The following is a 112,568-nucleotide window of genomic DNA, read 5'->3' as shown; positions in this document are numbered from 1 at the left end:
TGCGCTGATGGCCGCGCTGGGCCGGGCCCGCAGCCACACCATGCGGGACATCGTCGCCTCCATCCAGGCCGAGCAGGACATGGTGATCCGGGCCCCCGCGGCCTCCGTCACCGAGGTCGAGGGCGGCCCCGGCACGGGCAAGACCGCGGTCGCGCTGCACCGCGCCGCCTACCTCCTCTACCAGGACCGGCGCCGCTATGCGGGCGGCATCCTGATCGTCTCCCCGACGCCGCTGCTGGTCGCGTACACCGAAGGCGTCCTGCCGTCGCTCGGCGAGGAGGGCCAGGTCGCCATCCGGTCGCTCGGCTCGCTCGTGGACGGCGCCGAGGCGACCGCATACGACCCGCCCGCGGTGGCTCGTGTCAAGGGCTCGTCGCGGATGCAGAAGCTGCTGCGCAAGGCGGCCCGCGGGGCGCTGGAGCTGGCAGGACCGGCGGCCGCGGCGCCGGAGGACACCGGCGAGGAGCCGGGAGGCACCGGCAAGCAGGACGTCGGCAAGGAGGGCACCGGCAAGGAGGACGCCGGCAAGGAGGGCGCCGGCGAGGGGCCGGGCGGGGGCGGACAGCTCTCCCTGGAGGATCTTTTCGCCGCGCCCGCGGGCGACGGGGCCGGGAACGGCTTCGGCGGCGGGGAGCGTCCGGGCCGCCGGACCCGCTCCAGACCCTCCCGCCCCGCCCCGGCCGCCCCCGCCCGGCTGCGGGTCGTCGCCTTCGGCGGCCGGATCGAGCTGGACGCCGACGAGCTGCACACCATCCGGCAGTCCGCGCTCGGCGGCACCGCACCGGTCAACCTGCTGCGCCCGCGCGCCCGCCGGCTGATCCTGGACGCCCTGTGGGCCAAGTCCGGCGCCGCCCGCCGCTACACCGACCCCGAACTGGCCGCCGAGGCCCGTGAGGGCTTCGACGAGGACATCACCACCGAGTCCGGCTTCCAGGAGTTCCTGGACTCCTGGTGGCCCGAGCTGACCCCGCGCGGGGTGCTCGCCGCGATGGCCGACGAGCGCCTGCTGGGCCGCTGGGCGCGTCGGATCCTCAACCAGCGCGAGGTACGCCAACTGGCCCGCTCCCTGCGGCGGTTGGACGGCGCGGGTGCTGCCCCGGCGTCGGCGGGGGACACCCCCGGCCGGGCCGCGGGGAAGGGCCCGCTGTCGGTGCACGACGTCGCCCTGCTGGACGAGCTGCAGATGATCCTCGGCGCCCCGATGCGCCCGCCCCGCCCGCGCGAGGCCGACCCGCTGGACCAGCTGACCGGCCTGGAGGAGCTGACGACCTACACGGAGCGCAACGGCGGCGGCCGCAGCCGGCGCGAACGGCTGGAGGAGGAGCGCACCGACTACGCCCACGTCATCGTCGACGAGGCGCAGGACCTGACGCCGATGCAGTGGCGGATGGTCGGCCGCCGCGGCCGGCACGCGACCTGGACGGTCGTCGGCGACCCCGCGCAGTCCTCGTGGTCCGACCCGGACGAGGCGGCCGTCGCCCGCGACGAGGCGCTCGGCACCCGCCCGCGCCGCCGCTTCACGCTCACCGTGAACTACCGCAACCCCGCGGAGATCGCCGAACTGGCCGCCAGGGTGCTGGCGCTGGCGATGCCCGGGATGCAGTCGCCGAAGGCGGTGCGCTCCACAGGCCTGGAGCCGCGCTTCGCGCTCGTCGCGGACGGGGACCGGGCGGACCGGGCCGCCGCCGACGGCGACGCGGCGCTGGCCGAGGCCACGGTCGCCGAGGCCGGGCGGCTGCTGGGCGAGGTGGACGGCACGGTCGGCGTCGTGGTGGCCATGAACCGCCGTGCGCAGGCCCGCCGTTGGCTCGCCCCGCTCGGCGACCGGGTGGTGGCACTGGGCTCGCTGGAGGCCAAGGGATTGGAGTACGACGCCACCCTGGTGGTCTCGCCCGCCGAGATCGCCGACGAGTCCCCGGCCGGGCTGCGGGTGCTGTACGTGGCGCTGACCCGGGCCACCCAGCAGCTGACCGTGCTGTCGGCCGCACGGGACGAACCGGACGCGGCCGGGGTGCCGGACCTGCTGCGGGACTGACCCGGGCGGGCCGGGCCCGGTACCCGCCGGGCCGGGCCCGGTACCCGCCGTCCCCGGCTCCGCACCCCGTCGTCCCCGGCTCCGCACCCCGCCGCGCCCGTCCGGCACCCGTACGGCGGGCGCGGCCGGGCGCTGCGCGCCGCCGTACGAGGGGTATTGAAATCAGGCCCGCGGGACGGGATTCGCTTCCGGGGATGGTTTGTTAGCCTTGGTGACGGCACCGGCCCGATCCAAGCCCCCGGGCCCAACCATCGTCGCTACGAGCGACCACTTGCCGCGAGGCGAGCATGGCGGGTCGGTGTCATAGACCAGCGGAAGAGGCTCACGTCACCCGGTGACGTGGGCCTCTTCGTCGTGGACGCGTATTCTCGTATGATGGAAGTTGTTTTCCGGAGTCGCCGTGCCCGCGAACACAATGTTCGCAATGCGAGGCGGCTACCGCGTACTCCGCGGTAGGTGCGACGATCGGACGGCAATCCAGCACCACGGTGAAAGCAGAGGAAGTCGGCCATGGCAACGGCGCCCAGCGTCTCCTACTCGATGACGGTCCGGCTGGAGGTGCCCGCGAGCGGAACCGCGGTCTCCCAGCTCACCACGGCCGTAGAGTCCAACGGAGGCTCGGTGACCGGCCTCGACGTCACGGCATCCGGGCACGAAAAGCTCCGGATCGACGTCACCATCGCGGCCACCTCCACCGCCCACGCCGACGAGATCGTCGAGCAGCTGCGCCACATCGAGGGCGTCTCGCTCGGCAAGGTCTCCGACCGTACGTTCCTGATGCACCTCGGCGGCAAGATCGAGATGTCGTCGAAGCACCCCATCCGCAACCGCGACGACCTGTCGATGGTCTACACCCCCGGCGTCGCCCGCGTCTGCCAGGCCATCGCCGACAACCCCGAGGACGCCCGCCGCCTGACCATCAAGCGCAACAGCGTCGCGGTCGTCACGGACGGCTCCGCGGTGCTGGGCCTGGGCAACATCGGCCCCAAGGCCGCGCTGCCCGTCATGGAGGGCAAGGCGGCCCTCTTCAAGCGCTTCGCCGGCATCGACGCCTGGCCGCTGTGCCTGGACACCCAGGACACCGACGCGATCGTGGAGATCGTCAAGGCCATCGCCCCCGGCTTCGCGGGCATCAACCTGGAGGACATCTCCGCGCCCCGCTGCTTCGAGATCGAGGCGCGGCTGCGGGAGGCCCTGGACATCCCGGTCTTCCACGACGACCAGCACGGCACCGCCATCGTGGTGCTCGCCGCGCTCACCAACGCGCTGCGCGTCGTCGGCAAGAAGATCGAGAACGTCCGGGTCGTGATGTCCGGCGCCGGCGCGGCCGGCACCGCCATCCTCAAACTGCTGCTCGCGGCCGGCGTCCGGCACGCCGTCGTCGCCGACATCCACGGCGTGGTGCACGCGGGCCGCCCTGACCTGGTCGACGCCGACCCGGACTCGCCGCTGCGCTGGATCGCCGACAACACCAACCCCGAGCGGGTCACCGGCACCCTCAAGGAGGCCGTGGTCGGCGCGGACGTCTTCATCGGCGTCTCCGCGCCCAACGTCCTGGACGGCGACGACGTCTCGCAGATGGCCGACGGCGCGATCGTGTTCGCACTCGCCAACCCCGACCCGGAGGTCGACCCGGCCGTCGCCCGGCAGACCGCCGCCGTCGTGGCCACCGGCCGCTCGGACTTCCCGAACCAGATCAACAACGTCCTGGTGTTCCCCGGCGTCTTCCGCGGCCTGCTGGACGCCCACTCCCGTACGGTGAACACCGAGATGATGCTGGCCGCGGCCGGTGCCCTCGCGGATGTCGTCCTGGAGGACGAGGTCAACCCGAACTACATCATCCCCAGCGTCTTCAACGAGAAGGTCGCGGGCGCGGTGGCCGGAGCGGTCCGGGAAGCGGCGAAGAGCGGCGACCCGTCTGTGACGGCCACCACGACGGTCTGAGTACGGCGCGTCGCTGGACACGCCGTCGTTGGGGCCCCCATAGGGTGGCGGGCAGCAAGCGACCGCCGCCCTGTGGGGCCGGCCCGGAGCGGGAATGATACGGAGCGTCACCACTAACGAGGCAGTGGCGCTTTTCGTGTGACCCTCCTGGGTGCCGGATTGGCTTTACCGCCGCAGGTGGGGGCAGGATGCGTAATCGGGCGCGAGGGTCTGGCACCAGACCCGGGTCCGGGGACTGTCCGAGGACCCTGGCAGCATCGGCTTCGATCTCACGCCTCATTGGCAAGAAGAACACGGGAGTACAAACATGAACCGCAGTGAGCTGGTGGCCGCTCTGGCCGATCGCGCCGAGGTGACCCGCAAGGACGCCGACGCCGTTCTGGCCGCCCTCGCCGAGGTGACCGGCGAGGTCGTCGCCAAGGGCGACGAGAAGGTCACCATCCCCGGCTTCCTGACCTTCGAGCGCACCCACCGTGCCGCTCGCACCGCGCGCAACCCGCAGACCGGCGACCCGATCCAGATCCCGGCCGGCTACAGCGTGAAGGTCTCCGCGGGCTCCAAGCTCAAGGAAGCCGCCAAGGGTAAGTAACACCCCCTAGTACGGCACAAAGGCGGTCATCCCTCCCAGGGATGACCGCCTTTTCGTGTGCCCCGCGGGCGACGGGAAGGTGACGACAGGCCCTCGCGGCCCGGAAAGCGGCGCTGCGCCCGTCCGGGGCGGCCGGTGCCCGCCGCGATCAGGCGGGACGGGCGAACCGGAAGTCCGCCAGGTCCACGTCCGCCAGAGAGGCCACCACGGCCGTGCGGGGGCCCGGGACGATGCCCGGCACGCTCGGTACGGCCAGCAGCCGGCAGCCCGCCGCCAGTGCCGCCGCGGCGCCCGTGGGGGTGTCCTCGACGGCCAGGCAGTCGGCGGGGTCGACACCGAGACCGGCCGCGGCGGCCAGATAGGGGTCGGGGTGCGGCTTGCCGCGCGGCGCCTCGCCCGAGGTGACCGACAGGGCGAAGCGGTGCGCGCCGAGGGTGCGCAGCACCAGATCGGCGACGTGCCGTTCGGAGGCGGTGACCAGGGCGGCCGGGATGCCCAGTGCCCGCGCCCGGTCCAGCAGCCGCAGCGCCCCCGGCTGGACGGTGACACCGGCCGCGACCTTGGCGGTGAAGTCCCGGTCCAGCCGGGCGGCCGTCCGGGTGACGTCGCAGCGCACCCCGTACGCGCGCACCAGGCGCCGGGCGGCGTCGTCCACCGGGGCACCGGCGAAGTCCGCCAGCACCTCGTCGGTGGCCGCGAGGCCCTGCTCCCGCAGGAATCCGGCCACCGCGTCCAGCCACTGGTGCTCGGTGTCGACGAGGGTGCCGTCCATGTCGCACAGCAGGGCCGCGGGGAGCGTGGGGGCGGGCGGGGGGATCACGGGCATGGGCGGGCTCGCAGTTCGCTGGAGAGGGCGTGAGGAGTCAGGCGTGGGGCGGGAGGCCGGCCGGCGCGGCGGGCGCCCGGTGTCGGGCGGCGGCGCCCGGCGTCAGTCGGCCGGGGTGCGGGCCAGCGGGTTGGCCTGGGTGGAGTTGCGGACGGTGAAGACCACCGCGCCGGGGCGGTAGCGGTCGTCGGAGGTCTCGACGGGGCGGCCCTCCGCGGTGGTCGTGGTGCGGCGTACGCGCAGCAGCGGGCTGCCCCGTCGCACCCGCAACTCCCGGGCGTCCACGGTGCCGGCCGCCAGGGCGTCCAAGTGGTGCTCACCGTGGGCGAACACCAGCCCGCGGGAGTCCAGGAGTGCCTGGGTGACCGACTCGCAGTCGGCGGGCAGCTCCTCGACCGCACCGGCGATCCAGCCCGCGTAGACCGTTCGCTCCAGCAACACCGCCTCGCCGTCCAGGGTCCGCAGCCGCAGCACCCGCAGCACCTCGTCGCCGGGGGCCAGTTGCAGCAGCGCGGCCTCCTCGGGGCCGGCCGCGGCGCGCACGCTCTCCCGGACCCGGCCGCCGGGGGTGTGGCCGCCCGCGTGCGCCCACTGGGCGAAGCTGCGCAGCTCGGTGAAGCTCTGGCTGGGCGCGGTGCTCAGGACGAGGTGCCGGGCGCCCTGGCGGGAGCCGATCATGCCTTCGGAGAGCAGCGCGGCGAGCGCCTGGCGGACCGTGCCGCGCGAGACGCCGTGGGCGGCGGCGAGTTCGGTCTCCGGGGGCAGCGCGCTGCCGACGGGGAGCCGCCCGTCGGTGATCTCCCGGCGCAGCGCCTCGGCGATCTGCTGGTGGCGTCGGGTCAAGGGGACTCCTCGCGGCCTGGTGGTGAGGTGGCTGGCAGGACGGCTCCTGGCCCTGCGGACAGGGCCGGAACGATCGGGTCAGCTGTGCACAGATGTAGATGTCCACGTAGCCACGGGGTATGCGTCTAACCGCTGCGCCAAGCTCTAAACCTTTTCCATTATAACGCTTATGACCTGCGGTTTTTCTGTTCCAGGGGTTGGTCTGGGGTTCATCTTCCGGTTATTTTGACGGGGCTTACTAGACGGCGGCTTGTCCATACAGGTGGAGGGCCAAAGATCCAGGAGTAACCAGTGAAGCCACCCCGACCGGCGGGTATGCGCCGGGCCTTCGCCGGCGGCGTCGCGGTCCTTGTGGCCGCCACGGCCACCGGCGGCTGCGGCTACGCCCCGGCCGCCGTCACCAGCAAGGCCGCCACCGCCCGTTCGGCCGCGGACCTCGGCGGCATGGACGCCCTCGTCAAGGCCGCCAGGAAGGAAGGCCGGCTCAACGTCTATGCGCTGGCCCCCGATTGGGCGAACTACGGCGAGATGATCAAGACCTTCGAGCGGAAGTACGGCATCGAGGTCAACAACGAGAACCCCGGCGGCACCAGCCAGCTCGCCCTCGGCGCCGCCGACAAGCGCCGGGGCCAGGACCGCGCCGTCGACGCCCTCGACCTGGGCACCGCGTTCATGCGCAACGCCCAGGGCAAGCGGCTGCTCGCGCCCTACAAGGTGACCGGCTGGCGGGACATCCCCCGCGCGCAGAAACAGGCCGACGGCTCGTATCTGAACAACTACGGCGGCTATATCTCCATCGGCTGCGACGCCAAGGCCGTCAAGCGGTGCCCCAAGACCTTCGCCGAGCTGCTGGAGCCGCAGTACCGGAACAAGATCGCGCTCAACGGCAACCCGGCGGAGTCGTCCTCGGCGTTCTCCGCGGTCTTCGCCGCCGCGCTCGCAAACGGCGGCTCCTTCGGCGACGTCCGGCCCGGCCTCGCCTTCTTCAAGAAGCTCAGGCAGCGCGGCAACTTCGTGCCCGTGGAGTCCTCACCGGCCACCATCCGCAAGGGCGAGACCCCGATCTCCCTCGACTGGGACTACCTCAACCTCGGCTACCGCAAGGAGCTCCTGGCCAAGGGCGTCGACTGGCAGGTCACCGTGCCGTCCGACGGCTCGTACTCCCAGTACTACAACCAGGGCGTCAACGCCTACGCCCCGCACCCCGCCGCCGCCCGGCTGTGGCTCGAATTCCTCTACAGCCCCCAGGGCCAGAACATCTGGCTGCGGGGCTACTCCCGTCCCGCCCTCCTCGACCGGATGGAGACGGACGGCACCGCCGACAAAAAGGCCGCAGCACGCCTCCCCGAGGTCCACGGCACCCCCGAGTTCCCCACACCGGAACAGGAGGACGCCGCCAAGGCGGCCATCAACGAGGGCTGGGGCAAGGCCGTCGGCTGACCCCCCACTCACCTCCCTCCCCGCCCCCTTGGAGACCTCCCGCGTATGAGTGACCGACCCGCGACGGACGCCGGCCCGCCCGGCCGCCGCCGCACCGCCCACCGCCTCCACTGGCCGGCCGTCCTGCCCTTCTTCGTCTTCCTCGCGCTGTGCTTCGGCCTGCCGGCCGGCGCCCTGGTGTACGGCGCCTTCACCGCCACCGATCCGGCCACCGGACACAGCCACGCCACCCTCGACAACGTCCGCCAGTCGCTCAAGGGCATCTACGCCACCGGCCTCGGCGGCAGCGTCCAGCTCTCCTTGATCTGTGCCCTGCTGGCGACGCTCTGCGGCACCCTCATCGCACAGGCCGTCGTCGCCTCCCGGCGCCCCGCCCTGCGCCGCGCCGTGGTCGCCGCCTGCGGGGTGCTCGCCAACTTCTCCGGCGCCCCGCTCGCGTTCGCCTTCGTCGCGACCCTCGGCACCACCGGCACCCTCACCCGGCTGCTCTCCCTCGGCGACACCGGGTTCAGCCTCTACACCACCGCCGGACTGGTCCTGGCCTACCTGTACTTCATGATCCCGCTGATGGTGGTGACCGTGCTGCCCGCGCTCGACGGACTGCGCACCCAGTGGCGGGAGGCCGCCGCCTCCTGCGGCGCCACCCGCGGCCAGTTCTGGCGGCACATCGGGCTGCCCGTCCTGCTGCCCTCGCTGCTCGGCGGCGCGGTGCTGCTCTTCGGCACCGCCTTCGCCTCGCACGCCACCGCCGCCGTCATGGTCGGCAGCTCGGTGCCGCTGATCACCGTGCAGATCTCCAACGCACTGGCCGGAAACGTCCTGGTCGGCCAGGAGAACCTGGCCCTCGCCATGAGCCTCAACATGGTCGTCATCGCGCTGCTGGTGATGGCCGTACAGATACCGCTGCAGCGCAGGAGCGCCCGATGGCTGGGATGACCACCGCCGCGCAGCCGCCCGTGGCGCCGCCCTCGGACCGCGCCCCCGAGCCGCGCCCCGCGCCCCCCGCCCGCGGCCGCCGCCCCTACGGGCGCCTCGCCGTCCTCCTCCTGGCGTTCCTCTACTTCGCGGTCCCGGTCGCGGCCTCCCTCTGGTTCACCGTCGACGACCCCGTCAAGGGCTTCTCCCTCGACGTCTACACCGGCCATCTGGTCTCCGCCGACATGCTGGGCAGCCTGCTGCTCTCCGTCGAACTGGGGCTGGCCACCGTCGCGCTGGGCCTGCTGCTGGTCATCCCCGCCATGGTCGTCGTCCACCTCCGGCTGCCCCGGCTGCGCCCGCTCGTCGAGATCCTGTGCATGACGCCGCTGGTCGTCCCGCCGATCGCGCTGGTCGCCGGGGTCAACACGGTGCTGTCGTGGGCGCCGGACCTGGCGCGGACGCCCTTCTACCAGACCCTGATGGTCATCCAGAACGAGAACTTCCCGCTCGTCCTCGTCCTGCTCTACACCGTCATGTCGCTGCCGTTCCTCTACCGCTCGCTGGACGCCGGACTGCGCGCCGTCGACCTCAAGACGCTGGTCGAGGCCTCCCGCAGCCTGGGCGCCGGACGGCTGACCACGCTGGGGCGGGTGGTCGTGCCGAATCTGCGGCCCGCCGTCGTCAGCGGCGCGGTGCTCAGCCTGGCCATGGTGCTCGGCGAGTACACCGTCGCCTCCGTGCTCGGCTACCGGCCGTTCGCCGTGTGGATGGTGGAGGTCGGCAACGAGGAGGCCGAACTCGCCGGTGCCGCCGCCATGCTGAGCCTCTTCCTCACCTGGGGCCTGCTGCTTCTGCTCACCCTCTTGGCGGGCGGCCGGACCCGCCGTACCCGCCGGCAAAGGACGACGTCATGACCGTACCCGTACACCTCAAGGGGCTGCGCCGGAGCTTCGGCGCGACCACCGCGCTGGACGGCCTCGACCTGGAGATCGCGCCGGGCGAGATGGTCGCCCTGCTCGGTCCGTCCGGCTGCGGCAAGACCACCGCGCTGCGCATCGTCGCGGGCTTCGAGACCGCCGACGGCGGCGAGCTCACCATGGACGGCCAGGACGTCACCCACGTCCCCGCGCACCGCCGCGGCATCGGCATGGTCTTCCAGTCCTACAGCCTCTTCCCCAACATGACGGCCGCCCAGAACATCGGCTACGGCCTGCGGGTGCGGGGGTCCGCCGCCGCCGAACGCACCGCCCGCGCGGCGGAGTTGCTGGACCTGGTCGGCCTGCCCGGCCGGGAGGAGCACTATCCGCACCAGCTCTCCGGCGGCCAGCAGCAGCGCGTCGCGCTGGCCCGCGCGCTCGCCGTCCGCCCGCGCGTGCTGCTCCTGGACGAGCCGCTGTCCGCGCTCGACGCCAAGGTGCGGCTCAGCCTGCGCGAGGAGATCCGCCGTATCCAGCTCGAACTCGGCATCACCACCGTCTTCGTCACCCACGACCAGGAAGAGGCGCTGTCGATGGCCGACCGCGTCGCCGTGATGCAGGGCGGGCGGCTCGAACAGTGCGCCGCGCCCGCCGAGTTGTACGAGCGTCCGGCGACCCCGTTCGTCGCGGAGTTCGTCGGCACCATGAACCGCCTGCCCGGCACCGTCAGGGACGGCGGGGTGGTGGAGCTGTTCGGCCGCCGCCTGCCGGTCCACGGGGCGGCGCCGCGCGGCAGTGAGGGCCGTGCGGTCGAGGTACTGCTGCGGCCGGAAGGCCTCGCCATCCGTACGGACGCGGGCGCGGAGGGGATGTCCGCGACCGTACGGGTGGCGACCTTCCTCGGCGCCACCACCCGTCTGCACCTGACCACCGAGACCGGCGTCCGGCTCAAGGCCGATGTGCCCAGCTGGGAGGCCGGCGAGCTGACACCGGGCGCTCGGTGCACGGTCACACCGCACGAGAAGCCGGTGCTGGTGACGGACTGCTGAGCGGGGCTTCACCGGGGGGAGTCCCGCTCAGCTCCTGCGGGGGGCCGGGGGGAGCGGCAAAAAGCCGCTCCCCCCGGCGCCCGGTCGGCAGGGCGCCGTTCGCCGGCCGGGCGGTGCATCCGTTCGCCGGCCGGGTGGCCGCCGGCCTCAGTTGGTGGGCAGGGCGCCGTTCGGCAGCTCGACGTCGGCGCCCAGCTCCACGAGTTTCTCCATGAAGTTCTCGTAGCCGCGGTTGATCAGGTCGATGCCGTGCACCCGGGAGGTGCCCTGCGCCGCCAGCGCCGCGATCAGGTACGAGAAGCCGCCGCGCAGGTCGGGGATGACCAGGTCGGATCCCTGCAGCTTGGTCGGTCCGGAGACGACCGCGGAGTGCAGGAAGTTGCGCTGCCCGAAGCGGCAGGCGCTGCCGCCCAGGCACTCCCGGTAGAGCTGGATGTGCGCGCCCATCTGGTTGAGCGCGGAGGTGAAGCCGAGCCGGGACTCGTAGACCGTCTCGTGCACGATCGACAGGCCCGACGCCTGGGTCAGCGCGACGACCAGCGGCTGCTGCCAGTCGGTCTGGAAACCGGGGTGGACGTCGGTCTCCAGGGCGATGGCGTTGAGCAGGCCGCCCGGGTGCCAGAAGCGGATGCCCTCGTCCTCGATCTCGAAGGCGCCGCCGACCTTGCGGAAGGTGTTGAGGAAGGTCATCATCGACCGCTGCTGCGCGCCGCGGACGTAGATGTTGCCCTCGGTGGCCAGCGCCGCGGACGCCCAGGAGGCCGCCTCCAGGCGGTCAGGGAGGGCGCGGTGGGTGTAACCGCCGAGGCTGTCGACACCGGTGATCCGGATCGTCCGGTCGGTGTCCATGGAGATGATCGCGCCCATCTTCTGCAGGACGCAGATGAGGTCTTCGATCTCCGGCTCCACGGCGGCGTTCGACAGCTCGGTGACGCCCTCGGCCAGGACGGCCGTCAGCAGCACCTGCTCGGTCGAGCCGACCGACGGGTACGGCAGCCGGATCTTCGTGCCGCGCAGCCGCTGCGGGGCCTCCAGGTACTGCCCGTCGGCGCGCTTCTCGATCGTCGCGCCGAACTGGCGCAGCACGTCGAAGTGGAAGTCGACCGGCCGGCCGCCGATGTCACAGCCGCCCAGGCCGGGGATGAAGGCGTGACCCAGACGGTGCAGCAGCGGGCCGCAGAACAGGATCGGGATCCGCGAGGAGCCCGCGTGCGCATCGATGTCCGCGACGTTGGCGCTCTCCACGTGGGACGGATCGAGGATCAGCTCGCCCGGCTCGTCACCGGGGCGCACCGTGACGCCGTGCAGCTGCAGCAGCCCGCGCACCACACGTACGTCGCGAATATCGGGCACGTTGCGCAGCCGGCTGGGGCCGCTGCCGAGGAGGGCGGCGACCATGGCCTTCGGCACAAGATTCTTCGCGCCGCGAACCCGGATCTCGCCCTCGAGCGGGGTGCCGCCGTGGACAAGCAGTACGTCGTCAGTAGAGACGGTCATGGATCTCGCGTTCCTGGAGACGGGCAGGGGCCAAGCTGAAATGGTAAGGGCGGGCGGGGGTGAGTCCGTAGGCCCGTGCAGCCTCTGAGCATGTAATGGCTTTGTCACAACACGCTCCGCTACGGTCCGCCTTTGATCTGTAATCGACCTTTGAGGGAAATTGCCGGGGATGTCGTGAATGGCCGGTCCGGTGTCGGGGTCGTGCGCCGGTGCTGCCGCCGTACGCCCTGCCCTGCTCTCGCGCGGGTCCGGGCGTTGACTCCCCGCTCCGGGCAGAAGTGCGGGATCATGTGGCCATGACCGAGGTGTCCTCGCTCACAGGGCGGCTTCTTGTCGCGACGCCCGCGCTCGCCGATCCGAACTTCGACCGCGCGGTCGTGCTCCTCCTCGACCACGACGAGGAGGGCTCCCTCGGCGTGGTCCTCAACCGCCCCACGCCGGTCGGTGTCGCGGACATCCTCGCGCCCTGGGCGGCGCTCGCCGGTGAGCCGGGGGTGGTCTTCCAGGGCGGTCCGGTGTCGCTGGACTCGGCGCTCGGGGTGGCCGTGGTGCCCGGCGGGCTGTCCGGTGAGGGCGGCATCCCGTCCGTGGACAGCGGCGCCCGGTCGGGCGGCGACGGCGCGGAGACGGCCGGTGTGCCGGCCGCGGACCGGACGGGCGTGCAGTCGGGTGACGAGCCGCTGGGCTGGCGCAGGGTGCACGGCGCGATCGGACTGGTCGATCTGGAGGCCCCTCCGGAACTCCTCGCGGCGGTCCTCGGCAGTCTGCGGATCTTCGCCGGGTACGCGGGCTGGGGCCCGGGCCAGCTGGAGGACGAACTGGTCGAGGGCGCCTGGTACGTCGTCGAGTCCGAGCCCGGCGACGTCTCCTCGCCCGACCCGGAGCAGCTGTGGCGCGCGGTGCTGCGCCGGCAGCGCAACGAGCTGGCGATGGTGGCCACGTATCCGGACGATCCGTCGCTGAACTGACCGGCGCTGAACCGTCCGTCGCCGAACCGTCCGTCGCCGAACCGATGGAACCGACCGGCGCCGCACCGGCCCCGGCCGGGTTGCGGTGCGCGGTGGGAACCGGGTGTGGCGGCGGGGCCGAGGGGGTGGTGGGGCGGGCCGGCGGGCGGCGGGCGCGTCGCGGGCCGGATTTTGTTGACGACTTGATTATTGTGACGGCTTCGTCATGGGGAATTGTCGGACCCCGTCGCTATGGTTCGAGACGACAGGGGACGGTGCGCGGCCGCGTCGGCGGGGCCGCGCTGGACAAGCGGGGGAGAGCGCCATGCACAGGCCGAGCCTGCCCGAGGACCTGGACCATCCAGAGCACCTGTGGGCGCGTGCCGCGACGCTGGCGGTAGTGGCGGCAGCCGTGGACGACTGGGACGAATTCTCCTGGGGTGACCGGGGATTGCAGTGCTGGAACGACGGCGGAAGCTACTGGTGGCGGCTGAAGCTCTTCGAGGACGGCCGGGCCCTGCTCTGCGGCCAGGACTCCGACGGCAGCCATACCCACAGCGGCGGCCGCCAGATCGACTTCCTGGCCGGCGGCCCGGCCTGGCTGCCCTGGGAGCAGTTGCGCGAGGACGCCGAGGGCAATCTCTTCGGGTTCGTCTACTGGTGGCAGGACGGCGCCTGGGCGCGCGCCCCGTACCCCGAGAAGCTGCCGGACGACGGTCTGGAGATGGCCATGAGCTGGGTCGCGCCCGGCGACGACGCGGCAGGGGACATCGCCGAGATCCTCGTGGCGCGCACGGAGACGGAGGTCGACGCCCTGGCGGCGATACGCGCCTTCCTCGCCGCCGCCGAGGCCCGCAGGGTCGGCGCCCAGGACATCACCGCACTGCTGGACGCGGTCTGCGGCCAGGACTGCTGGTACGAGGTCCGCCCCGACGCCGCACTGGCCTTCGCCGCGCAACTGGGCCTGACGGCCGGGGCCCGGGGCGGGGTGGCGGTGATTTCGTAGGGGCCTTCCCGGGCGCGTCCCAGGAGGGGTGGACTCGTCACCGTCACCGTCACCGGCCGTCGGCCGCCGGCCGGATCCGGGCTCCCAGAGCGAAGAAGCGCTCGGCCAGCGGATGGGCATCGCGGGTGGGCAGCGCCAGGTGGACGGGTACGGCCGGCGCGTTCTTCAGGCGGAGGTAGCGGATCCCCGGGTGGGTGTGCCGCCGGGTCACCGGCTCCGGGGCCACCCCGACGCCGTGCCCGGCGGCCACCGCCTCCAGCCACTCATCGGCATTGCCCGCGGTGCAGGTGAGTTGGGGCTGCCGGCCGGTGGGCCACAGCTCCGGCCCGGTGCTGCCGGTGACGGTGTTCACCACCAGCGGCAGCCCGGCCAGCTCGGCCCAGTCCAGCACCCGGCGGCGGGCCACGGCGCGAAGGGCCACCGCCCGGGCGTCCGTGAGGTGTTCCTGCCCGGCCCGGCCCGGTGTGCGGCCGCCCGTACGGCTTCCCGCGGCGAGCGCACGGGACACCGCGGCCACCCGTGGCTCATGGAGCAGGGTCGTGGTGCGCAGTCCGGCGTCCCGGGGGACCTCGCCGTGCAGCACCACGATGTCCGACTCCCCGGTCTCCAGCCCGGCGAGCGGGGAGTCGCGGCGCACCAGCCGCACCCCGGCCCCCGTCGCCGCCTCGAAGTCCGCGATGAGCGCGGTGCAGGCGGCGGGCAGCAGCGAGGTGAACCCCAGCCGCAGGATGGCGGGTCCGGTGGACGAGCGCAGCGCGGCGGCCAGCCGGGACAGGAGCGGCGCGAGGTCGGCGTGGAGCCGGCGGCCGGCGTCGGTGAGCTCGACCCGGCGGGTCGTACGGTCCAGCAGCCGGGCGCCGACCAGGTTCTCCAGCGCGCGCACGGTCCGGGTCAGCGCGGGCTGGCCGATCCGCAGCCGGTCGGCGGCATGGGTGAAGCTGCGCTCCTCGGCCACGGCGGCAAAGCCGCGCAGGTGCCGCAGTTCGATGCCGTCGAGGGCCTGGAGCGCGGAATCGGTGTCGTCATTCATGCCGCACCAGCATAAGTGCACCCCGCCGGGCATTTCCGCGCGCATACGGAGACTGCCTACGTTTCATCCGTCGGTTCACCCCGGGGCGGGGAACTCCTCAGCGCCCCGGAAGATCACGGGAGTTGAGCACGGTGCGCAAGGTCGGGCTGCTGATGCTGGGGGCCTTCACCCTCGGGCTGGACGCGTATGTGATGGCAGGAGTGCTGCCGCTCCTGGCGGACGACATCGGTGCCCGGGTGGCGCTGACGGGCCAACTGGTCACGGTCTTCACACTCGCGTACGCGCTCTCCGCGCCCCTGGTCGCCGGGCTGGTCTCCGGCGTCCGGCCGCGGGCGCTGATCCTGGCCGCGCTGGCGGTCTTCACGCTCGGCAACGCCGCGACGGCCCTGGCCCCCTCGCTGGGGACGCTGCTCCTCGCCCGGACCGTCGCCGGTGCCGGTGCCGGGGTCTACTCCGCGCTGGCCACGGCGGCGGCCGCCGCGCTGGTGCCGCCCGAGCGCCGCGGCCGGGCACTGGCCCTGGTGATGGGGGGCATGAGCGCGGGCACCGTACTGGGCGTACCGATCGGGGTGCTGCTGGCCGAGCACACCGGCTGGCGGGCCACGATGTGGCTGCTGACGGCCCTCGGCGCCGGCGCGCTCGCCGGGCTGGCGGCGCTGCTGCCGCCGGTCCCGGCCGAGCCCGTGGTGCCGGTACGTGCCCGGCTGACGGCCCTCACGGACCGCGCCGTGGCCCCCGTCGTGGCGGTGTCCTTCCTGGCCGCGGTGGCCAGTCTCGGGCTGTACACCTACCTCGCGCCGGTACTGGCCGCGGCGGGCGGGGTCGGCGAGGTGGCTCCGTACCTGTGGGCCTGGGGCGCCGGCGGGGTGCTGGGCAGCGTGCTGGCCGGGCCGCTGGTGGACCGCACGGGGCGGGCCCGGACGCTGACCGGCGGGGTGCTGGCGGTGATCGTGCCGGCGCTGGCGCTGCTGCCGGTGCTGGCCCACGCGGCGCTGCCCGGCGCGGTGGTCGCGCTGGTGGCGTGGGGCGCGGCGGGCTGGGCACTGCAGGTTCCCCAGCAGCACCGGTTGCTGGCGCTGCGCGCCGAGCGCGGCACCATCGCCCTCGCCCTGAACAGCTCGGCCCTCTATCTGGGCAGCGCGGTCGGCTCGGCGCTCGGCGGGCTGGCGCTCGCGGCGGGGCTGGCGCCGTACGCGCTGCCGTGGGTGGCGGCCGGGGTGGCGGCGGCGGGTCTTGCGCTCCACCTGGCGGCGGGCCGACGCTCCCGGGTTGCATCGGGCGTGAGTACCCTTGGCTCCTATGAGCACTCTTGAGCCCGAGCGCGGGGCAGGTACGGGGACCCTCGTTGAGCCGACACCGCAGGTGTCCCACGGCGACGGTGACCACGAGCGCTTCGCCCACTATGTCCAGAAGGACAAGATCATGGCGAGCGCGCTCGACGGCACCCCCGTCGTGGCGCTGTGCGGCAAGGTCTGGGTCCCGGGTCGCGACCCGAAGAAGTACCCGGTCTGCCCCATGTGCAAGGAGATCTTCGAGTCCATGGGCGCCGGCGGCGACAAGGACAAGGGCGGCAAGGACGGCAACGGCGGCGGCAAGAAGTAGCAGCCGCCGGCCGTGGCGCGCCCCGCCGTCCGTGGCGCGCCCCGCCGTCCGTGGCGCGCCTGATCATCCGTGGCGCGCCCCGCCGTCCGAGGCGCGCGCCTTCGCCGTGAGGCGCCCCGCCGCCCGTCCCCATCCCGCCCTGACGCGGCCGGTCTTCGGCACGTTCACGCCGAAGAGCCCCGGCCGGGGCGGGATGATGGCAGCATCGGCCGTGAGGGCCGCCCCCGTGCCGGTCTTCCCCTCCTCTTGGCCCTCGTACAGGTGGGGACTCGTGCAGGCCGCCCGGTCCCGGGCCGGGCGGCGCGGTGAAGGACGGACGGCATGCCCGACACGGACACCACCCCCACGGCACCGGGCGGCGGGCTGATCCCGGCGCCGCTGAGCATGGACGGGCCCTACCGCTGCGCCGTGCGGCTGGGGGAGGGCACGGCGTTGGCCGCCGGGCCCGGCACCGAGGACACCGCGCGCTGGCTGCGTGCCACTCTCGGGGCGGCCTTCGGCCTGCCGCTGCCGCCCGGTCCCGCCGACGCCGCCGACACCCTCGTGCTCGCCCTCGACCCGGCCCTGCCCGCAGAGGGCTATCGCCTGGAGGCCGCCACGCGCTGGGGCGTACGGATCACCGGCGGCGGCCCGGCAGGCGTCTTCCGGGGCGCGCAGACGCTGCGTCAGCTCCTCGGCCCGCACGCCTTCCGCCGGGCGCCGCTCGCCCCCGGGCGCGCGGCCGTCCTGCCGCAGCAGACCATCGAGGACGCTCCCCGCTTCGCCTGGCGCGGCATGCTGCTCGATGTCGCCCGGCACTTCCTGCCCAAGGACGGTGTGCTGCGCTACCTCGATCTGCTCGCCGCCCACAAGCTCAACGTCCTGCACCTGCACCTCACCGATGACCAGGGCTGGCGGATCGAGATCGCCCGCTATCCGGAACTGACCGGGACCGGCGGCTGGCGGGAGCGCACCAAAATCGGTCACCGGGCCTCCCCCCTCTGGGACGAGCGCCCGCACGGCGGCTACTACACCCAGGACGACATCCGCGAGATCGTCGCCTACGCCGCCCAGCGGCACATCACCGTCGTGCCCGAGATCGACATCCCGGGACACTCGCAGGCCGCCATCGCCGCGTACCCGGAACTCGGCAACACCGACGTCATCGACACCGCCTCCCTGAAGGTCTGGGACACCTGGGGCGTCAGCCCCAACGTGCTGGCACCCACCGACCACACCCTGCGGTTCTACGAGCACGTGCTGGAAGAGGTCCTGGCGCTCTTCCCCTCGCGGTTCGTGCACCTCGGGGGCGACGAATGCCCCAAGGACCAGTGGAAGGCGTCCGCCACCGCCCAGGCGCGGATCGCCGAGCTGTCACTGGCCGGTGAGGACGGGCTGCAGAGCTGGTTCATCCGGCACTTCGACCGCTGGCTCACCGCCCGCGGCCGGCGGCTGATCGGCTGGGACGAAATCCTCGAAGGCGGGCCGGCCGGGGGCGCCGCGGTCTCCTCCTGGCGCGGCTACGCGGGAGGTGTCGCCGCCGCGAAATCGGGCCATGACGTCGTGATGTGCCCCGAGCAGCAGGTGTACTTGGACCACCGTCAGCATCACTCCCCAAAGGAGCCGGTGCCGATCGGCTTCGTACGGACCCTGGAGGACGTCTACCGCTTCGAGCCGGTGCCGCCGGAGCTGACCGCGGACGAGGCCGCGCACGTCCTGGGCACCCAGGCCAACGCCTGGACCGAGGTCATGGACAGTCAGCAGCGCCTCGACTACCAGGTGTTTCCCCGGCTGGCCGCCTTCGCCGAGGTCGCCTGGTCGCGGCTGCCCGCGCCGGCCGACCGCGACTACCAGGACTTCACCCGGCGGATGGCTGTCCACTACGCCCGCCTCGACGCCCTCGGCGTCGGCTACCGCCCGCCCGGCGGCCCCCTCCCCTGGCAGAAACGGCCCGGCGTGCTCGGACGCCCGATCGACGGGGCGCCCCCAAACGTGTGAGCCCCCGTGCAAGGAGGGCGCTCGCAGGGCCGGACCCTGGGACGGTGGTCCGGTACGGCGTCACCCCGCACCACGGCACTTCCGTGGCCGGGTATCGCCGTACCGGGCACTGCTGTACCGGGCATCGCCGTAGCGGCGGTGTGCGCCCCGGCCGGACACCTCCGCCGAAGCGCCACACCGCAGTTCCCGCACGGCCGGCGGCGGACGAAACCGGACCAGCACCCTGTTCGGGGACGGATCGCCGGTTCGCGGACCCTCGCGCCGGAGGCCCGGGAAGATGTGCCAGAGTTGCCACGTCCGGGCCGTGAGCACGTACCGTACGGCGGAGCGGAACTGCCGGGACACCGGGGAAGGGGCAGCTGGCTTGACCACGCACGCACCGCACGCGTCGCACACGGTGACGTTGCCGGCCTCGCTCGACGAGGCGGTGGCGGCGCTCACCGCCATGCCTGCCGCCGTGCCCGTCGCGGGCGGCACCGATCTCATGGCGGCGGTCAACGCCGGACTCCTCAGACCCGCAGCCCTGGTGGGCCTCGGCCGGATCAGTGAGATGCGCGGCTGGCAGTACCTGGACGGCCATGCGCTGCTCGGCGCCGGCCTCACCCTCGCCCGTATGGGACGCCCCGACTTCGCCGCCCTGATCCCGGGCCTCGCCGCCGCAGCCCGCGCGGCCGGCCCGCCGCAGGTCCGCAACGCCGGCACCCTCGGCGGCAACATCGTGACCTCCGCGCCCACGGGCGACACCCTCCCGGTGCTCGCCGCCCTCGAAGCCACGGTGATCATCGCCGGCCCCGGGGGCAGCCGCCGCGAGATCCCGGTCAGCCACCTGCTGGCCGGCCGGGAGATGCTGGGCCCCGGCGAACTCGTCGGCTTTGTGCGGGTGCCGCTGCTGCACGCCCCGCAGACCTTCCTCAAGGCCACCGGCCGCACCGGCCCCGGCCGGGCCACCGCCTCCGTCTCGCTCGTCCTGGACCCGGCCCGGCGCGGGGTGCGCTGCGCGGTGGGCGCGGTCGCCGCCATGCCGCTGCGTCCCCTGGAGGCCGAGCAGTGGGTGGCCTCGCTCATCGACTGGGACGGCGAACGCGGCCTGGTGCCCGAGGCGCTGACGGCCTTCGGTGACTACGTCGCCGCCGCCTGTATCCCGGACCCGGCACCGCCCGAGGACGGTTCGGAATCGGCCACCTTGCCGCCGGCCGCGCTCCATCTGCGCCGTACGGTGGCAGCCCTGGCCCGCCGCGCACTGGGGAGGGCGCTCTCATGAGCGAGCGCAGCGTGGTTCTCCCCCCGGCCGGAGGCCGGGGGATCATCATCGAAAGGTGCGCGCCTCGCGAAGGCGGGGCCGAGCGAAGTGAGGGCTCGGCATGAGCGACGCCGACAACCGCCATCCGTACCAGCCGCACCCCGAACACGGCTGGCAGCCGCTGCCGCAGGGCGGCGAGTACGAGTCGGAGGCGACGGCCTTCGTGCAGCTCCCGGAGGGCTTCACCACCGGGGTCTACGGCGGCGGATCGCCCCGGTACGGCACCCCGGGCACCGAACCGCTCGCCGCGCCAGGTCACGGCTACACCCCGCCGGCCTCCTTCACCCCGCACGAGCCCGCGCCGCCGGTCGCGGGCACCGACCCGTCGGCCACCGGCCAGTGGACGATGCCCTTCGCGGACCCCTCGGCCGGATACGCCGACCCGTCCGCGGGGTACCCGGCCCAGGCGGAGTACACGGCCCACCACGGCGCCCCCGAGGGCTACCACGGCGACGCCCCCGAGGCCGCCCGGCCGTGGCACGGCGACCCGGTGGACTGGCCCGTCGCGGGCAGCCCGGAGGCGGGTAACCGCGGCACCTGGTCGGTCCCCGCGGCGGCGGACGACGGCCTGGAGGAATCCGGCGAATACCTGCTCGGCGACGACGGACTGACGGGGCATACGGCCCCTGCCGAAGGCCATCCGGGCCACCCCGGCCATCAGGGCCACCCCGCCCATGCGGGTCATCACGGACATCCCGGTCCTGCGGGGGCCGGTGGCGCCACCGGTTACCAGGGGGGCGGCTACCCGGGCGCCGGTGCGTACGACGGCACCGGGAACCCGGCGGACGCCGGCGAGGCCGCCGGTACCGGGCACTGGAACTTCACCGCCGGGCCGGCCGCCACCGGCGGAGCCGGAACGTACCCCGCGGTGCCGCACGACGGCTCACACGGCGGCGCGGTGCCCGCGCACTTCGGCGGCGCCGCGGACGACCCGTACGCGCACGAACACGGCCTCCCGGACCGCGACGCCGGACCGGAGGCCGGTCGGAGCCGCGGCACGGACCCGTCGGGCGCCGACGTGTACGGAACGGGCGCGGGTGCCCCGCACGGCGCGGCAGGCGGCGCGGCAGGCGCGGCGACCGGGCACTGGTCTCTGCCGCCCGACGCGCTGGCCCAGTGGCCGCCCGCCGGGGACGCCGCGCAGCCGCCGCACGACGGGGCCCGGGGGCAGGAGCCGGAGGACCGGCCCGAGAGGCCGGCGGACGCGCCCGGCGGAGCGGCCGACTGGACGATCCCGGGGGCGGCAGGCGAACAGCGGGAGGATTCCGGCGAGTTCGCGCTCACCGACGGGGCCGGGCACGTGGCGCCCGCCGCCCCGGGTGCCGACGGCCTTGCGGACGCTGTGCCGCAGCACGCCGAGCACGCCGAGCACGCCGAGCACGCCGAGCACGCCGAGCACACCGGCCGCACGGACCTCGGTGGCCGCACGGACCTCGGCGGTCTCACGGACCTCGATGGCCTCGCGGACCCGAGGGGCGCCGGGAACGCCGGCGAGGGCTCAGGGACGGACGGCAACGCCGGGGCGGACGGGATTGCCGGGGCCGACGAGAACCCCGGAACGGGCGAGAACCGCGGGGCGGCCGGAAACCCCGGCGAGGAGGGCAGCGGCACCGCCGAAGCCACCGGCAGCGGCAGCGGGATTCCGGCCGGTGACACCGAGGGCCCCGTCGGCACCGAGGTGGCGGGCGAGGCCGAAGCGGCGGACGAGGACGGCGCCGAAGCCTTCGACGAACACCCCGCCACCTCCTACGTCCTGCGGGTGAACGGCATCGACCGGCCGGTCACCGACGCCTGGATCGGCGAGTCGCTGCTCTACGTGCTGCGCGAGCGGCTGGGCCTGGCCGGCGCCAAGGACGGCTGCTCGCAGGGCGAGTGCGGAGCCTGCTCCGTCCAGGTGGACGGGCGGCTGGTGGCGTCCTGCCTGGTGCCCGCGGCCACCACGGCGGGCAGCGAGGTCCGTACGGTCGAAGGGCTCGCGGAGAACGGTGAGCCCTCCGACGTGCAGCGCGCGCTGACCGCCTCCGGTGCGGTGCAGTGCGGCTTCTGCGTACCGGGGATGGCGATGACCGTCCATGACCTCCTGGAGGGCAATCACGCCCCCAGCGAGCTGGAGACCCGTAAGGCGCTGTGCGGCAACCTCTGCCGCTGCTCGGGCTACCGGGGGGTGCTGGACGCCGTCGACGAGGTCGTCAAGGCCCGTGCGGAGTCGGCGGAGGCCGCCTACGGACCGGCGGACGACGCGGACGGGACGGCGCCGGCGGACACCGCCCGTATCCCCCATCAGGCAGGCCCCGCAGACCCCATGGGCCACGCCCCGCACGACCAGGATCCGCACTCGGGAGGCTCCGCATGAACGAGCGCAGCAGGGGAGCCTCCCGGGCCGGACGCCGGGGGAGAGACATCGAGAGCATCGAGAGGCGCGCGCCGAGCGGGTGCGAGGCCGGGCGAAGCGAGGTTGCGGCATGAGTGGCACGTCCGACGGCGCAGGCGCCGTCACCGCGACCCCCGCGGCGGGCGTCCCGATCCCCGCCGAGGAGCCGCTGCACGGCCTGGGCGTGTCCCTGCCGCCCGCCGACGCACCGGCCAAGGCCGAGGGCACCTTCCCGTACGCCGCCGACCTGTGGGCCGAGGGGCTGCTGTGGGCCGCGGTGCTGCGCTCACCCCACCCCCGGGCGCGCATCCTGTCGATCGACACCAAGCACGCCGAGGAGATGCCGGGCGTGCGCGTCGTCGTCACGCACGAGGACGTCCCCGGTGACGCGGGGCACGGCCGGGGCACCGCCGACCGCCCGGTCTTCGCCAAGGACGAGGTCCGCCACCACGGCGAGCCGATCGCCGCGGTGGCCGCCGAGCACCCCGACACGGCGCGGCTGGCCGCCGCCGCCATCGCCGTCGAGTACGAGATCCAGGACGCGGTCACCGACCCCCAACTGGCCTTCGAGGCCGAGCCGTTGCACCCCGACGGCAACCTCATCCGGCACATCCCGCTCCGCTTCGGCGACCCCGATGTGGTGGGCGAGGTGATGGTCGAGGGGCTTTACCGGATCGGCCGCCAGGACCCGGCGCCCATCGGGGCCGAGGCCGGACTCGCGGTGCCGCGCCCCGACGGCGGCGTGGAGATCTACACCGCCTCCACGGACCCGCACACCGACCGCGATCTGGCCGCCGCCTCCTTCGGGCTGGAACCGGACCAGGTCAAGGTCGTGGTGACCGGCGTGCCCGGCGCCACCGCCGACCGCGAGGACCCCGGCGTCCAACTCCCGCTCGGCCTGCTGGCGCTGCGGACGGGCTGCCCCGTCAAGCTCGCCGCCACCCGCGAGGAGTCCTTCCTCTCGCACTCCCACCGCCACCCCACGCTGCTGCGCTACCGCCACCATGCGGACGCCGACGGCACGCTGGTCAAGGTGGAGGCCCAGATCCTGATGGACGCCGGTGCCTACGCGGACACCTCCGCCGACGCGCTGGCCGCGGCCGTCTCCTTCTCCTGCGGCCCGTACGTCGTCCCGCACGCCGTGGTCGACGGCTGGGCGGTGCGCACCAACAACCCCCCGTCCGGCCATGTGCGCGGCGAGGGCGCGTTGCAGGTCTGTGCCGCCTACGAGGGCCAGATGGACAAGCTGGCCGCCCGGCTGGGCCTGGAGCCGGACGAGATCCGGCTGCGCAACGTCATGGCCACCGGAGACCTGCTGCCCACGGGGCAGACCGTGACCTGCCCGGCCCCGGTCGCCGAACTCCTGCACGCCGTCAAGGAAGCGCCGCTTCCCGAGCTGCCCAAGGACGCGCCCGAAGCGGAGTGGCTGCTGCCGGGCGGCCCCGAGGGGGCGGGCGAACCGGGCGCGGTGCGCCGCGGCGTCGGCTACGCGCTGGGCATGGTGCACATGCTCGGCGCGGAGGGCACCGACGAGGTCTCCACCGCCACCGTCAAGGTCAGCGGCTCGGTGGCCCATGTCATCTGCGCCGCGGTCGAGACCGGATCGGGGTTCTCCACCCTGGCGCGGCAGATCGTGCAGGAAACCCTCGGCATCGACGAGGTGCATGTCGCCGGCGTCGACACCGACCAGCCGCCGGCCGGCCCGGCCTGCCACGGTCGGCACACCTGGGTCTCCGGCGGCGCCGTCGAGCGCGCCGCCAAGATGGTGCGCAGGCAGCTGCTGCAGCCGCTGGCCCACAAGTTCGGGATGTCCACCGAGCTGCTGCAGATCAACGACGGCAAGATCACCTCCTACGACGGGGTGCTCAGCACCACCGTCGCCGAGGCGCTGGACGGCAAGGAGCTGTGGGCCACCGCCCAGTGCCGCCCGCATCCGACCGAGCCGCTGGACGAGGGCGGCCAGGGCGACGCCTTCGTGGGTCTCGCCTTCTGCGCGATCCGCTGCGTCGCCGATGTCGACATCGAGCTCGGCACCGTCCGCGTCGTGGAGATGACCGTCGCCCAGGACGTGGGCCGGGTGCTCAACCCCCGCCAGCTGCGGGCCCGTATCGAGGCCGGGGTCACCCAGGGACTCGGTGCCGCCCTGATGGAGAACCTGCGCACCACCCGCGGCCAGGTCCGCCACCCCGACCTGACCGGCTACGCGCTGCCCACCGCCCTGGACGCCCCGGACATCCGCATCGTCAAGCTCGTCGAGGAACGGGACGTGGTCGCCCCCTTCGGCGCCAAGCCCGCCAGCGCGGTCCCGGTCGTCACCTCACCGGCCGCCGTGGCCTCCGCGGTACGCGCCGCCACCGGCCGCCCCATCGGCCGCCTCCCGATCCGCCCCCAGGCGGCGGTGGCGCAGGTGGCGCAGCAGCAGGGGGCCTGAGGCGGCGGGCACGTGGCCCGGCGGGGCCCGTGTGGCGTCGCGGGGGGCCGGCGGTATCCAGCCGGCTGAGACACGCCGTACCGGCCACCTGAGACGGCAACCGATACGGCAGCCGGGACGAACAGATCGGGGCCGGGCTCCCTTTGGGGAGACCGGCCCCGCTCCCGCTCCTGGCCGGAGCCTGCGCAGGCCTGGCGGGATGCGAACCCACGTCACTCGCTGTGCAATGTGCCCGGGCCGGCCGGATGGCTGTCCATCGACGTCCGCACTCGTTCACGACGGGACCGAAGGGCCGACCGCCGTGGGGCGGGACACCGCCAAACGCGGGGACGGACCGTTCACCACAGAGTGGTCCTCCACCGCCCCCGATCCCTCGGACGGCGACAGCAGCACGGAGTGGTACTACGCGCTCAACCACTTCCAGTACCGTCTCGTCGGGGAGAAGGAGGGCGGCGAGGTCACTTACCACGTCGAGGTCAAGAAGCGTTACGACTGGGGGATCCCCAGCGAGCACCGCGCCACGGTCTCCGGCGGGGGGCCGGGGCCGCTGGGAATGAACCTGGAACAGGCCGACATCGCCCACCTCCACAGCTCCGGAATGGCCCGGGACTTCGACGTGTCCGGCACGTCCGGCGAGATGACGGTGCACTCGTGAAGGGCAGGCACTCCGCGGCCGGACAGCCGCTGCCGAAGTCGCCGGAAACCACCCGCCCTGCGCATTCGGGCGACGGGCGGAACGGGGACGGCCGGTGCGGGCCTGACGCCCCTGGGAACGAAGCGGATCCCCGCACCCTTGTGAAGAGACTGGCCCTGTGGGCCGGACTCGCCCTTTGCGTCGCCTTCATCGCCTGGGCGGCCTGGGGGTTTCTCCAATTCGACCACGACATCGACCATCCCCGCGAAGGCGGCTTTTCCGGCTGGCAGTGCGACGCCGGCCGCGACTGCGGTTCCTGACGACGCGCCGCTCCCGGCCAGCCGAGACGGAAACGGAGACGAACAGCGGTGGGCCGGTCTCCCCGGGAGGAGACCGGCCCATCCGTCGCCCCTGGCCGGAGCGTATGGAGGCCGTGGCGGGATTCGAACCCACGTCACTCGCTTTGCAGGTTTGTCCGGGCTGGTCAGAGGGCGATCCGCAGCCGTTCAGCCTCGTTCATCCCCGTACTCCCGTTCGTGGCGTGAACCCTCGTGAACGGCATCGAACGGCGGTGAATGAGACGGAAACTGAGACGGTGCCGAGACCACTGACCAGGCAAGTCAGTCTGCTCTAGGCGCGCGGCTTCGGGCTCGATGCCAGAGCGTCGGCCACGGTGGTCATGTCGGTGACCACTGCATCGGCCCCCGCCTCAGTCAAGGCGATGCCCTTGTGCGACTTGTTGGCGAAGCCGATGGACATCGCCCCAGCGGCACGAGCGGCTTCGACGTCTGTCACCGAGTCCCCGATGAGTGTGCAGTTGTGGGGGTGTACGCGAAGTTGCGCGGCGACGAGCAGCAGCGAGTGAGGGTCGGGCTTCATCAGATCCGGCCGGTACGCGGCACGTCCAATGACCTCGTGCACCAGGTAGCGAAGGCCGTGCTGCATCAGGAACGCCCGTACGCAGGCCGTGGAATTGTTACTGACGATGGCGACCTTTCGCCCAGAAGAGTGCGCCGCTTCGAGGGCGGCGACCGCGCCGGGGACGGGTGGCCCCGCGACCTTGACGGCCGACACTTCGGCTTTGGTCAGTGATTCTTCGATTGCCCGGATGACCGGCTCGCCGCCCTGGTCGGCAAGACGCAGGATTTCCATCGGGTCGTCGACACCGTGCGCCTTACCGCCAAGCATCGCGTCGTGCCGGGTGCCAACCTCCGTGAGTTCCCGCGCGACGCCGGGGGCGGGCCTTCCCGCGAACACGTCGCAGATCGGCCCGTCGAAGTCGAACAGGACTCCGTTGGTGGCTCCGGCGATCTCGGCGAGCTTGTTACTTCCCATCAGGGTCGAGGTCCCTTCCGATGGTGTTCCAGACGCTGTCGAACCACATGCGGGCCTGCTCGACCTGCTGAGCCCCACTCGACGACTCGCCCTCGTTCACGGAGTGGTGGAACAACGTGGCGTCGGCTCCCACCAGGTCGTAGATCTCTATGGCCTCTCCCTCGGCCACCACCTTGTTGGGTCGGATGGGGTAGTACCCGAAGAATGCGTCTTCCTTGTTGATCACGTACAGCTTGAAGAACTGCGTGCCGCCGTGGACCCGCACGCTCACGTTGGTTTCCGCCACCAGCAGAGAACGCTTAGCTCGTGGATCGAGTTGGCGATGCTGCGGGTGAAGCCGACCATCATGTCGTGCATGCGACGGCGAAGGCGCGGGTCGTCCGCCCCGTCTTCGCGACGCACAGGCGCGGCGTGCGGCACCGACATGTCCGGCACCAGGATGCGGGCCCCTAACGGGCGGGAGCCGTAGGCGGCCCGTAGGGCGCCTGGATCCCTTCGCGCGGGGCTGGAAGACCCCGGGGGCCGCGAACGGTCACTCACGCCCCCATGGAGACGCTGCGCGACCGTGTTTCCCTCCGCCCTACGCGCGCGTGCGCGTAGGGCCCCTCTCTCCGGAACGGCGCAACTGCGCAACTTCGCAGGTCAGAGCGTGTTGCGGGGGTTCAACCGGTGCTGTCGGCGCAACCGGCGGCACCAACTATCGCAATTCGGACGGGCCGGTGACGCCACGCAACGGCGCACCGGCCCTCATCCACGGTCTTGGAGGACCCTTTCGTGGACTGGAAGCAAGCATGGTCGACCACCACCGACACGACCAACACAGCACTGGACGCGCTCGCGCCGATGTGCGCGCCGTTCGCCGCATGGTGGGACAGGGAGGCGGAGCGTCGGGCGCAGCTGCGGACTCCTGAGAACCTGAAGGCGCTCATGGCGGCGCAGCGGGAGCACAACTCCGCCCGGTCCACCGCGGCGATGGCCCGTAACCAGCGCAGTGCCGCCCGCAAGGCGTCCAACAACCCGCTGTCGGGGCCCCGTCGGGCCGCGCGCACCGCGCACAAGGCCACCCGGCAGCATCACAGCCAGGCACGAGCCGGGCTGAGGGCGGCGCGCAAGAACTACCCCGCCACCCTCGTGGCCCGCGCCATCCAGACGCACGCCGCGCACGCGCTGCCGGGTGGCCTGGCCTCGTGGCTGATGTCGGAAGCCACACACGCGCTCACGTTGTGGCCGGCGTCCGTGTCGGCCGGGCTGATCGGTCTGAACGTCGCAAGTCTGTGGCTGGGGCGGCGTCAGCCGTCGGTGCGGCTCGATGACGGGATGAGCGCAGAGGAGCAGCGGCTTGCCTCCCGGCTGGACCCGTCGTTCTGGGTGCCCAACGCCGATACCCGCGGCCTGTCCGGCACCGTGCCCACCCCGGCGAAGCTGCCCCCGGCCGGGCTGGTCTCGCATGTGCGCCTCGACGGCCGCTGGACGCCCAAGACGTTCCGTGCCAAGGCGGATGAGATCCGGGCCCTGCTCGGGGCTCGCACCGACCTGCGCCTGGAGATCACATCCGGCAGCCACGGCGACCGGGCCACGATCACGCTGCGGACCCGCAGCGCGGCAGACGGCATCGACCTGAGCGGCTGGAAGCCGGGCGACCCGTGGGGCGTCGACACGGTCACGGGCGAGTCGGTCATGGTCCCGCTGGGGCCCCGGATGCTGATTGCGGGCACGTCTGGCTCGGGCAAGAGCTGGTCGACCCGCGCTCTCCTCGCTGAGGCGTCCGAGGCGCCTGATCACCGCCTGGTGGTCATCGACCCGAAACGGGTTGAGGCGATCAACTGGGAACACCGCGCCCGCACCGCAATCACGATTGATGAGGTGCTGGAGGTCACCGACGAGCTGGTCGTCGAGATGCACGAGCGGCTCGCCCTGGTCCCGCGCGGTCGGGACACGATTGAGATCTCCGAAGAACGGCCCCGGATCACGGTGTTCGTTGACGAGGGAGCCGAAGTCATCACCTTGGCCCGCAGGAAGCGGGCCAAGGGCAGCGACGGCGAGTCGGGCCATCCCGACTGGTCGCAGATCATGGAGAACCTGGGCACGCTGGCCCGCATGGCGCGGGCAGCCGAGATCATCCTGATCTGGGCCACGCAGAAGCCCACGATGGACGCCAAGGGCGGCATCGACCCGCAGATCAGCGCGCAGATCACCTACCGGGCCGCGCTCGCGCTGTCCACCTCGGGTGAGTCCCGCGTGGTCTTCGGAGAAGACGCCACCGAGAAGGGCTGGCACGCGCACGAACTGCCCATGCCCGGCGTGGCGATGCTGCGCTCGGGACCGAAGGCCAAGCCCCACCCGATCAGCACCCGCGCCTTCTCCCCCGAAGACGTGATCGCCCTTCCCGAGCGGCCCATCTGGCACCGCGCATCCTCCCGGACCGCCGCAAGCACGCTCCGCCTGGTCAAGGAGCCGGCAGCCGCTACGGCTTCCGCGCCCGCATCGACCGGGGCGGAGACGAACCGTGACCGGGTCCTGCGGGCCGTCCACGACGGCGCCCGCACGCTGCGGGACATCACCGACCGGACCGGAATCAACAAGGGCACCGTCTCCCGCGAGATCAAGACCCTCACGGCCACGGGAGCCCTCCGCAAGAACGACGACGGAATGCTCCTGCCCGGCCGCGAGGCCGCGTGAGCACCACCGTCCAAACCATCGTTCACCCGCACTTCAACCGCTGACAGGAGTCCCTGTGTTCGACAACGACGTCACCGACTGGCCCAACGCCATCCAGGCCTACGCCTCCGCACCCGAGCACGGCAGTGAGCTGGTGTGGCTGAGCAATACCGAGGACCGAGCGCGTGAGTGGCTGCTGCGGCGCGCGGCGCTCTGGGACCGCCTGGCCCATGGCCTCATCCCCGGCTACACGACCAGCCGCAGCGACGCGTTTCGCCTCGCATGCCGACTGGATGGCTCTCGACGGGGCTGTCAGCGTCTGCTGAAAGCCGCCGCTCAGCATCGCAACTCTGCACGTTGGGCGGTTGCTCTCGCCCTTGGCCTGCGCCAAGGGGAGGTGCTGGCTTTGAAGTGGGAAGACATCGACCTTGACGATGGATTCCTGGTGGTCCGCCGTAGCCGCCACCGGCCGCAGTGGGCGCACGGGTGCGCGGAGCCGTGCGGACGTAAAGCCGCCGGTTACTGCCCGCAGAGGCGACGCACCAACCCGGAGATCTCCACCACCAAGTCACGTGCCGGCCGCCGCGCGGTGGGCCTACCCGAGCAACTTGTTGACCTGCTGCGAGCCCACCGGGAGGCGCAGGATGTGGAGCGGGAGGCGGCCGGGAAGCGCTGGATTGAAGGCGGTTGGGTGTTCGTGGACGAACAGGGGCTCAGCCCGTCCCACCGTAGGGGCTGGTCCGAGTGGAAGGATCTTCTGGCCGAGGCGGGCGTTCGGGATGGACGTCTCCACGATGCCCGCCACACGGCCGCGACGGTGCTGCTGATCCTCGGTGTTCCCGAGCGTGCCGTCATGGGCCTCATGGGGTGGTCGACTACGGCCATGGCCGCCCGCTATCAGCACATGGTGGACGCCGTGCGGACGGACATTGCTGGACAGGTCGATGAGCTCATTTGGAAATCGGACACCGAGCGACCACCCAGGTGAGTGAGGCACAGGGTAGCCGCTCCGGCGGCCGCCCTGAGTTTTTCTGCTACACAATCTTGATGCCGAGCGCGAATGCCGTGATCTTTCCTGGCGAGGAGAGTTGGTGGTCCTTTGAATTCGCGTTTGTACCTGTCTGGCCTACGGATTCTTGGGGTGCAAGGGACCATAGTAGTTGGCCCGGACCATCGGTGTGTGTTTCGGCGCCAACCCCTGTCAGTGCAAAGTCTGCGCTGAGGAATGCCTGAGTTCCTGGATGAACTGACTTGCCGCTCAGATTGGAACTTTCTCCACGCTGCACCGTTCCGACTCTTGGAAGAGTCTTCCGTAGCGCGATCGAGAATACGGTGATGGTGGCAAGGCTGGAGATCTTGTGATCTTTGGAGCGGGCTCGCCACTCGGGGCCGAGTTCGGGGAAAGAGGCGGTTGCTAGGTTCCCCGCCCCAGAGGTGTTGACGCGAAACCCGCCGCTGATCAACTCGAAGCCCGGATCAACCCCCGAGGCGGCTTCCGGATGCGCCGAATTTCCGCTCGTCGTCTCCTTGAAGCGGAGATTGGCAAGCAGATCGCCGGGTGTCATGCCGTTGATTTTCATGGCGATGGCATATGCCGTCACTCGGTGTGGGCTGGACACGTTGTGATCCTTCGAGGATACGAGCCACCGGCGACGATCGTTGCCAGGGTACGAAGCGGTCAGGAGTGCTCCTGGAGAGATCTCCCCGCTCCCTCCGCCGCCGATAACGACAAAGCCCTCGTCGACAGTGCAAGCGAAGTCAGTAAATTTAGCCGCTTCTTGCGATGACTGTTCACGGTACACGCGGACGGCGACTTTTCCTGATGCGTCTTTATCCTCGAAAATCAGCTGTCCGGCCATATTTTCCCTTTCGCGCGTCCGAAGTGAGGGCCCGTGAGCCGTAAGCAGGCTTGCGGGGCATAACTAGGCTTACAGGCGTCGACGCCGACGGCGATCTGTAGTGGACCGTTTGGGTACACGGGCCGGGTTGTGGAGGGAGGGGCCCAAGAGTGGCGCGCTCGGGATTGTTCAGAGGCTTCCAGAGGCGGGCTGGCCGCCTTTCGCGAGCCGCTCTGTTCTCCTGTGGTGCGCACGCTGGATGGCGGTCGGTGCTCACCTGAGGCGAGAACTGAGACGAGAACTGAGACGGGCGCTGCGACGGGCGGCGCTCGATTGGGGCATCGGCCGCTCGTTTCGCCTGGTCAAGGCTATGGAGGCCGTGGCGGGATTCGAACCCACGTCACTCGCTTTGCAGGCGAGCCCCTGAACCACTCGGGCACACGGCCGGGTTGGTGTGCTGAACCCGACTGTATGCCGCGTGGTGGAGTGTTCGGCAAGAGTGCGGAGCAGAGTGGCGTGAAGCTGCAATACGGGGCAACGCGGGGCAACACAAGGCAACGCGGGGCAACATGTTGTTCATGAAGCGGGGCTCCGGTGGGGTGGTCGCTCAGGCCGAGTGCAGGAACTCCTCCACCGCGGGACCGAACAGCTCCGGGGCGTCCACCCACGGGTAGTGGCCCACCTCGTGCAGTGGCCGGACCCGTGCGTCGGGGAAGGATTCGGCCACCAGCTCGCCCGCGCGCATGCCCGTCACCCCGTCGTGGTCACCGGTCACCACCAGCACCGGGCACCTCACCTCCGCCAGCCCCGATACCAGCGCCTCTCGCAGTTGCTCGTCCACGCCCTGCCAGAACCCGGCCCGCGGTACCGGACCCAACTGCGCGCCCTCGGTGGCGGCGTGGGCCCGCTGCGGCTCCTCCCACCGCCCGTAGGCCAGCGGCGCCGCGGCGAACAGCAGGGCCCGTACCTCGTCCATATCGGAGGTCTCGGCCAGTTGCCGCACCGCCGCCGAAGCCTCCGGCCACCACTGCTCGTGCTCTCGTGCGGCGAAAATCTCCCGTGCGTCGTCGGGGAGTTCGCCCTGCAGCCGGGAGCCGGGGCAGACGAGGACCAGCCGGGTGAGCCGCTGCGGGTGCCTCGCGGCGTACGCCTGGGCGACCGCGGCCCCCGCGTCGTGCGCGAGCAGGGCGAACCGCTCCAGGCCCAGGTGCGCGCGCAGGGCCTCGACATCCTCGGCGAGCTGCGGGAAGGCGTAGCGGGACGGGTCGGCGGCGGCCGGGGAGGCGCCGGTGCCGCGGCTGTCCAAAATGATCAGCTGCCGGTGTGTGCTCATCCCGCCGAGGTCGCCCAGATACGCGGCATCCCGTCCGGGGCCGCCGGCCAGACACACCAGGGGCGGCAGGGGCGAGTCGGCCGGGCCGAGCACGCTGTAGTGGAGCTCGGCATCGTCGTACGTGCGGAAGTGCGGCATAAGGACAGCTTGCCCGACGACGGGCGACGTACGGCCGGTCCGTGCCGTGTGGTGCCGGACCGCCCCCGGCTCCGCGGCGTAGGTCCTTCGGACGACGCGGTTCCCGTCTGCGGACAGGGGTACCGGCGTCGTACGGCCCTTACGCTGGCTCGATGACCGCTGATCGCCCCCGCCGCAGCGCCGAACCGTTCCCCGGTACCCGAACCGAGCTCGCCCCGCAGGCCGACGCCGCGGCCGGTGCCCCGGCCGACGCCGCGGCCGATACCGGCGGCATCCTCGGCCGGGCCCACCGCGCGCTCACCTTCGGCATCATCTCCGTCGTCTCGGTCGTCGCCTTCGAGGCGATCGCCGTGAACACCGCGATGCCGGTCGCCGCCCGCGCCCTGGACGGGATCGGCCTCTATGCCTTCGCGTTCTCCGCCTACTTCACGGCGAGCCTGTTCGCGATGGCGCTCGCGGGGGAGTGGAGCGACCGGCACGGACCGCTCGCGCCGCTGTTCGCCGGGATCGCCGCGTTCGGGGCGGGGCTGCTGGTCGCGGGCGGTGCGCAGAGCATGGGGATGTTCGTCGCGGGCCGCGGGGTGCAGGGCATCGGCGGCGGGATGGTGGTGGTCGCGCTGTATGTGGTGGTGGGCCGTGCCTACCCCGACCGGCTGCGTCCGTCGATCATGGCGGCGTTCTCGGCGGCCTGGGTGGTGCCGGTGATCGTGGGCCCGCTGGTGGCCGGGACCCTCACCGAACAGCTCGGCTGGCGCTGGGTCTTCCTCGCCATCCCGGCACTGATACTGCTGCCGCTCGCGGTGATGCTGCCCGCGCTGCGCAAGCTGCCCCGTACGCGTCCTGGCCCGGGCGGCGGCGCCCGCCAGGTCCTGGGCAACCGGCGCTGTCTGCTCGCGCTGGCCGCCGCCGTGGGCGCCTGCCTGCTGCAGTACGCGGGCCAGCATCCGGCCTGGTTCGCGCTGCTGCCCGCGGCCGCCGGGCTGGCCCTGCTGGTGCCGGGCATCGTGCGGCTGCTGCCGCGCGGCACGTTCCGCGCGGGGCGCGGTCTGCCGAGCGTCGTGCTGATGCGCGGTCTGGCCGCCGGGGCGCTGGTCGGCGCCGAGAGCTTCATCCCGCTGATGCTGGTCACCCAGCGCGGGCTGTCCCCCACCCTCGCCGGTCTCTCCCTCACCGGCGGCGGAGTGACCTGGGCGCTGGGCTCGTACGTCCAGAGCCGGCCCCGTCTGGAGCCGTACCGGGAGCGGCTGATGGGCCTGGGCATGGTGCTGCTGGCGGCGGCCATCGTGACGGTGCCGCTGGCGCTGCTCGACACGGTGCCCGTCGCGATCGTCGCGGTGGCCTGGACGGTCGGCGGGTTCGGCATGGGCCTGAACATCTCCAGCGGCGGCGTACTGCTGCTGAAGCTCTCCCGTCCCGAGGAGGCGGGCAGCAACTCCGCGTCCCTGCAGATGTCGGACGCGCTGGGGAACGTCACCTTCGTCGGGGTCAGCGGGGTGCTGTTCGCGGCCTTCGGCGGTGGCTCGATCGCGGCGGACGGGCCCGCGGCCGCGGCCGGCGCCGCCCCGGCGAGCCATCCGGCGGCCTTCGCGGCCGTGTTCGCGGCGATGGCGGTGGTGGCGCTGGCGGGCGCCGGGGTCACGAACCGGTTGCGGCCCAAACGGGCGTGAGGGCGTCGGGCCGAGGCCCGGTCACCGGCCCGACCTGCCACCTCACCCCCATCCGGGCCGGCCGGCGAATGTGACCTCGGTCCCACCCCGGGGTGAGCCGGTGCCGTAACCCCGGAGCGTGAACCGGCGCACGGGTAGGCTGACGCGGTTGCCGATCGCCGAGTTCAGCCGACGGAGACCGTGACTACCACCACCAGCGCCACCAATAACCATCACCTGTCCCCGGCCTTCCCGGGACGGGCCCCTTGGGGTACCGCGAACAAGCTGCGTGCCTGGCAGCAGGCGGCCATGGACCGCTACATCCAGGCACAGCCGAGAGACTTCCTCGCCGTCGCGACACCCGGAGCCGGCAAGACGACGTTCGCGCTCACGCTCGCCTCGTGGATGCTGCACCACCACGTCGTGCAGCAGGTGACGGTCGTGGCACCGACCGAGCATCTGAAGAAGCAGTGGGCGGAGGCGGCGGCACGGATAGGGATCAAGCTCGACCCGGAGTACAGCGCGGGGCCGCTGGGCCGCGAGTACCACGGCGTCGCGATCACCTATGCCGGTGTGGGCGTACGGCCCATGCTGCACCGCAACCGGATCGAGCAGCGCAAGACGCTGGTGATCCTCGACGAGATCCACCACGCCGGTGACTCGAAGTCCTGGGGCGAGGCGTGCCTGGAGGCGTTCGAGCCCGCCACCCGGCGGCTCGCGCTGACCGGTACGCCCTTCCGGTCCGACACCAACCCGATCCCGTTCGTGACGTACGAGGAGGGCAACGACGGCATCCGCCGCTCCTCCGCCGACTACACGTACGGCTACGGCAACGCGCTCGGCGACGGCGTCGTCCGGCCGGTCATCTTCCTCTCCTACAGCGGCAATATGCGCTGGCGGACCAAGGCGGGCGACGAGATCGCGGCCCGGCTCGGCGAGCCGATGACGAAGGACGCGGTCTCGCAGGCCTGGCGTACCGCGCTGGATCCGCGCGGCGAGTGGATGCCCAATGTGCTGCGCGCCGCCGACCAGCGGCTGAGCGAGGTCCGCAAGTCCATCCCGGACGCCGGGGCGCTGGTGATCGCCTCCGACCAGGAGCAGGCGCGGGCATACGCCAAGCTGATCCGGGAGATCACCGGGGAGGGCGCCACGCTGGTGCTGTCCGACGACTCCGGGGCCTCGCAGCGCATCGACGACTTCGCGCACTCCCACGACCGCTGGATGGTCGCGGTCCGCATGGTGTCCGAGGGCGTCGACGTGCCGCGGCTGGCGGTCGGGGTGTACGCCACCACGATCTCGACGCCGCTGTTCTTCGCGCAGGCCGTGGGCCGTTTCGTGCGGTCCCGTAAGCGCGGCGAGACCGCCTCCGTCTTCCTGCCCACCGTCCCGATGCTGCTCGGCTTCGCCAACGAGATGGAGGTCGAGCGCGACCACGTCCTCGACAAGCCGAAGAAGGACGGCGAGGAAGACCCGTACGCCGAGTCCGAGAAGGAGATGGACGAGGCGAACAAGGAGCAGGACGAGGACACCGGCGAGCAGGAGCAGTTCTCGTTCGAGGCGCTGGAGTCGGAGGCGGTCTTCGACCGGGTGCTCTACGACGGTGCCGAGTTCGGGATGCAGGCCCACGCGGGCAGCGAGGAGGAGCAGGACTACCTCGGCATCCCCGGGCTGCTGGAGCCCGACCAGGTGCAGATGCTGCTCCAGAAGCGGCAGGCCCGGCAGATCGCGCACAGCAAGAAGCGGCCGGACGAGGAGGCCGACCTGCTGGAGCTGCCGGCCGAGCGGCGCCCCGTGGTCACGCACAAGGAGCTGCTGGAGCTCAGGAAGCAGCTGAACACGCTGGTGGGGGCGTACGTCCACCAGAGCGGAAAGCCGCATGGCGTGATCCACACCGAGCTGCGGAGGGTGTGCGGCGGGCCGCCGAGCGCGGAGGCCACCGCCGGGCAGCTGGGTGAGCGGATCAAGAAGGTACGGGAGTGGGCCACGCGGATGAAGTGAGTCCGCCCGGGGCCTGAGGGGGCTGAGCGGTCTGTGAGGCCTGTGGGGCCTGTGGGGCCTGTGGTCTGTGACCCGTGGCCTTCTGGCCTGTGACCCGTGGTATGTGAACCGCAGGGCCCGTGGGTTGGGGGGCGGTGTGCCGGTTGTGTGCGGCGCGCCGCCCCCCCGCCGTCGTTTCCGGCGCGGCGCACGTACCCCTCCCGCCGTCGTTTCCGGCGCGGCGTGCCGGAGCCGGCGGCGGCCGCGCCCGTCGCTTTTGCCCATACCGCCCGAACGCTCCTGTAGCCCTACCTGAAACACCGCGGGCCGTTCTGGACGGACCTACGGGGATATTCCGGGCGGGAAAGCCCGGATTCTGGACGGACTCTTCCGCTCACCGGACTGGCTCGCTACTGTCCCGGTCACGCACACGCCCCGTGGCAGCGCCGCCGCGGAGCGCAGCCGGTGCCATGCGGCCGGCGGCCTCTAGCGCGCGCTGCTCGGGACTCGCAGCGCGTCGCGTCCGAGGGCCGCCACTCACCCAGGAGGCGTCGTGACCGCAGAGACCTCCCAGACTCTCGACCGAGGGCTGCGCGTCCTCAAACTGCTTGCCGACACCGACCACGGCCTGACCGTCACCGAGCTCTCCCACAAGCTCGGCGTCAACCGCACCGTGGTCTACCGTCTGCTGGCCACGCTGGAGCAGCACGCTCTGGTCCGCCGCGATCTGGGGGGCCGCGCCCGGGTCGGCCTGGGCGTGCTGCGCCTGGGACGGCAGGTGCATCCGCTGGTCAGGGAGGCCGCGCTGCCCGCGCTGCGGTCGCTCGCCGAGGACGTGGGGGCCACCGCGCATCTCACCCTCGTCGACGGCACGGAGGCGCTGGCCGTCGCCGTGGTGGAGCCGACCTGGACCGATTACCACGTGGCCTACCGGGCGGGATTCCGTCATCCGCTGGACCGGGGTGCCGCCGGGCGGGCCATCCTCAAGGCCCGGCAGGGCCGCCTCCAGGACGCCGGACTAGCCCTGACCCACGGGGAGTTGGAGGCCGGGGCGAGCGGCGCGGCGGCACCGCTGCTCGGGGTGAGCGGCATCGAGGGCAGCGTGGGCGTGGTGATGCTCGCGGACACCGTCTCCGAGCGGATCGGGCCGCGGGTGGTCGACGCGGCCCGGGAGGTGTCGGAGGCGCTGCGCTGAGGCCTGGTGCCCGTCTTCGAGGAAACCTGGTGCCCGGCTTCGAAGTAAGGGGACGGCCGAGGCCACAGGGTGTGAAGGGGCGGTGGCCGTGTGGTGAGGCCGCAGCGCCTCACGGCCCTGGTGGTGCGGGGGTCAATTAGGCTGGCGGGGTGTCCTCACGCACCCGTGCCCTGGCGTTCTGCTCCGCCCTTGTCCTGGCCCTCGTCCTCACGGCGGTCCTCGCCCCGCTGCCGTTCGCTGTCGCCTATCCCGGCATGACGGCGAACGTCCTGGGCAACGACAAGGGCAAGCCGGTGATCACCATCACCGGCGCCGGGACCCGTAAGACGAGCGGACAGCTGCGGATGACCTCGATCGTGGCCACCGGACCGGACGCCTCCGTCCACCTGCCGGACATCATCGAGGGCTGGTTCCGTACGGACGAGGCCGTGATGCCGCGGGAGGCGGTCTACCCGGTGGGCAACAACACCGAGGAGATCGCCGAGCACAACGCGCAGCAGATGGAGCAGTCGCAGGACACCGCCACCAGCGCCGCGCTCGGGCAGCTCGGCAAGTCCGCCAAGGACATCAAGGTCAAGCTGAGCCTTGCGGACGTCGGCGGTCCGAGCGCCGGGCTGATGTTCGCCCTCGGCATCGTCGACAAGCTGGACGGCGACGGCGCGGGCCACGACCTGACCGGCGGGCGCAAGATCGCCGGTACGGGGACCATCACCGCCGGCGGGAAGGTCGGCGCGGTGGGCGGGGTCCCGCTGAAGACGCAGGCCGCACACCGGGACGGCGCCTCGGTCTTCCTGGTCCCGCGCAAGGAGTGCACCGATGCGCGGGCGGAGCTGCCGAAGGGGATGCGGCTGATCCCGGTCACGACGCTCGACGGCGCGGTGGACGCCCTGAAGGCCCTGCGGACCGGGGGCAGGCTGCCCAGCTGCTGAGCGGCCCCACCGCCCCGCCGCGGGCCGTCCGCGTCAGCCCGTCCGCGTCACGCTCCCGCGTCTCACCCCTCCTTGATGAACCCCTCCCGGATCAGCCAGTCCTTCGCGACCTCGTGCGGGTCCTGGCCGTCCACGTCGACCTTGCGGTTGAGCTCCTGGGCGACGGTGTTGTTGAGGGCCTTGGTGACCGGGGCCAGGACCTTGGCCATCGCCGGGTACTTCTTCAGGGCCTCGGCGTTGATCTCGGGAGCGACGTTGTAGTTGGGGAAGAAGTGCTTGTCGTCGGCGAGGACGTGCAGATGCATCGCCTTGATCCGGCCGTCGGTGGTGAAGACCTCGCCGAACGCACAGGTGCCCTTCTGCGTCTCGGTGTAGACGACGCCGCCGGTCATCTTGCGGATGTTGCCGGAGGGCACGTTCATGCCGTACGCCCGCGCCATGCCCGGCAGGCCGTCGTTGCGGGTGGCGAACTCGTTCTCCACGCACATCGTCACGGCCCCGGGGTTCTTGTGCGACAGCGCCGCGACCTGCGAGAGGTTGTGCACCCGCAGCTTCTTCTGGTTGGCGGTGTTCAGCGCCAGTGCGTAGGTGTTGTTCAGGGTCGAGGCCGGCAGCCAGACGATGCCGTTCTTCCGGTCCTCGTCGCGGACCGCCTTCCACTGCTGCTGCGGGTCGACGATCGGCTTGGTGTGGCCGAGGTAAGTGATCCAGCCGGTGCCGGTGTACTCGTACGCGGCGTCCGCCGTGCCGGACTTGACGGCCTCCCGGGCGCCGATCGAGCCCTGGATGCTGGTCTTGTCGATGACCTTGGCGCCGGCCGCCTCGAAGATGATGCCCATCATCTGGCCGAGGACGATCTGCTCGGTGAACTCCTTCGAGGTCACGGTCAGCTGTGCTCCGGTGAGCGGGCGGCCCGGGTAGCCGGCCTTCGGCCCCGGCAGCACGCTGTCGCTCATCGCACTGCCGCTGACCAGGCCGCATGAGCTGAGCACGGTGGCGAGCAGGGTGACGAGGAAGCGGGCGCCCCGGCGCCTTCCGGGGCGGCCGTGCGGGGCCGGACGCGGGTGGATCCTCATGCCGTCGCCTCCAGTCCGCGCGGCCGCAGCAGCAGTTCGGCCAGCGACGCCAGCCATTCGACCAGCAGGGCCAGCGCCACGGTGAGCACCGAACCGAGGATCAGTACGGGCATGCGCTGGGTGACGATGCCCGCCGAGATCAGGTCACCGAGGCCGCCGCCCCCGCCGAAGGTGGCCAGCGTCGCGGTGCCGACGTTCAGCACCAGCGCGGTGCGGACACCGGCCAGGATCAGCGGTACGGCCAGGGGGAGCTCGACCTTGGTCAGCACACCCGTGGGGGACATCCCGATGCCGCGTGCGGCCTCCGTCAGCGTCGGCTCGATGCCGCGCAGCCCGGCGATGGTGTTGGCGAGGACCGGCAGCACGGCGTAGATGACCATGCCGACGATCGCCGAACGGGGCCCGATGCCCAGCCAGATCACCAGCAGGATCAGCAGACCCAGCGCCGGGACGGCCTGCCCGAGGTTGGCGAAGGCCATGGCGATGGGGGTGGCCCGGCGCAGCTTGGAGCGGGTCAGCGCGATGCCCAGCGGGATCGCGATGATCAGCACGAAGAAGGTGGAGATCGCGGTGAGCTCGATGTGCTGCTGCAGCGCCAGCCAGACCTTGCCGTTGTCGACCGCCTGGTGGGCGATGGAGTCCAGGCGGGCGCCGCGGAACCACAGCCAGGTGGCGAGCAGCGCGAGGACCAGGAAGACCGGCATGAAGGTCCACTTCTGCCAGCTGATCCGGCGCCGGCCCTTGGCGGCGGACGGGACCGGCGCCTCACCGGCCGCCCCCTCCCGCTCCCGCATCTCGACGTCGTCGCGCAGGGCGAAGGCCTCGTGGTCGCCCGTCGGGCGCTCACCGTGGTGCGGGCTGCTCCCGTCGCGGGGGCTCATGCCTCCATGCCTTCCTGTTCCAGCTGCGTCTGGCGGGCGCGCAGATCCTGGAGCTGGTGCTGGTGCTCCAGGGCCTCCATCCGGTCCGCCTCCAGCAGTTCCTGGACGTTGTTCATCAGCGTCTCCATGTCGACCACGCCGATGTACTCGCCGCGCCGCCCGGTGACCGCGACCCGGCCCGCACTGTCGGTGAGCACCGCCTCCAGCGCGTCGCGCAGCGTCGCATCCCGGGTCACGGTGTGCTGGACCGGCGTCCCGGCCCGGGCCAGCGACTCCTTGGCCAGGGCCAGATCGCCGCGGCGCAGCCATTTGTACGGGCGGCGGTTGGGGTCCAGCAGCAGCAGTTCGTTGTGGGAGCCGGCGCGCACCCGGTCGAAGATGGACTCCAGCGGGTCATCGGTCCTGGCGGTGGGGAAGTCGACCACGCCCACGTCCCGTACCCGGGTCAGGTTCAGCCGCTTGAGCGCCGCCCCGGCGCCCACGAAGCCGGAGACGAAGTCGTCGGACGGGTTGGTGAGGATGGCTTCGGGGGTGTCGAACTGGGCGATGTGCGAGCGCTCGCGGAGCACCGCGATCCGGTCGCCGATCTTGATGGCCTCGTCGAAGTCGTGGGTGACGAAGCAGATGGTCTTGTGCAGCTCGTGCTGGAGCCGGATCAGCTCGTCCTGGAGGTGGTCGCGGGTGATCGGGTCGACGGCGCCGAACGGCTCGTCCATCAGCAGGACGGGCGGGTCGGCGGCGAGGGCACGGGCCACCCCGACGCGCTGCTGCTGGCCGCCGGAGAGCTGGCGCGGATAGCGGCCGTGGAACTCGCGCGGGTCCAGGCCGACCAGGTCGAGCATTTCCTCGACCCGGTTTTTGATCTTCGACTGGGACCAGCCGATCATCTTCGGGACCAGGGCGATGTTCTGGGCGACGGTCATGTGCGGGAAGAGGCCGGACGCCTGGATGGCGTAGCCGATCTTGCGGCGCAGCTTGACCGGGTCCATGTCGGTGACGTCCTCGTCGCCGATCCGGATCCGCCCGGAACTCGGCTCGATCAGCCGGTTGATCATCTTCAGGGTGGTGGACTTGCCGCAGCCCGAGGGCCCCACGAGGATCACGATCTCGCCGGCCTTGATCTCCATGTTGACGTTGTCCACCGCGGGAACGGGGTTCCCCGGATAGATCTTCGTCAGGTTCTCCAGCTGGATGCTCGCGCCGGAGGCGGCAGCGGTCTCGGGCGTCTCAGGCACGGATCCCCCTGGAGATGGTCAGGCGTCCGATCAGGACGTAGGCGGCGTCGAAGAGAAGAGCGAGGATGGCGATCCCGAGGGTGCCGGAGAGCACCTGGTTGAGGGAGTTGGCGCTGCCCAGCGAGGCGATCCCGCGGAAGATCTCGTTGCCCAGGCCGGGGCCGGAGGCGAACGCGGCGATCGCCGCGATGCCCATCAGCATCTGGGTGGCGACCCGGATGCCGGTGAGGATGGGCGGCCAGGCCAGCGGCAGTTCGACGCGGAAGAGCCGGGCGGTGCGGGACATCCCGATGCCGTTGGCCGCGTCGATCAGGTCCGGGTCCACCCCGCGCAGCCCGACGATGGCGTTGCGGACCACCGGCAGGAGTCCGTACAGGGTCAGCGCGATCACCGTCGGGGGGACGCCCAGGCCGACGATCGGGATCAGCAGACCGATCAGGGCCAGGGACGGGATGGTCAGGATGGTGGCGGTCGAGGTGGTGGCGAGGTTGCCCGCCCATTCGCTGCGGTAGGTCACCACGGCGATGAAGACGCCCAGCAGGGTGGCGAGCACCATGCACTGGAAGACGGCACTGGCGTGCTGATACGTGTCCGTCAGCAGCTGGGCGTGCCGGGTGCCGACGTACTCCCAGAAGCTCACTCGGTCTCCTCGGTCAGTCTGCCGATGCCTGTTTCACCAGCGGGACGATCCGCAACGGAACCGGATTTTCCATGACGATTGCCGTTGATGCCCGCACGATCCCATCAAAGCCCACAACCCGGTCGATCACCCGCTGCAGATCGGCGTTGGACCGGGCGACAAGCCTGCAGAGCATGTCCCCATGTCCGGTCGTTGTATGCAGCTCCAGCACCTCGGGAACGGTCGTCAAGTGGGCACGTACGTCGTTTCCTTGCCCTTGTTTGATCTCCAGCGTCGCGAATGCGGTCACCGGATATCCGAGAGCCGCCGGGTCCACATCCGGTCCGAAGCCCCGGATCACTCCATTTGACTGAAGCCGGTCGAGCCTGGCCTGGACCGTCCCGCGGGCCACCCCCAGCCGCCGGGACGCCTCCAGGACCCCGATCCGCGGCTCCTCGGCGAGCAGTTCCAGCAGTGCCCCGTCCAAATGATCGATCGCCATCGTTCGCACCGCCCTTGGTGATGGTCATCATGTACAGATAGCCGGGCGACTTCGCCCTTGCGCTATACATACTGCCCAGAAGATTCGCGAACTATTGCGCATCTTGTGGATCGGGGGGACTCTGCGGGCATGGCAGACACCACGATGCACACGCAGCCCCTCGCCCCCGACACGGCCCGGCAGGCGGACCCCTTCCCGGTCAAGGGGATGGACGCGGTCGTCTTCGCCGTCGGGAACGCCAAGCAGGCCGCGCACTACTATTCGACCGCCTTCGGGATGCGGCGCGTCGCCTACTCGGGCCCGGAGAACGGCAGCCGCGAGACCGCGAGTTATGTGCTCGAATCCGGCGGCGCCCGGTTCGTGTTCACCTCCGTCATCAAGCCCACGACCGAGTGGGGCCGTTTCCTCGCCGACCATGTCGCGGCGCACGGCGACGGCGTCATCGACCTCGCCATCGAGGTCCCGGACGCCCGCGCCGCCTACGAGCACGCCGTCGCCCAGGGCGCCACCGGCCTGGAGAAGCCCCACGAGGTCCGGGACGAGCACGGCACCGTCGTCCTGGCGGCCATCGCCACCTACGGCAAGACCCGGCACACCCTCGTCGAGCGCTCCGGCTACGACGGCCCCTACCTGCCCGGCTTCGTGGCCGCCGAGCCCCTGGTGGAGACCGGCCCGCGGCGCTTCCAGGCCATCGACCACTGCGTCGGCAACGTCGAACTCGGCAAGATGAACGAGTGGGTGGCCTTCTACAACAACGTCATGGGCTTCACCAACATGAAGGAGTTCGTGGGCGACGACATCGCCACCGAGTACAGCGCGCTGATGTCGAAGGTCGTCGCGGACGGCACGCTCAAGGTCAAGTTCCCGATCAACGAGCCCGCGATCGCGAAGAAGAAGTCGCAGATCGACGAGTACCTGGAGTTCTACGGCGGCCCCGGTGTCCAGCACATCGCGCTGGCCACCAATGACATCGTCGCCAGTGTCCGGGCGATGCGGGCCGCCGGCGTCGAATTCCTCAACACTCCCGACTCCTACTACGACACCCTCGGTGAGTGGGCCGGCGAGACCCGGGTGCCCGTGGAGACGCTCCGCGAGCTGAAGATCCTGGTCGACCGCGACGAGGACGGCTATCTGCTGCAGATCTTCACCAAGCCGGTCCAGGACCGGCCGACCGTGTTCTTCGAAATGATCGAGCGGCACGGCTCCATGGGCTTCGGCAAGGGCAACTTCAAGGCGCTCTTCGAGGCGATCGAGCGGGAGCAGGAGCGGCGCGGCAACCTCTGATCCTGGCGGCGGGGCGGTGCGCCTGAGCCCGGCGGCGGGGCGGTGCGCCCACGGCGGGCGGTGGGTGACGGGTGCGGGCCCTGTGGCCCGCACCCTCCCGTCGGCCGGCGGCTGTCCGTAGCGTCTCGGTGTGCGCCGGGGCGTCGGTCGGTGGCGTCCGGGCCCTCGGTGATCTTCCGTGCGGGGGCCGCGAGTGCGAGGCTGGTTCCATGGACCTCATCGCACGTCTGCGCGCCGGGCTCCCGGGGGAAGCGATCCTCACCGACCCCGATGTGACCGGCTCCTACGCCAACGACATGGCGAGCTTCTGCGACGCCGGGACGCCCGCCGTGGTCGTGCTGCCGCGCACCGTCGAGCAGGTCCGGCACGTCATGCGGACGGCCACGGAACTGCGGGTCCCGGTCGTCCCGCAGGGCGCGCGCACGGGCCTGTCGGGCGCCGCCAACGCCTCCGACGGCTGCATCGTGCTCTCGCTGGTCAAGATGGACCGCATCATCGAGATCAATCCCGTCGACCGGATCGCGGTGGTCGAACCCGGCGTCATCAACGCCGTGCTGTCCCGTGCGGTGAACGAGCACGGCCTCTACTACCCACCCGACCCCTCCAGTTGGGAGCAGTGCTCGATCGGCGGGAACATCGGCACCGCCTCCGGCGGCCTGTGCTGCGTCAAATACGGGGTCACCGCCGAGTACGTCCTCGGCCTGGACGTCGTCCTCGCCGACGGGCGGCTGCTGACGACCGGCCGGCGCACCGCCAAGGGCGTCGCCGGCTATGACCTCACCCGGCTGTTCGTCGGCTCCGAGGGCAGCCTGGGCATCGTCGTACGCGCCGTTCTCGCGCTCAAGCCGGAGCCGCCCGGGCAGCTGGCGCTGGCCGCCGAGTTCCCCTCCACCGCGGCCGCCTGCGAGGCGGTCTGCGAGATCATGGCCCGCGGCCACGCCCCGTCGCTGCTGGAGCTGATGGACCGTACGAGCATCCGCGCGGTCAACGAGATGGCGCAGATGGGCCTCCCGGACAGCACCGAGGCGCTGCTGCTGGCCGCCTTCGACACCCCCGATCCGGCTGCCGACCTCGCCGCCGTCGGTGCGCTGTGCACCGCCGCGGGCGCCACCGAGGTGGTGCCGGCCGAGACCGCCGCCGAGTCCGACCTGCTGCTGCAGGCCCGCCGGCTGACCCTGACCGCGCTGGAGCGGGTCAAATCCGCCACGATGATCGACGATGTGTGCGTACCGCGCTCCCGGCTCGCCGAACTGCTCGACGGCACCGCCGCCATCGCCGAGAAGTACGACCTGACCATCGGTGTCTGCGCGCACGCGGGGGACGGCAACACCCACCCCACCGTCTGCTTCGACGCCGCGGACCCCGACGAGTCCCGCCGGGCCAGGGAGTCCTTCGACGCCATCATGGCGCTCGGCCTGCAACTGGGCGGCACCATCACCGGTGAGCACGGCGTCGGTGTCCTCAAGAAGGAGTGGCTGGTGCGCGAACTGGGGCCGGTGGGCGTGGAGTTGCAGCGCGGCATCAAGGGCGTCTTCGACCCGCTGGGAATCCTCAACCCCGGAAAGCTCTTCTGACGCACTTGACGCAAGTGAAGTACGGGAAGCGCGGGAAGCCCCGAGACCGCCCCGCCGACCGAACACCTCTGCGAGGCCTGGGTCACGCTCGGCGACGACCTCGTGTACGAAGTGGCCGCCGGCCCGCCGGCCCGCCGGCCCGTCGGCCCGTCGGCCCGTCGGCACCGTCGAATTCGGCGAGGGCACCTCGACCGCGCATGTCCAGATCGCGGCGAACCAGCTGGGCACGACGCCGTCGCGGATCCGCCTGGTGCAGTCCGACACCGACCGCACGGGATTCGACACGGGCGGCTTCGCGAGCGCGGGCCTGTTCGTGGCGGGCAACGCGGTGCTCCGCGCGGCCCATGCCGTGCGCGACCGCGTCCTGGAATCCGCCGCCGCCCACACGGGCGAACACCTCGTGATGTGCCAGATGGACGACGGGAGTGTCCGCTGCGGTGAGCGGCGGGTGCCGTTGGCGGAGCTCGCCGCCGCCGCCCGGGCGCGCGGCATCCGGTTCACCGCCGCCCGGGCGTGCGGCATCCGGTTCACCGCCGCCCGCAAGGCCTACGGCTCGCCCCGCAGCGTCACCGCCAATACGCAGGGGTTTTGTATCGCCGTCCACCGGATGACGGGGGAGATCCGCATCCTCTGCAGCGTCCAGGCCACCGATGCCGCCGTCCTCATCAACCCCGCGCAGGTCAGGGGACAGGTGGAGGGCGGTGTCGCCCAGGCCCGGCCGGGACCCGGATGTACAGGGCAGGGGAATGACGGTTGACTTCACCCATGACGATCAACGATCCGCACAGATCCGGCGAGGGCATGGTCACCTTCCGGGTGACCGGGAAGGGTGTCGACGACCTCACCTACGCCGTTCAGGCGCCGGGCGACTCCGGGGGTGAACAGCAGGTGGTCCGGCCCGAGTTGCCGTGGTTCGTGGTGACCGACGCGCGGGGCGTGGGCGCGATGCCGATGCTCACCCTCACCCTCGAAGGGCCGGACGCCTATGCCGAATGCGAAATCCTCACGGACGGCGCACCGGCCGTCCGGGGCAGTGTGCACGGCCCCGCGGCGACTGCCGTGTTCATGGCACGCGCCGCTGCCTCGTAGAGTTCCGGAATGGATTACGCACCCCTCATAGCAGCAGTTTTCCTCCTCATCGGTTCCTCCGGCTTCGCCAGGGCGAGTGATCTGCGGGCCAAGCGGCAGGACCTGAGGCTCCAGCGGCTGGAGCGCAAGGTGGACCTGCTGCTCGCGCAGGCCGGGATCTGTGAGCCGGAGGACCCCAGGATGGCCGAGCTGGACGCCCTGCTGGCCCAGGGCAAGAAGATCCAGGCGATCAAGGTGCACCGCGAGGTGACCGGTTCCGGACTCGCCGAGGCCAAGGAAGCGGTCGAACGCCGGATGCGCTGACGGCCCGTTGGGCAGAGGATGGCCGGAAGGACCCGCCGGGCCCGCCGGCCCTCACGTCCACGGGCCCCCTCACGCCCACGCAGGAAGCGAGAGCCGATGGCAGCGACCGAAGCGACCCAAGCCGCTGATGAGGCGTATGACGTCATCGTGCTGGGGGCGGGGCCGACCGGTGAGAACGTCGCCGACCGGGCGCACGCCGCCGGGCTGAGCGCGGTGGTCGTGGAGAGCGAACTGGTCGGCGGCGAATGCTCCTACTGGGCGTGTATGCCCAGCAAGGCCCTGCTGCGCCCGGTCGTCGCCCGTGCCGAGGCGCGCCGGGTCCCCGGTCTCAAGGAAGCCGCGGACGTGCCCCTGGACGTGCCGGCGGTGCTCGCCCACCGCGACGAGTTCACCTCCTACTGGAAGGACGACGGACAGGTCCGCTGGCTGGACTCGTCCGGCATCGACCTGGTGCGCGGCCACGGCCGGCTGGCCGGACCCCGGCGGGTGGTCGTCGACGGCGGGCGGGTGCTCACCGCGCGGCACGCGGTCGCGGTGTGCACCGGCAGCCGCCCGGTGCTGCCCCCCGTCCCCGGGCTCGCCGAGGCCAGGCCCTGGACCAGCCGCGAGGCCACCAGCGCCAAGGCCGTGCCGGGCCGTCTGGTGGTGGTCGGCGGCGGCGTGGTGGGCGTCGAGATGGCCACCGCCTGGCGGGCCCTGGGCTCCTCCGTGACGCTGCTGGTACGCGGCGACGGGCTGCTGCCCCGTATGGAGCCGTTCGCCGGCCACCTGGTCGCCGAATCGCTCGCGGAGGCCGGGGTCTTCCTGCGGACCGGCGTCGCGGTCCGCGAGGTGCGCCGGGAAGCCCCGGGCGGCCCGGTCACCGTCCTGCTGGACTCCGGAGACGAGATCGTCGCCGACGAGCTGCTGATCGCCACGGGCCGGACCCCGCGCACCGAGGACATCGGCCTGGACACGGTCGGCCTGACCCCCGGCTCCTGGCTGGACGTCGACGACAGCCTCCGGGTGACGGGCGTGACCGGCGGCTGGCTCTACGGCGTCGGCGACGTCAACCACCGCGCCCTCCTGACCCACCAGGGCAAATACCAGGCCAGGATCGCCGGTGCCGCCATCTCCGCGCGCGCCCGGGGCGTCCCGATCCTGGAGTCCGACCGCTGGGGCGCGCACGCCGCCACCGCCGACCATCTCGCCGTCCCGCAGGTCGTCTTCACCGACCCCGAAGCCGCCTCGGTGGGCCTGACCGCCGCAGCCGCGGAGCAGGCCGGGTACCGCACCCGGGTGATCGACCAGGACCTGGCGGCCGTCGCCGGGGCGTCCCTGTACGCGGACGGCTACCGCGGCCGGGCGCGGATGGTCGTCGACCTGGACCGTGAAGTGCTGCTCGGCGCCACCTTCGTCGGCTCCGGGATCGCGGAGCTCCTGCACTCCGCGACGGTCGCCGTGGCCGGTGAGGTCCCCCTCGAGCGGCTGTGGCACGCGGTGCCCTCCTACCCGACGATCAGCGAGGTGTGGCTGCGGCTGCTGGAGGCCTACCGCGGCTGAGCGCGGCGCCGTACCCCGTCCGGCCGCCGCATCCCGCCCGACCGCCGCGCCCCGTCCAACTGCCGCACCCCGTCCCACCGCCGCGCCGGGCCGCGGCGGTCGGGCGCCGCCCGCACCCGGCCCCGGCTCGTGACGGCCGGGCCACCCGGCAGCAGCTCCGCCACCCGTTACGCCCCGGGCCCGGGGAACTCGTCCGAGGGCCGGGGGCCGCCCGGCCGCGGCTCCTCCGTCGCCTCCGTCGGCGCCATGGCGAGCAGATCACTCAGTCCTTTGTCGAGGTCCAGATGCCCCCGCTCGGACCCCGGCGGCACCACCCGCAACGTGCGTTCCAGCCATGCGGAGACCGCGGGGGCCGGGGTCTCCAGCAGCGCCCGGCCGTCCGGCGAGTCCAGCTCGATGCAGACCAGGCTGCGCCCGTCGAGCTTGGTCGGCCACACCCGCACATCGCCGTCGCCGCACGGCCGGAAAACGCCCTCGACGAGCAGTTCGCGGGCGAAGGTCCACCGGACCGGGGTGTGGGAACCGATATGAAACGTGACATGGACGGCGTACGGGTCGTCCGTCCGGTACGTCAGCCGGGCCGGCACCGGAACACTCCGCTCCGGTGACAGGACCAGGCCCAGCTCCAGCTCTCGCTCCACCACGGTGTGCATGACGTCCGCCTCTCTTCGCGCCCCGCGGGCACCCGGTACCGGGCCCGCGTAGTGGAAGAGGCGCAAGGCGCCGGACCATTACACGACTTCGTACAACTTTTTTCCCGCGCCTCTTCCAGGTGGTCGTGGGCGGGCATGGGTATGACGGCAACCGGGGTCTGATAGATGTGGACGCCGCGTTGCGGCAGACTGCACCCCACACCCACCAGGCCGAGTACAGATACGGGACTTCGGACATGAGCGCCCCTACCTCAGGATCCGCCGGCGGTAGCCCTACGCCAGGCTTCTACCCGGACCCGTCCATCCCCGGCTACATCCGGTACTGGAACGGTGCCGCATGGGTGCCGGGCACCAGCCGGCCCGCCCCCGCCGAGGGCGAGGCGATGCCCGCACCGCCGCCCGGCGTGGCCCCGCCCGCTTCCCCCGCCGTCGAGGAGACCGGACCGGTCTTCTTCGACGAGGAAGGGGCGGGCGGCTCCGCGGTGCCGGCCGTACGCCAGAGCGGCGAGGTCGAGACCCGCCCCGCCACCGGCTGGGACGACCCGGCCCGGCTGCACGGCACCGGCCCCGAACCGGCGGCCTCCTGGCAGGCCGATGCCTCCCGGCAGGCCGGCTACGGCGCCGAGACCGACCGCCGGATCTCCTGGGGCTCACCGGACCAGGCGCCCGCCGGTAGTCCGTCAAGCGCCGCTCCCTGGGGCGGGGTGCCGCCGCAGCGCGAGCAGGGAGGCGCCGAGGCCCCGGCCGGCGAGGCGCCCGGCGCGTCCTCGCCGGCCCGCCCCGAGGGCCCGTCCGACGGGACGGTCGCCATCCGGGCCGTGAACCCGGCCGCCCGCCGCGGCAACAACTCCGCGGACCAGGGCACCACCGCGATCCGTGCGGTACGGCCCGGCACCGCACAGCCCGCCAAGGGCGGCGAGACCATGGCGATCCGGGTCGCGGGCGGCGGCCGTACCCCGTCCGCCGCGCCCGGTGACGGCTCCCCGCAGTCGCTGCCCTCCGTCGGCGACCGGCAACAGGGCCGCCCGGCGCCGCAGCAGGAGCCGAGCCCCGCCCCGCAGAACCAGGCCGCCCCGCAGAACCAGGCCCCGCAGCACCAGGCTTCCCCGAGCCCCGCACCCGCCCCGCAGAGCCCGGCGCAGACCCCCGGCCCGCAGGCTTCCGCCCCCTCGGCCGGCCTCCCGGCGCAGGGCGGTGCCGCACCGGCCGGATCCGGCGCACCGGGCGCCGACGCCGACGGCGTCATCCCCTGGAAGCCGCCGGCCGCCGCCGATCCCTTCTCGGCTCTGGCCCAGGCCGCACAGGGCCACCCGGCCGGCCTCGGCCGCAGGCTGGCGGCCCGGCTGATCGACACGCTGGTGCTGGGGGCGCTCACCGCCGCGGTGGCCGTTCCCCTGTGGGGCACCGTCACGGACCACATCGACGCCAAGGTCGAGGCGGCCAAGCAGTCCGGCCGCCAGATGACGGTCTATCTGGTCGACGGCACCACCCTCCCGGTCTTCGCCACGATCCTGGCCGTCCTGCTGCTCGGCGGTGCGCTCTACGAGGCGCTGCCGACCCTCAAGTGGGGCCGCACCCTGGGCAAGAAGCTGTGCGGCGTACGGGTCCTCGACATCGAGAGCCACGACACCCCGGCCCTCGGCGCGGCGCTGCGGCGCTGGTTCGTCTACAGCGTGCTCGGCGTGCTCGTCGTCGGTGTGCTGAACGTCCTGTGGTGCCTGTTCGACCGGCCGTGGCGCCAGTGCTGGCACGACAAGGTCGCGCGGACGTTCGTGGCCGCCGGCTGAGGCTCCCGGGCCGGGCCGCCCGCCCGGCCGGTTGCCGTCCCCCGAACGGACTTGGCCGGATGCGGCGGGCGGCGACAAGGGGTCGACTCGGGCCATGAGTACCGACCAGCCCCGGCCCGGTTCCGGTGAGCCGCCGGAGGACGACCCGTTCCTGAAGAAGCCGCAGGAGCCCCCGGCGGGCGGCGCTCCCCGTAACAGCTCGCCCCGTGAGAACGGCGCCCCTCGCAACCACGCTCCGCGCGGCAACGGTACGGGCGGCAACGGTACGGGCACCGGTGAAGGCGGCGCGCCGCCCCCGGGAGGCCAGCCGCCTCCGGGTGGCACCCCGCCCCCGGGCGGCACCCCGCCGCCGGGAGGTACCCCACCGCCCTACGCGGGCGCCCCGTACGGCAGCGGCCCGTATGCCGGCGACCCCTACGGCGGGCAGCCCGGTCCGGCCGACCCGCTGGCCGGTATGCCGCCGTTGGCGAACCGCGGGCGCCGACTCGTGGCACGCATCATCGACGCGATCATCATCGGGGTACCGGTATCCGTGATCATGACGCTGATCGTCGGCGGGGTGGACTACTTCAGTACCGACAGCGTGGAGGCCGGCAGGCAGTCGACGGTATCGGGCGTCACCATGCTGGCGTATCTCATCTACGAAGGGCTGATGCTCTCCAGCCGCGGCCAGACCCTCGGCAAGATGGCGATGAAGATCCGGGTGGCGATGCTCTCCAACGGCTCGATCCCCACCGCGCAGGCGGGCTGGACCCGGGCCGCGGTCTATACGCTGCCGGAGATCGTGCCGTGCTGCGGCTTCATCTTCTGGCTGGTCAACGTCCTGTGGTGCACCTGGGACCAGCCGTATCACCAGTGTCTGCACGACAAGGCGGCGAAGACCGTGGTGGTGTCCACACAGCCCCGGAACCAGACCCAGCCCCAGACGTAGACGGCTGAAGCCCGCTCGGCGTGAGCGTCCGCTGCGGCGTGAGTGCTCGCCCCGGCGTAACCGGCCGCCTCAGCGTGAGTGCCCGCCCCGGCGTAACCGGCCGCCTCAGCGCGAATGCCCGCCTCAGCGTGAGTGCCCGCCTCAGCGTGAGTGCTCGCCGATCCGGGTGTCCGTGGCGGCGGCAGCCGGTTCGGCGAGGCGGCCCCAGGGGGCGTGGGGGGACGACGCCGCCACGGGCCTGCGGTGCTCGGGCGGCGTCGGTACGGCCTTCAACGGGGCGGGCGCGGCGGGCGTCTCGCGTCGCAGGAGATGCCGGCGGACCACCCGCGGTACCCCGGGCATCGGGACCGTCATGGCGACCAGCAGTCCGAGCCCGAGCCCGGCGATGGCGATGACCGCGACCCCGACCCCGGTCTGCGTCTGCGAGAGCAGCAGCATCGCGAGGGTGGAGAGAAAGACGGTGGCCGAACCGTAGGCGAGCTGTGCGGGGGTCGGACGAGGCATGGCGGGATCCGTCCTCGGAGGGTCGGCAGGGGGTGTCGGTCAAGGGCGCGCCATCAAACGAGCCTACGGTCCTTACTTCCCGAACGGAACGCCAGGTAAGCGTGACCTAACCCACGGTCCCGGTGCACAGGGGGCGCACAACACCGGCGCCCGTGCGAATGTCCCCTGCCGTCATGGCTGTTGGGGGCGGGGGCGCATGCCCGGCGGGCATATACACCGGGTCTCTGCCGGGCGGGGGAGCACCCGCAGCGATGCTTCCGCGCGGTGTCCGATAGCCGTAACTGGCGAGCCGAGTAACGTACTTCGCTGACGTGCCCAAGTCAAGATCTGTCTTTTTCCCCGTACTTCCGGTCGAATGCCGTCGAACAGTGACCGGTTCGAAGGGGAGGACAGCGCCAAGTGAGAGACAACAGAACGGTGTTCAGATCGGCCGCCCTGGCCACGGCAATCGCCGCGATCGGGGCGGCCGCTTTGTCTTCGGGGGTGGCCGCGGCCGACGCGCAGGGACCGTCGCCCGTGGCCAGGCGCCATGACCCGGCCCCCGAGCGGACCGTGGACCACGACCTCAAGGGGCCCTTCAGCGACCGGCAGGCGGCCGAGCGCAAGGAAGCGCTCCAGCAGGTCATCTCCGGTGACGCCAAGGCGACCGTGCGGGGCGGTTCCAAGGTCGTCAAGCTCGGCAAGAGCAAGTACGTCGAGCTCGCCCGGCAGAAGACCGACAAGATCTTCACCATCCTCGTGGACTTCGGCGACAAGGTCGACGACACCACGATGTACGACCCCGACGGCGACGGCCCCAAGCCGCCGGTGAAGAAGTACGGCGGCGACCCCGGCCCGGCGCACAACAAGATAGCCAAGCCGGACCGTGCCACGGACAACAGCACGGCCTGGCAGAAGGACTTCAACCAGAAGCACTTCCAGGACCTCTACTTCTCGCACGACAAGAAGAAGCAGTCGCTGGCCAAGTACTACGAGAAGCAGTCCTCGGGCCGCTACTCGGTCCAGGGCGAGGTCTCCGACTGGGTCAAGGTGGACGCGAACGAGGCCCGCTACGGCTCCAACTACTGCGGCCAGACCAACTGCGCCAGCGCCTGGGACCTGATCCGCGACGGCGTCAACCAGTGGGCCAAGGACCAGAAGGCCAAGGGCCGCACCGACGCCCAGATCAAGGCCGACCTGGCCAAGTACGACCAGTGGGACCGCTACGACCACGACGGCGACGGCAACTTCAACGAGCCCGACGGGTACATCGACCACTTCCAGATCGTGCACGCCGGCGAGGACGAGTCCGCGGGCGGCGGCGTCCAGAAGACCAACGCCATCTGGGCGCACCGCTGGTACGCCTACGGCACCGATGCCGGCAAGACCGGTCCGGGCGCCAACAAGGCGGGCGGCACCCAGATCGGCGACACCGGGATCTGGGTCGGCGACTACACCATGCAGCCGGAGAACGGCGGACTCGGCGTCTTCGCCCACGAGTACGGCCATGACCTGGGCCTGCCGGACGAGTACGACACCACCGGCACCGGCGAGTCCTCGGTGGACTTCTGGTCGCTGATGTCGGGCGGCTCCTGGCTCGGTACCGGCAAGGACTCCATCGGCGACCTGCCCGGCGACATGAGCGCCTGGGACAAGCTGCAGCTGGGCTGGCTCAACTACGGCAAGGCGAAGGCCGCCAAGAAGTCCAGCCACAAGCTGGGCGTCGCCGAGTACAACACCAAGAACAAGCAGGCGGTGGTCGTCGAACTGCCCGCCAAGAAGGTCAAGACCGACATCGTCGCGCCCGCGGAGGGCTCCCACCAGTGGTGGAGCGACATGGGCAACGACCTCAAGAACACCATGACCCGGCCGGTGGACCTCACCGGCAAGTCCAAGGCGGCGCTGACGCTCAAGGGCTGGTGGGACATCGAGAAGGACTACGACTTCCTCTACGCCGAGGTCTCCACCGACGGCGGCAGCAACTGGACGGCGCTGGACGGCACCGCCGGCGGCAAGGCCATCCCGCGCGACGGCAGCGACAAGCCCGCCCTGACCGGCACCGTCGCCGCCTACCAGGACCTCGCCTACCCGCTGGACGCCTACGCGGGCAAGAAGATCGACCTGCGCTTCCGCTACCAGACCGACGGCGGCGCGGCGCAGAAGGGCTTCGCGGCCGACAGCATCGGCGTCACCGCCGACGGCAAGGCGCTCTTCAGCGACAACGCCGAGACCGGCGACAACGGCTGGACCAGCAAGGGCTTCTCGCGCATCGGCGCGTCCTTCACCAAGGACTACGCGCAGTACTACCTCGCCGAGAACCGCCAGTACGTGTCGTACGACAAGACCCTCAAGGTCGGCCCGTACAACTTCGGCTGGACCACCGCCAAGCCGGGCTGGGTGGAGCACTTCCCGTACCAGAACGGCGTGCTGATCTGGCTGTGGGACACCTCGCAGCCGGACAACAACGTCGGCCAGCACCCCGGCTACGGGCAGATCCTGCCGGTCGACGCGCACCCCAAGGCCGAGCGCTGGAGTGACGGCAAGCTGATGCGCAACCGCTTCCAGTCCTACGACTCGACCTTCACGCGCTACCGGACCGACGCCCTGGCCCTCCACAAGGACGGCAAGCGGGTCACGATCAAGTCGAAGCCGGGCGTGACGCTCTTCGACGACCGGCACGGCGTCTACTACGACAAGGCGAACCCGACCGGTGGTGTGATCGTCCCTGACACCAACACCCGGATCAAGATCGCCAAGGAGGCCCGGGACGGCTCCTCGGTGACGCTTCAGGTTGGCCCTGCCGGTAAGTAAAAGGTAAAACCGCAGGTCAAGAGCTGTGTGGCCGCCGCCCCCTAGCGGGCGGCGGCCGATTCGCGTTTAGATGCGTTCTACAGTTCCTTGTTGACGCGAAGTCTCACGGGGGGAGATATGACGATGTCCGGTGGCGGTTTCACCAGGCTTCCCGGCGGAAGCGTGGTGGTTGCCCTGTCGCTGCCCAGGCCGCCCCACGGGGCCCGGGGCGGCCTGTACGACTGCGGTTGCCGGGTGCGGGTCCTGGTCCATGCCGTGAACCGCCAGCGCGCCCTGACCAGGCTGCGCAACCTCGGGCTGCGGGCCGTCTACCTGCGCGGCAACACCGAGCCGCCCACGCCCGACGAGGTCACGGCCGTCCTGCACCATCCGGACGGCCTGGTCTGGCGCGAGGCCCCGGAGGACGACACCGAGTCCTGGCACCCGATACGGGCGCTGCTGCGGAACCCGGCCCGCCCGCTGCGGGAGGAGGGCCCGGACGACGACGAGCGCCCGGCATCGGCCGCCTGACCGTGCCCCGCGGGCGGCCGAGGGGCGTGCCGTGCGGATCGCCCCGGGCTGCTCCCCGCGGCGCGCCCTAGCCGCCGAGGACCACCGGCTTGCCGGTCAGCTCGGCACCGGCCGCCCGCAGCTCCTCCAGCGCCCGCTCGGTGGTGTGCGCGGCCACCCCGGCGGTCAGGTTCAGCAGGACATGGGTGCGCAGCCCGGCGCGGAGCGCGTCCAGCGTGGTGGCACGGACACAGTGATCGGTGGCGATGCCGACCACGTCGACCTCGCTGACGCGGTGCGCGTGCAGCCAGTCCGCGAGCGGCGTGCCGTTCTCGTCCGCGCCCTCGAAGCCGCTGTAGGCGCCGGTGTGGGCGCCCTTGTCGAAGACCGCGTCGATGGCGCCGGAGGCGAGCGCCGGGGCGAAATTGGGGTGGAAGCCGCTGCCTTCCGTGCCGGCCACGCAGTGCACCGGCCAGGAGGTCTCGTAGTCGGGGGTGGCGGAGAAGTGGTCGCCGGGATCGATGTGGTGGTCCCGGGTGGCCACGACATGGCGGTAGCAGCCGCCGGCCGCCTGGCCGATCAGATCGGTGATCGCCGCCGCCACATCCGCACCTCCCGCCACCGCGAGGCTGCCGCCCTCGCAGAAGTCGTTCTGCACATCAACGACGATCAATGCCCGGTGCATGGTGCGTGCCTTCCGGCTGGAATCGGGGAGGGGCGCGGAGCGGTGGTGTGACCGAGGGTAGCCACTGGAGTGGGATTGCGGGAGTGGTGCGGAGCTGGGCAGTGCGGCGGGGGCCGGGCGGTGGCGCACTCCGCCCCCCCCGCGCGCCGCACGCACTCGTCAGACGTACTCGGTCGCCAGCACGGGCTCGCCGCGGGAGAGCTGGGTCGCCGACAGCGGCAGCCGGTCGCGGGCGGCGATGTGCCGGTCGCGGGCGGCATCCAGCGGCTCACGGGCCACCACCGTGCCGGCGCTCACCAGCGGCACCAGCAGCTGCCGGTCGGCCAGCTCCGCCGGGACCGGACCGGTGCCGATGACCTCGGCGGTGGCCACACCGTCCTCGTCGAGCCGGCGCGCGGCCCATTTGCGGCCGCCGAGCGAGCTCTTGGCGCCCATCGACTTCTTCGCGACCGGCCGCAGCGGGGCGCCGGGCTCCTCGCTGTCGGCGCGGGCGACCAGCTTGTAGACCATCGAGCAGGTCGGGTGGCCGCTGCCGGTCACCAGCTGGGTACCGACGCCGTACGCGTCCACCGGCGCGGCGGCCAGCGAGGCGATGGCGTACTCGTCCAGATCGCTGGTGACCACGATCTTGGTCTTGGTGGCGCCCAGCTCGTCGAGCTGCTGGCGCACCCGGTGGGCGATCAGCAGCAGATCGCCGGAGTCGATCCGGACGGCGCCGAGACCGGGTCCTGCCACCTCCACCGCGGTGCGCACCGCCTCGGCGACATCGAAGGTGTCCACGAGCAGGGTCGTCCCGCCGCCCAGGCTGTCGACCTGCGCGGTGAAGGCGTCCCGCTCGGTGTCGTGGAGCAGGGTGAAGGCGTGCGCGCTGGTGCCGACGGTGGGGATGCCGTAGCGGAAGCCGGCCGCCAGGTCGGAGGTGGTGTGGAAGCCGCCGACGTAGGCGGCGCGGGACGCGGCCACCGCGCCGAGCTCATGGGTGCGCCGGGCGCCCATCTCCATCAGCGGGCGCGCGCCCGCCGCCACCGACATCCGGGAGGCGGCCGCGGCCACCGCGGAGTCGTGGTTGAGGATCGAGAGGATCACCGTCTCCAGGAGGACCGCCTCGGCGAAGGTGCCCTCGACCCGCATGAGGGGGGAGCCGGGGAAGTAGACCTCGCCCTCCGGGTAGCCCCAGATGTCGCCGCGGAAGCGGTAGTCGGCCAGCCACGCCAGCGTCGGCTCGTCGAGGATGGCGCGCTCGCGCAGGAAGCCGAGGATCGTCTCGTCGAAGCGGAAGTTCTCCACCGCGTCCAGCACCCGGCCCGTGCCGCCCACCACGCCGTAGCGGCGGCCCTCGGGAAGCCGGCGGGTGAAGACCTCGAAGACCGACCGCCGGTCCGCGGTGCCGGACCGCAACGCGGCCTGCAGCATGGTGAGTTCGTACTGGTCGGTGAAGAGCGCAGTCGACGGCACGGCCACCGGCAGCCCCAGGTCTGCTGTGTTCATGGGGGAGATGCTACCCCTCATACTCGTCACTTTGACGATAGTGCTCCGGGAGCGACAAAAGACCGTCCGCGGGCGCCGGGCGCGGCCCGCCGACGCGGCCCGCGCGAGGGGCATTTGTGCGTCGCCCGCCCCCGGGTGGCAGCATGGGGCCTGTGAGCGCCCACCCGTCCCCCACGATCACGCTCCGGCCGCATCGCTGCACCCTCAGTGTCCCGGTCGAGACCGAGCGCCCCCAGTCGAGCGAGGCCCCCTTCGAGGTCCCCGAGCCCGACGTCCCGTGGGTCACGATCGTCCACAACGATCCGGTCAACCTCATGAGCTACGTCTCCTACGTCTTCCAGTCGTACTTCGGCTACTCCAAGGACAAGGCCCACCAGTTGATGCTCGACGTCCATCACAAGGGCCGCGCGGTGGTCTCCAGCGGCAGCCGCGAGGAAATGGAGCGCGACGTGCAGGCCATGCACGGCTACGGCCTGTGGGCGACCCTTCAGCAGGACCGCCGATGACCGGGCACTTCGAGCCGCTGCCCGGGGGCGGCGCCGCCGTCCCCCTCGACGAGGTCGAGATCTCCATCCTGCGCAGCCTCGCCGTCCAGCTGATGGAGCTGATCGGTCCGGGCGAGGAGGCCGGGGAGAGCGAGAGCGACGACCTGCTGGCGTCGATCTTCAACGACGGCCCCAGTGAGCCGCCCGCCGACCCGGTGCTGGCCCGCCTCTTCCCCGATGCCTACGGCGGACCCGATCTCGTCCCCGACGACGATGTGCGCGCCGCCGCCGCCGAATTCCGCCGCTACACCGAGAACGATCTGCGCGCGCGCAAGCGCGAGGACGCCCTGGCGCTGATCCGCGCGCTGGACGGCCTGGCGCCCGCCGGCGACAGCGCGCTGCTCCGCCTCGACCCCGGTGAGTGCCGGCGGTGGCTGGGGGCGCTCAACGACCTCAGGCTGGCCATCGGAACCCGGCTTGAAGTGACCGATGAAGAAGATGGCGGAGAACTGCTGCGGCTCCCGGATAGCGATCCGCGCAAGCCGATGGTGATGGCATACCTCTGGCTCGGCGGGCTCCAGGAGACCCTTGTCGAGTCTCTGATGGGCTGAAAACAGGGCGTTCCACCCCTGTTATTACCGCTGCGTTCGCTCAGCGGATGCTCAAATCCGGATAACGATCGCATCACCTCAGCCATGTGAATTGCGGCACTTCAGGGCTCATGTCCGCTTTATCTCGTGGTTTGATTCACGCCATCCCTAGGCGGTCCAAGAGACGCCGTGATACATGTTCACGACTTGCCGTGAGCGACGCCACCCCTGTCGCCGCGGGAGCGCTATGGCCGGCTGACCGTCGGCGTGCAGGAACTCCATCCGGGGGGATCGGGACCCGATCCGGACAGGCCGGGTCGGTATGGAGAAAGGCGCACCACACATGACCTCTGTGCAGGTCGACAAGCAGCACGACGGCAGTGAGGCAGCTGGGGCGGCCCCCGAAGAGGGCTACCAGCGGGGTCTGGGAAACCGCCAGATCCAGATGATCGCCATTGGCGGCGCCATCGGTACCGGACTCTTCCTCGGAGCCGGCAAGGCAATCTCGATGGCCGGGCCGAGCATCATCCTCGCCTACGCCATCGTCGGTCTGGTCATCTTCTTCATCATGCGGGCCCTGGGCGAGCTGCTGATGTACCGGCCCGTCTCCGGATCCTTCTCGGAGTACGGCCGCGAATTCCTCGGCCCCTTCATCGGCTTTGTGACCGGCTGGACGTACTGGCTGTTCTGGGTCGTCACCGGCATCACGGAAGTGACCGCCGCGGCCACGTACGTGCAGTACTGGAACAAGGGCATACCGCAGTGGGCCGCGGCCCTGGTGTTCACGTGTGCGCTCTTCGGCATCAACCTGATCTCCGTGAAGATCTTCGGTGAGCTGGAATTCTGGTTCTCGATGGTCAAGGTCACCGCGATCATCGGCATGATCCTCATCGGCCTCGGTGTGATCACCCTCGGCTTCTCCGACGCCGGTGACACCGCCTCCTTCACCAACCTGTGGTCCCACGGCGGCTTCTTCCCCAAGGGCATCGGCGGCACGCTGATGACGCTGCAGATCGTGATGTTCGCCTTCCTCGCCGTCGAGCTCGTCGGCGTGACCGCGGGCGAGGCGACCAACCCCAAGAAGGTCCTGCCCAAGGCGATCAACACCGTGCCGTGGCGGATCGGCCTCTTCTACATCGGTGCGCTGATCATCATCCTGTCCGTCGTCAGCTGGACGGTCTTCAAGCCGGGCGTCAGCCCCTTCGTCGCCGCCTTCCAGCAGATCGGCCTGCCGGCCGGCGCCGGCATCGTCAACTTCGTCGTGCTGACGGCCGCGCTCTCCTCGGCCAACTCCGGCATGTACTCCACCGGCCGGATGCTGCGCGACCTCGCGCTCAACGGCCAGGGCCCGAAGTTCTTCACCAAGCTCAGCAAGAACGGCCTGCCCACCTGGGGCACCGGCGTCTCGGTCGCGATGATGCTCTTCGGCGTCTACATCAACTACCAGTGGCCCGGCGACGCGTTCAACTACGTCGTCTCCTTCGCCACCATCTCCGGTATGTGGGCGTGGATCGTCATCCTGGCCTCGCAGCTGCGCTACCGCGCCAAGGCGAACCGCGGCGAGCTGCCGCAGTCCGAGTTCAAGGCCCCCGGCAGCCCCTACACCTCGGTCTTCGCGCTGGCCTTCATCGCCATGGTGATCGTGATGATGGGCGTCGACCCGGACGCCCGGATCTCGCTCTACGCGGCTCCCGTGTGGGCGCTCATCCTGGGCGTGGGCTACCTCTGCATCAAGCGGCGGGACGCGGCGAACGGCCTGACGGCCGGCGCGGCGCCGCAGAACGCCTCCGCCAAGGACACCAAGAACACCAAGGGCTGAGGCAGCACCCGGACGGAACGGGGCGCATCCCCTCGGCGTCCAGCATGCGGGCCCGCTCGTACCACTCTTCGGTACGCGCGGGCCCGCTGTTTATTCTTGGCGCCATGCTGACCCTCACCAAGGCGCTCTTCGACCAGATCGTCGAGCACTCCCGCCAGGACCACCCCGACGAGGCCTGCGGCGTGATCGCCGGCCCGGCGGGCAGCGGCCGCCCCGAGCGGTTCATCCCGATGCTGAACGCCGCCCGGTCGCCCACGTTCTACGAATTCGACTCCGCCGACCTGCTCAAGCTCTACCGCGAGATGGATGACCGGGACGAGGAGCCGGTGATCATCTACCACTCGCACACCGCCACCGAGGCCTACCCCTCGCGTACCGACATCTCCTACGCGAACGAGCCCGGCGCCCACTATGTCCTGGTCTCCACCGCCGACACCGACGATGCCGGGCCCTTCCAGTTCCGCTCGTACCGGATCGTGGACGGCGAGGTCAGCGAGGAAGAAGTCGAGGTCGTGGCGGCCTACTCCTGAGGTCGTCCCACCTGGTGTACACCAATCGTCCGCATGGTGGGACGAGGTTCCAATACCCGGACCGGGAATCGATACGATGACCGCATGGTTGACCACGACGTGAGCGAGAAGAGGCCGGGCATGCTGCTGCTCGCTCCGCTCGCCATACGTCGCTCCGCATCCGCACTGCTGGGCGCGTTCGGCTGCGGAGCCGCACGGCTGCACGTCGATCTGTGCCGCCTTTCCAGCGCCATCTGTCCGCGCTGCGCCGCCGCCTGAGCCGGCCCGTCAGGGCGCGCGGCGCGCGCCGCCCCACAGCCCCGCACTTCCGGCGTCACCCGACGCCCTCCCGGCACGCCGTAACGCCGTGCACACGGGACGCACCGCCCCGCCATCGCATCTGGACAGGAGCACTCCCATGGCCATCGAGGTCCGAATCCCCACCATCCTGCGCACCTACACCGACGGCGAGAAGGCCGTCGAGGGCAGCGGAGAGACCCTTGCCGACCTCTTCACCGACCTGGAGAGCCGGCACACCGGCATCCGCGAGCGCCTGGTCGACGGCGAGCAGCTGCGCCGTTTCGTGAACGTCTACCTCAACGACGAGGACGTCCGCTTCCTGGAAGGCATCTCCACCAAGCTCGCCGACGGCGACAGCGTGACGATCCTCCCGGCGGTGGCAGGAGGCGCCGGGACGCAGTCCCGTCCGGCAGGGGTGGCGGTCGGGTGGCGGGCGGGGGGCATGCGCTGATGCGGTACGACTCCCCGCTGGCGGCGGTCGGGAACACCCCTCTCGTCCGCCTCCCGCGCCTGTCACCCTCCGACGGCGTCCGCATCTGGGCGAAGCTGGAGGACCGCAACCCCACGGGCTCGGTCAAGGACCGGCCCGCGCTGCACATGATCGAACAGGCCGAGAAGGACGGCCGGCTCACCCCCGGCTGCACCATCCTCGAACCCACCAGCGGCAACACCGGCATCTCGCTCGCCATGGCGGCCAAGCTCAAGGGCTACCGCATCGTGTGCGTCATGCCGGAGAACACCTCCTCCGAGCGGCGCGAGCTGCTGGCCATGTGGGGCGCCGAGATCATCTCCTCACCCGCGGCGGGCGGCTCCAACACGGCCGTCCGGGTGGCCAAGGAGCTGTCCGCCGAGCACCCCGACTGGGTGATGCTCTACCAGTACGGGAACCCCGACAACGCCGGTGCGCACTACGCCACCACCGGCCCCGAGATCCTTGCCGACCTCCCCTCCGTGACCCATTTCGTGGCCGGTCTGGGCACCACCGGCACGCTCATGGGCGTCGGCCGCTATCTGCGCGAGCACGTTCCCGGCGTCCGGATCGTCGCCGCCGAGCCGCGCTACGACGACGTGGTCTACGGTCTGCGCAACCTCGACGAGGGCTTCATCCCCGAGCTCTACGACGAGTCCGTGCTCACCACCCGCTTCTCGGTGGGCTCCCACGACGCGGTCCGCCGCACCCGTGAACTCCTCGCCGAGGAGGGCATCTTCGCGGGCATCTCCACCGGCGCGGCGCTGCACGCGGCGATCGGCGTGGGCACGAAGGCCGTCAAGGCGGGGGAGAGCGCCGACATCGTCTTCGTCGTCGCCGACGGCGGCTGGAAGTACCTCTCCACCGGCGTGTACACCGCAGAGTCCACGGAAGCCGCGATCGAAACGCTGCACGGCCAGCTCTGGGCGTAACCGGCTGCCGGCGGACGGGCCCGGATCAGCCGGAAGGGCGGAAGGGCCGGAAGAGCACGGGGGAGCCGGGGGAGCCGGAAGAGCACGGGAGGGCCGGAAGAGCGGGCCGTGCCGCCGTGTCCGGTACGCATCCGCCGTCGTGGTTCCCTGCCGCGGCGGCGGGTCTCTCTCCCGGGGCGTGGCGGCAGGACTTTTCCGGGGCGCCCCGGTATGACCTTCCGGGGCGCGTCGCACGGCCTTCCGGGGGCGCGTGGGCGGGGGCCGGGCGCCCCTCGGTACACGTTCACCTCGTTGCGGCGATCGGTCCACCCATGACCGGGGGCCCGGCGCAACACCAGGCGGCACCGGCCGGGGCGTACGGGCGCAGGGGCGTACGGGCGTACGGGGCGACAGCCCAGACTGGTGATTCCGCCCACAGCTCGCCCCGCCGGAGGAGCTACAGGCCCCTTTGCGCCTTACGCTCGGGGGCACCGCACCGACCGCCGAGGACCCGGCACCACCCGGCAAGGACCGGCCGGGAATCCCGGCATGGACCCTTCCCCGAGCTCTCCGGTGTTCGAGCAGGGAAGACCGCTATACCGCCGCCCCCGCCCACGGAGGTTCACGCCCGCTATGAAGCTCACCGTCGTCGGATGCTCGGGGTCGTTCCCTTCCGTGGAATCGGCCTGTTCGAGCTACCTCCTGGAGGCCGACGGCTTCAGGCTGCTCCTCGACATGGGCAACGGCGCCCTGGGCGAGCTGCAGCGCCACATCGGTCTCTATGACCTGGATGCCGTACTCCTGTCGCATCTGCATGCCGATCACTGCATCGACCTGTGCGGCTACTTCGTGGTGCGCTACTACCGCCCGGACGGCGGACGTTGCGCGCCGATGCCGGTCCACGGACCGGCCGGCACCGAGCGCCGGCTGACCGTCGCGCACGCCGATCTGCCGTACGACGGCGCCATGAGCGAGGTCTTCGCGTTCCGCACCCTGACGCCGGGCACCTTCACCCTCGGGCCGTTCACGATCCGCACGGAGCGGGTCAGCCACCCGGTGGAGTCCTTCGCCTTCCGCATCGAACACGGCGGCCGGTCCCTGACGTACTCCGGGGACACCGGCCCCTGCGACGCGCTGGAGAGCCTTGCCGCGGGCGCCGACTTCTTCCTGTGCGAGGCGTCCTTCACCTACGGCAAGGAAGACATCCCGGATCTGCACCTCAACGGCCGGGAAGCCGGCGAGATCGCCCAGCGGGCCGGCGTGGGCCGGCTGGTGCTGACCCACATCCCGCCGTGGACCGACCCGGCCCTCAGCATCCGCGATGCCCAGAAGGCTTATGACGGACCGGTAGAGGTCGCCAAGGCGGGCGCGGTCCACGAGATCTGAGGCGTACGCGGGGTGCGTCCGCCCGCACGGCGAAGGCCCCCGGAACCGTAGGGTTTCCGGGGGCCTTCGCCGTGCGGGCGACCGCCGTCGGGCGGTGGCGGATCAGCCCTTGTACTGGGCCTTGTCCTCCGCGGCGATCTCCTCTTCGGGCTCGCGCCCCGGGGTCGGGAGGTTGAACTTGACGATCGCGAAGCGGAACACGGTGTAGTACAGCGCCGCGAAGGCCAGCCCCGTGAGGGCGAGCAGCCACGGCTTGGTGGCGATGCCGAGGTTCAGTCCGAAGTCGATCGCGCCGGCTGAGAAGCCGAAGCCGTCCTTCATCCCCAGCGCCCAGGTCAGCGCCATCGAGACACCGGTCAGCACCGCGTGGATGGCGTACAGCACCGGGGCGATGAACATGAAGGTGAACTCGATCGGCTCGGTGACGCCGGTGATGAAGGCGGTCAGCGCGATGGAGAACATCATGCCGCCGACGACCTTGCGGCGTTCGGGCCGTGCACAGTGCACGATCGCCAGGCAGGCGGCCGGGAGGGCGAACATCATGATCGGGAAGAAGCCGGTCATGAACTGTCCGGCCGAGGGGTCGTGGGCCAGGAAGCGGGCGATGTCGCCGTGCTTGCCCTGGTAGTCACCGGCCTGGAACCACGGGAAGGAGTTCAGCAGGTGGTGCATGCCGACCGGGATCAGCGCGCGGTTGACGACCCCGAATATGCCGGCGCCCACCGCGCCCGAGCCGACGAGCCAGGCGCCGAAGCTGTGCAGCCCGGTCCCGAGAACGGGCCAGATGTAGCCGAAGACGATGCCGATGACGAGGCCGGCGAAGGCGGAGAGGATCGGTACCAGACGGCGCCCGCCGAAGAAGCCGAGCCAGTCGGGCAGCTTCTTGCGGCTGTAGCGCTGGTAGAGCAGTGCGACCACGATGCCCATCACGATGCCGCCCAGCACGCCCGCGTCCACCGGCGGGGCGATGCTGGCCACCTTGCCGTCGACGACGTCCTGGATCTTGGGCAGGTTGGTGTCCTTGAAGGTGCCCAGCACCTCCTTGAACACCAGGTAGCCGACGACCGCGGCCAGACCGGTGGAGCCGTCGGACTTCTTGGCGAAGCCGATCGCGATGCCCACCGCGAAGAGCAGCGGCATGTTGTCGAACAGCGCGCCGCCACCGGCCGCCATGAACTCGGCGATCTTGTTCAGGAAGTCGGGGAGCGACTCCCGGCCGAGCAGGTCCGGCTGGCCGAGCCGCTGCATCAGCGCGGCGGCGGGCAGCGTGGCGATCGGCAGCATGAGACTGCGGCCGATGCGCTGGGCCACGGCCATGGCGCCGGAGCCGCGGCCCTTCTTCTCGGGGGCCGCCGTGGCGGTGGCCGAACTCATCGGATTCCTCCTGGTGAGGCGGGCACTCAAAAGGGGGGACGGCCCGCGTTTGGTCTACACCTTGGTCTACACCACTAGTGGTTTAGACCATTCTTAGCACGTAGACCTGACATAAAGGAATCCATTCTTCCAAGTGGTGTGGACCACATGATCACCGGCCCCCGGGCAACGGAACCCGGGGGCCGGCGGCGCGAGGCGACCTCTTACTTCACGTTCTCCCGCTCCATCGCGTCCCCCACCTCATCCGGCTCCCGGCCGGGCGTCGCCAGACGGAATTTCGTGATCACGAAACGGAAGAGGGTGTAGTAGACCACCGCGAAGCACAGTCCGATGGGAATGATCAGCCAGGGCTTTGTCGCCAGGCCCCAGTTGATGACGTAGTCGATCAGGCCCGCCGAGAAGCTGAAGCTGTCGTGCACCCCCAGTGCCCAGCACACCCCCATCGAGACACCCGTCAGCACGGCATGGATCGCGTAGAGCACCGGCGCCACGAAGAGGAAGGAGTACTCGATCGGCTCGGTCACGCCCGTCACGAACGACGTCAGGCCGACCGACAGCATCATGCCCGCGATCTCCTTGCGGCGGTGCGGCTTGGCGCAGTGCGCGATCGCCAGCGCCGCGGCCGGCAGCGCAAACATCATGATCGGGAAGAACCCGGTGGTGAACTGCCCCGCGTTCGGGTCGCCCGCCAGGAACCGGTTGATGTCACCGTGGACGACCGTGCCGTCCGGCTTGGTGAAACTGCCGAACTGGAACCAGACAAAGGTGTTCAGGAACTGATGCAGGCCGATCACCAGCAGCGCCCGGTTGGCGACACCGAAGATTCCCGCACCCCATGCCCCCAGTCCCGACAGCCATTCACTGAAGCTCGTCAGCGCATCGCCGATAGGCTGCCAGACGAACAGGCACAGCACCGCGAACACCAGGCCGACGAAGGCCATGATGATCGGGACCAGCCGGCGGCCGTTGAAGAACCCCAGCCAGTCCACCAGCTTCACCCGGTGAAAGCGCTGCCAGAGCCAGGCGGACAGAAACCCCATGACGATGCCGCCGAACACCCCGGGATTCTGGAAGGAGGCCTGCGTCACCGTCAGTTTCCGGTCCACGCACACCCCGCTCCACAGGCCCGCCTGGGTGTACGTCTGGCCCGCGGCGCAGCCCGCCGGGAACGCATGCATGACCGAGAAGTAGACGAGGAACCCCGCCACCGCGGCCAGCGCCGTCGAACCGTCCGCCTTCTTGGCCATGCCGATCGCCACACCGATACAGAACAGCAGCGGCAGCCCGAGCCCCGAATCCAGCAGCGCACCGCCCGCGGCCGCGAACACCTTGCCGACGGCGTCCCAGCCCAGCCCGTCCGCGCCGAACACATCCGGCTGGCCGAGACGGTTGAGAATTCCCGCAGCGGGCAGGACGGCAATCGGCAACTGCAGACTGCGCCCCATCTTCTGCAGACCCTGGAAGAGATCCGACGCCCAGTTCCTGCCCGGTGCCGCCGCTGCGTCCGAACTCATCGGTGTCCTCCCGGCAGTCGGCCCGTCGGCAACCGGCCTCGTGCTTGCCGCATACTGATGGTGTAGACCACTTGTGGTGCGGACCGTTCCGGTGCGCACTCCGGTGATCGCCATCCTTCGCGAGACCGCGGACAAAAGCCCATATTGTTGGGCTGAACGTGCGTTACGGTGTGAAAACCGCACGGCTGAACCGCCGGCGGCCGAGACAAGCAGGAGTGGACATGGCCAGCAAGGCTGAGAAGATCGTCGCCGGGCTCGGCGGACTCGACAACATCGAAGAGGTCGAGGGCTGCATCACCCGCCTCCGCACCGAGGTCGTCGACTCCTCCCTCGTCGACGAGGCCGCCCTCAAGGCCGCCGGCGCCCACGGCGTCGTCAAGATGGGCACCGCGATCCAGGTCGTCATCGGCACCGACGCGGACCCCATCGCCGCCGAGATCGAAGACATGATGTGAGCTGACGAGCCGGCCGCCAGGCCGCTCCCGACGGCCCCGCCCCGGACGGTCCACCGCCCCGGAGTGGGGCCCTCGGCATTCCCGATAGGGTCTACGCCATGTCTCGCATCGACGGCCGCACCCCCGAACAGCTCCGCCCGGTCTCCATCGAACGCGGCTGGAGCAAGCACGCCGAAGGCTCCGTCCTCATCTCCTTCGGCGACACCAAAGTCTTCTGCACCGCATCCGTCACCGAGGGCGTACCGCGCTGGCGCAAGGGCACCGGCGAAGGCTGGGTCACCGCCGAGTACTCGATGCTGCCCCGCTCCACCAATACCCGCGGCGACCGCGAATCCGTCCGTGGCAAGATCGGCGGCCGCACCCACGAAATCAGCCGCCTCATCGGCCGCTCGCTGCGCGCCGTCATCGACTACAAGGCCCTGGGCGAGAACACCATCGTCCTGGACTGCGACGTCCTCCAGGCCGACGGCGGCACCCGCACTGCCGCCATCACCGGCGCCTATGTCGCCCTCGCCGACGCCGTCACCTGGGCCCAGGGCAAGAAGCTCATCAAGCACGGCCGCAAGCCGCTGACCGGCACCGTCTCCGCCGTCAGCGTCGGCATCGTCGACGGCACCCCCCTCCTCGACCTCTGCTACGAGGAAGACGTCCGCGCCGACACCGACATGAACGTCGTCTGCACCGGCGACGGCCGCTTCGTCGAGGTCCAGGGCACCGCCGAAGCCGAACCCTTCGCCCGCGAGGAACTCAACTCCCTCCTCGACCTCGCCGTCGCCGGCTGCGCCGAACTCGACGAGGCCCAGCGGGCGGCGCTGGCCCGCACGCTCTGAGGGAGCGGCGGACCGGGCCGGGGCAGGCGGGCCGGCCATCCGCGGGTGGCCCGCGGTTGAAGGCGGTCCCCGGTCTGAGGCGGCCCGCGGTCTGAGGTGGCCCGCGGTCTGAGGCGGCCCGCGGTCTGAGGCGGTCCCCGGTCGGAGGCGGCCCGCGGTCTGAGGCGGCCCATAGCGCGAACCGCCACGCGAAGCACCGCTTCACAGGGGGAGGGCTGGCCCCTCCCCCTGTGAGGCTTTTCTCATGGGACGTCCCCCTCTGGAAAAGGCCCCCGCGGCCGTCGCATGGTGGAGCCATGCCCACAACTGCCGCGACCGCGCCCCGCATCCGCGCCCGCACCGGCGGGCCCCAGGACGACTCCCGCCTCCTGGAGAACGTCCTCGGCTGGACCCTCGTCGTCGTCCTCGCCATGCTGCTCACCCAGACCGGCCTCGTCTGATCACCCAGGCCGGCCTCGTCTGACCGCCGGGACGGCCCCGCGCCGGCGCCCGGCCCCTGCTTCCTGCCCCGCTCCCGCCCCGCCCACGCCGCCCCGCCCCGCGCCGCTTCCCGCCCAGGTGTCCGGTCCCGGCCCCCGGCGCCGGTGTCCGGGCAACCAAACAGTCCCACCCCGCGTTTCTTCCTTTGCCCGAGCATGACCCGAGGGAAGGAACCGCACCATGGCCCCGCGCACCCGCCGGCATCGTCGCCCCGCCATCACCGCATGCGCCGCGTTAGTCGCCGCGACCCTCGCGATACCGCTGCTCTCCGGCTGCGGGGCGGTCCAGAAGGCCATGGACTGCGCCAAGACCGCCACCTCCGTCGTCAACGCCGTCGACAAGCTCCAGCAGGCCGCGGACAACTCCCTCACCGACCCGCAGAAGGCTGAGCAGGCCCTCGACAACATCGACACCAACCTGCAGAAGCTGAGCAAGGAAGCGCACGACCCCGAGCTGTCCAAGGCCGTCGACAAGACGAACAACGGCATCAAGGCCGCCCGCAAGGACATCGACCACAACAAGGCCCCCCGCATACAGCCGATCGTCGACGGGGCCCATGACATGACGAGGATCTGCACACCGGGATAATCACTGCCCATGCAGCCTCACACCGGTGGACACTCCGCAGCCCCCCGTCGCCTCATCCTCGCCACCCGCAACGCCGGCAAGGTCACCGAACTCCGGGCCATCCTGGAGACCGCCGACCTCGATGTGGACCTTGTCGGCGCCGACGCCTATCCCGAGATCCCCGACGTCAAGGAAACCGGCGTCACCTTCGCCGAGAACGCCCTCCTCAAGGCCCATGCCCTTGCCGAGGCCACCGGCCACCCCGCCGTCGCCGACGACTCCGGCCTCTGCGTCGACGTCCTCGGGGGCGCCCCCGGCATCTTCTCCGCGCGCTGGTCGGGCACCCACGGCGACGATCAGGCCAACCTCGCCCTGCTCCTCGCCCAGCTGTCCGACATCGCCGACGAACACCGCGCCGCCCACTTCTTCTGCGCCGCGGCCCTCGCCCTCCCCGACGGCACCGAGCGCGTCGTCGAGGGCAAGCTCGAAGGCACCCTCCGCCACACCCCTTCCGGCACCGGCGGCTTCGGCTACGACCCCATCCTCCAGCCCCTCGGCCACACCCGTACCTGCGCCGAGCTGCCCCCCGCCGAGAAGAACGCGATCAGCCACCGCGGCCAGGCATTCCGGGCGCTGGCACCGGTGGTGCGGGAGCTGCTGGGCTGAGTTTCGGGATACGGAAATGGCCTGCGAACCGGACCTTCGATTCGCAGGCCATTCTCCGCGTGCGGCCGGAGGGACTCGAACCCTCAAGGGATTTCTCCCACAGCATCCTAAGTGCTGCGCGTAGGCCAATTCCGCCACGGCCGCCAGCCACCAGTCATCGTACCGGCCCGGCCGCGGAGGGAGGCGGGTATGGGCTAGCGGCCTCTGCGGCCGTTCCGGTCAGGGCGCCCCCCGCGACACCAAGTAGTGGTGATCGCATGGCAGTTGGGGCAGAGGAGTCGGAGGTTCTCCGCGCGGTCGTCGCTCCAGTCGCCGTTGATGTGGTCGACCTCAAGGGTCATGGGTCTGCCATGCCACGCGGGGGCTGTGCCGCACTCGGCACACCGCTCGGGGATGCCGGTCTGCCGGAGTGCTCGGCGCAACTGCACGCTTTTCGTCCGGCGTGCGCCGTGGTGTTTGACGAGGATCTGCTCCGGCGGCTTGGCGGGGGTCGTGCCGGGGCTGCCGCGCCGATGACCCTGGCCCAGGAAGTGCGCTGTACTGGTGTCGCTTTCGGCGAGCCACTGCTGGAACTGTGAGCGAGTGCGCGCAGTGTCGGGTCGGCCCAGTCTGCGTAACGCGCCGGCGATGGAAGTGGACTCTGCCACTGCCTTGCGCAATTCGTTGTGGGATGGAGGCCGCCATGCCCGATGAGCGCTGCGTCGGCGTAGATGGGAGGCGTCGATGCCGAAGTGGGCGAAGCGCTTGAAGAGGTATCGCTGGAGTTGCCCGTAGGGACGGGTGCCGAGGAAAGTGACGACGTCGTCAATATCCGTACAGTCGTCTGCTGCGGCTTGAAGGACTTCGCGTGTGTAGCGGACGCCACCGCTCATTGCTGTGATCCCGCCGCGGTGCGAGAGCTCTTGTTGCGGCCCCGGTAGGTGTCGGTCGTCGAGTGGCAGTTGGGGCACAGAAGCCGCAGATTCTGCGGGCGATTGTCCCGCCAGTTGCCGTCGATGTGGTCAACTTCGAGCGGGAGGGGACGGCCGCGCCAGGACGGTTCCGTCCCGCAGAGAGCGCAGCGTTCGGCCGTGCCGAGAGCCAGTAATGCGCGCTTGAGCCGGTCGCTGTGGACTCGACGACTGCTGGCGACATCGTCCTGTTTCCTCAGGATTTCCCCGGGAGTGCGCCGGCGGCCCGCCGGATGGCCTGCCCTGCTCCGTGGGGAGAAGTGCGAGATGTCGATCCCGAAGGCCCGGACACGGCGGCTGATGTGAGTGTGATGACCCCCGACAGGGTCGAGCCCAAGCCGTGTCACGACCTCGTACATGTTCGTGGACTGCGCCACCGCCTCTTCGAGGATCTCTTTGGTCCAGCGCGCGCCCTCACGTGCGAAGTGCGAGGTGTCGATACCCAACGACCGCATCCGTTCGCGGAGATACGGCCGTGAGGGACCCTTCGGATCCACCCCGAGCTTGAGTAGCGCCTCGGAGAGCGTCCGCGAAGACGAAACCGCCTCTGAGAGCCGCTCCCGGGTATACGGACTGACCGGCATGATTCCCCCCTCGTTCCGTGCGCCCGGGCCCACCCCCGCGCACCCTCTCGAACACACCAACGATCGAACGGGGAACCGGTTACGGCTCGTGGTGAGAAGCGGGGCGGGAAAAGGCTGCGGGCCTCGGGGAAGGGGTCCCGAGGCCCGCAGAGGGGTGTGGCGTGGATCAGAAGCGCGGTTCCGGTGTCTGGGCCTCGATGAGTTCGACGGCTTCCTTCTTGGTGGCGACGGAGGGCGGGGAGCCGTCGAGGGGCTGCTGGGCGGTTTCCTTCATGCAGGCCACGGCGATGACGCCGACGAGGGCGGCGCCCATCGTGTAGTAGGCGGGGACCATGACGTTCCCGTGGAAGGCGCCCATCAGGGCGGTGATCACCAGGGGGGTGGTGCCGCCGAAGAGGGAGACGGCCAGGTTGTAGCCGATGGAGAGGGAGCCGTAGCGGACGTTGGTGGGGAAGAGGGCGGGGAGGGCGGCGGACATGGTGCCGAGCAGGCAGACCAGGGAGACGCCGAGGAGGACCATGCCGCCGATGACCGCGCCGAGGCTGCCCTGGTTGACCAGGAGGAAGGACGGGATGGCGGTGATGAAGAAACCGAGCATGCCGGCCATCAGGAGGGGCTTGCGGCCGTAGCGGTCGCTCAGTTTGCCGACGGTGCTGATGATGCACATCAGGGCGGCCATGGTGCCGAGAAGGATCAGCAGGCCGTGGGACTCCTCGTAGTGGAGGGTGTCCGTCAGGTAGGTCGGCATGTACGACAGCAGCATGTAGTCGGTGGTGTTGTACGCGCCGACCAGGGCGATGCACAGGATGAGGGCGGGCCACTGCTGGGCGAAGATCTCGCTGATCTTCTTCTTGGGGGCGTTCTCGGACAGGTGCGAGAACTCGGCCTCGGCCTCGACGACGGAGCCGGTGGCGCTGTGGGTGTGGGAGGCCTCGAACTTCTGGAAGGCGGGGGTCTCGTCGAGCTTGACCCGGAGGTAGAGACCCACCATGCCGAGGGGGCCGGCGATGAGGAACGGCAGGCGCCAGCCCCAGCTGTTCATCGCGTCGTCGCCCACGGCGGTGTTGAGCAGCAGCACGATGCCGGCGGCGCCGGTGTACCCGATCAGGGTGCCCATCTCCAGGAAGCTGCCGTAGAAACCGCGCTTCTTGTCGGGAGCGTACTCGGCGATGAAGGTGGAGGCGCCGCCGTACTCACCGCCGGTGGAGAAGCCCTGGATCAGGCGGAAGGAGATGAGCAGGACCGGGGACCAGAAGCCGATGGCGGCGTAGGACGGGATCAGGCCGATGCAGAAGGTGCCCAGCGCCATCATGATCATGGTGAAGGCGAGGACCTTCTTGCGGCCGATACGGTCGCCGAGAGGGCCGAAGTAGGCGCCGCCCAGGGGGCGTACGAGGAACGCCACCGCGAAAGTGGCGAACGAGGACAGCAGCCTGGTGGTGTCGCTGCCGCCGGGGAAGAAGACATTGCCGATGATGACCGCGAGATAGCTGTAGATCCCGAAGTCGAACCATTCCATGGCGTTGCCGAGCGCCGCGGCTTTCACGGCGCGTTTGACCACGCGCTCGTCGGTGACGGTGATGTCGGTGCGCCGCAGTTTGGGGTTCTTGCGCCGGGCGACGGCACGGAAGAGCACCCGGTGACGCTTGAGCGCTTCCCGGTCCTGGTCGGGCACGGGGTCGGCTTCGGTGCTGCCGGTCGGCACGAGGCGGTCCTCTCGGTCGGTCAGCGCGTGGTGCGCGGCGGGGGTACGACAGGTTCGCCTGCGCAGTGGAGCGCCAATCCAAACCACTCTGAAGGGATGAAGCGATATTCGTCACGCGCGGCCGGGTCGTCCGGCGCCCGGAAGGCGGGATTCGACGGGGCGGGGAGGGAGCCGCGCCAGGGGTGCGACAGGGCTTGTTACAGGACTGGTACACAGCCGAGTGGTCACCGCAGCGTTCGGGCAATCAGCCTGTGTCCGGGGCGCGGCAGAGTGAAGCGTCGGGCGCGGCATCCTTGTGGGTGCCGGTGGGGGTACGGGGCGTGGTCCCCGGGAGGAGAGCGTGATGACCGACCGCGAGAGGTCTCGCCGGCTTCGGGCGCGTACCGCGCTGGCGGCCTTCGCCGCGGTGACGGTGCTGGCGGCCGGCGGGGTGTGGTTCGGCCGGGCGTCGGACCGTGCATCGGCGGTGGACGCCGCGCCGAAGACGGCGGCGGTGCAGGACGTGAAGGAGGACGGCAAGCCGCCATCCGGCCTGCCGGGGGTGCGGGACTGCGGCTTCGGCACGCCGGTGTCCAAACCGCATGTCATCACGCTGGCCTGCCGGGACGCGGAGACGGTGGCGACCGGGATCTCGTGGAAGTATTACGGTGCCCGGGAGGCGTTCGGCGCCGGCGTGGTGCAGGTGGAGAAGACCACGGGGGGCGGTGCGGATTCCGGCTTCCCGGCGACCTTCCGGCTGTTCGCCCCGAAGGCGGTCGACGGGGGGCTGGTGTTCACCGGTCTCGAGGTGCGGTACGAGGGCTCGACGCCGCTCGGTGACACGACGGAGATGTACAACCTCGCGTGATGGGCATTCGAGGCCGGATCGCCCTGGCCATTTCAGGTATGACGGCGCTGGCCGTGGTGGTGCTCGGTTTTGCGGTGCACCACATAGCGGACGCCGAGCGGGAGCGGGCGGCGCGGGCGTATCAGGACGACCGGCTGAGTTCGGCGCTGCAGATCTACGAGCGGGACGGTACGCGGGCGCTGGGTGCGCAGGTGGACGATGCGACCTTGCCGTCGCCGCTGCGGGACGCGGTGTTCAAGAACCGGTCGGGGACGTATATCAGCGGCGGTGAGGATCCCCGGGTGTGGGCGGCGACCGGGGTCGGGGGCTCAGGTGAGGGCGTGGGGACGCGGACGCTGTCGGTGTCCGCGGCCTACCCGCACGACGATCCGTCGCAACTGGCGCTGGACCGGGCGCTGTTGATCGCGGGGTGCGGCACGGTCGTGCTGATGGCGGTGGTGTCGTGGTTCGTCTCGCAGCGGCTGTCGCGGCGGCTGCGGCTGAGTGCGGCGGCGGCGCGGCGGATCGCGGCGGGGGAGGCGCCGGACGCGGATGCGCTGGCGAGCAACGGCCGGGACGAGGTGGCCGAGTTGGGCCGGAGTGTGCATCACATGGCGACGTCGCTGGCGGCCCAGGCACAGGCGGAGCGCGAGTTCACCGCGGATGTGGCGCATGAGCTGCGGACGCCGGTGGCCGGTCTGGTCGCGGCCGCCGAGCTGCTGCCGCAGCCGCGGGCGGTGGAGCTGGTGCGGGACCGGGCGCAGGCGATGCGGCGGCTGGTGGAGGACCTGCTGGAGGTCTCGCGGCTGGACGCGGGGGTGGAGCGGGCGGACCTGGACGCCTGTGAGCTGCCGTCGCTGGTGCGCGGGATCGTGCAGCGGGCGGCGCGCCAGCGCGGGGTGGACGAGGTGTCGGTGTCCGTGGAGGGGGAGCCGCGGATCGTGGAGACGGACCGGCGGCGGGTGGAGCGGGTGCTGGTGAACCTGCTGGCGAACGCGGCCAAGCACGGCAAGCCGCCGATCGAGGTGGTGGTGGCGGGGTCGCGGATCGTGGTGCGCGATCACGGCCTCGGCTATCCGGCGGAGCTGTGCGCGGAGGGGCCGCGCCGGTTCCGTACGGCGGCGCCGGAGCGGGGGACCGGGCACGGTCTGGGGCTGACGATCGCGGCCGGGCAGGCGGAGGTGCTGGGGGCGCGGCTGGACTTCGGCGCCGCCGCGGACGGCGGCGCCGAGGCCGTGCTGGAGCTGCCGGACCGGTCGGGGCCGGTGTCCCCTACAGTCCCAGGTCCTTGATGATCTTGGCGACATGGCCGGTGGCCTTGACGTTGTAGAGGGCGCGCTCGACCGTGCCCTCCTCGTCGAGGATGACGGTGGAGCGGATGACGCCGGTGACGGTCTTGCCGTAGAGCTTCTTCTCGCCGAAGGCGCCGTAGGCCTCCAGGACCTCCTTGCCGGGGTCGCCGAGGAGGGTGACCTTGAGGTCCTCCTTCTCCCGGAACCCCGCGAGCTTCTCCGGCTTGTCGGGGGAGATGCCGATGACGTCGTAGCCGTGGCCGGCGAGGAAGTCGAGGTTGTCGGTGAAGTCGCAGGCCTGCTTGGTGCAGCCGGGGGTCAGGGCGGCGGGGTAGAAGTAGACGATGACCTTGCGGCCCCGGTGGTCGGCGAGCGAGACCTGCTTGCCGTCCGCGTCGGGCAGGGTGAAGGCGGGGGCGGTGTCGCCCGGCTGCAGTCGCTCGCTCATGACTCTCCTTAGCGTGGGTCCGTAGGGCCCACAAGCGTGGGTCCGTACGCCCCGACATTAGCCAGCCGGGGCGCGGAGGGGCGCCGGGGGCGTCCCGGGGGTGCCTCGGGGGCGTCCCGGGGGTGCCTCGGGGGTGCGAAACGGGGGTGCTGTGGGGCGCAAGGGGGCGTGAGCTGACAGACTGTCCATCACGAATCGGCAGTCAGTTGTGTGGCCGGTTCCGTACGGGGCCTCGTGCCCGGCCCCGTACGCATCGGCGCGAGACGACGGAGGCAGCGCGGTGGCGGAAGCCAGGACCCCGGCGCAGATCGAGGCGGACATCGTCCGCAGGCGGCAGGAGCTCGCCGTCACGCTCGACGAGATCGGTGTGCGGCTGCACCCGAAGACGATCATGGACGATGCCAAGGCGAGGGCGGCGGCGGCCGCGGACCGTACGGCGGGGCGGGCGTATGTGGCCGCCAATCGTGCGATCTCGGACGTGCGGGCCCAGTTGGTGTCGCAGGACGGGGCGCCGCGGCTGGAGCGGATCGTTCCGGTGGCGATGGTCGGTGTGGCCGTGGTCGGTCTGCTGACGCTGCGGGCCCGGCGCCGCCGCTGAGGGCGGTCCCGGAGGCGGCCGCGGTGCGTTGCGGGTGCCGCCGGGCAGGTACGGTCATGCCGTGAGCCCGAATAACACCAAGGACACCCACGACAAGCTGCCGATCCGGATGCTGCACGACCGTGTGCTGGTCCGGACGGACATCCCCGAGGGCGAGCGCCGCTCGTCGGGGGGCATCGTCATTCCCGCGACCGCGGCGGTCGGCCGCCGCCTGGCCTGGGCCGAGGTGGTGGCGGTCGGGCAGAACGTGCGGACCGTCGAGGTGGGGGACCGGGTGCTCTACGACCCGGAGGACCGGGCCGAGGTCGAGGTGCGCGGGGTGGCGTACGTGCTGATGCGCGAGCGCGATCTGCATGCGGTGGCCGCGGAGCGGCTGGAGGGCGCGGAGGACGCGACCGGGCTGTACCTGTAGCCCAGCCCAGCCCAGCCCAGCCCAGCCCAGCCCTGTCCTCTCGCCCTGTCCTGTCCACGACTGTGCCCGTCGGCACCTGTAGCCCGTCCAGCCCCGTCGGCACCTGTAGCCCGTCCAGCCCCGCCGGCGCCTGTAGCCCGTCCGCACCTGCGGCCCCGTCCGCACCCCACGGGCGGTGACCGAGGTCACCGCTCGTTTCGCTGCCCTTTGCTAGCCTCGGGACACGCCCGACGAGACGCGCCGTACCGGGTCATGACAAGACGACGCACCCCTGGTGAAGCTCTTGTCGCGGAGGTGCCCGTCATGGCCTGGATCCTGCTCATGATCGCCGGACTGCTGGAGGTCGGCTGGTCGGTCGGGATGAAGTTCACCGACGGCTTCACCCGGCTGTGGCCCAGTGTGTTCACCGGCGCGGGCATCGTCGCCAGCATGGTCCTGCTCTCGTACGCGGCCCGGAGCCTGCCGATCGGCACCGCCTACGGCGTGTGGGTCGGCATCGGGGCGGCCGGTGCGGCGGTGGTCGGCATGATGACGCTCGGCGAACCGGTCACGGCGGCCCGGATCTTCTTCATCTGCCTGCTGCTGGTGGCGGTGGTCGGGCTCAAGGCGACCTCGGGGCACTGACGCGGCGTACGCCTCCGCCCGGGGCGCCGCCCTTGCCCGCCGGCTCCTGCCCGCCCGCCTCCCCGCCTCCCCGCCCGCTGCCGCTACCCGCCCTCGCCCCACCGCCACCGCAGCCGCTGCTCCAGGTCGTCGCTCTGGGGCTCGAACGTCGGGGCGTCGTGGGTGGGCTCGGCGGTCGGTGTGGGTTCGGCCGGTGCGGTGGGGGCGGTCGGGTCGCCGGTCGGCCGGGTGGGGGCGCCGGTGGGCGGGGTGGGGACGGTGGATCCGGTCGGGTCGTCGGACGGCGAGCCCGAGACGTCGGGGGAGGCCGAGTCGCTGCCGGACGGCGAGGGCGACACGGGCTCCGCACCCTCCTCCAGCCGCAGGTCGAAAGCGCGGACCGGGCGCCCGTTCAGCGCGGCCGCGGTGTAGTCGGCCCAGATCTGGGCGGGGTAGTCGCCGCCGTTGACCCGCGCCAGCCCTCCGGCGCCGTAGAGGGGCTCCTGGGCGGCGCTCTTCGGGTTCTGGCCGAGCACCGCGACGACGGTGGCGAGATCGGGGGTGTAGCCCGCGAACCACGCGGCCTTGTCGCCCTCCGCGGTGCCGGTCTTGCCGGCCGCCGGCCGCCCGGCGCCCTGGGCCGCGGTGCCGGTGCCGCCCTCGACGACGCTGCGCAGGATCGACGTGGTGGTGTCGGCCGCGGCGCGCGGGATGGCGGTGGTCTCCTCGCGCTCGGGCAGCTCGACCTCCTCCTGCTCGCTCTTGGTGATCTTGTCGACCAGGGTGTACGGGCGGTGGCTGCCGTGATGGGCGAGGGTGGCGTAGACCTGGGTCATGTCCAGGACGCTGGGGGTGGCGGTGCCCAGCGAGATCGCGCCCTGGGACGAGGCGAGGCTGGGGGTGCCGGCGGGGATGCCCAGGTCGACGGCGGTGGCCTTGACCTTGGCGGGGCCGACGTCGATGCCCATCTGCGCGTAGACGGCGTTGACGGACTTGTCGGTGGCCTCGCTGACGGTGATCGGGCCGTAGGAGCGGTCGTCCTCGTTGGCGGGCGCGAAGCCGGTGCGGGTGCCGTGACTGACCGTCATCCGCTTGTTGGTGCCGTCGTAGACGGTGTTGGGAGTGATCCGCTCGCCGTCCTGGGTGGTGGAGTTGTTCTGTACGGCGGAGGCGAAGACGATCGGCTTGAAGGTGGAGCCGACCTGGTAGTCGCTGCGGGTGGCGCCGTTGACGAACTGCTTGGCGTAGTCGATGCCGCCGTAGAGGGCGACGACCCGGCCGCTCGCGGGGTCGATGGAGGCGCCGCCGGCCCGGACGTAGCGGTCGACCTTCCGGGAGTCGTCGAGGCGGTCCATCACCCGGGTGTTGACCGCTTTGACGAAGGCGTTCTGGCGTTTCTTGCTGATGGTGGTGGTGATGCGGTAGCCGCCGGTCCGCAGGGTGTCCTCGTCGAGGATCTTGTTGTCGGTGAGGTAGTTCTTGACCGCTTCGACGAGGTAGCCGCGCTGGCCGGACAGCCCCGCGGAGGGCTTGGCCGGCTTGGGCAGGGGGAACTCCAGCGCGGCCCGGTCGGCCTTGGTGAGCCACTTCTGCTTCACCATGCCGTCCAGGACGTAGTTCCAGCGCGCCAGCACCCGCGCACGGTTGCCGGGGTGGGCGGTGATGTCGTAGGCGCTGGGGGCGTTGAGGAGGGTGGCGAGGTAGGCGCCCTGAGCGGTGGTCAGCTGCTCGGCGTTGCGGCCGTAGTAGGACTGGGCGGCGGCCTGGATGCCGTAGGCGTTGCGGCCGTAGTAGCTGGAGTTGAGGTAGCCCTCCAGGATCCGGTCCTTGCTCACCTCGCGGTCCAGCTTGATGGCGATGAAGAATTCCTTGGCCTTGCGGGTGACGGTCTGTTCCTGGCCGAGGTAGTAGTTCTTCACGTACTGCTGGGTGATGGTGGAACCGGACTGCTTGCCCTTGCCGGTGACGGTGTTCCAGGCGGCGCGGAGCATCGCGGCGGGATCGACCGCGGACTCGGCGTAGAAGTCGCGGTCCTCGGCGGCGAGGACGGCCTGCTGGACGGCTTTCGGGACCTGGCCGAGGGTGACGTTCTGCCGGTTGATCTCGCCGTCACGGGCCAGCTCGGAGCCGTCGGAGTAGAGGTAGACGGTGCTCTGGGCCTTCGCGGCGCTGTTGGCCGGCGGGATCCCGACGAGCAGATAGCCGGCGACCAGACCGCCGACGATGAGCAGCAGGAACAGCAGCACGGTGCCCAGCACCGCGCGCCAGGTGGGGAGGACACGGCGCCAGCCTGTGCGTTGTCCGCTCATATAGGTATGGACTCCTCGGCCGCCGCCGAAGGTTGTACTGCGGCGGTCGTGTCGTGTCGGGGGATGCGCGCGGGATGCCGCCGGAGCAACTGCCGCCCGTGGGGAAACTCTCGCATCATGTGCCCCGGTCGGGCGGGGTGGCGCGCACCGAAGTCCGCCAGCTGACCGGCTGAACGGCGTCCACGGCTCACCCGAAGCGGTGATAATGCGATGGCGCGTTGCCGTGCACGGCGTCTAGGCTCCGGTGTTTTGGCCGTCCGACGACTACAGGGCTGAGGGAGACGCGTCGTGTGGTACGTCGCGGTGGCGGCCGGCAGCTTCCGGCGGTACGCCACCTACCGCATCGCCACCGTGGCGGGCGTGTTCACCAATACCGTCTTCGGCTTCATCGTCGCCTTCACGTATATCGCGCTGTGGGACGAGCGGCCGCATCTGGGCGGCTACGACCAGGCGCAGGCGCTGGCCTTCGTGTGGACCGGGCAGGCGCTGCTGGCCTGCACGGGCCTGATGGGCAGCGGCGGTCTGGAGGAGCTGCAGGAGCGGATCCGCACCGGCGATATCGCCGTGGACCTCTACCGGCCCGCGGACCTGCAGTTGTGGTGGCTCGCCGCGGATCTGGGGCGGGCCGGCCTGCAGCTGATCGGCCGCGGGGTGGCGCCGATGGCGGTGGGCGCCCTGGCCTTTCCGCTCGCGCTGCCCGGCGATGCGCTGACCTGGGGCTGTTTCCTGCTGTCCGTGCTGCTCGGGGTGCTGGTCAGCTTCACCCTGCGCTATCTCGTCGCACTGGCCTCGTTCTGGCTCCTCGACGGCACGGGGCTGGCCCTGATCAGCGGTCTGGCCTGCATGTTCTTCTCGGGGATGGTGCTGCCGCTGCGGGTCTTCCCCGGCGCCCTGGGCGAGGTCGCCCAGTTGCTGCCCTGGGCGGCGGTCCTGCAGGTGCCGGCCGATGTGCTGGTGGGCGCGCGCAGCGGCGGCGCGCTGCTGCGGGGGCTGGTGTTCCAGGCCGGGTGGGCCGTGGCGCTGCTGGCGCTGGGACGGCTGGTGCAGTCGGCGGCGACCCGCAAGGTGGTGGTGCACGGTGGCTAGGGAGACAGCCCCTGGCGGCGGGCCGGGGGAGCGGGCCGACGGCGGGGGCCGCGTCGCCCAGGGGATCTTCGCGTACGGGCTGATCGTGCGGATGTGGATGCGCTCCGCCCTCGCCTACCGGGCCTCGTTCCTGATGATGGCGTTCGGCAACTTCGCGGCCAACGCCCTGGACTTCGTCGCGATCATGCTGATGTTCTCGCGGATCGACGCCCTCGGCGGGTTCTCGCTGCCGGAAGTGGCCTTCCTGTACGGGACGTCCGGAGTGTCGCTGGGCCTGGCGGATCTGCTGCTGGGCAGCATCGAAGGGCTGGGCCGGCGGGTGCGGGACGGCACCCTCGACGTCCTGCTGCTGCGTCCCGCGCCGGTCTTCGCACAGGTCGCGGCGGACCGTTTCGCGCTGCGCAGGCTGGGCCGGCTCACCCAGGCGCTGCTGGTGCTCGGCTGGTCGCTGCCGCATCTCCCGGTGGAGTGGACGCTGGGCCGGGTGCTGATGGTGCCGCTGATGGCGGTGTGCGGAACGGCCATCTTCGCGGCGGTCTTCACGGCGGGCGCCGCCTTCCAGTTCTGGGCGCAGGACGCGGCCGAGGTGCAGAACTCCTTCACCTACGGCGGCAACGCGATGCTGCAGTACCCGCCGACGGTGTTCGCCAGGGAACTGGTGCGCGGGGTCACCTTCCTCGTCCCGCTGGCCTTCGTGAACTGGCTGCCCGCGCTGCGGCTGCTGGGCCGCCCCGATCCGCTGGGGCTGCCGGGCTGGGTGGACTTCCTGGGGCCCGTGGTGGCGGCGCTGATGTGCACGGGGGCCGGGCTGGTGTGGCGGCTGGGGCTCCGGGCGTACCGGAGCACGGGAAGCTGACCGGGCCTCATGCGCGGTGCCGGAGCGGGACGGCATGCGGTGCCGGAGCGGGACGGCATGCGGGACGGAGCGGGACGGCATGCGGGGCGGCAGGCAGGGACGGCAGAGGAGGACGCGTGGTGAGTGAAACCGCCGGAGCGGCGCCGCTGATCGAGGTGGACGGCCTGGAGAAGGTCTTCTCGGTGCGGCGCAAGGCGGGCCGGCTGCGGCGGGTGCGGCAGGAGGTCCGGGCCGTGGACGGCATCTCCTTCGGGGTGCCGCGCGGCGAGATGGTCGGCTTCATCGGTCCGAACGGCGCCGGGAAGTCCACCACGATCAAGATGCTGACGGGCATTCTGGTGCCCAGCGCCGGCCGGCTGCGGATCGCGGGCATCGACCCGTCCCCGGGGCCCGGTCTCCGCGCGGGCCACGACCGCGGGCGGACCCGGCTCGCCCGCCGGATCGGGGTGGTCTTCGGGCAGCGCACCACCCTGTGGTGGGACCTGCCGCTGCAGGACTCCTACGAGCTGGTGCGGCGGATGTACCGGGTCCCGGACGCGGTCTACCGCGCCAACCTGGCCCGCTGCATCGAGCTGCTGGACCTGGGCCCGCTGCTGGCCGTACCGGTACGGCAGCTGTCGCTGGGGCAGCGGATGCGCGGCGACCTCGCGGCGGCGCTGCTGCACGACCCCGAGGTGCTGTATCTCGACGAGCCGACCATCGGCCTGGACGTGGTCAGCAAGGCGAAGGTGCGCGGGTTCCTGCGCGAGGTGAACGCCGAACGGGGCACCACCGTCCTGCTGACCACCCATGACCTCACCGACATCGAGCAGTTGTGCCGCCGGGTGATGGTCATCGACCACGGCAGGCTGGTCTACGACGGCGGCCTCGGCGGGCTGCGGGCGGCCGGTGACGGCGAGCGGACGCTGGTGGTGGACCTGGAGCGGCAACTGCCCCCGATCGAGGGCGTACCGGGCGCCCGTACGGTCAAGGTGGACGGGCCCCGGCAGTGGCTGGCGTTCCCGGCGTCGCAGAGCGCGGCCCCGCTGGTCGCCGCCGTCGCCGCGCGCTATCCGCTGGTGGACCTGTCGGTGCGGGAGCCGGACATCGAGACCTTGATCGCCGAGCTGTATGCGAGCGGGGGAAAACGACCGGAAACCGGGCGGAGCGGGGGCAACGGGGGCTCGGCGCTCTAATGTGTCCGTATGACTGAAGAACTCCCCGCACTGCGCGCCTCCGATACCGACCGCGAACGGGTCGCCGAGATCCTGCGGAACGCCGTCGCGGAAGGGCGGCTGGCGATGGAGGAGTTCGACGAGCGGCTGGACGCGGTGTACAAGGCCCGCACCTACCGGGAGTTGGAACCGCTCACCGCCGATCTGCCGGTGGCCGCGACGGCCGCGGCCCCGCTGTCGCTGCGCAAGGAGAGCGCGGCCCCCACGCCGTGGGCGGAGCGGATCGTGGACGGCACGCAGGGCTCATCGGCCGGCCTGGCCTTGATGGGCGGATTCCAGCGCAAGGGCCGGTGGACGATCGGGCGCCGCTTCACGGCGGCCTGCCTCATGGGCGGCGGCGAGATCGATCTGCGCGAGGCGCACTTCGCCGGTCCCGAGGTCGTCATCTCCTGCTGGGTGCTCATGGGCGGGGTGAACATCATGGTGCCGCCGGGTGTTGAGGTCGAGGTGCGCGGCCTGGGTCTCATGGGCGCCTTCGGCTCGCGCGAGAACGGGGTGACGGGCGAGCCCGGTGCGCCCCGCGTGATCGTCAACGGGCTGGCGATGATGGGCGGCGTCGGCGTCGAGCGCAAGCTGCCGAGGGCCGAGAAGCGGCGCCTGAAGGAGGAGCAGCGGCGCCTGAAGGAGGAGCGGCGCCGCCTCGACGATCACCCGCGCAAGGAGTTGGACTGAGGCGGCGGCCGCTGCTCCGTTGGCGTTACAGCGCGGCCGGCGCGGCCAGCTTGAGGTGAGCGAGGTTCACCGCGTTCGCCATCGCCCGGAAGCCCTCGTCGCTCGGGTGGAGATGGTCACCGGAGTCGTAGGAGGGCCGCAGCCGCACCGGCGCCGTCGGGTCGCGCAGCGCCTTGTCGAAGTCCACGACCTCGTCGTAGACGGTGCCGGAGCGGATGATGCGGTTGACCTGTTCGCGCACCGAATTCAGCAGGTTGGAGTAACCGCGGTGCCCCCCGAACGGGGTAAGGGTGCTGCCGGTGACGCGCAGACCGCGGGCGTGCGCCTGCCGGACGATCTCCCGCATCCCCGCCACGACCTTCTGCGGGTCGAGCTGGCGCGGGGTCTTGAACAGGTCGTTCAGCCCGATCTCGACGATCACCGCCTTCACCCCGGTCCGCGACAGCGCGTCGCGTTCCAGGCGGGACAGCACGCTGGGCCCGTTGTTCGGGGAGAACCTGGAGCCGTTGACCAGCAGGCGGTTGCCGCTGATGCCCTGGTTGAGGACGCCGTAGCGGGGCGCGCCGGGTTCGTTGCGCAGCCTCGCCGCGAGGAAGTCCGTCCAGCGGTGGTTGGCGCCGGCGGTGGAGGTGATGCCGTCGGTGATCGAGTCGCCGATCGCCACGACCGAGCCGCGGGCCTGGGTGCTCCACACGTCCACACCGGTCAGATAGCGCCAGTACGGGCTCTGCTCGGTGTAGGCCGCGCCGGTGGCGTCCTCGGCCCGGTCGCCGCGCGCCAGGTAGGAGGTCTGCCGGGCGTACGGGTGGTAGGTGGCGGGCCCCGAGGGGGACGGGGAGTACGTCGTGACCAGCAGGTCGGCGTCGCCGGGCACCTTCAGCCGGGTCGGGTCGCTGGTGACCGCGCCGCCCGCCGGGATGGTCACCGCGGGCTTGCCGTTGAAGGAGAGCCGCCGCATGGTGCCGCTCGCGGCCGTGGGGTTGCTGGGGGCCGCGGCCAGCGCCAGGGTGGCATGGCTCACCACCAGCGGACGGGTGCCGTAGAGGTTGGAGAGCTGGATGCGCACGCCCGCCCCGCCCACGCTGGTGTGCACGACGTTGCGTATCGACATCCCCGCGTAGCCGTTGAGCGTGCCGGGCTCGGCCGCCGCCGCGGCCGCCGACCAGGTGCCGACCCACTGCCCGGAGACCGCCGGCGCTGCCGGGTCGCGTGGCTTGTGCGAGGAATCGCCGAGCCCGCCGCCGTCGCCGCCGAAGCCGACGAATATGGCGGTCGAGATCAGCACCACCACTGCCGCCAGACCGGCGAGCAGGGAGTAACCCACACTTTTCTTCATGCGGGAGGGGTCTCCTGGGTAAAGCGGAGCAGCACGCTCCGGGCGGGCAAGGGCAGCGGATGATCAGCGGCACCGTTGCGGTCCGATCGGTCCATCATGATCCCACGGACCTCCGGGGTGCCGCCCGGCGCCCCGCTCGATGCCTCCCCGGCATGGACGCGGGGAACTCGTGGTGCGTTCCAGGAGTAGGTCACAGTGGGATAGAGGTCCGTACCGGCGGCCGTGTGTGGGCCGCGGGGCGGTCCGGAGGATGGCGGGGGCACGGTGGGAGCGGTGGAGCGGATGGAACGCACAAATGCCGATACGGCGCCGGAAGCGGAACGGGTGCCGGAGCCGGGAGCGGCGTCGGCGGGCCGGACCGCGCCGGGCGGCGGCTTCGCGTACGGCGCCGCCGACGAGGAGCGCAGGCGCGCCGTACGCCGGATGAAGGCGACGGCCACCGGCCTGCTGCTGGCCGTCGCCCTGGTCTATGTCCTGGCGAAATGGGCCGGGGCCTCCGGTGCGGGCGGCTGGACCGGATTTGTCGCGGCGGCCGCGGAAGCCGGGATGGTCGGTGCGCTGGCCGACTGGTTCGCGGTCACCGCGCTGTTCAAGCGGCCGATGGGGCTGCCGATCCCGCACACCGCCATCATCCCCACCAAAAAGGACCAACTGGGTCAGAGCCTGGGTGATTTCGTCGGCGAGAACTTCCTCTCCGGCGAGGTCGTCCGCCGCCGGCTGCGCTCCGTCGGCATCGGCCGCCGGGTCGGCGGCTGGCTCGCCGAGCCGCAGAACGCCGACCGGGTCACCGCCGAGCTCTCCACCGCGCTGCGCGGCGCGCTGACCGTGCTGCGCGACGCCGATGTGCAGGCGGTGGTCGGCGAGGCCATCACCCGCCGGGCCGACGCCCACGAGATCGCGCCCGGGATCGGCACGATGCTGGAGAAGATCGTTGCCGAGGGCGGCCACCGGCGGGTGGTGGACCTGCTCGTCGCCCGCGCCCACGACTGGCTGGTCGAGCACGGCGACTCCGTGATGAGCGCGGTCTCCGGCGGCGCACCCGGATGGACCCCGCGGTTCGTCGACCGCAGGGTGGGCGACCGGGTCTACAAGGAGCTGATGCGCTTCGTCACCGAGATGCGGGACATGCCCGAGCATCCGGCGCGCGGGGCGATCGACCGCTTCCTGCGGGACTTCGCGGCCGACCTGCAGTCCGACCCGGACACCCGGGCCAAGGTCGAGCGGCTGAAGTCCGAGGTGCTGGGGCGCGGCGAGGTGCAGGACCTGATCACCTCGGCCTGGGGCTCGGTGCGCGCCATGATCGTCGCCGCGGCCGAGGACGAGCGCAGCGAGCTGCGGCTGCGGGTGCGGGCGGCGCTGCTGTCCCTGGGCCGGCGGCTGGCCGGCGAGAAGCGGCTGCAGGACAAGGTGGACGGCTGGCTGGAGAACGCGGCCGTCTATGTGGTGACGACATATCAGCGCGAGATCACCTCCCTGATCACCGAGACCGTCGCCGGCTGGGACGCCGAGCACACCTCGAAGAAGATCGAGGCGCACATCGGCCGCGACCTGCAGTTCATCCGCATCAACGGCACCGTCGTCGGCGCACTGGCCGGCCTCGCCATCTACGCCGTCTCGCAGGCCTTCGGCGGCTGACCGCCTGTCCGGGGGCCGGGTCGTGCGCCGCCTCTGGTGGCTTCGGCCCGCAGGGCTTACGGTGCCCGCGTGCGGGAGCGGATACCGGTGGTCGTACAGGGGCGGCACCCCCGTCGCTCCCGTGCCGCGCGGGCGCTGTGGACGGGTGCGGAGCTGGCCGTGACGCTCGGCGCCGTACTGCTGCTGCTCGTCGTCCACCAGCTGTGGTGGACGAACCGTCAGGCACAGCACGCGGCGCACGACCAGGTGGACCGGCTGGAGCGGACGTGGCACACCCGGCCGCCGTCCTCCGCCGTGCCCCCGGCGCCCGGTGGCGACGACGGGGCGGCGGGGCGGACCGCGCACGGCGGACCGCCGTCCCGGACTCCCGGACGCCGCACCGCAGGCCGGCCCCCGGCCCCGCCGCGCAACGCCGCGTACGCCGTCCTGCGCATCGCGCGGATCGGCCTGACCGCCCCCGTCGCCCAGGGCGTCGGCAAGGCCGCGGTCCTCAACAAGGGCTACGTCGGCCACTATCCGCACAGCGCCCAGCCCGGCCAGGCCGGCAATGTCGCGCTGGCCGGGCACCGCAACACCCACGGCGAGCCGTTCCGCCGTCTCGACCGGCTGCGCGCCGGCGACACCGTCCTCCTCGACACCGCCGAGGCCCGTTACACCTACGTGGTCCGGCGCACCCTGCCGCGGACCACCCCCGCCGACGGCACGGTCCTCGCGGCGCTCCCGTACAGCAGCGTGCACCCCGCCTACCGCTTCACGGCGCCCGGCTCCTATCTGACCCTGACGACCTGTACGCCGGAGTACACCTCCACCTACCGGCTGGTGGTCTGGGCGGTGTTGCGGTCGACACAGTCACGGTGAGGGCGGCCGTGCGTCGCCTAGGCTCTCCCCCCGTGCGAAACGAGACCTCCGGCGGGCGATCCCCGGGTTCGAGAAGGCGCCCCGCGCTGCTGTGGCTGCTGCTGCCGTACGTGCTGTTCCTGGCGGTGCTGCCGCTGGTGAACCGGGTGACACCGACGGTGCTCGGTCTGCCGTTCCTGTTCTTCTGGATGCTGGTGGCGACGCTGGCGACCCCGCTGGCGGTGGGGCTGGCGCGACGCGGCGACCTCAAGCGGGGCCGGGGATGAACGCCACGGTGTCCACCGCGGTCTTCGGCGGTTTCATGGTGCTCACCGTCGTTCTCGGCCTGCTCGCGGTGCGCGGCCGGGGCTCCGGCGGGGGACTGGCCGAATGGTCGGTGGGCGGCCGGAGCCTGGGGACCGTCTTCATCTGGGTGCTGATGGCGGGTGAGAGCTATACGAGCTTCAGCTACCTCGGCGCGGCCGGCTGGGGTTACAGCTCCGGCGCCCCGGTGCTCTACGTCCTGGCCTATATGTCCTGCGGCTACGCGCTCGGGTACGTCGCCGGGCCGATGCTGTGGGCCTACGCCCGCCGCCACCATCTGGTCGGCATCACCGACATGGTCGCGCACCGCTACCGGGCGCCCTGGCTCGGCGCCGCCGTCGCCGTCCTGGCCACCGTCTGCCTGCTGCCGTACATCCAGCTGCAGATCACCGGCATGGGGGTGGTCGTCTCCACCATTTCCTACGGCGCCATCAGCCTCAACTGGGCCTATTTCATAGCCTTCGCCGTCACCACCGCCTTCGTGGTGATCAGCGGGCTGCGCGGCAGCGCCTGGGTGTCGGTACTCAAGGACCTCCTCGTCATCGCCACCCTCGGCTTCCTCGCGGTGTATGTGCCGCTGCACTACTTCGGCGGCTACGGGCCCTTCCTGGACCGGATCGTCGCCGAGAAGCCGCAGTGGCTGACCTTCCCGGGCCATGCGTCGGGCGGCCTGGGCCCGGTCTGGTTCATCACCACCACCGTCGTCAACTCCCTGACGGTGGTGATCTTCCCGACGACCGTGGCGGGCTATCTGGGGGCCCGCAACGCCGATGTGCTGCGCCGTAACGCGCTCTATCTCCCCTTCTACAACGTGCTGTTGTTCGTACCGATGCTGCTGGGTATGGCGGCCCTGTTCGTGGTGCCCGGCCTGGTGGGCGCGGATTCCGATCTCGCGCTGTTCAAGCTGGTGGTGGACTCCCTTCCGGCCTGGGCCGTGGGGCTGACCGGGGTGGCCGCCGCCCTCTCCTCCATCGTGCCGATGGCCGTGTTCATGCTGGTCATCGGCACGATGTGGGGGAGGAGCGTGCTGGGGGCGCGCGCGAATCCGGACACCGGTGCCGGGGAGGCTGCCGGGGACGGGGAGGTTGGTGGAGACGGCGGGCGGCGGGCGGCGGACGGGCGGCAGAAGCTGTGGTCGCAGGTGGTCGTGGTGGTGGCCGGAGCGCTGGCGCTGCTGCTGACCTACACCGCCCCCGACACCCTCGTCCGGCTGTCCTTGATTTCGTACGAGGGCATGGCACAGCTCGTGCCGATGCTGCTGCTGGGGCTGGTGTGGCGGCGGCTGACGCTTCGCGCCGCGGTGAGCGGCCTGGTGGCGGGCTTCGCTCTCGTCTGTGTCCTGGTCTTCGGGGGACACGACCCGGTCTGGGGGATGAACGCGGGGATCGTCGCGCTCGCCGTGAATGTGGCGGTGGCGCTCGGGGTCACCTGGCTGGGGCCGCGCGATGCGGACGTCAGGCCGGACGCCGAGGTCTTGGCGCTGGACGACGAGTTCCCCCGGGACGGTGCCCTGCCGCGGGGCGGGGCGGCCGGCCCTACGGCGTCGTCGTGATCTTCTTGCCCGCGTTGGAGACCGCGAACCACAGGCCCATCTTGCCCTGGCCGTTGATGTCACCGGGCTGCTTGTCGCCGGTGAACCAGTAGACCGGCCAGCAGTCGACGGCCAGCTGGCGGGTGCCGTCGGGGCGGGTGACGGTGGAGATGAGCTTGGGGGCGATGCCGTTGAGCTTGGAGCGGTCGGCCGGCTTGGCGGGCTTCCAGGTGTCCAGGCAGGCGTCGTTGCAGCCGAACTTCATCGGCCAGGCGCTGTCCTTGTTGAAGCGGTAGAGGGTGCGGCCCATGTTGTCGACGAGGATCGAGCCGAGCTGCGGGTGGTCGAACACCGAGACGTCGCCGGGCTTTTGGGCGCCGGCCTTCTTGCCGTCGGCGGCCAGCGCGTTCCAGGTGCCGCCCACGCCCTGGCCCTTGGTGTCGCCGGGCTTGGTGTCCTTGGCGTAGCGGTAGGCGGGCCAGCCGCCGATGGTGAGCTGCTTGGTGCCGTCGGCGCGGGTGACCGAGCCCAGCTTGCTCTTGTCGATACCGGCCGGGGCGGTGGCGCCGTCGGCGGGGACCACCGGCCAGGTGGTGGCGCAGGAGCCGGAGCAGTTGGACTTGGAGGGGTCCGCGGTGTCCTTGTCGAAGCGGTAGAGGGTCATGCCCTTGGCGTCGGTGACGACCGGGCCGAGCTCGGTGTCCTGGTGCAGGGCCAGCTTGCCGGCGCTGGGCGCGGCCTGCGGGGCCTTGCCGCCGCTGTCGCCGCCGGCCTGGCCGCCGTAGCCACCCGAGCCGCCGGAGCCCCCGGAGGACCCGTAGCCGTAGTCGCTGGTGCCCTGCCCGGCGGGCTGGACGTTGTCGGTGGTGGCGGTGCCGGCGCTCTGGTTGGCGCTGCTGCCGCAGGCGGCGGTCAGGGCCAGGGTGGCGACCGCCGCGGCCGCGAGACCCGCACGACGTCGAGTGCTCATGATGTCTCCTTGGTCGGTTGGTGAGTGTGTCGCTTGCCGAGGTGAGGGCTGGGACGGTGGCCCGGGCGCCGATGCGGCCCGGGGCCCCGGCGGGGTGCCGTCGCCGGGGGAATACGCGCTACGGGGTGCCGGGCGTTCAACGGAGCCGAAGAATTTTCTCCGCGGGCAAAAAACCTGCCCGGCACGCCGGTTGACGCCCGCACCCGCACCTCAGCTGCCGCCCTGCACCCGCAGGGCGAGCGCCGGGCAGCGGCGCACCGCGAGCTGCGCCCGGCGCCGCATCCGGGCCGGCAGCGGCATGCTGGCCTTCTCCGGATAGCCGTCCGGGCCCAGCTTGATGATGCCGGGCACGACATCCGCGCACAGGCCGTGGCCGCGGCACAGCGTCCAGTCGACCAGCAGCCTCTCCTGCGGCGGCGCGGCCGCCCGGGAGGGGGCGGAGGCCGGCTGGGGGACGGTGGACGGCAGCGGCCGGCTCCCCGTGACCGGCAGCGCACCGGTCACCGGGCGGCCGCATCCGAACCCCTGCGCATGCCGCTCGAACTCCTCGGGGAAGGCGGCCAGAGCCGAGGCGACGAAGCGCGCGGTGCCGTCCGGATGGCTGCAGGCGCCGCGCTTCTCGACCGCCCGCATCCGCGCCTGTACGGCCTCCAGGGCGGCGGCGCCGCCGCCCCGTACGGCGCGGTCGAGCTGCTCGGCGAGCGCGGGCAGCCCCAGCACGCAGGGCCCGCACTGGCCGGCCGACTCGGCACCCATCCACTGCGCGACGCGTACCGTCTCGCCCGCGGGGCAGGTGTCGTAGGGCAGCGGCAGTACCGCTCCCGCACCGAGCACCGCGTTGTACTCGGCCAGCGACTCCTTCGACAGACACGCGGTCAGCGCGTCGGTGGGCGAGATGAAGGTGCCGTGGTAACCCCCGATCAGCACGCCCTGCCCCTGGTCCATGCCGCACAGCGCCAGGACCCGGGCCAGCGAGACGCCGTAGGGCACCTCGACCACCCGGCTGCCGGCGACCGTCAGCAGCAGCGTGCCGGGCTCCGTGGGCAGGCCCGTGGTGCGGTAGCCGAGCGCACCGAGCCGGGCGGCCACGGCGAGCTGGGCGTAGGTCTCGGTGTTCGACAGCAGCGTCGGCACACCGTTCAGCCCCCGCTCGCTGGAGCGGATCTTGCGGCCGGAGGGCAGGCCGGCGCCGCCGCCCAGCCCGTTCGTCATCGCGGAGCCCTCGCCGGTGACGAACCGCTCGGTCAGCAGGGTGACCCGTAACGTCGGCCGCACCGGGCCGCGTTCGTCGATGGCGCTCTGCACGGAATGCAGCACGTCCATGCGGGTCACGCCGATCGCGACCTCCTGGGCGCCGAGCGCGTCGGCGGCCAGCAGGGCGCCGTCGAGCATCAGATGCGGGGCGTGCAGCAGCAGCGCGGTGTCCTTGAGGCAACTGGGCTCGCCCTCGCTGCCGTTGACGACCACCGCGCCCTTGCCGTCGGCCTTGCGCATCCCGTCCATGACGGCGGTGAGCTTGCGGGCGAAGGGGAAGCCCGCACCTCCCCGGCCGCGCAGGTCGATGTCCTCGGCCAGCGCCACCAGCTCCGTGGAGCTGAGCTGGGGCAGGCCGCCGTGCCGGGACAGATGCGCCACCCGGCCCATGCGCGGCATCTCGTCGAGCCCCGCCAGCAGGCGGGGCGGGCCGAAGGACGCCAGTGTCGGCACGGGCTCCGCGGGGCCGGGGACGGCCGGGAGCGGGCGGGTGGGGGCGGGGGCGGTCATGGGAGTTCTCCTGTGTTCCTGCGTGAGTCGCGCATCCGCAGCGCGAGTCGTACGGCCACCGCGACAAGGCAGATGGCATAGCCGACGAGGGCATAGCCGGCTGCGGGACGGCCCGCCCTGAGGCCGTGCACCAGGGCCAGCCCCCAGGCGGCGTACGCGCTCATGTGCAGCCCCCGCCACCACCGGGAGGCCGTGATGCCGGTGAAGGCGCCGCGTACCGCGCCGGTCACCGCGACGGCGATGAACACGTAGGCGGCGAGGGTGCCGAGGCCGATGAGGCCGGGGCGGGCACCATCGGTGAAGGGCACCGCGGCGGCCATCGCATCGGTGTGGCCCTCGGTGACCTTGACCCAGATGTGCAGGCCGAGGAAGCCGAGGCCGGCGACGCCGGTGCCGCGGTGCACGGCCTGGGCGAGCAGCCGGTGGCCGGAGTTCAGCACCATCCGGTCGGTGGCGGCCAGGCCCCACAGCACGGTGACCGACAGGGAGACCAGCGCGAGTACTCCGGCGCCGAAGTCGAGGAAGTTCAGCAGGCCGTCCATCGCGCCGGAGTGCAGCACGACGGCGAGGAAGAGCAGCAGTGCGGCCGGAAGCGCCGGGCGGAGCACGGCAGTTCCGGCGAAGCCGCCGGCCGGTCGGCGGGCCGGCGGCCCGGGTTCGTTCGGGGGACGCCGGGGGCGAGGCACGAACGGCGAGGGCCGGGCTCGGTGTGCGGCGCGACGGCTCTGCATACGCGGTGCGGACATCGGACCTCCCGGTGTCAGGGCGCGGGTGCGGGATGCGAATTTCGATGAAATCTCCCGGGGGCGTAATTTGCCCGGGGCTTTTGTTCGGGTGACCCCCGGTAACACTAAACATTCTGTAACCGGTCGGATACACAGGGCCGTAATCCGGATGTGTAAAAGCATCTCCGAACGCGTTCAGGCTTTCGTAAGGTTTATCGCGCTGTGACAAATTCCTGCACTGGCATCGCGGTCCCGCGGGGTGACTCCGGATGATGCCGACTCAGGCGCACGGGGGGCGCCAATCCCCAGTAACAGCCGCATCCCCGCCAGGATCGAGGTAGCGATGTGTGATCTCCTGAACCGCATCTGGTCGCGTCCACGAGGTGAGTGGAACCGGGTAGTCAGAAATGAACTTCCCGATCTCGCCGACAAGTTGGTCGCGGAGTTGCAACGCGGATTTCCCGCATTGTCCGCACTTCTCGGGGATACTCCCGTAGAAGAGGCGCAATGGGCACTTGAACAGGCCTTGCTGACAGTTCTTGGGTACCAAAAAGAGTCGGAGAGTAAACCTCGGGCCGTGCCGTCCGTGGTGACTCCGATGCCGGTGGCCCGGGCCCGCCAGGACCTCTTCGACGTCCTTGCCGGACAACGGGAAATGCCGGACGAGGGGTTGACCGAGCTGTCCCGCGCGGCCGGCTGGCCCATCCCCGAGACCCTCCAGGCCGTCGTCCTCGCCACACCCGTCGAGGCCGCCCAGCTCGCCGCGGCGCTCGGGCACGCCCTCATCGGCTCGGTCGACGGATACACCTGTCTGTTCGTCCCCGACCCGGCCACCCAGACCCGGGCCCGCCTGGAGGCGGCGCTCAAGGGGCGGCCGGCCGCGGTCGGCCACGTCGTACCGGCCACCGACACCGCGTCCTCGCTGCGTTGGGCCCGCTATCTGCTGACGCTGGCTCCGGGCCGGGTCGGCCCCGAGTCGCGGCCCGCGTTCGTCGACGACCATCTCTCCGCGCTGCTGCTGCTCCAGGACGAGTCGCTGGCCGACGCGCTGACCTCCCGCTGGCTGGGCCCGCTGGAGGAGCTGACGCCCCGGCAGAGCGAACGGCTCGAAGTCACGCTGCTGGCATGGCTGGAGGGCGGCGGTGCCCCCGAAGCGGCCAAACTGCTGCATGTGCACCCCCAGACGGTCCGATACCGCCTGCGTCAGATCGAAAAGCTCTTCGGCCCGGTGCTGCGCGATCCGCGCACCCGCTTCGAGCTGGAGATGGCGCTGCGCAGCCGCCGCCTGATGGCGCACGTCCGCAGCTATCGCGCACGGGCCGGCCGCCGCGCACGGGCCGTCGCCTCGTCCATACGCCCGCTGGGCATGGCCCGTGAGGCCCGCGTCAACGGTCTTTGAGGACCGACGGATGAAGTACCGCGCCCCTTGAGCTGACGGCCGGCCGGAACGGTGGGGGCCTTCCGGCACAGCGACAGCAACCCGGCGCCGAGCAGCGGCCCCGACCCCGGACATCCGGGCCGGGGCCGCTGCTTTGCCGTGGGCTGTAGTCGTGGGCCCGGGGGACACGGCCTCGGGGGACGGTCTCGGGAGGCGGCCTCGGGGGTGGACTCGGGCGACGGCCACGAGCCACGAGCCACGGGCCGCGAGCCGCGGACCAGGGGGCAGGGTCGCGGCCACCGACCGCCGCGACCCTCGACCCCCGCGCCCCCGGCCACCGTGACCCCCGTCCCCCCCCCGGCCACCGTGACCCCCGCGCGCCCCCGCGACCCTCGGCCGAGGGCCCGTGAGTGAGCCCCTTGGGGGTTCCCCAAGGGGCTCAGGGCTCACCGGGGTCGGTTTCAGGTGCAGTTACGGCCGCCGTTGATGCAGTCGACCGCCTTGCTCATCAGCTGGTCCGGCATCACGTTGATGAAGTCGCCGTGGTCGGTCACCGGTTTGTGCAGCTGCTCGGGGAAGCTGTCCACCGCGAAGCTCTGGCCCTGCGGGACGTCGTAGGTGATCCGCTGGGTGAGCTGCGGGATCGCCTTGAAGCCGTTGGGGCAGACGCCGTTCTGGTCCGAGAACGCCACGTGGTCACGGTGGTTGCCGCTGTCGATGTCCCGGCCGTTCCAGCAGTTCTGGAAGGCGAAGGTCCGCACGACCTGGGAACCCTCAGGGCACAGCGGGTACTTGTCCTTCAGCTGCCGGTCCTCGAAGCCCGTGCAGCTCCAGGAGGCGTTGGCGTTCTTGGTGCCGTTGGTGAACGCCTTGGCATCACCGGTGATGATCTTCATGAAGCGCGGCATCGCCTCGACCTGGCCGACCTGGCTGCCACGGAACTTCAGGGTCACCGTGGCCGGGGTCAGGGTCGTGCCGACGTTGGCGTCCTGCGCGGCGCCGGGCTTCTGCTCCGCGTTGCCGTCCAGCTTGCGCAGCACGGGCCAGTAGTGGGTGGACTGGTCGCCGTTGCCGCAGGTGGTGTCGGAGGCGGCGAGCTTGTTGTCGTCGGCGAAGGCGTCGGTGGCCTTGTTGCCGACGTAGTCGTGGGTGTGGTGGGCGCCGTTGCTGACGCCCGGGGTCACGATGACGTTGTCGGAGTTGAAGTGGCCGTCCTCATTGCGCCCGCACTCGGTGGTGAAGGTGCCCGTCGAGGCGTTGCCTCCCTTGGGGGCGGCGAACGGCGGGGCGTCCGCGTTCGGCTGGACGGTGGTGATGTCCACGAAGTCATCGGGAGAGGGGCCCCCGGCCTGGCCCTGCTGGCCGCCGTTCTGCCCCTGCTGGTCCTGGCCCTGCTGGTTCTGGCCCTGCTGGTCCTGCCCCTGTTGGTCCTGCCCCTGCTGGTCCTGGCCTTGCTGACCCTGGGTCTGGTTCTGGGACTGCCCCTGGTACCAGCCGTCCTGCACGGACTTCGTGGAGTCGTTGCCGCCCGCGCCGGCACCCTCGTCCACGGGCTTGGTGGTGCAGCCGCTCATCTTGATCAGATAGCCCGGCCGCTTGGTGTTCTTGGCGATCGCGGTGACCATCATCTTGATGGTCTTCTCCCGCTGTGCCTTGAGCGGGGCCATGACGGCGGTACCGCTGCCGCCCATCATCTTGTGGTACGCGTCGTGCACCTGCTTGTCGAGGGCGGACAGCCCCTTGGAGACCGGGAGCTGTGCGCTGCGCGGGACGGTCCGCAGCCGTTCGCCCACATCGGGGCAGGAGATGGTGATGCCGGACGCGGTGTGCTGATGGCCGGACGCCGTGCCGGGGGTGGTCTGGTTGCCCGCCAGCGCCGTGGTGGCGTAGGCGGCCAGTCCGCCGCCGCCCAGCAGGAGGGCGGTCGCGCCGATGAGCATTCTGTTCGTCAAACGCGAGCGTTTATGGGCCTGTTGCCGTTGCCTCATGAGATCACTTCGCTTCGTCCGATGTGAGGGGTGTCGTCCTGGTGGGTTCACAGGGGTTGTGGGCGGATCTGCGGAACCGGGAACTCCGTGCGGTCAGCTGTTGTGCAGGGTGTTGAAGTCGACGTTCCCGGTCTTCTCCAGGACCGTGATGTGGTCCAGCACGACGCTGTTGGCGCGGTCCGCCAGGGCACGCACCATCGTGTTCTTGGTCTGATCGCGGACCAGGGCGATCAGCCCGAAGACCTTGCCGTGGGCCCGGCGCAACAACTCGGCCAGCGTCGCGTCGAACTCCTTGCCCTGGGCGGTCTTGAGCTGCCCGAGCCAGCCCTGCTGGGCGACGTTGGGCTCGGTGGGCAGGTCGACGCCCAGCGCCCGGCCGGCCTCGTTCGACCGCCGGTCCAGCTCGGTGTGTCCCGCCACGAGGTGGTTGCCGGCCGTGCGGACGGCCGGGGTCGTCCCGCGCTGCTGGGCCATCCGGCCCGAGGGCAGCTCCCACAGCCCGGCCAGCTTGACCTTGCGCACGAAGTCCCGGTCCATCGCGGTGAGGGGACCGTAGCGGGTGCTGACCGTGCCGCCGCCGTCGTCGTCGTACGAGAGCGTGGTGCTCGCCGAGGCCTGGGCCTCGCCGAAGAGCTGGACGGGCAGCAGCAGCGCCGCGAGCGTGGCCACGAGCGCGGCGACCACCAGGCCGGTGGCGATGGTCCGCCCGGATGCTGCGGAATTGCTGAGGATGGACCGCACACGGCCTCCCGGTTCGTCACTACTGGAATCCCACCGGACGCTAAGTGCCGTACCGGGCCGGCGGGCCCGGGTCCTCACCCCTGGACAAATAACGGCCGGGCCCGCCGCGGCACTGCTACGGTGCCGCGTGCGGGCCCGGCCGGGAAACGGGTGACGTGCGTCGGATTCCGTGTGCCCGGCCGGGCCCGTCCAGCGCGGTGTACGCCGTGCTCGGCGTGCGTTGCTCAGCGCGCGTACAGCCCCGCCGCGGCCCAGCGGCGGCGGTCCCGCCGCGTGCCGGGCTCCTCGCGCTTGCCCTCCGCGTACAGGGCGTCGATCTCCGCCGCGTACGTCCGGACGATCGCCGCCCGGCGCAGCTTGAGCGACGGCGTCATCAGCCCGGACTCCTGGCTGAACTCGCCCGGCAGCACCCGGAAGGCGCGGATCGACTCGGCCCGCGACACCGACGCGTTCGCGCGCGCCACCGCCCGCCGCACCTCCGCCTGCAGCTGCTCCTCCGGCGTCGGTGCCGTGCTGTCGGCGCTGGGCTCGTCCCGCAGCTTGCGCCAGTGCGTCAGCGCCTCGGGGTCCAGCGTCAGCAGCGCGGTGACATAGGGCCGGTTGTCGCCGACCACCACGGCCTGCGAGATCAGCGGATGGGAGCACAGCCGCTGCTCCAGACCCTGCGGGGCCACGCTCTTGCCATTGCTGGTGATGAGCATGTCCTTCTTGCGGCCGGTGATGGCGAGATAGCCGTCCTCGTCCAGATGCCCCAGGTCGCCGGTCGGCAGCCAGCCGTCGTAGAGCCCGCTGCCCGTGGTGCCGTCCTCGTCGAGGTAGCCGGCGAACACCACCGGACCGCGTACCCACACCTCGCCGTCCAGCGCCAGATGCACCGCGCTGCCCGGCAGCGGGCGGCCCACCGTCCCGAACCGCACCTTGCCGGGCGGCTGTACGGTGATCGCGCCGCTGGTCTCCGTCAGGCCGTAGCCGTCGTAGACCATGATGCCCATCCCGGCGAAGAGCAGCCCCAGTTCGCGCAGGAGCGGTGAACCGCCGGAGACCGCGGTGTGCACCCGGCCGCCCAGCGTCTCCCGGATGCGGGAGTACACCAGCCGGTCGTAGAGCGCGTGCCGGGCCCGCAGGAACGGGTCGGGCCCGCGCCCGGTGCCCCGCGCCTCCTCGGCCAGTGCCTCCGCGTAGCGCACCGCCACCGTCATCGCCGCGTCGAACGTCCGCCGCCGGCCCGCCGCTTCCGCGGCCAGCCGGGCGCGGGTGCAGATCTTCTCGAAGACGTACGGCACCGCGAACAGGAACGTCGGACGGAACGAGGCCAGGGCCGGCAGCAGTTCCTCCGACGACACTTCGGGCTGATGGGCGAGCTTCACCCCGCCGCGCAGACACGCCACCTGCACCATCAGGCCGTAGATCTGCGCGAACGGCAGAAAGGCCAGCAGCGAGGGGCGTTCGCCCGGCGCGGCCAGCAGCCCGCCCCAGCCCGCGTAGAGGGTGTCGCACTCGGCGGCGAGATTGGCGTGGGTGATCACACAGCCGCGCGGGCGCCCGGTGGTTCCCGAGGTGTAGACGATCGCCGCGATCCCCTCCGGAGAGACCATGTGGCGCAGCCGGTGCACGTCCGCCTCGGGCAGCCGGGTGCCCTCCTCCGTCAGCCGCCGGACGCAGTCCAGGTCGAGCTGCCACAGCCGGCGCAGCCTGGCCTGCTCGTCGCAGGCCTCGGCCACGGTCATGGCCTGCGCCTCGTTCTCGACGACGATCGCGGCGACCTTCGCCCCGACGAGGATGCAGCGCAGCTGCTCGGCCGATGCGGTCGGATAGACCGGTACGAGCTGCCCGCCGATCGCCCACAGCGCATAGGTGAACAGCGTCCACTCGTAGCGCGTACGGGACATCAGCGCGACCCGAGTGCCGGGCCGTACCCCGTCCGCCAGCAGCCCCCTGGCCAGGGCCATGACTTCGTCCCGGAATTCCGCCGCGGACACCTCCTGCCAGCCGCCGGGCGCTCTGGCGTCGCGGCGGGCGAGCTGAGCGAAATCCGGCTGGTGGGTCGCGGTGTCGAAGACGGAGTCGGCAAGACCGCCGGTCCGCAGTCGCGCCGCCACGGCCGGAACGCTGATGTCGCGCACAGCACCTCCTAGGTGTTCCCCCTTGGCCCCCTGGTCCGCCGTCGTCCCGACGACGGCAGGGGGGCAAGTTATCGGCCGGTGTCCACGCTGCCCAGATCTGTGGCTACTCTTGAGCGGAAGCCGATAAGTCTTGACGACCTGACAACCCGGGGAGGGCGCCGGATGTACCGCATCGTCGATGCATGGCGCCTGTACACCTCGGCACTCTTCTTCGTCCTGGCCGGCTTCCTGCTTACGCAGACGGGGCTCACCACCGCCCTGACCGCCGCCGCGACCACCGGCGCGCTGCTGCTCCTGTGCCGTGCCTTCCTGATCGCGGCCTGCGCCCGGCCGCTGCCACCGGGCCGGATCCGTACGGCGCTGCGCGACCGCGAGCGGCGTACGGCCTTCCTGCCGCAACGTGATCCCGACGCGGCCGGCCGCCCCCGCCCCCGAGCACCGGGCCGCCCCCTCCCGACGGCCGCGTAGGCGCCCGGTCCGCTCACCGCACCGCATCCGGTCTGCTCACCGCATGCGGTCCGGTCACCGCACCGCACCCCGCGCCCGCGCGGCTCGTCACGCCGAATCCTCATCCCGGCACGATGAGACCCGTGGAGGGCTCACCCATGTCCATGTTCGGCTTCCTCGGCGACGCGCTGGCGCACGGCGCCGAGGCGATCGCCCCGCTCTTCGGCAGCGCGGCGATGGCCGCCACCATCGTTCTGTGCACCCTCGGCGTCCGCGCCGCGCTGCACCCGCTCGCCCGGGCCGCGGCCCGCGGCGAGAAGGCCCGTACGGCGCTCGCCCCGCAGCTCGCCGCACTGCAGCGCAAACACAAGGGCCACCCCGAGCGCCTGCAGAAGGCGACGTCCGAGCTGTACGCCGAGACCGGCTCCTCGCCGCTGGCCGGCTGTCTGCCGACGCTGCTGCAGCTGCCCGTCTTCTTCGTGATGTACCACCTGTTCTCCACCGGGGGCGGCGGCCTCCTGGACCACACGCTGCTGGGGGCGCCGCTCGGCGGCCACTGGAGCGAGGCGCTGGCGCACGGCGGGCTCTTCGGGCCGCGGGGACTGGTCTACCTCGCGCTGTTCGCGCTGGTCGCGGCCGTCGCCACCTGGAACTTCCGCCGGGCCCGCGCCACGATGGCCAAGGCCCCGCAGCCGGCCGCGGGCGCCGGCGCGGCACTGCCCGGGATGGCTTCCATGGCCAAGGTGATGCCGCTGCTGTCCTTCGGCACGCTGATCACGGTGGCCGTGGTGCCGCTGGCCGCCGGCCTCTACATGGTCACGACGACGACCTGGACGGCCTGCGAGCGGGCCCTGCTGCAACGGGACCGGGACCGGGACCGGCGGCGCGGCGAGCGGGACGCGGCCACCGCGGCGGCCCCGTCCGCGGCGGCCCCGTCCGCAGGGAAGCCGGCCGCGGAAAAGCCGGCCGCGGGGAAGCCGGCCCGCACCAAGGCGAAGGCCGCCGCCCCCTCCGAGGAGCAGGCCCCCGCCCCGGCTGACGGCGCGCCGGGCACCCGGGCCCCGCAGCAGCGTCCGGCTCCGCAGCGTACGGACCGCAAGGGCGCGCCGAAGACCCGCGCGGCCCGGCAGCGCGCGGCCCGGGCGAGGGTCAACTCCCAGACCAGGGCCGACTCCCAGGCCAGGACCCGCCCGGCCGGCGGGGCGAAGCCGCAGACGGACGGCGCTTCCGGAGAGACCGTCGGGAAGGCCGCCAGGGAGGCGGTCCGGCAGACGGTTCGGGAGACGGTCGGGGAGACCGCCACTACCACCCGGTAACGGTCCGGTCCGTGAACGGGGTCTTGCAGACCGGACCCCGTTCTTGGACGATCGACCAAATCGCTCGATGGCCGTCCCCCATCGGCCGGCCCGGCATTCCCTTTCCCGGGCCGACCTTTGACCACGGGAGTGGAACCGATGAAGCTGATGCGTGTCGGAACGGTGGGGGCGGAACGCCCGGCGTTGCTCGACGAGGCCGGGGTCCTGCGGGACCTGTCCGGCCTGGTGCCGGACATCGACGGAGCGCTGCTCTCCGACGACGGAACCCTGGCGGGCCTGCGGGCCGCCGCCGCGTCCGGTGAGCTGCCACCGCTCGATGCGGCCGGACTGCGCACCGGTCCGCCGCTGGCCGGGATCGGCAAGATCGTGTGCATCGGGCTGAACTATCACGACCACGCCCGGGAAACAGGGGCCATGCCCCCCGAGGAGCCGATCCTCTTCATGAAGGCCCCGGACACGGTCGTCGGCCCCGAGGACACCGTGCTGGTCCCCCGGGGCAGCGTGAAGACCGACTGGGAAGTGGAACTGGCCGTCGTCATCGGCCGCCGCGCCCGCTACCTGGAGAGCGACGCACAGGCGCTGGCGGCGGTGGCCGGCTACGCCGTGGCGCACGACGTCTCCGAGCGCGCCTTCCAGATCGAGCGCGGCGGCCAGTGGGACAAGGGCAAGAACTGCGAGACGTTCAACCCCCTGGGCCCGTGGCTGGTGACCGCCGACGAGGTCCCCGACCCGCAGGCCCTCGGCCTGCGGCTGTGGGTCAACGGCGACCTGGAACAGGACGGCACCACCGCCGACCAGATCTTCCCGGTGACCGAAGTCGTCCGCTACGTCAGCCAGTTCATGACCCTTCACCCCGGCGACGTCATCAACACCGGCACCCCGGCCGGTGTCGCCATGGGCCGCCCGGAGCCCAAGCCGTACCTGCGCGCCGGCGACGTCGTGGAACTGGAAATCGACGGCCTGGGGCGGCAGCGGCAGGAACTCAAGGACGCCTGAGCGGCGCGCCCGCAGGGAGGGGAGGGCGTCACCGGCCGCGCGCCGGGGCCGCCCCCTCCTTCCGCGTCAGGCCGGCCGGGCCGCTCGAAGGTGCGGCCCTCGGCGCGATGGGGGCACCCCTTCCCGGGCCTCGTCGTTGCCGAAGGCGTCGAGGACCAGCCGCTCCTCCTGCGCCGCCGGCTCGTCCACCGAGCCGGCCGCCGCCGGTGGATCCGCCGGGCTCATCCGTCCGCCCTGATGTGGACCGTACGGCCGTCGGCGGCGGAGAGCTTCGCGGCCTCCAGGACGCGGAGGGCGGCCGCGGCCTCGGTGGCGGTCACCGGCGGCCGGCCGCCCTCGCGCAGCGCCCGTGCGATCGCGGCGTAGTACGCGGGGTAGTCGCCGGGCAGCGTCGGTACCCGCTCGCCGCCACCGCTTTGCGGGGAGGAGCCGGCGCCGAGCCGGCCCCAGCGGGACTCCGGCTCCACGCCCCAGTCGCCCTCCTCACCGCCGGGCCGGCGGCCCTCGCGCAGCGCGGCCTCCTGCGGGTCCAGGCCGTGCTTCACATAGCCCGCCCGGCTGCCCAGCACCCGGAAGCGCGGGCCCAGCATGGCCGCGGTGGCGCTCATCCACAGATGGGAACGGACGCCGTTCGCGTGGGTGAGGGCGATGAAGGAGTCATCGTCGGCCTCCGCGCCCGGGCGGCGGACCACGGACTCGGCGTAGACGGAGACGGCCGGACCGAAGAGGACCAGCGCCTGGTCGACGAGGTGGCTGCCGAGGTCGTAGAGCAGGCCGCCGATCTCCTCCGGGTCGCCGGACTCGCGCCAGCCGCCCTTGGGCTGCGGCCGCCAGCGCTCGAAGCGGGACTCGAAGCGCTGGACGTCGCCGAGCTCGCCCTGCTCGATCAGTGTGCGGGCGGTGCGGAAGTCGTTGTCCCAGCGGCGGTTCTGGAAGACGGAGAGCAGCAGGCCACGGTCCTCGGCGAGCGCCGCCAGCTTCTCGGCCTCGGCGGCGGTCGCGGCCAGCGGCTTGTCGACCACCACCGGCAGACCGGCCTCCAGGGCGGCCGTGGCGAGCGGCACATGCGTCTTGTTCGGCGTCGCCAGCACGATCAGATCGAGGTCCGCGGCGCGGGCGAGCACCGCCTCGGGGGGGTCGACCGTACGGACCCCGGCATGCTCGGCGCGGGCCTGTGCCTGCCGCTCCGGGTCGGCGGTCGAGACGGTGTCGAGCCGCAGGCCCTCGGTGGCCGCGATCAGCGGGGCGTGGAAGACCGAGCCCGCCAGGCCGTAGCCGATGAGGCCGACGCGGAGCGGGTCGTGAGGGGCGGCGGTGTCGGTGGAGTCGCTCTTCTCGCTCATGCTCATGTCTCCCACTTAAGCAACGCTGTTGCCAAAGTGCAAGCGATGCGGACAATGGGTGGGTGACCAGCAACGACCTCTCGAACGACAGCTCCGCCGCCGGACCTCCGGGGGCCAATCTCCCCGCCCTGCGCGGCCACAATGCCGCGCTGGTGCTCGGGCTGCTGCGCGCGGCCGGCGAGGAGGGCGTCAGCCGGCGGGAGCTCGCCGGCCGCACCGGGCTGACCCCGCAGGCCGTCAGCAAGATCACCGCCCGGCTGCGGGCCGACGGCCTGGTCACCGAGGCGGGCCGCCGCGCCTCCACGGGCGGTAAGCCCGCCACCGTCCTGCGGCTGGTCCCCGGCGCCCGGCACGCCGTCGGACTGCATCTGGACCGCGATGAACTCACCGTCGTCCTCGCCGACCTCGCGGGCGAAGCGGTCGGCGTACGCCGTGCCCCGCTCGTCTTCGAGGCGGGCGCCGGGCAGGTGCTCGCCACCGCCGAACGGGAGGTCACCGCCCTGCGCGCCGAGGCCGGCGGCCCGCCGGTGCTGGGCGCCGGGGTGGCCTGCCCCGGCCCGCTGGACCACGCCACCGGCGTCCTGCACCGGGTCACCGGCGCGCCCCGGTGGGACGCCTTCCCCCTGCGGGACGAGCTCGCCGAACGCCTCGGCCTGCCCGTCGTCCTCGACAAGGACACCAACGCGGCGGCACTGGGCCTCGCCCAGGGGATACCGGCCGGCGCCGGTTCGTTCGGCTATCTCCATCTGGGTACCGGCCTGGGCGCCGGGCTCGTGCTGGACGGCAGCCTCTACCGCGGCCCGCGCACCGGCGCCGGCGAGTTCGGCCACCAGATCGTGCGGTGGGACGGGCCGCGCTGCGGCTGCGGACGGCGCGGCTGCATCGAGGCGCTGTGCCTGGCGGCGGTGGCCCGCGGCGATCTGCCGGGCGCGGCACGGGCGTTGGGCGTGGGCGCCGCCAACCTCGTCGAGCTGCTGGACATCGACCGGGTGCTGCTCGGCGGCCGCACCGTACTGGCGCACCCCGACGGGTTCCTGACCGGTGTGGCCGAGGCCCTGGAAGCCCAGGCCCGCGCCCGCGGCAGGGCCCCGGTGCCGGTGGCGCTCGCCCGCGGCGGTGCGCAGGCGGTCGCGGACGGCGCGGCGGAACTGGTGCTGGCGCCCTTGTTCGGGGGCCGGCGGCCCGGCCTGGGATCCGGGCTCTCCTCCTGAGCCTGCGCGCTTCCTGAGTTGGGGCGCCTCCTTCGAGCCCGCGTGGCCGGCTCGCCCCCAAGACCGACGAGGGCGAACTCCTGGTCGCCAACGGCGACGTCCCGATGAACTGCGCCAACATGCAGTCGATGCCGCACCAGGACATCTTCCTCCCCGCCGCCGAACCCGGAGCCAAGCCCACCACCTTCGCCCTGCCGTACGCGGCAGGCCTGGTCAAGAACGCCGCGCACCGCGCCAACGCCCAGAAGCTCCTGACTACTTGCTCTCCGCCCGCCGCCCAGCGCCAGGTCTCCTCGGGGGGCGGCGGCTTCACCTCACCCGCCGGCCGCCGAAGATCAGAGGTGACGGCCGGGTCGGGGCCGTGGCCCGCTGACTTAGGGTGGGTGTGTCGGCCGTATGTACGTTCCGTATGTACATTCCGTGGATCATCCGCCGTGGTCCACGGTGGATGATCCACGGACGGAGACGGCCGGCGCCCCTGGTCAACACGTACGGCAGGAGTCCGGCAGTGGCAGAGCGCAAGCCGATCGAGTCATGGCTCACCGACATGGACGGCGTCCTGATGCACGAGGGCATTCCGGTCCCCGGGGCGGACGCCTTCATCAAGCGGCTGCGCGAGTCGGGCAAGCCCTTTCTCGTGCTGACCAACAATTCCATCTACACCCCGCGTGACCTGCACGCCCGCCTGAACCGCATCGGGCTGGAGGTGCCGTGGGAGTCCATCTGGACCTCCGCGCTGGCCACCGCCCAGTTCCTGGACGACCAGCGGCCCGGCGGCACCGCGTACGTCATCGGGGAAGCGGGCCTGACCACCGCCCTGCACGACATCGGCTACGTCCTGACCGACCACTCCCCGGACTATGTCGTCCTCGGCGAGACCCGCACCTACAGCTTCGAGGCGCTGACGAAGGCGATCCGGCTGATCAACGAGGGGGCGCGGTTCATCGCCACCAACCCCGACGAGACCGGCCCCTCCCCGCAGGGCGCGCTGCCCGCGACAGGTTCGGTGGCCGCGCTGATCACCAAGGCGACGGGCGTCGATCCGTACTTCGTCGGCAAGCCCAACCCGCTGATGATGCGGCACGGGCTCAACGTCATCGGCGCCCACTCCGAGACCTCCGCGATGATCGGCGACCGGATGGACACCGATGTGCTGGCCGGACTGGAGGCGGGCATGGAGACCTTCCTCGTACTGACCGGACTGACCCGCCCCGAGGAGGTCGACCGGCACCCGTTCCGGCCTTCCCGTGTGGTGGACTCGATCGCGGACCTCATCGACCTGGTGTGAGCCGCGCCGAGGGCGCGTGAGCTGGGGCGATCGGCGTCCGGCGGCCACGAGCCGTCCCGCACCGTCCCGCACCGTCCCGCTCCATGGACGGCAGGGCCACCGGTGCCGTGGACCGCCGTGGACCGCCGTGGACGTCCGGGTCCGTGGAGCACCGGAGTACCGGCGCGCCGCCGGCGGCCCGGACCTCCGGCGCCGCTGACCCCCACCCGAACGGCGCAGCCCCGGACCGTTACCGGATGCGGCCGGGCTCGCACGGGCGGACCTTCGGAGTTATCGGAGGTTCACCATGCGCTCACGGCAATTTGCTCTCTGCGCCGCGGTCGCGGCCTGCACGGTGATGACGCCGCCCGTGTACGGCGGGGACGCACGCGCCACCGGGACCGGAACGGTCTCGGTCTCCACTGCCCCTGCTCCGGACGTTCCTGCTCCGGACGCCCCTGCCCCGGATGTCCCCGTCTCTTCCCCTTCCGGGGGTGCGGTCACCCTGTGCGGCCCTGGCTGCCGGGTCGGGCGGGCCACCATCCGACCGGCCGCCTTCGCTGACGCGGTCTCGCCCGTCCGGACCGCGGGAGGCTTGGCCGGCGGCGCCCGGATACGCTCCGGCGCCGCGTCCGGCCCCGAGGCCGCTGCTGCCCACTCCGCGCCGGCCCTCCACTCCGCGCCGGCCCTCCGCCCCGCGTCGGCCCTCCACCCGGCGTCGGCCCTCCACCCGGCTCCCGCGGTCCGTCCCGCTCCCGTGGTCTCCCGTACCGGCGTGCCCGCCGAGGCCTCGCCGAGTCGTGAGCTGAGCAGCACCTCGGCCGTGGGCCTGGTGCTGGCCGGCGGCGCCATCCTGGTCATCGCGGGCCAACTGCTCCGGCTCCGGATGCGACTGCGCCGCGAGCGGCGGGGTGAGGCCGATGAGCACTGAGGAACAGGTGAGCACTGAGGAACAGGTGAGCACTGAGGAACAGGTGAGCACTGAGGAACAGGTGAGTAGTGACGGGCAGGGGAGTGGTGACGGACGAGTCCCCTCTTCCGGAGCCCTCCGTGCCTCCGGCCCCCACGCGCCCGCACCCTGTGGTCCCCACGCCCCCCGCCGACTCCACGCCCCCCGCCGACTCCACGCCCCCCTCAGCACCCATGCCTCGCTCAACGCCCATGCCCCCCTCAGCGCCCATGCCCCCTGCGTCAGCCGTCGCCCCGGTCGTCACCCCGGTCGTCACCCCGGCCGCCACCCGGCCACCACCCCCGGAAAGCTTCTCGCCGGTGTGGCCTGGGCCGTGCTGTTGCTGGGGCTGTGGCTGTGGGGCCGTGATCTGGCGTACGGGGTGGCCGCGCAGCTCGCCACGACCGGTGATGTCGCCGCCGCCGGGCGCCCGTTGGGCCGTCAGGCGCCTCCGCATGCGCATGCGCCGCTGTCCGCCGCCGTGCGGGCGGAGCCCGTTGGCCTCACCATCGACGCCCTCGGTGTACGGGAGGGCGGCATCGTCGCACGAGGCCTCGACGAGCGCGGCATCCTCGCCCCGCCCCCGGACACCTCCCCGGCCCTCGTCGGCTGGTACGCCGAAGGGCCGCAACCGGGCGAGGCGGGCGCCGCGCTGCTCGTGGGCCGGGCCGGCGGCGACCGCGAACCGCGTGGCCGGCAGGCCCTCGTGCACCGGCTGACCGCCCTCAGGCCGGGGGAGCGGGTGGACATCCGGCGCGCCGACGGCAGCACCGCACGCTTCACCGTCGAGGACGTCCAGCTCTACGACCGCGACCACTTCGACGCGCGCCGGGCCTACGCCGCCCGCGACCGGGGCCGCTCCGAACTCCGGCTGATCGCCGACGGCGGCGGCAAGGGCCATGCCGCCTCGCACGACCGTGGCAACGGGGCCTCGAACGTGGTCGTGGTGTCGGCCTACTTGACGTCCCTTCAGGCGGAGAACGCACGGGGCGGCTGAATCATCACCCGCGCCATTCGTCAAGCGTCTTAGCAGCCTGTGGACAGCCCGTCCACAGGCCGACCCCGGCGGCGGGCCGTGTGCCACGATGGTGAGGCCGGCGGTCCCCGCCGGCCCTGTTCGATGTTCCGAGGGGGAGTGGATGTACGGCGATCTGCGACGGACGGCCGGTACCGGTCCGCCCGGCGGGCCCCGCGACGGCCGGCGGCGGACCGCGCAGGCCGGAGCGGCATCGACGAGGGCGGCGGTGGGGGCACTGGCTCTGCTGCTGCTCGCCGGCTGCTCCTCGTCCGGTGGCGACGACAGCGTTCCGGGTAAACCGGGCCAACGCCCCAAGGCCGTCGCCCCGTTCTGGGTCAACCCGGACAGCAAGGCGGCCCGCCAGGTATCCGACTACGGCAGCGACGGCAAGGCCGCGGACGCCCGCCTGGCCAACAAGATCGCGGCGCAGCCGGTCGCGGAGTGGATAGGCATCGACGACCCGGAGGGGGAGGCGCACGGCTTCACCCAGGCCGCCGCCAAGGCCGACCGCGAGGCCCTGCTCGTTCTCTACAACATCCCGCACCGCGACTGCGGCCGCTACTCCCAGGGCGGTGCGGCCGACGGCAACGCCTACCGGACCTGGCTGGACGGCGTGCTCAAGGGCATCGGCGACCGCGCCACCACCGTCATCCTGGAGCCCGACGCACTGCCGCACATCGCGGACAAGTGCACCCCGCAGCAGTTCCACGAGGAGCGCTACGCCCTGCTGACCGAAGCGGTCGGCAAGCTCAAGGCGCTGCCCCGCACCAAGGTCTATCTGGACGCCGGCAATCCCCACTGGATCAAGGACCCGGGCCAGATGGTCGAACCGCTCAAGCGGGCCGGCATCGACCGCGCCGACGGCTTCGCGCTGAACATCTCCAACTACCAGACCACCGCGGAGAACACGAAGTACGGCAAGCGGCTGTCCGCCATGGTCGGCGGCAAGCCCTTCGTCATCGACACCAGCCGCAACGGCAACGGTCCGGCCCCCGGCGGGGACGACCCGGAAAACTGGTGCAACCCGCCCGGCCGCGCCCTGGGCACCCCGCCGACCACCAAGACCGGCGACCCCCGAATAGCCGCCTACCTGTGGATCAAACGCCCGGGAGAGTCGGACGGCACCTGCAAGGGCGGCCCCAAGGCGGGCACCTGGTGGCCCAAGTACGCCCTGGGGCTGGCACGTAGCGCCGAATAAGCGGGCGCAGCGGGCGCAGGGGCCGCAGCAGGCACGCCCAAACCTGCTGCGACCCCTGCCGTCACACTCACTACCCCCGCGTCGCAGGCACCTTCACCCACACGGCCTTCGACGGGGTGCCGTGCCCGTCCACCGCGTTCAGCATGTACCACCCGGGCGGCACCAGCGACGGGTCCTTGGGCAGGGTGACCGTCACTTTGTCCCCGCCCTTGGCCACCGTGAAGTCCAGTGCGATCGAGCGCTGTTCGACATTGGTGACATGAGTGAACGAGCCGGGGCGCATCAGCCGCATCTTCTTGATGCCGGCGGCGTGCGGGGCGCCGAAGGTCGCGCTGCCGCCGAGCGCGAGCGTCTTCGGCCCCTTCTCCGTCAGCTCGGGGCGCGACTTCCGGTAGAGGTACGGCGGGGTGTAGAGGTCGATCTGCTGCTGGAAGACACCCGGCTTGGTGTTGTCCTTGTCGGCGTAGAGGGAGTCGGAGCCGAAGGTCATCACCCGGCCGTCGGGCAGCAGCAGCGCACCGGAGTGGTAGTTACGGCCCACCAGCGGGTCGGCCACCTGGCGGGCGGAGTTGGTCACCGGGTCGTACAGCTCCGCCTTGAGGATGTTGGAGTCGCTGCGGCCGCGGTAGTCACCGGAGCCGTTCGTGGTCAGCACGGTGTCGTCCGGCATGATCACGCTGCTCGGGTAGCGGGCCTTCGCATACAGCGGAGGACCGTCCTTGAAGCGCGGCGACGGGGCGTGCAGATCCACGATGCGGGTCTTGTCCGTGGACTTCGGGTCCTCGCCGACCCCGCCTCCGCCCAGCACCATGTACCGCTGCTCCTGGGCCGGCGGCAGCAGCACCGACATCGAGGTCTCCAGGATCTTGGGATCGCTCATCCCGGGCACGACCTGGAACTTGTTGGACTTCAGGTCCCAGATGCCGGGCGTGCGGCCGATGTTGTCCGGGCCGTAGCCGGCGTTGGAGCCGGTGTAGAAGATCCGGCCCTGGTCGGTGAGGAAGAGCGCCGGGTAGGTCGGGAAGAAGCGCCGCTTGGGCAGGTAGGTCCACTTCTTCGTCTTCGGGTCGTAGACCTCCTGCTTGCCGGGGACGACCTGGCCGATCTCGTCCAGTCCGGAGACGGAGAGGACCTTGCCGTCCTGCAGCGTGGTGAGCGTCGGATACCAGCGGGCCTCGTTCATCGGGTCGACGGGTATGTAGCGCTCGGCCACCGGGTCGAACTCGAACGAGTCCTTGATCCCCTGGAAGTCCTTCTTGTCGAAGGACAACTTCTGGGCGATGCCGTAGAAGTTGTGGGCAGCCGCGCCGGTCAGGCCGTGGATCCGGTAGTTGTCCTGGGAGCCGGTGGAGTAGCTGCGGCCGTCCTTGAGCGCCTCGACATAGACCCGGGCCTCACTGTGCACCACGCTGACCTTGCCGGTCGCCGGGTCGGTCTTCTTCGTCGCCCGCGGCACCACGACCGGGTCCTTGGAGGCGAAGGTCTTGCCGTTCTTCTTGCCGGTGAAGAGCGTGCCGGCGGGGAAGGTCTTCGGGGCGTCCGGGTCCTCGTTGTAGAGGATCATGAGGCCGCCGGCCTTCTTCACATCGCCGTTCAGCTTCTCGTAGCGCTGGGTCCCGCCGGCCACCAGCAGCTTGCCGTCGGGCAGCTGGGTGTGCCCGGAGCAGAAGAGGTCCTTGGGCGTGGGGATGTTCTTGAAGGTGTTCTTCTCCGGATCCCACAGGACCGTACGGAACGATTTGGCCTTGAAGTTGGCCGCGTTGTTGCCGGAGCCGGCGACCAGCAGCACCTTTCCGGTGTGCAGCAGGGCCGCGTGGATGGTGTTGATGCGGTACTTGTGGGGGACGTTGACGACGTCCCAGTGGCCGTTCGCCGCCTTGTACTCGGGCTTGTTGATCTTGTACTGGTGGTACTGCTCCGAGGCGAAGCCGTAGAGGGCCGGCCCGTTCATCGCGCCGAGCGCGAGCACCACCGCCGCCGCTATCGCCACTCGGCGGGTGCGACGGTTCGGACGGTACTTCATGTGTGACGTCCCCCAAGGGCGATCTGCAGAGTCTGTTCGGAGCTGACGGCCGGGGCGTCGGCCTGATCAGTGGTCTGGCCACCGTCCTGGTCGGTGGCCTGGTCGTGGCCTTGGTCGAGGGCCTGGTCAGGGCCCACAGGCCGGCCGGCGGTGGGGCCGGCCGACTGCCCGGCGGCCCGACGCGCGTCCCGAGCGGCGGCCGGCGCCGAACCGTCCGTGGCGCCGTTAGCGACACCATCGCCGGCGCCGCCGGCACCCGCACCGGAGCCACCCCCGGCAGCGGCCGCCTCCCTCCGCTTCCGCTCCTCGCCCCGCACGGTCAGCCGCCAGGCGATGATCGGCGCGGCGGTGATCAGCATCGCGAGCGTGGCCCAGGTGACCATCGCCGGGTGACTGTGCCCGAGCACGAACGAGGCGGCCAGCGAGCCCCCGAAGACGAGCAGGAAGAACAGGTGCACCCGGAACGTCCCGAAGAGCGTGTCCGGACTGGACGAGTCGCCCTTCGGCGTGACCACGAACTTGCTCTTGCGGCGCAGCACCGTATCGAACAGCGACCGGGCGTAGATCGGCGCGGACAGCGCGGACATCACCATGCCGGCGACCCCGCCGGAGCCCTCCGGCTCGTGCGGCGAGACGTTGTGCCGCCGGTTCCAGATGTACAGGCCGATCTGCAGCGCCGAGGCATTGCCGTAGAGCATCATCCACACCGCGGGGTCGATCTGCACACCCGAGGCCCCCAGGCCCAGGAACAGCGCACAACTGAGCGCCGCCAAGATCCAGTTCAGCGCCGACATCGGGTAGAAGATCACCATCATGGTGTAGTTGAAGAGCCGGCCCGCCGGCAGCGTGAACGGCGCCTTCCAGAACTGCTTGAGGATCGTTTCGTACGTCCCGCGCGACCAGCGCAGCTGCTGGGTGAAGAAGTCGGTCCAGGCCGTGGGCCCCTCGCCGACCGCGAGCACGTCGGGGGTGTAGACCGAGCGCCACTTCTTCCCGGTCTGCGGGTTGCTGTGCCGGTGCATCTCGAAGCCGGTCGCCATGTCCTCGGTGATCGAGTCGTACAGCCCGCCGATCTGCTTCAGCGCGCTGATGCGTACGGCGTTGGACGTGCCGACGAACATCGGGGCGCCATAGCGGTTGCCTGCCCGCTGGACCAGCGCGTGGAAGAGGAACTGCTGCGACTCGGCGGCCTTGGTGACGAAGGTGTCGTAATTGCCGTACACCTGCGGGCCGATGACGAAGCCGACGTCCGGGTCGCGGAAGAAGCCCAGCATCCGCTCCAGGTAGTTGGGCAGCGGTACGTGGTCGGTGTCGACGGAGGCGAAGTAGTCATAGGCGTCGCCGTGTGCCTGCAGCCAGGCGTTGTAGTTGCCGTGCTTGGTCTTGGCGCGGTGCGGGCCCTTGGCCTGGTTCCACTCCGGGACGCCCTTGCGGCTGAAGTGGTGGACGCCCAGGCGTCGGCAGACTTCCTTGACCTCGGGGTCGTCGCCCTCGTCCAGCAGCCAGACGTGCAGCAGACCGCGATGGCGGATCTTGACCGCCGCCTCCAGCGTCTTCGTCACCATGGCGAGGGGTTCCTTGCCCGGCACGAACGAGGTGAGGAAGGCGACGCGGGTGCCGCTCTCGGGTATGACCGGGACGGGGTCGCGGGCGACCAGGGTGGCATGCGCGTTGGACAGCACATTCATGCACCGGAACAAC

The 112,568-nt window shown here is 71.6% G+C and carries 102 protein-coding genes, 2 tRNA genes, 1 pseudogene and 1 riboswitch (2 of these 106 cut by a window edge); of the genes and pseudogenes, 68 read left to right on the top strand and 37 right to left on the bottom strand.

Features of this window, described 5'->3' with window-relative positions; all coding sequences use genetic code 11:
* From ACGFR7_RS09190 to ACGFR7_RS09180, 3 genes are all read left to right on the top strand, one after another.
* Window positions 1-2,035: the 3' portion of a HelD family protein gene (locus ACGFR7_RS09190; RefSeq protein ID WP_393315167.1), read on the top strand. 617 nt of this gene lie to the left of the window's left edge; the window shows 2,035 of its 2,652 coding nt (coding positions 618-2,652); its start codon lies beyond the left edge, outside the window; it ends in the stop codon at window positions 2,033-2,035.
* Window positions 2,036-2,545: 510 nt separating this feature from the next.
* The gene (locus ACGFR7_RS09185; protein ID WP_393315164.1) at window positions 2,546-3,979 is read left to right on the top strand and encodes an NAD-dependent malic enzyme; all 1,434 of its coding nucleotides are present in this window, start codon (window positions 2,546-2,548) and stop codon (window positions 3,977-3,979) included.
* A gap of 307 nt (window positions 3,980-4,286) precedes the next feature.
* Window positions 4,287-4,568, top strand: a complete 282-nt coding sequence (locus ACGFR7_RS09180; protein WP_006605312.1) for an HU family DNA-binding protein — start codon at window positions 4,287-4,289, stop codon at window positions 4,566-4,568.
* A 148-nt stretch (window positions 4,569-4,716) separates the two neighbouring features.
* Here ACGFR7_RS09180 and ACGFR7_RS09175 read toward each other — a convergent pair whose 3' ends face one another.
* Window positions 4,717-5,394: an HAD family hydrolase gene (locus ACGFR7_RS09175; RefSeq protein ID WP_393315161.1), complete on the bottom strand. Its 678-nt coding sequence runs from the start codon at window positions 5,392-5,394 to the stop codon at window positions 4,717-4,719.
* 102 nt (window positions 5,395-5,496) lie between these two features.
* Window positions 5,497-6,237: a GntR family transcriptional regulator gene (locus ACGFR7_RS09170; RefSeq protein ID WP_393315158.1), complete on the bottom strand. Its 741-nt coding sequence runs from the start codon at window positions 6,235-6,237 to the stop codon at window positions 5,497-5,499.
* A gap of 315 nt (window positions 6,238-6,552) precedes the next feature.
* On the opposite strand from ACGFR7_RS09170, the gene ACGFR7_RS09165 reads away from it, so the two are divergent.
* From ACGFR7_RS09165 to ACGFR7_RS09150, 4 genes are read left to right on the top strand one after another with little or no spacing between them, the layout of a single operon-like run.
* On the top strand, window positions 6,553-7,677 hold the full coding sequence (locus ACGFR7_RS09165) for an extracellular solute-binding protein (RefSeq protein ID WP_393315375.1): 1,125 nt from the start codon (window positions 6,553-6,555) through the stop codon (window positions 7,675-7,677).
* Between the two features lie 45 nt (window positions 7,678-7,722).
* A complete protein-coding gene (locus tag ACGFR7_RS09160; protein ID WP_393315155.1) occupies window positions 7,723-8,613 on the top strand; it encodes an ABC transporter permease in 891 nt (296 codons plus the stop codon).
* Window positions 8,601-9,509, top strand: coding sequence for an ABC transporter permease (locus ACGFR7_RS09155; protein WP_393315153.1), 909 nt, complete (start codon window positions 8,601-8,603; stop codon window positions 9,507-9,509). Before ACGFR7_RS09160 ends, ACGFR7_RS09155 begins: the two co-directional genes overlap by 13 nt.
* Complete coding sequence (locus ACGFR7_RS09150) at window positions 9,506-10,561, top strand: ABC transporter ATP-binding protein (protein ID WP_393315150.1); 1,056 nt, start codon at window positions 9,506-9,508, stop codon at window positions 10,559-10,561. The genes ACGFR7_RS09155 and ACGFR7_RS09150 overlap by 4 nt, the downstream gene beginning before the upstream one ends.
* Before the next feature lie 147 nt (window positions 10,562-10,708).
* Here ACGFR7_RS09150 and murA read toward each other — a convergent pair whose 3' ends face one another.
* A complete protein-coding gene (murA, locus tag ACGFR7_RS09145; protein ID WP_393315147.1) occupies window positions 10,709-12,058 on the bottom strand; it encodes a UDP-N-acetylglucosamine 1-carboxyvinyltransferase in 1,350 nt (449 codons plus the stop codon).
* A gap of 296 nt (window positions 12,059-12,354) precedes the next feature.
* Between murA and ACGFR7_RS09140 the strand changes: the two genes are divergently transcribed.
* Both ACGFR7_RS09140 and ACGFR7_RS09135 read left to right on the top strand, forming a co-directional pair.
* The gene (locus ACGFR7_RS09140) at window positions 12,355-13,026 is read left to right on the top strand and encodes a YqgE/AlgH family protein (RefSeq protein WP_393315145.1); all 672 of its coding nucleotides are present in this window, start codon (window positions 12,355-12,357) and stop codon (window positions 13,024-13,026) included.
* 304 nt (window positions 13,027-13,330) lie between these two features.
* Complete coding sequence (locus ACGFR7_RS09135) at window positions 13,331-14,011, top strand: hypothetical protein (protein WP_393315142.1); 681 nt, start codon at window positions 13,331-13,333, stop codon at window positions 14,009-14,011.
* Between the two features lie 49 nt (window positions 14,012-14,060).
* Here the strand turns inward: ACGFR7_RS09135 and ACGFR7_RS09130 are convergent, their stop codons facing one another.
* Entirely contained in the window at window positions 14,061-15,041 is a 981-nt protein-coding gene (locus tag ACGFR7_RS09130) for a LysR family transcriptional regulator (protein WP_393315140.1), read from the bottom strand.
* 131 nt (window positions 15,042-15,172) lie between these two features.
* On the opposite strand from ACGFR7_RS09130, the gene ACGFR7_RS09125 reads away from it, so the two are divergent.
* The 8 genes from ACGFR7_RS09125 (at window position 15,173) to ACGFR7_RS09090 (ending at window position 25,676) form a co-directional block, all read left to right on the top strand.
* The gene (locus ACGFR7_RS09125; RefSeq protein ID WP_393315372.1) at window positions 15,173-16,354 is read left to right on the top strand and encodes an MFS transporter; all 1,182 of its coding nucleotides are present in this window, start codon (window positions 15,173-15,175) and stop codon (window positions 16,352-16,354) included.
* Window positions 16,341-16,643, top strand: coding sequence for a DUF3039 domain-containing protein (locus ACGFR7_RS09120; RefSeq protein ID WP_393315137.1), 303 nt, complete (start codon window positions 16,341-16,343; stop codon window positions 16,641-16,643). The genes ACGFR7_RS09125 and ACGFR7_RS09120 overlap by 14 nt, the downstream gene beginning before the upstream one ends.
* A gap of 321 nt (window positions 16,644-16,964) precedes the next feature.
* Entirely contained in the window at window positions 16,965-18,620 is a 1,656-nt protein-coding gene (locus ACGFR7_RS09115; protein WP_393315134.1) for a beta-N-acetylhexosaminidase, read from the top strand.
* Between the two features lie 364 nt (window positions 18,621-18,984).
* Window positions 18,985-19,881, top strand: coding sequence for an FAD binding domain-containing protein (locus ACGFR7_RS09110; protein ID WP_393315131.1), 897 nt, complete (start codon window positions 18,985-18,987; stop codon window positions 19,879-19,881).
* A gap of 100 nt (window positions 19,882-19,981) precedes the next feature.
* On the top strand, window positions 19,982-22,273 hold the full coding sequence (locus tag ACGFR7_RS09105) for a 2Fe-2S iron-sulfur cluster-binding protein (RefSeq protein ID WP_393315128.1): 2,292 nt from the start codon (window positions 19,982-19,984) through the stop codon (window positions 22,271-22,273).
* Between the two features lie 109 nt (window positions 22,274-22,382).
* Complete coding sequence (locus tag ACGFR7_RS09100; RefSeq protein WP_393315125.1) at window positions 22,383-24,722, top strand: xanthine dehydrogenase family protein molybdopterin-binding subunit; 2,340 nt, start codon at window positions 22,383-22,385, stop codon at window positions 24,720-24,722.
* 301 nt (window positions 24,723-25,023) lie between these two features.
* Window positions 25,024-25,377 carry a hypothetical protein gene (locus ACGFR7_RS09095; RefSeq protein WP_393315122.1) on the top strand — a complete coding sequence of 118 codons (354 nt, stop codon included), beginning with the start codon at window positions 25,024-25,026 and terminating at the stop codon, window positions 25,375-25,377.
* A 140-nt stretch (window positions 25,378-25,517) separates the two neighbouring features.
* Window positions 25,518-25,676 carry a hypothetical protein gene (locus ACGFR7_RS09090; protein ID WP_393315120.1) on the top strand — a complete coding sequence of 53 codons (159 nt, stop codon included), beginning with the start codon at window positions 25,518-25,520 and terminating at the stop codon, window positions 25,674-25,676.
* Between the two features lie 310 nt (window positions 25,677-25,986).
* Here the strand turns inward: ACGFR7_RS09090 and ACGFR7_RS09085 are convergent, their stop codons facing one another.
* Both ACGFR7_RS09085 and ACGFR7_RS09080 read right to left on the bottom strand, forming a co-directional pair.
* A complete protein-coding gene (locus ACGFR7_RS09085) occupies window positions 25,987-26,691 on the bottom strand; it encodes an HAD family hydrolase (RefSeq protein ID WP_393315117.1) in 705 nt (234 codons plus the stop codon).
* A complete protein-coding gene (locus ACGFR7_RS09080) occupies window positions 26,681-26,977 on the bottom strand; it encodes a hypothetical protein (protein WP_393315114.1) in 297 nt (98 codons plus the stop codon). Before ACGFR7_RS09080 ends, ACGFR7_RS09085 begins: the two co-directional genes overlap by 11 nt.
* Window positions 26,978-27,465: 488 nt before the next feature.
* Here ACGFR7_RS09080 and ACGFR7_RS09075 point away from each other — a divergent pair, with 488 nt between their 5' ends.
* Window positions 27,466-29,370: an FtsK/SpoIIIE domain-containing protein gene (locus ACGFR7_RS09075; protein WP_393315111.1), complete on the top strand. Its 1,905-nt coding sequence runs from the start codon at window positions 27,466-27,468 to the stop codon at window positions 29,368-29,370.
* Window positions 29,371-29,662: 292 nt separating this feature from the next.
* A pseudogene (locus tag ACGFR7_RS09070) lies at window positions 29,663-30,337 on the top strand (site-specific integrase); the annotation flags it as partial.
* Window positions 30,338-30,383: 46 nt separating this feature from the next.
* On the opposite strand, the gene ACGFR7_RS09065 reads toward ACGFR7_RS09070, so the two are convergent.
* The 3 genes from ACGFR7_RS09065 to ACGFR7_RS09055 form a co-directional block, all read right to left on the bottom strand.
* The gene (locus ACGFR7_RS09065; protein ID WP_393315108.1) at window positions 30,384-31,208 is read right to left on the bottom strand and encodes a hypothetical protein; all 825 of its coding nucleotides are present in this window, start codon (window positions 31,206-31,208) and stop codon (window positions 30,384-30,386) included.
* Window positions 31,209-31,558: 350 nt separating this feature from the next.
* Window positions 31,559-31,633 (bottom strand) — tRNA-Cys (locus ACGFR7_RS09060).
* Window positions 31,634-31,794: 161 nt separating this feature from the next.
* Window positions 31,795-32,658 (bottom strand): alpha/beta fold hydrolase, encoded by an 864-nt coding sequence (locus ACGFR7_RS09055; protein ID WP_393315106.1) that lies wholly within the window; start codon window positions 32,656-32,658, stop codon window positions 31,795-31,797.
* 152 nt (window positions 32,659-32,810) lie between these two features.
* Between ACGFR7_RS09055 and ACGFR7_RS09050 the strand changes: the two genes are divergently transcribed.
* From ACGFR7_RS09050 to ACGFR7_RS09035, 4 genes are all read left to right on the top strand, one after another.
* On the top strand, window positions 32,811-34,325 hold the full coding sequence (locus ACGFR7_RS09050; protein WP_393315103.1) for an MFS transporter: 1,515 nt from the start codon (window positions 32,811-32,813) through the stop codon (window positions 34,323-34,325).
* A gap of 180 nt (window positions 34,326-34,505) precedes the next feature.
* Window positions 34,506-36,302 carry a DEAD/DEAH box helicase gene (locus ACGFR7_RS09045; RefSeq protein WP_393315100.1) on the top strand — a complete coding sequence of 599 codons (1,797 nt, stop codon included), beginning with the start codon at window positions 34,506-34,508 and terminating at the stop codon, window positions 36,300-36,302.
* Between the two features lie 532 nt (window positions 36,303-36,834).
* Window positions 36,835-37,476, top strand: coding sequence for an IclR family transcriptional regulator (locus tag ACGFR7_RS09040; RefSeq protein WP_129296128.1), 642 nt, complete (start codon window positions 36,835-36,837; stop codon window positions 37,474-37,476).
* Between the two features lie 149 nt (window positions 37,477-37,625).
* Window positions 37,626-38,405 (top strand): S16 family serine protease, encoded by a 780-nt coding sequence (locus ACGFR7_RS09035; protein WP_393315096.1) that lies wholly within the window; start codon window positions 37,626-37,628, stop codon window positions 38,403-38,405.
* 62 nt (window positions 38,406-38,467) lie between these two features.
* On the opposite strand, the gene ACGFR7_RS09030 is transcribed toward ACGFR7_RS09035, so the two are convergent.
* From ACGFR7_RS09030 to ACGFR7_RS09010, 5 genes are read right to left on the bottom strand one after another with little or no spacing between them, the layout of a single operon-like run.
* Window positions 38,468-39,481 carry a glycine betaine ABC transporter substrate-binding protein gene (locus ACGFR7_RS09030; RefSeq protein ID WP_393315093.1) on the bottom strand — a complete coding sequence of 338 codons (1,014 nt, stop codon included), beginning with the start codon at window positions 39,479-39,481 and terminating at the stop codon, window positions 38,468-38,470.
* Window positions 39,478-40,362 carry an ABC transporter permease gene (locus ACGFR7_RS09025; protein WP_393315090.1) on the bottom strand — a complete coding sequence of 295 codons (885 nt, stop codon included), beginning with the start codon at window positions 40,360-40,362 and terminating at the stop codon, window positions 39,478-39,480. Before ACGFR7_RS09025 ends, ACGFR7_RS09030 begins: the two co-directional genes overlap by 4 nt.
* On the bottom strand, window positions 40,359-41,597 hold the full coding sequence (locus ACGFR7_RS09020) for an ABC transporter ATP-binding protein (RefSeq protein WP_393315087.1): 1,239 nt from the start codon (window positions 41,595-41,597) through the stop codon (window positions 40,359-40,361). The genes ACGFR7_RS09025 and ACGFR7_RS09020 overlap by 4 nt, the downstream gene beginning before the upstream one ends.
* Complete coding sequence (locus ACGFR7_RS09015) at window positions 41,590-42,237, bottom strand: ABC transporter permease (protein WP_393315084.1); 648 nt, start codon at window positions 42,235-42,237, stop codon at window positions 41,590-41,592. Before ACGFR7_RS09015 ends, ACGFR7_RS09020 begins: the two co-directional genes overlap by 8 nt.
* A 13-nt stretch (window positions 42,238-42,250) precedes the next feature.
* The gene (locus tag ACGFR7_RS09010) at window positions 42,251-42,718 is read right to left on the bottom strand and encodes an Lrp/AsnC family transcriptional regulator (RefSeq protein WP_086715635.1); all 468 of its coding nucleotides are present in this window, start codon (window positions 42,716-42,718) and stop codon (window positions 42,251-42,253) included.
* Window positions 42,719-42,847: 129 nt separating this feature from the next.
* Between ACGFR7_RS09010 and hppD the strand changes: the two genes are divergently transcribed.
* The 6 genes from hppD (at window position 42,848) to ACGFR7_RS08980 (ending at window position 48,510) form a co-directional block, all read left to right on the top strand.
* Window positions 42,848-44,002, top strand: coding sequence for a 4-hydroxyphenylpyruvate dioxygenase (gene hppD, locus ACGFR7_RS09005; RefSeq protein WP_393315081.1), 1,155 nt, complete (start codon window positions 42,848-42,850; stop codon window positions 44,000-44,002).
* 209 nt (window positions 44,003-44,211) lie between these two features.
* Complete coding sequence (locus ACGFR7_RS09000) at window positions 44,212-45,576, top strand: FAD-binding oxidoreductase (protein WP_393315079.1); 1,365 nt, start codon at window positions 44,212-44,214, stop codon at window positions 45,574-45,576.
* The gene (locus ACGFR7_RS08995) at window positions 45,458-46,333 is read left to right on the top strand and encodes a molybdopterin cofactor-binding domain-containing protein (protein ID WP_393315076.1); all 876 of its coding nucleotides are present in this window, start codon (window positions 45,458-45,460) and stop codon (window positions 46,331-46,333) included. The genes ACGFR7_RS09000 and ACGFR7_RS08995 overlap by 119 nt, the downstream gene beginning before the upstream one ends.
* Before the next feature lie 8 nt (window positions 46,334-46,341).
* Window positions 46,342-46,665, top strand: coding sequence for a hypothetical protein (locus ACGFR7_RS08990; protein ID WP_311627953.1), 324 nt, complete (start codon window positions 46,342-46,344; stop codon window positions 46,663-46,665).
* 9 nt (window positions 46,666-46,674) lie between these two features.
* A complete protein-coding gene (locus ACGFR7_RS08985; RefSeq protein WP_393315073.1) occupies window positions 46,675-46,968 on the top strand; it encodes a ribosomal protein L7/L12 in 294 nt (97 codons plus the stop codon).
* 96 nt (window positions 46,969-47,064) lie between these two features.
* Window positions 47,065-48,510, top strand: a complete 1,446-nt coding sequence (locus tag ACGFR7_RS08980) for a dihydrolipoyl dehydrogenase family protein (RefSeq protein ID WP_393315070.1) — start codon at window positions 47,065-47,067, stop codon at window positions 48,508-48,510.
* Between the two features lie 167 nt (window positions 48,511-48,677).
* On the opposite strand, the gene ACGFR7_RS08975 is transcribed toward ACGFR7_RS08980, so the two are convergent.
* Window positions 48,678-49,163: an SsgA family sporulation/cell division regulator gene (locus tag ACGFR7_RS08975; protein ID WP_393315067.1), complete on the bottom strand. Its 486-nt coding sequence runs from the start codon at window positions 49,161-49,163 to the stop codon at window positions 48,678-48,680.
* Between the two features lie 236 nt (window positions 49,164-49,399).
* Between ACGFR7_RS08975 and ACGFR7_RS08970 the strand changes: the two genes are divergently transcribed.
* A complete protein-coding gene (locus ACGFR7_RS08970) occupies window positions 49,400-50,950 on the top strand; it encodes an RDD family protein (RefSeq protein ID WP_393315064.1) in 1,551 nt (516 codons plus the stop codon).
* A gap of 94 nt (window positions 50,951-51,044) precedes the next feature.
* Window positions 51,045-51,881 (top strand): RDD family protein, encoded by an 837-nt coding sequence (locus tag ACGFR7_RS08965; protein WP_393315061.1) that lies wholly within the window; start codon window positions 51,045-51,047, stop codon window positions 51,879-51,881.
* A gap of 141 nt (window positions 51,882-52,022) precedes the next feature.
* Here ACGFR7_RS08965 and ACGFR7_RS08960 read toward each other — a convergent pair whose 3' ends face one another.
* Window positions 52,023-52,385, bottom strand: coding sequence for a hypothetical protein (locus ACGFR7_RS08960; protein WP_393315058.1), 363 nt, complete (start codon window positions 52,383-52,385; stop codon window positions 52,023-52,025).
* A 399-nt stretch (window positions 52,386-52,784) separates the two neighbouring features.
* Here ACGFR7_RS08960 and ACGFR7_RS08955 point away from each other — a divergent pair, with 399 nt between their 5' ends.
* Window positions 52,785-55,175: an immune inhibitor A domain-containing protein gene (locus ACGFR7_RS08955; RefSeq protein WP_393315055.1), complete on the top strand. Its 2,391-nt coding sequence runs from the start codon at window positions 52,785-52,787 to the stop codon at window positions 55,173-55,175.
* Window positions 55,176-55,298: 123 nt separating this feature from the next.
* The gene (locus ACGFR7_RS08950) at window positions 55,299-55,685 is read left to right on the top strand and encodes a hypothetical protein (RefSeq protein WP_393315369.1); all 387 of its coding nucleotides are present in this window, start codon (window positions 55,299-55,301) and stop codon (window positions 55,683-55,685) included.
* 67 nt (window positions 55,686-55,752) lie between these two features.
* Here ACGFR7_RS08950 and ACGFR7_RS08945 read toward each other — a convergent pair whose 3' ends face one another.
* Together ACGFR7_RS08945 and ACGFR7_RS08940 are read right to left on the bottom strand one after the other, a co-directional pair.
* Window positions 55,753-56,349, bottom strand: coding sequence for an isochorismatase family protein (locus ACGFR7_RS08945; RefSeq protein WP_393315052.1), 597 nt, complete (start codon window positions 56,347-56,349; stop codon window positions 55,753-55,755).
* 159 nt (window positions 56,350-56,508) lie between these two features.
* Complete coding sequence (locus tag ACGFR7_RS08940; RefSeq protein WP_393315049.1) at window positions 56,509-57,837, bottom strand: nicotinate phosphoribosyltransferase; 1,329 nt, start codon at window positions 57,835-57,837, stop codon at window positions 56,509-56,511.
* A gap of 152 nt (window positions 57,838-57,989) precedes the next feature.
* Between ACGFR7_RS08940 and clpS the strand changes: the two genes are divergently transcribed.
* From clpS to ACGFR7_RS08900, 8 genes are all read left to right on the top strand, one after another.
* On the top strand, window positions 57,990-58,343 hold the full coding sequence (gene clpS / locus ACGFR7_RS08935; protein WP_088797852.1) for an ATP-dependent Clp protease adapter ClpS: 354 nt from the start codon (window positions 57,990-57,992) through the stop codon (window positions 58,341-58,343).
* Window positions 58,340-58,933 (top strand): DUF2017 domain-containing protein, encoded by a 594-nt coding sequence (locus ACGFR7_RS08930; RefSeq protein ID WP_393315046.1) that lies wholly within the window; start codon window positions 58,340-58,342, stop codon window positions 58,931-58,933. The genes clpS and ACGFR7_RS08930 overlap by 4 nt, the downstream gene beginning before the upstream one ends.
* Window positions 58,934-59,255: 322 nt before the next feature.
* Entirely contained in the window at window positions 59,256-60,731 is a 1,476-nt protein-coding gene (locus ACGFR7_RS08925; RefSeq protein WP_393315043.1) for an amino acid permease, read from the top strand.
* 104 nt (window positions 60,732-60,835) lie between these two features.
* Entirely contained in the window at window positions 60,836-61,261 is a 426-nt protein-coding gene (locus tag ACGFR7_RS08920; RefSeq protein ID WP_393315041.1) for a Mov34/MPN/PAD-1 family protein, read from the top strand.
* Window positions 61,262-61,345: 84 nt separating this feature from the next.
* Window positions 61,346-61,519 (top strand): putative leader peptide, encoded by a 174-nt coding sequence (locus tag ACGFR7_RS08915; RefSeq protein ID WP_311626986.1) that lies wholly within the window; start codon window positions 61,346-61,348, stop codon window positions 61,517-61,519.
* A gap of 139 nt (window positions 61,520-61,658) precedes the next feature.
* A complete protein-coding gene (locus ACGFR7_RS08910; protein ID WP_088797849.1) occupies window positions 61,659-61,991 on the top strand; it encodes a MoaD/ThiS family protein in 333 nt (110 codons plus the stop codon).
* Window positions 61,991-62,941 carry a PLP-dependent cysteine synthase family protein gene (locus tag ACGFR7_RS08905; RefSeq protein WP_393315038.1) on the top strand — a complete coding sequence of 317 codons (951 nt, stop codon included), beginning with the start codon at window positions 61,991-61,993 and terminating at the stop codon, window positions 62,939-62,941. Before ACGFR7_RS08910 ends, ACGFR7_RS08905 begins: the two co-directional genes overlap by 1 nt.
* A 612-nt stretch (window positions 62,942-63,553) precedes the next feature.
* A complete protein-coding gene (locus tag ACGFR7_RS08900; RefSeq protein ID WP_393315035.1) occupies window positions 63,554-64,306 on the top strand; it encodes an MBL fold metallo-hydrolase in 753 nt (250 codons plus the stop codon).
* A 102-nt stretch (window positions 64,307-64,408) separates the two neighbouring features.
* Here the strand turns inward: ACGFR7_RS08900 and ACGFR7_RS08895 are convergent, their stop codons facing one another.
* Window positions 64,409-65,680: a PTS transporter subunit EIIC gene (locus tag ACGFR7_RS08895; RefSeq protein ID WP_393315032.1), complete on the bottom strand. Its 1,272-nt coding sequence runs from the start codon at window positions 65,678-65,680 to the stop codon at window positions 64,409-64,411.
* 203 nt (window positions 65,681-65,883) lie between these two features.
* Window positions 65,884-67,194, bottom strand: a complete 1,311-nt coding sequence (locus tag ACGFR7_RS08890; RefSeq protein ID WP_393315029.1) for a PTS transporter subunit EIIC — start codon at window positions 67,192-67,194, stop codon at window positions 65,884-65,886.
* Window positions 67,195-67,415: 221 nt separating this feature from the next.
* Here ACGFR7_RS08890 and ACGFR7_RS08885 point away from each other — a divergent pair, with 221 nt between their 5' ends.
* The 5 genes from ACGFR7_RS08885 (at window position 67,416) to rdgB (ending at window position 70,192) form a co-directional block, all read left to right on the top strand.
* A complete protein-coding gene (locus tag ACGFR7_RS08885) occupies window positions 67,416-67,649 on the top strand; it encodes a glucose PTS transporter subunit EIIB (protein WP_018091307.1) in 234 nt (77 codons plus the stop codon).
* A gap of 98 nt (window positions 67,650-67,747) precedes the next feature.
* Complete coding sequence (rph, locus tag ACGFR7_RS08880; protein WP_393315026.1) at window positions 67,748-68,479, top strand: ribonuclease PH; 732 nt, start codon at window positions 67,748-67,750, stop codon at window positions 68,477-68,479.
* A 296-nt stretch (window positions 68,480-68,775) separates the two neighbouring features.
* The gene (locus ACGFR7_RS08875; protein WP_393315023.1) at window positions 68,776-68,919 is read left to right on the top strand and encodes an SCO1431 family membrane protein; all 144 of its coding nucleotides are present in this window, start codon (window positions 68,776-68,778) and stop codon (window positions 68,917-68,919) included.
* Window positions 68,920-69,139: 220 nt separating this feature from the next.
* Window positions 69,140-69,547 (top strand): hypothetical protein, encoded by a 408-nt coding sequence (locus tag ACGFR7_RS08870; protein WP_393315020.1) that lies wholly within the window; start codon window positions 69,140-69,142, stop codon window positions 69,545-69,547.
* A gap of 9 nt (window positions 69,548-69,556) precedes the next feature.
* Window positions 69,557-70,192, top strand: coding sequence for an RdgB/HAM1 family non-canonical purine NTP pyrophosphatase (rdgB, locus tag ACGFR7_RS08865; RefSeq protein ID WP_393315017.1), 636 nt, complete (start codon window positions 69,557-69,559; stop codon window positions 70,190-70,192).
* 60 nt (window positions 70,193-70,252) lie between these two features.
* Here the strand turns inward: rdgB and ACGFR7_RS08860 are convergent.
* The 4 genes from ACGFR7_RS08860 to ACGFR7_RS08845 form a co-directional block, all read right to left on the bottom strand.
* A tRNA-Leu gene (locus tag ACGFR7_RS08860) sits at window positions 70,253-70,336 on the bottom strand.
* A gap of 50 nt (window positions 70,337-70,386) precedes the next feature.
* Window positions 70,387-71,064, bottom strand: coding sequence for an HNH endonuclease (locus ACGFR7_RS08855; RefSeq protein WP_393315014.1), 678 nt, complete (start codon window positions 71,062-71,064; stop codon window positions 70,387-70,389).
* A complete protein-coding gene (locus tag ACGFR7_RS08850; RefSeq protein ID WP_393315012.1) occupies window positions 71,061-71,726 on the bottom strand; it encodes an HNH endonuclease signature motif containing protein in 666 nt (221 codons plus the stop codon). Before ACGFR7_RS08850 ends, ACGFR7_RS08855 begins: the two co-directional genes overlap by 4 nt.
* Before the next feature lie 166 nt (window positions 71,727-71,892).
* Entirely contained in the window at window positions 71,893-73,431 is a 1,539-nt protein-coding gene (locus tag ACGFR7_RS08845; protein WP_393315009.1) for an MFS transporter, read from the bottom strand.
* Window positions 73,432-73,774: 343 nt separating this feature from the next.
* Here ACGFR7_RS08845 and ACGFR7_RS08840 point away from each other — a divergent pair, with 343 nt between their 5' ends.
* Window positions 73,775-74,278, top strand: coding sequence for a hypothetical protein (locus ACGFR7_RS08840; protein WP_393315006.1), 504 nt, complete (start codon window positions 73,775-73,777; stop codon window positions 74,276-74,278).
* Window positions 74,278-75,549 carry a sensor histidine kinase gene (locus ACGFR7_RS08835; RefSeq protein WP_393315003.1) on the top strand — a complete coding sequence of 424 codons (1,272 nt, stop codon included), beginning with the start codon at window positions 74,278-74,280 and terminating at the stop codon, window positions 75,547-75,549. The genes ACGFR7_RS08840 and ACGFR7_RS08835 overlap by 1 nt, the downstream gene beginning before the upstream one ends.
* Here ACGFR7_RS08835 and bcp read toward each other — a convergent pair.
* Window positions 75,530-75,997 carry a thioredoxin-dependent thiol peroxidase gene (gene bcp / locus ACGFR7_RS08830; protein WP_393315000.1) on the bottom strand — a complete coding sequence of 156 codons (468 nt, stop codon included), beginning with the start codon at window positions 75,995-75,997 and terminating at the stop codon, window positions 75,530-75,532. The two genes, ACGFR7_RS08835 and bcp, sit on opposite strands and share 20 nt — an antisense overlap.
* A 280-nt stretch (window positions 75,998-76,277) precedes the next feature.
* Here bcp and ACGFR7_RS08825 point away from each other — a divergent pair, with 280 nt between their 5' ends.
* From ACGFR7_RS08825 to ACGFR7_RS08815, 3 genes are all read left to right on the top strand, one after another.
* Window positions 76,278-76,595, top strand: a complete 318-nt coding sequence (locus ACGFR7_RS08825) for a DUF3618 domain-containing protein (RefSeq protein WP_393314997.1) — start codon at window positions 76,278-76,280, stop codon at window positions 76,593-76,595.
* Window positions 76,596-76,704: 109 nt separating this feature from the next.
* Complete coding sequence (locus tag ACGFR7_RS08820; RefSeq protein WP_048828920.1) at window positions 76,705-77,007, top strand: co-chaperone GroES; 303 nt, start codon at window positions 76,705-76,707, stop codon at window positions 77,005-77,007.
* Window positions 77,008-77,204: 197 nt separating this feature from the next.
* Window positions 77,205-77,277, top strand: a riboswitch (guanidine-III (ykkC-III) riboswitch).
* A gap of 33 nt (window positions 77,278-77,310) precedes the next feature.
* Window positions 77,311-77,631 carry a DMT family transporter gene (locus ACGFR7_RS08815; RefSeq protein WP_393314994.1) on the top strand — a complete coding sequence of 107 codons (321 nt, stop codon included), beginning with the start codon at window positions 77,311-77,313 and terminating at the stop codon, window positions 77,629-77,631.
* An 83-nt stretch (window positions 77,632-77,714) separates the two neighbouring features.
* Here the strand turns inward: ACGFR7_RS08815 and ACGFR7_RS08810 are convergent, their stop codons facing one another.
* Window positions 77,715-79,919 carry a transglycosylase domain-containing protein gene (locus tag ACGFR7_RS08810; RefSeq protein ID WP_393314991.1) on the bottom strand — a complete coding sequence of 735 codons (2,205 nt, stop codon included), beginning with the start codon at window positions 79,917-79,919 and terminating at the stop codon, window positions 77,715-77,717.
* A gap of 288 nt (window positions 79,920-80,207) precedes the next feature.
* Between ACGFR7_RS08810 and ACGFR7_RS08805 the strand changes: the two genes are divergently transcribed.
* From ACGFR7_RS08805 to ACGFR7_RS08790, 4 genes are all read left to right on the top strand, one after another.
* Window positions 80,208-81,005, top strand: coding sequence for an ABC transporter permease (locus ACGFR7_RS08805; protein WP_393314988.1), 798 nt, complete (start codon window positions 80,208-80,210; stop codon window positions 81,003-81,005).
* Between the two features lie 91 nt (window positions 81,006-81,096).
* On the top strand, window positions 81,097-81,861 hold the full coding sequence (locus tag ACGFR7_RS08800) for an ABC transporter permease (RefSeq protein ID WP_393315366.1): 765 nt from the start codon (window positions 81,097-81,099) through the stop codon (window positions 81,859-81,861).
* Window positions 81,862-81,980: 119 nt separating this feature from the next.
* The gene (locus tag ACGFR7_RS08795; protein WP_393314986.1) at window positions 81,981-83,036 is read left to right on the top strand and encodes an ATP-binding cassette domain-containing protein; all 1,056 of its coding nucleotides are present in this window, start codon (window positions 81,981-81,983) and stop codon (window positions 83,034-83,036) included.
* A 9-nt stretch (window positions 83,037-83,045) separates the two neighbouring features.
* Window positions 83,046-83,747 carry a DUF1707 domain-containing protein gene (locus ACGFR7_RS08790; RefSeq protein WP_393314983.1) on the top strand — a complete coding sequence of 234 codons (702 nt, stop codon included), beginning with the start codon at window positions 83,046-83,048 and terminating at the stop codon, window positions 83,745-83,747.
* A gap of 25 nt (window positions 83,748-83,772) precedes the next feature.
* Here the strand turns inward: ACGFR7_RS08790 and ACGFR7_RS08785 are convergent, their stop codons facing one another.
* Complete coding sequence (locus tag ACGFR7_RS08785; protein WP_393314980.1) at window positions 83,773-85,083, bottom strand: SGNH/GDSL hydrolase family protein; 1,311 nt, start codon at window positions 85,081-85,083, stop codon at window positions 83,773-83,775.
* Window positions 85,084-85,365: 282 nt separating this feature from the next.
* Between ACGFR7_RS08785 and ACGFR7_RS08780 the strand changes: the two genes are divergently transcribed.
* The 4 genes from ACGFR7_RS08780 to ACGFR7_RS08765 all read left to right on the top strand — a co-directional run bounded on the left by ACGFR7_RS08780 (window position 85,366) and on the right by ACGFR7_RS08765 (window position 89,431).
* Entirely contained in the window at window positions 85,366-86,718 is a 1,353-nt protein-coding gene (locus tag ACGFR7_RS08780) for a DUF445 domain-containing protein (RefSeq protein ID WP_393314977.1), read from the top strand.
* A 69-nt stretch (window positions 86,719-86,787) separates the two neighbouring features.
* A complete protein-coding gene (locus ACGFR7_RS08775) occupies window positions 86,788-87,576 on the top strand; it encodes a class E sortase (RefSeq protein ID WP_393314974.1) in 789 nt (262 codons plus the stop codon).
* Between the two features lie 32 nt (window positions 87,577-87,608).
* Window positions 87,609-87,842: a DUF3311 domain-containing protein gene (locus ACGFR7_RS08770; protein WP_350251131.1), complete on the top strand. Its 234-nt coding sequence runs from the start codon at window positions 87,609-87,611 to the stop codon at window positions 87,840-87,842.
* Window positions 87,839-89,431: a sodium:solute symporter gene (locus tag ACGFR7_RS08765; RefSeq protein WP_393314972.1), complete on the top strand. Its 1,593-nt coding sequence runs from the start codon at window positions 87,839-87,841 to the stop codon at window positions 89,429-89,431. Before ACGFR7_RS08770 ends, ACGFR7_RS08765 begins: the two co-directional genes overlap by 4 nt.
* On the opposite strand, the gene ACGFR7_RS08760 is transcribed toward ACGFR7_RS08765, so the two are convergent.
* From ACGFR7_RS08760 to ACGFR7_RS08750, 3 genes are all read right to left on the bottom strand, one after another.
* Window positions 89,415-90,380, bottom strand: a complete 966-nt coding sequence (locus tag ACGFR7_RS08760) for an SCO0930 family lipoprotein (protein ID WP_393314969.1) — start codon at window positions 90,378-90,380, stop codon at window positions 89,415-89,417. The genes ACGFR7_RS08765 and ACGFR7_RS08760 overlap by 17 nt on opposite strands.
* A gap of 210 nt (window positions 90,381-90,590) precedes the next feature.
* On the bottom strand, window positions 90,591-92,144 hold the full coding sequence (locus ACGFR7_RS08755; protein WP_393314966.1) for an NADH-ubiquinone oxidoreductase-F iron-sulfur binding region domain-containing protein: 1,554 nt from the start codon (window positions 92,142-92,144) through the stop codon (window positions 90,591-90,593).
* Window positions 92,141-92,752, bottom strand: a complete 612-nt coding sequence (locus ACGFR7_RS08750; protein ID WP_393314963.1) for a hypothetical protein — start codon at window positions 92,750-92,752, stop codon at window positions 92,141-92,143. The genes ACGFR7_RS08755 and ACGFR7_RS08750 overlap by 4 nt, the downstream gene beginning before the upstream one ends.
* Window positions 92,753-93,446: 694 nt before the next feature.
* Between ACGFR7_RS08750 and ACGFR7_RS08745 the strand changes: the two genes are divergently transcribed.
* Window positions 93,447-94,268 carry a PucR family transcriptional regulator gene (locus ACGFR7_RS08745; protein WP_393314960.1) on the top strand — a complete coding sequence of 274 codons (822 nt, stop codon included), beginning with the start codon at window positions 93,447-93,449 and terminating at the stop codon, window positions 94,266-94,268.
* Between the two features lie 440 nt (window positions 94,269-94,708).
* On the opposite strand, the gene ACGFR7_RS08740 is transcribed toward ACGFR7_RS08745, so the two are convergent.
* The 3 genes from ACGFR7_RS08740 to ACGFR7_RS08730 all read right to left on the bottom strand — a co-directional run bounded on the left by ACGFR7_RS08740 (window position 94,709) and on the right by ACGFR7_RS08730 (window position 99,099).
* Window positions 94,709-96,187 (bottom strand): DUF1996 domain-containing protein, encoded by a 1,479-nt coding sequence (locus ACGFR7_RS08740; RefSeq protein WP_393315364.1) that lies wholly within the window; start codon window positions 96,185-96,187, stop codon window positions 94,709-94,711.
* Window positions 96,188-96,328: 141 nt separating this feature from the next.
* Entirely contained in the window at window positions 96,329-96,976 is a 648-nt protein-coding gene (locus ACGFR7_RS08735; protein ID WP_393314957.1) for a DUF4142 domain-containing protein, read from the bottom strand.
* Window positions 96,977-97,200: 224 nt separating this feature from the next.
* Complete coding sequence (locus tag ACGFR7_RS08730; RefSeq protein ID WP_393314955.1) at window positions 97,201-99,099, bottom strand: AMP-dependent synthetase/ligase; 1,899 nt, start codon at window positions 99,097-99,099, stop codon at window positions 97,201-97,203.
* A 162-nt stretch (window positions 99,100-99,261) separates the two neighbouring features.
* Between ACGFR7_RS08730 and ACGFR7_RS08725 the strand changes: the two genes are divergently transcribed.
* The 3 genes from ACGFR7_RS08725 (at window position 99,262) to ACGFR7_RS08715 (ending at window position 101,858) form a co-directional block, all read left to right on the top strand.
* Window positions 99,262-99,567, top strand: a complete 306-nt coding sequence (locus ACGFR7_RS08725) for a DUF6412 domain-containing protein (RefSeq protein ID WP_393314952.1) — start codon at window positions 99,262-99,264, stop codon at window positions 99,565-99,567.
* Between the two features lie 137 nt (window positions 99,568-99,704).
* On the top strand, window positions 99,705-100,862 hold the full coding sequence (yidC, locus tag ACGFR7_RS08720; RefSeq protein ID WP_393314950.1) for a membrane protein insertase YidC: 1,158 nt from the start codon (window positions 99,705-99,707) through the stop codon (window positions 100,860-100,862).
* Window positions 100,863-101,000: 138 nt separating this feature from the next.
* Window positions 101,001-101,858 carry a fumarylacetoacetate hydrolase family protein gene (locus ACGFR7_RS08715; RefSeq protein ID WP_393314947.1) on the top strand — a complete coding sequence of 286 codons (858 nt, stop codon included), beginning with the start codon at window positions 101,001-101,003 and terminating at the stop codon, window positions 101,856-101,858.
* Window positions 101,859-101,924: 66 nt separating this feature from the next.
* Here ACGFR7_RS08715 and ACGFR7_RS08710 read toward each other — a convergent pair whose 3' ends face one another.
* Together ACGFR7_RS08710 and ACGFR7_RS08705 are read right to left on the bottom strand one after the other, a co-directional pair.
* A complete protein-coding gene (locus ACGFR7_RS08710) occupies window positions 101,925-102,083 on the bottom strand; it encodes a hypothetical protein (RefSeq protein WP_393314944.1) in 159 nt (52 codons plus the stop codon).
* A complete protein-coding gene (locus ACGFR7_RS08705; protein ID WP_393314942.1) occupies window positions 102,080-103,201 on the bottom strand; it encodes a Gfo/Idh/MocA family oxidoreductase in 1,122 nt (373 codons plus the stop codon). Before ACGFR7_RS08705 ends, ACGFR7_RS08710 begins: the two co-directional genes overlap by 4 nt.
* A 62-nt stretch (window positions 103,202-103,263) precedes the next feature.
* Here ACGFR7_RS08705 and ACGFR7_RS08700 point away from each other — a divergent pair, with 62 nt between their 5' ends.
* From ACGFR7_RS08700 to ACGFR7_RS08680, 5 genes are all read left to right on the top strand, one after another.
* Window positions 103,264-104,412 carry an ROK family protein gene (locus tag ACGFR7_RS08700; RefSeq protein ID WP_393314939.1) on the top strand — a complete coding sequence of 383 codons (1,149 nt, stop codon included), beginning with the start codon at window positions 103,264-103,266 and terminating at the stop codon, window positions 104,410-104,412.
* Window positions 104,413-104,920: 508 nt separating this feature from the next.
* Window positions 104,921-105,700, top strand: coding sequence for an HAD-IIA family hydrolase (locus ACGFR7_RS08695; RefSeq protein WP_088797813.1), 780 nt, complete (start codon window positions 104,921-104,923; stop codon window positions 105,698-105,700).
* 574 nt (window positions 105,701-106,274) lie between these two features.
* Complete coding sequence (locus ACGFR7_RS08690; RefSeq protein WP_393314936.1) at window positions 106,275-106,610, top strand: hypothetical protein; 336 nt, start codon at window positions 106,275-106,277, stop codon at window positions 106,608-106,610.
* 340 nt (window positions 106,611-106,950) lie between these two features.
* Window positions 106,951-107,625, top strand: coding sequence for a sortase domain-bontaining protein (locus ACGFR7_RS08685; protein ID WP_393314933.1), 675 nt, complete (start codon window positions 106,951-106,953; stop codon window positions 107,623-107,625).
* Between the two features lie 142 nt (window positions 107,626-107,767).
* On the top strand, window positions 107,768-108,844 hold the full coding sequence (locus ACGFR7_RS08680) for a glycoside hydrolase family 6 protein (RefSeq protein WP_393314930.1): 1,077 nt from the start codon (window positions 107,768-107,770) through the stop codon (window positions 108,842-108,844).
* Window positions 108,845-108,914: 70 nt separating this feature from the next.
* Here the strand turns inward: ACGFR7_RS08680 and ACGFR7_RS08675 are convergent, their stop codons facing one another.
* Both ACGFR7_RS08675 and ACGFR7_RS08670 read right to left on the bottom strand, forming a co-directional pair.
* The gene (locus ACGFR7_RS08675; RefSeq protein ID WP_393314927.1) at window positions 108,915-110,867 is read right to left on the bottom strand and encodes a galactose oxidase-like domain-containing protein; all 1,953 of its coding nucleotides are present in this window, start codon (window positions 110,865-110,867) and stop codon (window positions 108,915-108,917) included.
* Window positions 110,864-112,568 carry the 3' portion of a glycosyltransferase family 2 protein gene (locus tag ACGFR7_RS08670; RefSeq protein ID WP_393314924.1) on the bottom strand. It continues 386 nt past the right edge of the window, so 1,705 of the gene's 2,091 nt are visible here — the last part of the coding sequence; its start codon lies off the right edge, out of view; the stop codon is at window positions 110,864-110,866. Before ACGFR7_RS08670 ends, ACGFR7_RS08675 begins: the two co-directional genes overlap by 4 nt.

Origin of the sequence: Streptomyces sp. NPDC048516 (genome assembly GCF_043199875.1) — a bacterium.
In the GTDB taxonomy this organism is placed as follows: Bacteria; Actinomycetota; Actinomycetes; order Streptomycetales; family Streptomycetaceae; genus Streptomyces.
This window is presented reverse-complemented; position numbering and strand designations above follow the sequence as displayed.

Bases quoted from the DNA above. Each gene is read 5' to 3' on its own strand.
- ACGFR7_RS09185 (WP_393315164.1), top strand. From the start codon at position 2,546: ATGGCAACGGCGCCCAGCGTCTCCTACTCGATGACGGTCCGGCTGGAG.
- ACGFR7_RS09180 (WP_006605312.1), top strand. From the start codon at position 4,287: ATGAACCGCAGTGAGCTGGTGGCCGCTCTGGCCGATCGCGCCGAGGTG.
- ACGFR7_RS09175 (WP_393315161.1), bottom strand. From the start codon at position 5,394: ATGCCCGTGATCCCCCCGCCCGCCCCCACGCTCCCCGCGGCCCTGCTG.
- ACGFR7_RS09165 (WP_393315375.1), top strand. From the start codon at position 6,553: ATGCGCCGGGCCTTCGCCGGCGGCGTCGCGGTCCTTGTGGCCGCCACG.
- ACGFR7_RS09160 (WP_393315155.1), top strand. From the start codon at position 7,723: ATGAGTGACCGACCCGCGACGGACGCCGGCCCGCCCGGCCGCCGCCGC.
- ACGFR7_RS09155 (WP_393315153.1), top strand. From the start codon at position 8,601: ATGGCTGGGATGACCACCGCCGCGCAGCCGCCCGTGGCGCCGCCCTCG.
- ACGFR7_RS09150 (WP_393315150.1), top strand. From the start codon at position 9,506: ATGACCGTACCCGTACACCTCAAGGGGCTGCGCCGGAGCTTCGGCGCG.
- murA (WP_393315147.1), bottom strand. From the start codon at position 12,058: ATGACCGTCTCTACTGACGACGTACTGCTTGTCCACGGCGGCACCCCG.
- ACGFR7_RS09140 (WP_393315145.1), top strand. From the start codon at position 12,355: ATGACCGAGGTGTCCTCGCTCACAGGGCGGCTTCTTGTCGCGACGCCC.
- ACGFR7_RS09135 (WP_393315142.1), top strand. From the start codon at position 13,331: ATGCACAGGCCGAGCCTGCCCGAGGACCTGGACCATCCAGAGCACCTG.
- ACGFR7_RS09130 (WP_393315140.1), bottom strand. From the start codon at position 15,041: ATGAATGACGACACCGATTCCGCGCTCCAGGCCCTCGACGGCATCGAA.
- ACGFR7_RS09120 (WP_393315137.1), top strand. From the start codon at position 16,341: ATGAGCACTCTTGAGCCCGAGCGCGGGGCAGGTACGGGGACCCTCGTT.
- ACGFR7_RS09115 (WP_393315134.1), top strand. From the start codon at position 16,965: ATGCCCGACACGGACACCACCCCCACGGCACCGGGCGGCGGGCTGATC.
- ACGFR7_RS09105 (WP_393315128.1), top strand. From the start codon at position 19,982: ATGAGCGACGCCGACAACCGCCATCCGTACCAGCCGCACCCCGAACAC.
- ACGFR7_RS09100 (WP_393315125.1), top strand. From the start codon at position 22,383: ATGAGTGGCACGTCCGACGGCGCAGGCGCCGTCACCGCGACCCCCGCG.
- ACGFR7_RS09085 (WP_393315117.1), bottom strand. From the start codon at position 26,691: ATGGGAAGTAACAAGCTCGCCGAGATCGCCGGAGCCACCAACGGAGTC.
- ACGFR7_RS09065 (WP_393315108.1), bottom strand. From the start codon at position 31,208: ATGGCCGGACAGCTGATTTTCGAGGATAAAGACGCATCAGGAAAAGTC.
- ACGFR7_RS09055 (WP_393315106.1), bottom strand. From the start codon at position 32,658: ATGCCGCACTTCCGCACGTACGACGATGCCGAGCTCCACTACAGCGTG.
- ACGFR7_RS09050 (WP_393315103.1), top strand. From the start codon at position 32,811: ATGACCGCTGATCGCCCCCGCCGCAGCGCCGAACCGTTCCCCGGTACC.
- ACGFR7_RS09030 (WP_393315093.1), bottom strand. From the start codon at position 39,481: ATGAGGATCCACCCGCGTCCGGCCCCGCACGGCCGCCCCGGAAGGCGC.
- ACGFR7_RS09025 (WP_393315090.1), bottom strand. From the start codon at position 40,362: ATGAGCCCCCGCGACGGGAGCAGCCCGCACCACGGTGAGCGCCCGACG.
- ACGFR7_RS09010 (WP_086715635.1), bottom strand. From the start codon at position 42,718: ATGGCGATCGATCATTTGGACGGGGCACTGCTGGAACTGCTCGCCGAG.
- hppD (WP_393315081.1), top strand. From the start codon at position 42,848: ATGGCAGACACCACGATGCACACGCAGCCCCTCGCCCCCGACACGGCC.
- ACGFR7_RS09000 (WP_393315079.1), top strand. From the start codon at position 44,212: ATGGACCTCATCGCACGTCTGCGCGCCGGGCTCCCGGGGGAAGCGATC.
- ACGFR7_RS08990 (WP_311627953.1), top strand. From the start codon at position 46,342: ATGACGATCAACGATCCGCACAGATCCGGCGAGGGCATGGTCACCTTC.
- ACGFR7_RS08985 (WP_393315073.1), top strand. From the start codon at position 46,675: ATGGATTACGCACCCCTCATAGCAGCAGTTTTCCTCCTCATCGGTTCC.
- ACGFR7_RS08980 (WP_393315070.1), top strand. From the start codon at position 47,065: ATGGCAGCGACCGAAGCGACCCAAGCCGCTGATGAGGCGTATGACGTC.
- ACGFR7_RS08975 (WP_393315067.1), bottom strand. From the start codon at position 49,163: ATGCACACCGTGGTGGAGCGAGAGCTGGAGCTGGGCCTGGTCCTGTCA.
- ACGFR7_RS08970 (WP_393315064.1), top strand. From the start codon at position 49,400: ATGAGCGCCCCTACCTCAGGATCCGCCGGCGGTAGCCCTACGCCAGGC.
- ACGFR7_RS08965 (WP_393315061.1), top strand. From the start codon at position 51,045: ATGAGTACCGACCAGCCCCGGCCCGGTTCCGGTGAGCCGCCGGAGGAC.
- ACGFR7_RS08960 (WP_393315058.1), bottom strand. From the start codon at position 52,385: ATGCCTCGTCCGACCCCCGCACAGCTCGCCTACGGTTCGGCCACCGTC.
- ACGFR7_RS08950 (WP_393315369.1), top strand. From the start codon at position 55,299: ATGTCCGGTGGCGGTTTCACCAGGCTTCCCGGCGGAAGCGTGGTGGTT.
- ACGFR7_RS08945 (WP_393315052.1), bottom strand. From the start codon at position 56,349: ATGCACCGGGCATTGATCGTCGTTGATGTGCAGAACGACTTCTGCGAG.
- ACGFR7_RS08940 (WP_393315049.1), bottom strand. From the start codon at position 57,837: ATGAACACAGCAGACCTGGGGCTGCCGGTGGCCGTGCCGTCGACTGCG.
- ACGFR7_RS08930 (WP_393315046.1), top strand. From the start codon at position 58,340: ATGACCGGGCACTTCGAGCCGCTGCCCGGGGGCGGCGCCGCCGTCCCC.
- ACGFR7_RS08925 (WP_393315043.1), top strand. From the start codon at position 59,256: ATGACCTCTGTGCAGGTCGACAAGCAGCACGACGGCAGTGAGGCAGCT.
- ACGFR7_RS08920 (WP_393315041.1), top strand. From the start codon at position 60,836: ATGCTGACCCTCACCAAGGCGCTCTTCGACCAGATCGTCGAGCACTCC.
- ACGFR7_RS08915 (WP_311626986.1), top strand. From the start codon at position 61,346: ATGGTTGACCACGACGTGAGCGAGAAGAGGCCGGGCATGCTGCTGCTC.
- ACGFR7_RS08910 (WP_088797849.1), top strand. From the start codon at position 61,659: ATGGCCATCGAGGTCCGAATCCCCACCATCCTGCGCACCTACACCGAC.
- ACGFR7_RS08905 (WP_393315038.1), top strand. From the start codon at position 61,991: ATGCGGTACGACTCCCCGCTGGCGGCGGTCGGGAACACCCCTCTCGTC.
- ACGFR7_RS08900 (WP_393315035.1), top strand. From the start codon at position 63,554: ATGAAGCTCACCGTCGTCGGATGCTCGGGGTCGTTCCCTTCCGTGGAA.
- ACGFR7_RS08895 (WP_393315032.1), bottom strand. From the start codon at position 65,680: ATGAGTTCGGCCACCGCCACGGCGGCCCCCGAGAAGAAGGGCCGCGGC.
- ACGFR7_RS08890 (WP_393315029.1), bottom strand. From the start codon at position 67,194: ATGAGTTCGGACGCAGCGGCGGCACCGGGCAGGAACTGGGCGTCGGAT.
- ACGFR7_RS08885 (WP_018091307.1), top strand. From the start codon at position 67,416: ATGGCCAGCAAGGCTGAGAAGATCGTCGCCGGGCTCGGCGGACTCGAC.
- rph (WP_393315026.1), top strand. From the start codon at position 67,748: ATGTCTCGCATCGACGGCCGCACCCCCGAACAGCTCCGCCCGGTCTCC.
- ACGFR7_RS08875 (WP_393315023.1), top strand. From the start codon at position 68,776: ATGCCCACAACTGCCGCGACCGCGCCCCGCATCCGCGCCCGCACCGGC.
- ACGFR7_RS08870 (WP_393315020.1), top strand. From the start codon at position 69,140: ATGGCCCCGCGCACCCGCCGGCATCGTCGCCCCGCCATCACCGCATGC.
- rdgB (WP_393315017.1), top strand. From the start codon at position 69,557: ATGCAGCCTCACACCGGTGGACACTCCGCAGCCCCCCGTCGCCTCATC.
- ACGFR7_RS08855 (WP_393315014.1), bottom strand. From the start codon at position 71,064: ATGAGCGGTGGCGTCCGCTACACACGCGAAGTCCTTCAAGCCGCAGCA.
- ACGFR7_RS08850 (WP_393315012.1), bottom strand. From the start codon at position 71,726: ATGCCGGTCAGTCCGTATACCCGGGAGCGGCTCTCAGAGGCGGTTTCG.
- ACGFR7_RS08840 (WP_393315006.1), top strand. From the start codon at position 73,775: ATGACCGACCGCGAGAGGTCTCGCCGGCTTCGGGCGCGTACCGCGCTG.
- ACGFR7_RS08835 (WP_393315003.1), top strand. From the start codon at position 74,278: ATGGGCATTCGAGGCCGGATCGCCCTGGCCATTTCAGGTATGACGGCG.
- bcp (WP_393315000.1), bottom strand. From the start codon at position 75,997: ATGAGCGAGCGACTGCAGCCGGGCGACACCGCCCCCGCCTTCACCCTG.
- ACGFR7_RS08820 (WP_048828920.1), top strand. From the start codon at position 76,705: ATGCTGCACGACCGTGTGCTGGTCCGGACGGACATCCCCGAGGGCGAG.
- ACGFR7_RS08815 (WP_393314994.1), top strand. From the start codon at position 77,311: ATGGCCTGGATCCTGCTCATGATCGCCGGACTGCTGGAGGTCGGCTGG.
- ACGFR7_RS08810 (WP_393314991.1), bottom strand. From the start codon at position 79,919: ATGAGCGGACAACGCACAGGCTGGCGCCGTGTCCTCCCCACCTGGCGC.
- ACGFR7_RS08800 (WP_393315366.1), top strand. From the start codon at position 81,097: ATGTGGATGCGCTCCGCCCTCGCCTACCGGGCCTCGTTCCTGATGATG.
- ACGFR7_RS08790 (WP_393314983.1), top strand. From the start codon at position 83,046: ATGACTGAAGAACTCCCCGCACTGCGCGCCTCCGATACCGACCGCGAA.
- ACGFR7_RS08785 (WP_393314980.1), bottom strand. From the start codon at position 85,083: ATGAAGAAAAGTGTGGGTTACTCCCTGCTCGCCGGTCTGGCGGCAGTG.
- ACGFR7_RS08780 (WP_393314977.1), top strand. From the start codon at position 85,366: ATGGAACGCACAAATGCCGATACGGCGCCGGAAGCGGAACGGGTGCCG.
- ACGFR7_RS08765 (WP_393314972.1), top strand. From the start codon at position 87,839: ATGAACGCCACGGTGTCCACCGCGGTCTTCGGCGGTTTCATGGTGCTC.
- ACGFR7_RS08760 (WP_393314969.1), bottom strand. From the start codon at position 90,380: ATGAGCACTCGACGTCGTGCGGGTCTCGCGGCCGCGGCGGTCGCCACC.
- ACGFR7_RS08755 (WP_393314966.1), bottom strand. From the start codon at position 92,144: ATGACCGCCCCCGCCCCCACCCGCCCGCTCCCGGCCGTCCCCGGCCCC.
- ACGFR7_RS08740 (WP_393315364.1), bottom strand. From the start codon at position 96,187: ATGCTCATCGGCGCGACCGCCCTCCTGCTGGGCGGCGGCGGACTGGCC.
- ACGFR7_RS08725 (WP_393314952.1), top strand. From the start codon at position 99,262: ATGTACCGCATCGTCGATGCATGGCGCCTGTACACCTCGGCACTCTTC.
- yidC (WP_393314950.1), top strand. From the start codon at position 99,705: ATGTCCATGTTCGGCTTCCTCGGCGACGCGCTGGCGCACGGCGCCGAG.
- ACGFR7_RS08715 (WP_393314947.1), top strand. From the start codon at position 101,001: ATGAAGCTGATGCGTGTCGGAACGGTGGGGGCGGAACGCCCGGCGTTG.
- ACGFR7_RS08710 (WP_393314944.1), bottom strand. From the start codon at position 102,083: ATGAGCCCGGCGGATCCACCGGCGGCGGCCGGCTCGGTGGACGAGCCG.
- ACGFR7_RS08705 (WP_393314942.1), bottom strand. From the start codon at position 103,201: ATGAGCGAGAAGAGCGACTCCACCGACACCGCCGCCCCTCACGACCCG.
- ACGFR7_RS08680 (WP_393314930.1), top strand. From the start codon at position 107,768: ATGTACGGCGATCTGCGACGGACGGCCGGTACCGGTCCGCCCGGCGGG.
- ACGFR7_RS08675 (WP_393314927.1), bottom strand. From the start codon at position 110,867: ATGAAGTACCGTCCGAACCGTCGCACCCGCCGAGTGGCGATAGCGGCG.